We start from the raw sequence: 115,343 nt of genomic DNA on the forward strand, positions 1-115,343 counted from the left end.
ACTGTAATGGTTTCACCAAGTAATTCTGAGAGTGAGGCCATCGTACTTGGTACAATTTCAGGGTATGTAAAGCGTGTTTCTTCCCCTTGAATTGCTAGGTTGTAGAAATCACGAACGAGTGCGGCACGCTCAGAGCCACTTCCGGTAGCGCAGAGGTAAATTTGGACAGCGACACCGCCGCGAATACGACGTTGTGAAATACCAGCGAATTTTTGATCGCGAATACTTAAGTCATAACTACCAGGACAGTAAGAGCCAACAATTTCTTTTGCCTCGATAGTAACGTCGTAATCCTTTAACATCTCCTTAATCAAATGCCACATTGTATCGTATCCAAGATCAATATCGATACCTTTTTCTGTTTCTTGAAATAAAAGTGATACATTTAAAACACCTTCATCAAGCACGACCGCAAGCCCGCCAGAATTACGAACAATAACATTGAAGTTGTTTTGTTTTAAAAAAGAAATACCTTCTTCTAAATGCGGAAGGCGTGAATCTTGAATGCCAAGGACAATTGTATTGTGATGAACCCAAGAACGCATTGTTGCGGCTGACTTGCCATTTCCAATGCTTGTGCATAATGTGTCATCCATTGCGAATGACTGAAGTGCATGGAATGTTGGTCCCAAACTAGACTGATCTACAATGCGCCACTCTGGCTGAGATAAAATGGAACGGGAATTGCTCATATAACTAACCCCTTATCTTTAAAATGACAATCTCTATTATAGCAAAAAATGAAAAATGGAGTTTTCTCACATATAAAGGGGGAGCTTAGAGGTGAAATAATAAAAAGGATGCATTGCATGCATCCTTCTTATTCTGCAATTTTTTCTAAATTACCGTTTCGGTCCATTCGGAAAGATGTTTGAGAACGTTCTTCGTCATCCATGACTGCCAATTTACGAGCACGGTTCATAATGTTCATAAGTGTTTCGTAATCTTCTTGTACAGTATGAGATTGCTTTTCTAATTTTTCTAGTTTCTTTTCTAGTTCCTCATTCCGAAGGATTTGTGCTTTAATTTCTTGTTTCAATCTCGTATTCTCGTTTTCAAGAGCTGTCACTTTTATATTTGAAGATCCGACTGTTTGTAAAAAATAAATAACATCTTGCATTGTCATAGAGCTTCTTGCAGCAGGAGCAGTAGATTCTTGATATGGAATAGCTTCTTTATATTGTACGATTGATTCTTCTTGTACTAATTCTTCATAATCAGTTATCGAATCTGAAGCTGGTGGTGTATAAAGTAAACGTTTTTTCGCTTGTTCACCGCTTGCAGCACGCATTTTATCTTTACGATGTTTTTTTGCTAGTTGAAGAGCTTGTTCATAGCTATAGCGAACGACAGCATTCCAGCGGAAACCACAAGCAGCAGATGTACGATTTAACTGATCCCCTACTTCCTCAAATGCATTTAATTGCGTACTTCCTTCTCTAACATGACGAAGTACCGTTTCAGCAAGTAATAAATCATCCTCATCTGTCCAAGCATCTTGTCTTACTTTCATAGATTCAACTCCCTTTCTTTTTATGAACTTCCTATTTTTATAATGGGCAAAAAAATAAACTTTTATACAAAGCTTTTAAAAATATGGTAGATTTCGATGAAAGGTAAAAATTTTCCCATGAATGGTGAGCGCTTCTGTAGGAGAGCATATAAATATGTATCATTATGTAGAGAATAGGCTTTGTAGGGAAACTTGCAACGAGCTTCAAAGAGCGGTAAAATACCATTTAGTGTTTATTTTTAAATGTACTTGAGAAAAGTTTAAAATAGAGGAAGTGTTATGTAATGGGAAACGAGTTTCGCGTGTGCGATGACTGTCAGGCAACGAACATTAAAACGTTAGTTCCGAAGTTAAAAAAAGTAGATTCATGTGCAACGATTGAAGTTGGATGTCAGTCTTACTGTGGTCCTGGTCGTAAAAAATCATTCGCATTTGTAAATAACCGTCCAGTTGCGGCTCCAACAGAAGATGAGTTAATCGTGAAAATTGAAGCAAAGTTAAATAAGTAAGAAAAAGAAGAGTGAAAAGATTACTCTTCTTTTTTTATGCCCATAAGAGGAATGATTTATTCTGCGAAAGTACTCTTGTGTGGACGAACGTTTTCTAAAGGATGAACATAACTGTTGTATTAAAATACCAATTTGTATAAATTTATATTTCAAAATAATGGTTGACAGTCTTTTAAAGCGATAGGTAGAATAGAAGTGTCTGATTCTGAGAATCATTATCAAGGAAATAACAATTCACCTAATTTTTTTATTACTATTTGAGAATAAATTTCATTTCAATAAATATATGTTGTTGGTTAGGATGGTTGAGGGATGGAAGCGAGCGCAAGCAGTATAGAACAGCAAGAAGAGAATGTTAAAGAGATTAAGAGCAGACCGCTCATCGCTTCTATTATTTTAGTAGCGGGTACAATTTTGTTAGCTTTAAGCATGGCAGTTTCTATTTCTTTTGGGGCTGCAGATATTAGTTTAAAGACTGTATGGCAAGCTGTATTTCAGTTTGATGGATCTATTACACATCATAACGTAATTCAAGAGCTTCGCATGCCTAGAGCAATAGGGGGCGTAGTTGCAGGTGCCTTTTTAGCGGTATCAGGAGCAATTATGCAAGGTATGACGCGAAATCCACTTGCTTCACCATCGTTAATGGGGATTACAGATGGAGCTGTATTTGGAATTGCAATTATGTATGCATTTTTCCCTAATTCACCTTATTTAATGTTTGTTATCGCATCTTTTATTGGAGCTGCGTTTGGTGCAAGCATTGTATATGGAATTGGATCTTCTTCACCAGGTGGATTAACACCTGTGAAATTAGCTTTAGCAGGTGCAGCTATTAGTGCTTTATTAGGGGCAATTTCATCTGGAATCGCGTTGTATTTCAATCTTGCCCAAGAGGTGAGTATGTGGAATGCAGGCGGAGTCGCTGGAGTGAAATGGCAAAGTATTAATATGTTAGTGCCAATTGGCCTTGTTTGTCTTTTTATCGCAATTATGATGTCGAGATATATTACAATTTTGAGCTTCGGTGAAGAAATTGCGATTGGACTTGGTCAAAATACGACATTGATTAAATTTATCGGAACAGTACTTGTTCTTGTTTTAACGGGTTCCGCAGTTTCCATGGCAGGATCAGTTGGATTTGTTGGTCTTGTAATTCCGCATATGACTCGTTTCCTCGTAGGCTCGGACTATAGATGGGTTATTCCATGTTCTGCGGTCTTAGGTGGGCTGTTAATTGAATGTGCAGATATGTTATCTCGCGTTATTAACCCGCCATTTGAAACGCCAATTGGAGCAATTACAGCGCTAATTGGGGTTCCATTCTTCCTCTACTTAGCACGTAATGAAGGGAGAGGAAAGATGTGAGGACGAGTGTCTTAACAAAAAAGAACATTTCTATATTAACGATTTTAGTAGGACTAATCGTTTCTATATTTCTTATTAGTTTAAATACAGGAACTTTTAAAATCCCGCCAATGGACGTATTAAAGTCATTGGTTGGACTAGGGGCTGAAGATCAGTCTGTTATTTTATTTGAATTCCGTATGCCGCGTATGGTAATTGCTATACTAGTCGGATCTGCTTTAGCTATGTCAGGCGCGATTTTGCAAGGTTTATCACGAAATCCGCTTGCTGATCCAGGTATTATAGGTATTAATGCTGGAGCGGGATTAACAGTTGTTATATTCGTCTACTTCTTCTTCGGAAAAGTAGGGACTGGTACATTTTTATCTGTATTCATTCTTCCATTCTTCGCACTAGTTGGAGCGATATTAGCAGCGGTAATTATTTATTTACTAGCATGGAAAGACGGCGTTTCATCGACTCGATTAATACTAGTCGGTATTGCCGTTGCAGCTGGATTTGGAGCTGTTAGTTTAATTTTCTCTATGAAGATGACATCTAACGATTTTCGTTTTGCTACGATTTGGCTGGCGGGAAGTCTATGGGGTACAGATTGGAAATTCGTATTAAGTGTACTTCCATGGATGGTTATTTTCTTACCGCTTGCTATAAGTAAAGCACACATATTAAATGTAATGAACCTAGGCGATTCTACAGCAGTTGGCCTTGGTGTAAACGTAGAAAAAGAAAGACGTAAATTATTATTTATTGCAGTTTGTTTAGCAGGGGCATCTGTTGCTGTTGCCGGCGGAATTGGCTTTATCGGTTTAATGGCCCCGCATTTAGCAAGGCGCCTTGTTGGTGGTAAACATCAAATTATGTTGCCCACAGCTGCGCTAATAGGAACGTTTTTACTTTTATTCGCAGACGTAATTTCAAGAAGTGTACTAACAACTTCAGAAATACCAGTCGGTCTTGTTATTTCTGTAATTGGTGCACCGTATTTTATTTATTTACTTATGAGGACAAAATAAAGGGAGGCTTTTCGTATGGCAACTTTAGCGGTGGATGCGGTATCGGTTGGCTATAATGAAGGTTTAATTATTGATGGATTAACAGTTGAAATTCCGGAAGGGAAAATTACAACAATTATTGGACCAAATGGTTGTGGGAAGTCCACATTATTAAAAACGGCGTCTCGTATTTTGAAGGCAAAGCAAGGTACTGTTTATCTTGACGGAAAAGCAATTGAGAAACAGCCAACGAAAGAAATTGCAAAGAAAATGGCGATTTTACCACAAACTGCAGAAGTGCCAACGGGTCTTACTGTATTTGAGCTTGTGTCATATGGAAGATTCCCTCATCAAAAAGGGTTTGGCACGTTGAAAGAAGAGGATTATCGCTACATTAACTGGGCACTGGAAGTGACAGGAATGAAAGAATTTGCGAATCGTCCAGCAGAAGCGCTATCAGGCGGTCAACGTCAACGTGTTTGGATTGCAATGGCTCTTGCACAAGGAACAGAATTACTTGTATTGGATGAACCAACGACGTACTTAGATATGGCTCATCAATTAGAAGTATTAAACTTATTGAAAAAGTTAAATGAAGAAGAAGGTAGAACGATTGTTATGGTTATCCATGACTTAAATCACGCTTCTCGTTTCTCAGATCATATGATTGCATTAAAAGCAGGTAAGTTAATGAAACAAGGAACGCCAGATGAAGTTATGACAAGTGAAACACTTCGTAACGTATTTGAGATTGAAGCTCAAATCGTTCCATGTCCAGTAAACTGTAAGCCAATTTGTTTAACATATGATTTAGCGATGATTAGTAATCAATTGCGTAAAAAAGCATAAGTAGAACCCCCTCGTGAAGAGGGGGACTTCTAATGGACGTTGAGCTTCTTATATAAGAATGGGAAGTTGAACGCCCGTTAGAATGGGTTATTAACAACAATTAATAAATATATATTAATTAATTGTTATCTTTGTTTCTTATAGTTCGTTGTAACTTATAAGATAAATACAGCTAGAAGGAGTGGGAACATGAAGAATTTTAAAATGGCACTATTAGCAATGGTACTAGTTGTGACTTCTGTACTATTTGCAGCTTGTTCTAACAAAGAAGAAGAAAAGAAAGCAGATGCAAAGACTGAAGAGCGCACTGTAAAACATGCAAAAGGGGAAATTAAAATTCCTGCAAACCCAAAGAAAATTGCTGACCTTAGTGGTTCAACAGAAGAATTATTAATTTTCGGTATGAAACCGGTTATTACTGCTAATACATCTCAAGAAAAAATTGATGCACATATTGAAAAGAAACTAAAAGACGTTAAACCAATTGGTTCTGCTTGGGGCGATAAAATTAACATCGAAGCAGTAGCTGCTGCAAAACCAGATTTAATTCTTGTAAATAATCGTCAAGAAAAGATTTATGATCAATTATCTAAAATTGCACCAACAGTTATGTTAAACACTCCATTAGATCAATGGCGTCCAAAATTTGAAGAAGTAGGTCAAATCTTCGGTAAAGAAAAAGAAACAAAAGAATGGTTCAAAAAGTATGATGAAAAAGCAAGCAAATTACATGACAAAATCGTCGCTAAAACTGGTGAAGCAACATTCATGAAAATGGCTGCGTATCCAAATGCTTTCCGCGTCTACGGTGACTACGGTTACGGTAGCGTAATCTTTAATGATTTAAAACTACCAGCAGTTAAAGGTACACCAACTGATAAACCACTAGTACAAGTACAAAAAGAAGCTTTAATCGATTACAACCCAGATTACTTATTCGTATTTACAACTGGTGACGGTTCTCAGCGCTTAAAAGAATTTCAAGAAGAATCAATTTGGAAAAACATGAACGCTGTTAAAAACAACCACGTATTCACAATTAAAAATGAAGACTTAAACAAAGGTTACTTCCCATTAGGGAAAGATATGATCTTAGACGAAGTTGCTGAATTCGTTTTAGGTAAATAATGTATAAAGGAAATCACTTTTACTTCGGTAAAGGTGATTTTTTCTTTTTATAAAGGTAATTAATACAGTCTTTCATTTCTTTCTGTTTCTCATTTCGTTTATAATATAAAGTAAGAATGTAGTAAAGAAAGGGGGATGTCGGAAAGTGGTATATTTAAACGACAAACTCAGCGAAACAAAAGTGTTTAAAGACCCAGTACATAAATATGTGCACGTGCGTGATCGTGTTATTTGGGATTTAATCGGAACGAAAGAATTTCAACGCTTGCGCCGTATTAAGCAGCTTGGAACGACATTTTTTACATTTCACGGTGCAGAGCATAGTCGCTTTACTCATTCGTTAGGTGTATACGAAATTATTCGTCGTATGATTGATGATGTATTTGATGGCAGACCAAATTGGAATGCTGAAGATAGATTGTTATGTTTATGTGCGGCATTACTTCATGATGTCGGCCACGGCCCATTTTCTCACTCGTTTGAAAAAGTATTTTCATTAGATCATGAGAAATTTACGCAAAAGATTATTGTTGGCAATACGGAGATTAATGATGTATTAAGTCGTGTTGATAAGGAGTTTCCACAAAAGGTAGCAGATGTAATTGCAAAAACGTCTACTAATAAATTAGCGATTAGTATGATTTCGAGCCAAATTGATGCGGATCGTATGGATTATTTATTAAGAGATGCTTATTTCACAGGCGTAAAGTACGGAAACTTCGATATGGAACGTATACTGCGTGTAATGCGTCCGTATGGGAATCAAGTAGTCATTAAAAATAGTGGTATGCATGCTGTTGAGCATTACATTATGAGTCGTTATCAAATGTATTGGCAAGTATATTTCCACCCGGTAACGCGAAGTGCAGAAGTTATTTTAACGAAGATTTTACACCGTGCGAAATCACTGCACGAGAAGTATTATACATTTAAAAATCATCCTGTTCATTTCTATTCTTTATTTGAAGAAGAAGTAACAGTAGAGGATTATTTAAAGTTAGACGAGAACGTTATGTATTACTACTTCCAAGTATGGCAGGAAGAAGAAGATCCAATTTTAAGCGATTTATGCCGTCGTTTTATGAATCGAAATCTATTTAAATATGTAGAGTTTACAGATAAACACGGTTTAGATAATTGGATGGAATTAAGTAGTTTATTTAAAAAGATTGGACTTGATCCGGAGTATTATTTAGTAGTTGATTCAACATCAGACTTACCGTATGACTTTTATCGTGCAGGAGAAGAAGAAGAGCGTTTGCCAATCCTACTTCTTATGCCAAACGGAGAGCTTAGAGAGCTTTCACGTGAATCGGATATTGTTGAGGCGATTACAGGTAAGAAAAGAACGGACCAAAAGCTATTCTATCCACATGATTTAATCTATGAAGATGGAAGAAAAGGAAAATATAAAGAGAGAATTATTGAGTTGTTAGAAGGAAAGAAATAAGAAGCAGCTAGTGGCTGCTTCTTATGAAAAACTTGAAATTATTTGTCGCTTAAGCGTTTTCCGCCAACTGCATAATGGTTTTTAGACATTTCTTCGATGAAAACAACGATGTTTTCTTCAGGAGCACCAGTTGTTTCGCTTACTGCTGCTGTTACTTTCTCAGCAAGAGCTTTCTTTTGTTCTTCTGTGCGTCCTTCTAGCATTTTCACTGTTACGTATGGCATGTACAATCGCTCCTTTTATGTAAGTTACACTCTTATTATAGCGGATTATGGGGAAGAACAATCGAAAAAACAAATAATTTCTTTTTTTGACATATGGAAGAGGAGATGAAGTATGGATCAGTTATTTAGATATCCATTGCACGAAATTCCGTTAGTAGCAATGGCAATTATTATTGCACTATCCGTTCACGAATTTGCACATGCATATGTTGCATATAAATTTGGAGACGATACAGCAAAGAGACAAGGGCGTTTAACGTTATCACCGATGGCCCATTTAGACCCTATCGGTTTGATTGCAGTATTAATTCTTGGATTCGGTTGGGCAAGACCAGTTCCTGTTAATCCATATAACTTTAAAAGACCGCGTCTGGCAGGTATATTAGTTTCAATTGCAGGGCCGATTAGTAACTTAATTTTAAGTGCAATTGGTTTAATTATTTGGTATAGCTTATTAAAATTTGGTGTATTATACTCAATTCCATCTGCAGTGGCAGATACGTTAGCTCAATTTTTCCAGATTTTTATTATGCTGAATATCGTTTTACTTGTATTTAACTTATTACCAATCCCGCCACTTGATGGATATCGAGTTATGGAAGATTTAGCGCCAGCAAATATTCGCGCGAAAATGACACAGTATGAAAAATACGGGGCAATTGCGTTATTAATTCTTGTTATTACACCGCTTAGTAATTATACAATTCAACCTATTTTTCAGGTAGTTATTCCGCATGTATTTGTATTTTTAGATAGCATCATTGCGCCTATTTTTGGCCTTTTATAATTTTTAAGTGAGGAGGATTTTACATATGACAGAGAAAAAGAAAAAAATCGGTTTTAATATCGTGAAAAATGATTCAACAGATGGACATGGTGGATTTGGTGTTGGGGCATTAAGCTTAGAAAACATTTCACCTGTATTTGTTGATGTACTAGAGAAGACTGCATTCGTTGATATCGGTGCGATGCATGCGCGTAGTACAGTAGAAAAAGGTATTAAGTTTTTAACAAATAAAGATGAAGTTCCAAACGGAAAACCATTTTGGCTTGTTTGGGTAACAATTGAAAGAACTGCGACAGGTGCGTATTACGCAGGTGTAACAGCTTGTGAAATGACAGTTGATCGTGAGATTCGCCGCGGATATAAATCACTTCCAGAACACGTAAATAAAATGGATAAATCATTGAAGCGTCACATTATGGTTGACCATATGGATGAATCATCTAAAAAGGTACTTGGTACGTTCTTGAAAGAACATAATGAAGCGATTTGGAACGAATCTAGTGAAGAATTGCGCCGTGCATTATTAAGTGAATAAAAAATAGCTGACGGGTGCCCGTCAGCTATTTTTTTTACCAAGGAAGATATTTTTTCCACCAACTTGTTTTTTTCTTTTCTTCAGTCGTTTTTTCAAATTCTTCTTTATCATCGACGTGATCCATACAATATTCAGTCGGTTCGGTACCTTTAGCGAAATACATTTTCACAGAAATAGGACAATTTTTTGTAGCAATTTTACCGTTCTCTGGATTGATATTAACCGCTACGACGTCACTTGGTTGTTTAAATTCTTTTTTAGGCTGTCCATCTAAGCCTTTCTCCATCGTATCAGTCCATATTTTCTTCGCATATCCTTGTTCTGCTACGTTTGAAATAGATTTAGGTTGATCATATCCGACCCATACACCTGTTACGATTTGCGGAGTAAATCCGATCATCCAACTATCCGTTTCAGTAGAACCAGATTTGCCGGCATATGTTCTTGATAATTTTGATAACATCGATTGGCCAGTTACAGCAGCATAGCTGCTTAGTTTCTTATTAAACATACCAGTCATCATTTCTTCCATTACAAACGCTTTGCTCTTGTCGAGAACTTGTTTACTCTCTAAATGAGCATCGTATAATATATTTCCTTCATGATCCATAATGCGGCGAATGAAAGTAGGTTTTACTTCTTTTCCACCGTTTGCGAACATGCTATAAGCGTTAACCATTTCAATTGGTTTTACTGGTGATGTACCGAGAGCTAGAGAAGGCACATCTTTTAATGCACTTTTAATTCCAAATTGTTTCGCTGTTTTTGCTAGCGTGTCATCTCCTAAAAACAAATTCGTTTTCACAGCATAAATGTTATCAGAGACTGCGAGAGCTTGTGCCATCGTTACGAAATCATCTGCATAATAATCTTTATAGTTCTTCGGTTTATACTTTGAAACGCCGTCACCTAGGGTGAATACAGTATATTCGCTTTTTAAGCGCGTAGCAGGCGTGAATCCTCGTTCTAATGCCGCATAATATAGAAATGGCTTAAATGTAGAACCAGGCTGACGAATGGCTTGTGTAGCCCTGTTAAATTGACTCATATTATAATCAGTTCCACCAACAAGAGCAGCCACTTCACCTGTCGTTGGATTCATAGAGACGAGAGCAGTTTGTATGTTTGTTGTGTCAGGTATATGATCTTTTACAGCTTGTTCTGCTACAGCTTGTAGTTTAGGGTCTAGCGTTGTATAAATTCGTAAGCCACCTCGTTGTAAAGCTTGTTCGTCTAATCCAACATCACGAAGAAGCGAAGCTTGTACAGCATCTTGGAAATATGGTGCGACCTCTGCTACTTTTTTCGTATCTAATGAGGCAAAAGTTAGTGTCTCTTTCTTCGCTAAGGTTGCTTGTTGCTTCGTAATATATCCTTGCTTCACCATTTCATCTAATATGAGAGCTTGTCGTCCTTTAGCGCGATCCTCTTTCAAAAAGGGAGAATAGACACTTGGCCCTTTCGGGATACCTGCCAGCATACTAGCTTCTGCTAATGTTAACTCTTTTGCCGTTTTATCGAAATATAGACGGGACGCAGCTTCGATGCCATAAGCGCCATGTCCGTAATAAATTGTATTTAAATATCCTTCTAAAATATGATTTTTATTATAGTTTACTTCAAGGCGGATAGTGTACATTGCCTCTAATAATTTTCGTTTCCACGTTTTATCATGATCTAAATACAGATTACGTGCGTATTGTTGTGTAATTGTACTAGCTCCTTGTACCTTTGCCATCGCTTTTAAATCAGCAACAATTGCACCTGCAATCCGTTTCACATCGAAGCCGTGATGTTTATAAAATCTTTGATCTTCAATAGAAAGGGTCGCTTCTTTTACATAAGGTGAAATTTCATTAAGAGAGACATTGTAACGTTTTTGAATTTCGTTACTTTGTCCAATAACAGTATCATCGTTTGCGTAAAAGACGCTTGTTTGCGGGACCGCAACAGGAGGAGGTCCCATAATTTTTGCAACTATAATAATAACAAAAAAAGAAAAAACGAAGAAAAGGACGCACGAAAACATTGCGGTGAAGAAAAGACGTTTATATTTTTTAAGTTTTGGATTCATAGTTTGATCCATCTTTTTTCAGCCCCTCATTAATACAAGCGTTATTGTATTAGTATTGAGGGTTTTCGTTTATTTTAAACAATGAAATTTCGAAAATAAAAAGCTCCTTCCATTAAGAAAGGAGCTCAAAGGCACGTGCTGGCCAATCGGTAATGATGACATCTACACCATAATCAATCATAGTTTGTAAATCTTTGTATTCGTTAATTGTATATGGACGGAAAACATATCCTTGCTCTTGTGCTAACTGCACAAATTCTTTCGTTAATAACTGGAAGTTTGGATGTAATCCACTTGCTTCTCTATGTTTTGCTTCGGAAATTGGATCAGTAAGTGGTGTATCATATAAAATTGCTCTTGGGATTTCAGGAGCAATTTCTGCTAATAATGAAACAGAGTCATGGTTAAATGATGAAAATACAATTTGATTAGAAAGATGATATTCACGCACAAGTGCAACAGCTTTTTCCTCAATATTTGGGTAATGAATAACATCTGTCTTTAATTCAATATTTAGTTGTAAGTTCGTTGTGGAAAGCCAAATGAAAACCTCACGCAACGTTGGGATTTTTGCTTCATGGAAAGAAGGGTCTTTATAGCTACCAGCGTCCAATAATTGTAGTTCCTCTACCGTTTTTTCAGAAACAAGTCCAACGCCATTTGTTGTACGATCGACGGTTTCATCGTGAATTACGACAAGTTCACCATCTTTTGATAAGTGGACATCGAGTTCAATTCCGTGAGCACCAATGCGTTCTGCTTCTTGGAAGGCAATCATCGTATTTTCGGGATGTGTTCCTTTTACTCCGCGGTGAGCGAAAATAAGTGGTTTACTCATGTGAAATTCTCCTTATTATCTCTTTTCTTTTATTATGAAACTGCTTTAGGGAAAATACAATTGAATATGACAAACATTTACAAAAGTCTAACAGTTGCAGGAAAGTTAACGTTAACGTAAAATGTAATAATCAAGTGAAGGGAGGAATAAACATGTATAAAATTGATGAAGTAACAAAGCAAGTCGGTTTAACAAAACGTACACTTCGTTATTATGAGGAAATTGGTTTAATTCATCCCCCAGAACGTAGTGAGGGAAATATCCGTCTGTATACGGATGAGGATATTGCCAGAATTAAAAGAATTGTAGAAGCGAAAGAAGTGCTAGGAATCACACTTCAAGAAATGCAGCATTTCTTATCACTAAAAGAAAGAATGGAGCAAAGAAGAAATAGCGAAAATCCTCGTGATCGTGAAGTGATTCAAGAAATTAAAGATATGCTTGAAAAACAAGTGCAAACGTTAGACGAAAAAATGGAGCAAATGCAACGTGTAAAGGCAGAACTAGAAGATAGTTTACATCGTGCAGTAACATTTTTAGAGAGCACAAAAGGAGAGTAATCAAAATGGAGAGCAAACAAAAACTAGGGAGATTGATTACAGTGGTGGCTACCTTCCTTGCCTTTTCGGGTATAGGAGTAGTCGACCCAATTTTGCCGATTATTGCAGAGAAAATTGGTGCATCGCATTGGCAAGTTGAAATGTTATTTACCGCTTATATTTTAACGATGGCAATTATGATGTTACCAGCTGGTATATTTGCATCGAGATTTGGTGATAAACGGATGATGACAATCGGTCTTGCGATTGTGACTGTATTTGCGTTTATATGTGGTATGTCACAAACGATTGCTCAATTATCTCTTTTCCGCGCTGGATGGGGATTAGGGAATGCGATGTTCTTCGCGACGGCGATGACTTTATTGATTGCATTAAGTAAAGAAGTTCATGAAGCAGTAGGATTATACGAAGCAGCTATCGGCTTAGGTATGGCTGGCGGACCGTTATTAGGCGGGATATTAGGTGGTCATTCTTGGCGTTATCCGTTTTTCGCGACGAGTATTTTAATTTTCTTAGCATTTATTTTAGTATTCTTTTTTGTAAAAGAACCAGAACGAAAAGTGAAGCGTAAGGCTGCTGGCGTAGGGGAATTACTTAACTTGGTGAAGTATAAACCATTTATGCAAGGTGCCATTTCAGGGATGCTATACTACTACGGATTTTTTGTCGTGTTAGCATATTCACCACTTATTATGCATTTATCAGCTATTCAATTAGGCTTTGTATTTTGCGGATGGGGACTCGCGTTAGCTTACGGTTCTGCAATTTTAGCACATAAGCTAGAAGGGAAATATGAACCAAAAACATTATTGAAGGGTAGTTTACTCGTATTTGCGATTTTCTTAATTGCACTATTCTTTGTGAAAATTATGTGGTTACAAATTACTCTTATCGTTTTATCAGGATTGGCGTCTGGCTTAAACAATGCATTATACACAAGTTATGTAATGGATATTTCACCTTATGAAAGATCTGTTACGTCAGGTGTTTATAACTTTGTTCGTTGGTTAGGTGGTGCGATTGCTCCGATTTTATCAGGAATTATCGGTCATACTGTTTCACCACAAAGTCCGTTTTTAGTAGGTGGAATTGTGGTGTTAGTTGGTTGTATTATGATCCTAATTCCAATTCGTAAACCAGTAGAAATAGAGACAAAAGCCCTTTCTTAAGAAAGGGTTTTCTTTCCTTTTACGGTGCAAACCCTTTCCGCACATATGTTAGAACCCTCTGACTAAAATATATTTTCGGTATTTTTGTACTTTTAACTATACATTTTGGATGTTTTGTTTTATTTTTGTTAGGGGACATTAATGATGTCCCTATTATAAATTTGCATTGAAAGGCGTGATTGTACGATGGAACTATGGTTCACTGAAAAACAAACAAAACATTTTGGGATTACGGCGCGTATTAACCGCACATTACATACGGAGCAAACAGAATTCCAAAAACTTGATATGGTTGAAACGGAAGAGTTCGGAAACATGCTTATTTTAGATGGCATGGTTATGACAACAGAAAAGGACGAGTTCGTTTATCACGAAATGGTAGCGCACGTACCTTTATTTACACATCCAAACCCTGAAAACGTATTAGTTGTTGGTGGCGGTGATGGTGGTGTTATTCGTGAAGTGTTAAAACACCCAAGTGTAAAGAAAGCAACTCTTGTTGAAATCGATGGAAAAGTAATTGAGTACTCTAAACAATACTTACCATCAATTGCAGGCGCATTAGATAATGAGCGTGTAGAAGTAAAAGTAGGAGACGGTTTCCTACATATCGCAGAAAGCGAAAATGAATACGATGTAATTATGGTAGATTCTACTGAGCCAGTAGGACCAGCAGTAAACCTATTTACAAAAGGCTTCTACGCTGGAATTTCAAAAGCGTTAAAAGAAGATGGTATTTTCGTTGCACAAACGGACAACCCTTGGTTCACACCAGAGTTAATTACAACTGTGTTTAAAGACGTAAAAGAGATCTTCCCAATCACTCGTTTATACACAGCAAACATTCCAACTTACCCAAGTGGTCTTTGGACGTTCACAATTGGATCTAAAAAACATGATCCATTAGAAGTAAGTGAAGAGCGTTTCCACGAAATCGAAACGAAATACTACACAAAAGAATTACACAATGCAGCATTCGCATTACCGAAATTTGTTGGCGATTTAATTAAGTAAGAGAATTGTATCAAACAAATAAAGTGTAAGTAGCTCATTTAAGGTGTTTGTCCAGAAGACTTGAACATGCTAGCTACTTACACTTCTGTAAAGAAAATCGTCTTCTTGTTGTTAAAAAGAAGACCCGGTAAATCGAGAAAGAGGAGCAATTTGCTCCAAATTTGAGAAATAGTGAAAGGTTGGGATACCTTAAGTTCCACATAAGGAGGAAAAGAATATGCGTTTTGATGAAGCTTATTCAGGTAAAGTATTTATTAAAAGTCATCCAAGTTTTGAAGAGTCAAAGGTAGTTATTTATGGGATGCCTATGGATTGGACAGTAAGTTACCGTCCGGGATCTCGTTTTGGCCCTGCACGTATTCGTGAAGTATCAATCGGTCTTGAAGAATATAGTCCGTATTTAGATCGTGAACTAGAAGAGGTAAAATATTTTGATGCGGGTGATATCCCATTACCATTCGGAAACGCACAACGCAGCTTAGACATGATTGAAGAGTATGTATCAAAACTTTTAGATGCCGATAAGTTTCCACTAGGTCTCGGCGGTGAGCACCTAGTGTCTTGGCCAATTTTTAAGGCAATGGCAAAAAAATATCCGGATTTAGCAATCATCCACATGGATGCTCATACTGATTTACGTGAATCGTATGAAGGGGAGCCTTTATCCCACTCTACACCAATTCGTAAAGTGTGTGATTTAATTGGTCCGGAAAACGTATATTCTTTCGGAATTCGTTCTGGAATGAAGGAAGAATTTGAATGGGCGAAAGAAGTAGGTATGAACTTATACAAATTTGACGTATTAGAACCGTTAAAAGAAGTATTACCGAAACTTGCTGGCCGCCCAGTCTATGTCACAATCGACATTGATGTATTAGACCCAGCTCACGCTCCAGGAACAGGAACGTTAGAAGCTGGCGGTATCACATCTAAAGAATTATTAGATTCCATCGTAGCAATTGCAAATTCAAATATAAATGTAGTTGGAGCAGACTTGGTAGAAGTAGCTCCAGTCTACGACCATAGTGATCAAACACCAGTCGCAGCAAGCAAATTCGTGCGGGAAATGCTGCTCGGTTGGGTGAAATAAAAGTGAAGCCGACTGTTTAGGCTCGGTGGATAAGGTTCTTTCCTGCAAAAGGCGCTTTTTGCCTCGAAGGAAGAAGCGAAGCCACCGATCATTCTAGCCGCTGCAGCTAGATAAAGTAAAAGCCCTCTATATGATTAGAGGGCTCTTATTTTTTCGTTATGTGTCGGTAAGTCGATATATTAAAAAAATCGCTGATATAATTCGAGTTGCGCCGATATATTAAAAAAATCGCCGATATAATTCGAGTTGCGCTCATATATTAAAAAACCGCCGATATAATTTCATTTACCGTTACGCGATACAAAAAAGAGCTATTCCTAAACGATGGGAATAGCTCTTTTTCTTATGCAACCTTCTCTTCCGAAGTAACTCCGCGAATTTCATCAGCAGAGCGGATCGGATATTTACGGAACACAATAGATCCGATGTATCCGACAATAGTGGTAACGATCCCACATAATATAGCAGCAATTGTTACTTTTACAACGTCATTAAATCCGAATAAGACAAGAAGTCCTGGGATTGGTGATGCTGTTCCTGGTGCATTATTAACGAGCTGGAACAGAGAGGTAATAATACCAGCAAGTGCACCGCCAACGAAGTTTGTCGCATAAATTGGAATCGGATTTGCTGAAACAACATCGGCTTGTGTTAAAGGCTCGATTGCTACAGCAATTGTATCTTTCTTTGAACAAATTTTTAAGCGTTTAAAGAAAATAAAGTTCATTGGGGCTGAAGCTGCTACAGCCAGACTACCAATTGCCATTGGTAAACCTGTTAATCCAAGCATTGCAGTTAGTGCCATAGAACTCAGTGGAGAGGTAGAAATAACTGTTATTAATCCACCAAGCATAATACCCATAATGATAGGACTTTCTGTAGTTGCAACTGAAATCATAGAACCGATTTTACCAAGTGTGGCGTTAACGAGCGGATCCATAAGCATTGCCATTCCGCGTGAGATTGGTGCAGCGATAAATAGGATTGCTAAAAATTCCACACCAGCTGGTAATTTCTTTTCGAGAAATTTCACGACGAAGGCACAAACGTATCCAGCGAAAAATCCTGGTAAAATACCAAATCCACTAGTAGCGATACCAATTAAAACAGCATATACGGGGGAAACACCGATTGCTAATGCGACTAAAATCGCTGCTGCGACACCGCTCATACTACCGGAAGCTTCTCCTACTGATTGTAAAAAGTCATTATGAAACATTTCTCCACCTATATAACGGTGAAATGCTTCAATAAGAAAACTTGCAATTGCTGCATTAGCTAAAGCGCCCATCGCCTTCATTCCGTAAGGCGCACGGTAACTGAAAAGTGTAAATAGACAAAGTACAACAAGTAATAGTGCTAAACCTTGCAAGATAGCCATTTGAAAACTGTCTCCTTTGATTTTTGTAATAAAAATTCGTATCATTCAATAATAATATAAAAGTGTATGAAACGGAAAAATTTTTTCTTGGGAACTGGTTGTAAGAAAAAATCCCTTACAATAATGTAAGGAAAGTGTAAGACTTTTAGATAGAGTATAGTATGCTCTTTTCCGTATAATACAAGTATAGATATAATACTAGCGAGAAAGAAGTGCAAACAGGAGGTTCATGTATGAAATTGGTAATTAAAGTTTTAGCTGTATTCGCCATTATTCTAGGTGGAACAGCGTATTATTTGAACACAAAAACAGAAGGTGTACATGCTTTTGTAGACAACTTCTTTTCAAATAAAGAAATACAAGATTATTATGCGGTTATAGATAAAGGTGAGAAAAAAGACGGAGAATACTTGTATACTTTTAAAGGGTATACAGAAGATGGAAAGTTACAGGTTATTAAAAGAATGATGAACCGTGAATTGCATACGGGGGCGTTTATAAAAATTTATGCAAAAGGTATGCAAGGAAAAGGATGGGCTGAAATCCCGAAAGAATCCATTCCGCAAAAAGCGTTGGAAAAAATAGAAAAACCATAAAAGGAGCGACTCATTCGCTCCTTTTTTAGTACGTTAAAATAGTGATAGATGTCTTCTCTTTGTGAGAAATAATTTTTGCATGTCCACCAATTGGAAAAGTGAAAATCGGGGTTGTATGCCCGAAACTTGCGTTTGCAATGATAGGGATATGTGCAAGTTCAGGTTTTGAAGCAATCATTTCTTGAATGTCTTCTATCGTACATTCTGCACCTTTTTGCATCTTTCCTATAACGATTCCCTTTATGTGTTCAAAACCTTGCTGCTGCATAAGGGAATGTAAATAACGATCAAAAGTTTTAAGAGTAGATGTTCCAGTTAAACTATCTTCTTCAATAAATAAAATTTTCTCCTTTAAATTTGGCATATATGGTGTACCTTGCAGTAAGTTAAATGTGCTCATATTGCCACCGATAATATCTCCCGTAGCTTCTCCTTCTTGAATTGAAACATATCCTTCATTTTTAATAAATTCTCGATTTTCCTGATCTATATACCAAGAATCATCGCTCCATGTTTCAGATGGAAGGACTTCAATAGGCTCATTAGAAGTTAAGCACTTTAAAAAGTAATCGGTTGTATACCCGAGCCCTTTCTCCATTCCAAACGAAGAGAAATGGGGTCCTGAATATGTAACAAGCCCTGTTTTTGCGTAAATTGCATTATTTAAGGCAGTAATATCAGAATAACCACAGAAAAATTTCGGGTTTTCACGAATTAAATCATAATCGAGATGTTTCAATAAACCATTTGAGTTGTATCCGCCAAGTGTAGTTAAAATAGCTTTTACATTAGAGTCTCGAAATGCTTCATGGAGGTCTTGAATGCGGGAAGAAATAGAGGAGGAAGCAAATCGATCTATCTCATCAGCATATTTTGAGAATGTAACTTGAAAGCCCATGTCAGTTAATCTTTTTATAGCAAGTTTTCTATTTTCATTTGAGACAATACTTAAACTACACGATGGTGAAATCACTCGTATTTCAGCACCCTTTTTTAACTTTGTTGGTATCACTACATTCACCTCTTTAATTGAAAGAATATTTAGATTTAAAAAATATTTTATCATATGAAATAAAGTAGAAGTGAATTATTTTTTGAAATGGAGTTTTCCTGATTTTTCAGCAGACAGACAGAGTCTTTTTTTGATATGATAGGAAAAGTGATTTATTATAAGTAGTATTTAATATCTATAACATTTGAAAGGTGTGCAAGACGTGGAGAAACAACTTGCAGGCTTGCCGGTACACGTTCATTTCGTAACAGAAATCCGTGAAGGGGCGAGGAAGGAAACCGTTGCTTTTGAAGCAAATGGTCAATACTATGTAAAAGGTCAAGGTACATATGTAACATTCCAGGAGCCGAACGAACAAGGCGAAGTGAAAACAATTATTAAAATTCAAGATGAACAAGTTCTCATTATGCGTTCAGGTGCTGTTTCTATGCGTCAGACGCATGTGAAAGGTGAATGGACAACTGGTACGTATACGAGTGAACTTGGTACGTTTGCATTGCAAACAAAGACTGATAACGTTCTTTTTAAATGGTCGGATGAAAAGAAAAAAGGACAACTCTTCTTAACGTACGCATTGCTTCTAAGTGAACAAGAAGCTGGCAGATATACTATTACAATTAATTTGAAGGAGGCAAAATAATGAATTCCTTAGAACAGGTAAAAGGATTGATTAAAGAAGAAATTCAGGCTGCTGTATTAAAGGCAGAATTAGCGACAGAAGAACAGATTCCAAACGTTGTATTAGAATCTCCAAAAGATAAAACAAATGGTGACTTCTCTACAAATATGGCAATGCAACTTGCACGCGTTGCGAAAAAAGCACCTCGTATGATTGCAGAAGAACTAGTTGCAAACTTCGATAAAGCAAAAGCTTCTATTGAAAAAATCGAAATCGCTGGTCCTGGTTTTATTAACTTCTATATGGATAATAGCTACTTAACAGATTTAATTCCAACAATCGTAAACGCTGGTGAAGCTTACGGTGAAACGAATACTGGTAAAGGTGAAAAAGTACAAGTTGAGTTCGTATCTGCGAATCCAACAGGTGACCTTCACTTAGGACATGCACGTGGTGCGGCAGTAGGTGACACTTTATGTAACCTATTAGCAAAAGCAGGCTATGATGTATCTCGTGAGTACTACATTAATGACGCTGGTAACCAAATTCATAACTTAGCTCTTTCTGTTGAAGCTCGTTACATGCAAGCTTTAGGCTTAGAAAAAGAAATGCCAGAAGACGGATACCATGGTGCGGATATCATTGGAATTGGTAAACGTTTAGCAGAAGAATTCGGTGATCGTTATGCGAAAGCTGATGAAAAAGAAAGCTATGAATTCTACCGTGAGTACGGTTTAAAATATGAATTAGCAAAACTTCAAAAAGACTTAGAAAGCTTCCGCGTTAAATTTGATGTATGGTTCTCAGAAACATCATTATACAAAAACGGGAAAATTGATCAAGCACTTGCTGTATTAAAAGAGCGCGACGAGATCTTTGAAGAAGACGGTGCAACTTGGTTCCGTTCAATGACTTACGGTGACGATAAAAACCGTGTATTAATTAAAAATGACGGTTCTTACACATACTTAACGCCAGATATCGCGTATCATCGTGATAAATTAGAGCGTGGTTTCGATAAGTTAATTAACATTTGGGGTGCTGACCATCACGGTTATATTCCACGTATGAAAGCTGCTATTCAAGCACTTGGTTACGATAAAGACACGCTTGAAGTAGAAATCATCCAAATGGTACAACTGTATCAAAATGGTGAAAAAATGAAAATGAGTAAGCGTACGGGTAAAGCAGTTACACTTCGTGAGCTTATGGAAGAAGTAGGCGTGGACGCAATGCGTTACTTCTTCGCAATGCGTAGCGGTGACTCTCATTTAGACTTCGATATGGACTTAGCTGTATCAAAATCTAATGAAAACCCAGTATACTATGCACAATACGCTCACGCTCGCGTATGCAGCATCCTTCGCCAAGGTGAAGAATTAGGATTAGCTACAGGCGGAGATGTGAACTACAAACTTGTTACTTCTGAAAAAGAAGTAGAGTTACTGAAAAAACTTGGTGAATTCCCAGCGGTAGTTGCGGATGCAGCACAAAAACGTCTACCACACCGTATTACAAACTATGCATTTGAATTAGCAGCAACATTACACAGCTTCTACAATGCAGAAAAAGTATTAAACCAAGATAATTTAGAATTAAGTAAAGCTCGTTACGAGTTAATGAAAGCAGTACGCACTACACTTCAAAATGCATTAGCAATCGTAGGAGTATCTGCACCAGAAAAAATGTAATAAAGAAAAGCGGAAGCGGCTCGTTTAGAATAGGAGGGGGATGGAGCTCCTGACAGAGAGGCGTACTTTGCCTCGGAGGAAGGCGCGAAGCCACCGAGTATTCTAGCCGCTGAAGCTGGACAATAAAGAAAAGCGGAAGCGGACTTTCGTTTTTAAATAAAAGGCAATCACACGATGTTGTGATTGCCTTTTTATGTGGAGATAATAAAAAAATAAAATTTTATCAAACAAAAAGGGAATTTGCGTCGTCTTATATAAATGACAGGAGGCTTATGATGGAAGAAAAGGTAGAAGAATTAATTGATATATATAAGAAGCAAATATATTCCTTATGCTATAAGTTAGCAAAGACGAAAGAAGACGCGGAAGATATTTTTCAAGAGACATGGATAAAAGTTTTTTCATCGCGGCACCAACTTTCTTACGTGGAGAATTATAAAAAATGGATTACTACAATTTGTGTTCGTACGTTTTATGATTTTTATCGTAAGAAAAAAAGGTGGAAAGATCGAATATTGGATTTGTTTCATAAAGAGGATAGTGGAGAAATAGATTTCGCAGATGATGTGAATATATCAGAAGAATTTATTCAAAAAGTGGAAGCGGAAATGATACGGGAATTTATACAGCTATTGAATGAAAAATATAAAACCGTGCTCGTACTCTACTATTATGAACAATACTCTTATAAAGAAATGAGCGAAATATTAAATACACCGATTGGTACGGTAAAGTATCGGCTTAATTATGGGAAAAAGAAAATGCGAGAACATTTGGAGGGGTTCGTTCATGAAGGAAGATAAATTTGAACAGAAAATAAAGAGCAGTTTAGCAGAAGAGATAACTCCAAGCGAAGAGCTAATAAATAACACGAAGCAGGGCGTGCGAAAGGCTCAGAAGTTAGAGAGGAAATGGATGATTTGTATTCACACCATTTGGATTGTTTTGTTAACAATTGTTATAGAACAATTTGTCACTCATTTGGATTATAAAATTCCTATGTTAATAGCCATTGTGATTATGATGCATGTATACATTCCGATATATGTTGTAATACAGTCATTTTTAAAGAAGGAGTATAAATTACATGAAAGAGTTCGCTAATCCGTTTGTACTATTTGAAGTAGCTGGAGTGACGATGTTTTTAGCTTTTATAGCACTTTTAATATGTGTTGCATCATGGGTATATACAGATGCTAAAGCACATCAAATGAGTAAAGGATGGAGTGTCTTAGCGGTTATATTTCCATTTTTTATCGGTTTTTTGTTATATATGGTAAGAAGAAGTAAAAAGAAAGTTGAAGGAGAATATAAGATGAACTTCGTTAAAAAACAGAAAGTAACATTAGTTGCGATATTGGCAAGTACAATGTTTGTATTACTTAGTGGTTTTGCTTTTGCACAAACGTTAAATGACGCGTGGAAAGCAGGAGATATATATTTAGAAAATGAGAAGCAAGGGGAGACAAGTTACGAGGCGAAATTCTCATCATGGGATATTGCCGGTAAAGATATTGAACTTCAGTATGAGAAGGACACAGAAGTGACATTTTCTTATGAGACAGATGCAAAACGAGGGAACTTATGCTTTAGCGTGTATGAAAGACGAGGAGAAGGTATAAAAGAGTTAAAGGAAATCTGTGAATCGAAAAAAGGTAGTTTTACAGTTACTTTAAAAGCAAATGAAGAGTATGTATTGAATATAAGCGGATTAAAAGTGAAAGATGGATTCGTAAAAGTGAATTGGCAAGAGAAATAAAAGGGGCCCTATAAAGGACCTCTTTTTTATTGAATAGTATAAGTAACAGAAAAACTAACAGGACTATAGTAAACGTAAGGTGCATGAAATTGAACATACATATTTCCATCTGTTTTTGCAGTGAAAATTCGGCCGTAACCATCAGAATAACGTCCAATTAGGTTATGATTTGAGTCATAAACACTGTAACTAGGAGTTTTGCTGTTAGGATGAATTGTTAGTTCTTGTCCTTTTTGAAGGAAAATAGGTTCTTGTTCAGAACTACCTCCAGTTTGCAAAGAATAAAATTTTGTAAAGCTTTGTTCTTGAGCGGCAGCAGCGACTTTTGTTTCAGGAATAAACGCAGTAGCTCCAGTAATTCCTGCTAAAGTTAATGCACCTGCTAAAATCATTTTTTTCATAATAGAAAAAGCCTCCTTATTAGTTGTAATCGGTGTTGTTACAGTTAATATTGTATACGATAATGGGTAGGATAAAATATGCTTTTATGCATATATATTTTTTCTCAATAAAAGACCACCGATAAAATCAGTGGTCTTTTAAATGATTAAGCAGCTTTCTGTTCAGTTTGAGGAACAGGTTTTTGAAGCGAGTTATAAACTCCTGTTCCGATAACGTCTAATGCCATTCTCATTCGTTCAGGTGAAATGTTTTCTAATACGTTATCTTGAGGTGTATGGTATACCTTCTCAATATGATAGATTAATGGATTCCAACTATCGACACCCATCCAAATGAATAGAGCAGCAGGAATACCAGCTTCAGCAAATGGAACATGATCACTAGAACCGAATTTACCTTGTAGGACGAGGTCATTATTTAGTTGTTTACCTGCTTGCAAGGCAGCGTCTGTTACAAAGTTTGTAGAGCCATCAGGTGTCATAGCGTATAAATTCTTTGCTTTATCATAATTTGTTGCAACCATGTCGGCGTTAAAGACACCTAAAATACGGTCGCGTTCTTTCTGGGATAGACTATTCACGTAATAATCCGAACCAAGTAATCCAGTTTCTTCAGAACCAAAGGTAATAAAGCGAATTTCTTTATCAGTTTCTACATTTTGAAAAGCACGAGCTAGTTCTAATACTAATCCAGTTCCAGAAGCATTATCATTTGCGCCAGGTGCTCCGACAACACTATCATAGTGCGAGCTTACAACGACTGCTTTCTCATTACCTGTACTCTTTTTTGGTTTCTTTTTGGCGATAACATTTAGAGATGTTAATTTAGATTCATGTCTCGCTTTTAGGGAAAGAATTGTTGTCCCTTTTTTAGCGATTTCTTCTTTAAATGCATTTCCTTGCGCATAAGCAAGACCAAAGACAGGGATAGACTGCTTTTTCGTTAGGCGGGGATTGAAGGTTTGTCCATAATTTCCGCGTCCGCCAATTAAACTGTATAAAAGAACACCTTTTGCACCTTTGCTAACAGCATTTTCAACTTGTTTATTATAGTCTGTAACTGTCGTTCCTCTTTCAAATAAAACAATTTTACCGTTTACTTCATTTGGAATATCTTCTAATTTTGTCCCACCTTGAACAAAGATAAGGGGAGCTGTAACAGCTTCTGTAGAAATGAGTGCATTAGGAGCAGCACCAGCTTGCCAATTACGTTTTGTTGATAGTGGTGATTCAATGAATCCAATGTATTGATCGGGCACCTGAAATGGTTGATATTCTACATCATAGCCCATTGATTTAAGATGCATACCAATGTAACGAGAAGCCCATTCTTCGGATTTTGTTCCACCGGGGCGAGGACCAATTGTTTCAGATAAGAAACGAACATGTTCAATCGCGCGGTTTGGATCAATCTGTTTTGTAATAGATGGAGTTTGTGTAACCTCTGACGTGGAATCCGCTTTTGCTTGCCCAATTGGAGCTAAGCTAACAGCGAGTGATACAGCAAGCAAAGAGCTTACTATTTTTTGTTTCAATGATTTTCTCATTTTTTCCTCTCCTATTCTTCTATTCTCTGTGACTGACAAAAGAAGACGGATAATGACTTTATTTTACCTTCGAGTCTTTTATTTTTCAATATTCTGACATTGAGAAATAAAAACAATATATGCATATTTGCATATTTTTGAGGAAGATATGTATGCTATCATTTTAAACGAAGGTTCGCTTTCTACTCTGAAAGCTCCTACATTGCATGAATCTAGTGTACCCAAACTTTAGATTATGTAGAGAAATGGAACCACTGTAGGGTTTCATTTCTCATGTTTGAATCAGTTGATGGTAATTATGTTTCCGCATTTCATAATTATTATCAGTGATATATGTAAGGCATCCATATGAAAATAAGAGGCTGTTCAAAGGTTTTCCGTACTTTTGGGCAGCCTCACCCCGTTAAAAGGACGATACTTTATGTATCGTCCTTTTTGTATAAAAAAACATCCAATCAATTGAGAGATTGATTGGATGTGAAAAAATTATTAATAATTTTTTTTGCGTTTTGTAGCCAAAATACTTAATAATCCAGCTAGTAGAAGAAGGATACCTACTGTTTGTGTAGGGTCTTCTTTATGACCTGTATTTGGAAGGTGTTTATCCGTATTTCGATCATCTTGCTGTTTGTTATCTGTTTTATTCGATGTTTCTTCGGAAGTTCCGTTTTCGTGTTTCTCAGATGTTTCATTGCCTTTGTTCTCTTCTTTATTTGGAGGAGTAACTGGCTTGTCATCTCCACCTGACGAAGATTCAATCTTTTTATTTGAAACTGTAATTTGTAGTGGTGTAGCTTGGGCTTTATCAATTGTAAAGTTTATTGGTGATGCATCTAATTGATAGCCTTTAGGAGCCTGTGTTTCTACTAATTGATAATTACCAGGTTTCAAATCATTTACGATTATTTTTCCGTGTTGGTCTGTTTTTAAACCTTCTCGGATGATTTTTCCATCTTGGTCTAAAATATTGAAAATGGCACCTTCAAGTGTTCCATGGTGATCAATATCAACTTTAGTTAACTCAATTGAACCTGTTGTTAAACTATTTAAAGCTGTAACAGAGGTAATCTGAGATTGTCCTTTCGTAATTGTGAAAGGAATTGGTTTAATGTTTAAATCATAGCCAGTTGGAGCTTTCGTTTCAATGAACTGATAATCTCCCGGACGTAAATCAGAAACAGAAATCTTCCCATCTTTATCAGTAGTTAAATCAGAACGAACATCCTTGCCGTCCAGATCTACAATTTTAAAGATTGCTCCTTCAAGAGTAGTACCATCGATGTCATCAACTTTAGTTAATTCAACTGCGCCTTTAGTTAAGCTGTTAGTAGCAGTAACAGAGGCGATTTTTTCTTGTCCTTTTTTAACTGTGAACTTAATAGGTGTTTTGTTTAAGTCATAGTGTTCAGGAGCTTTCGTTTCGATAAACTCATAGTCTCCTGGCGGTAATTCATCCACAACTAAACGGCCGTTTTTATCAGTAGTTAAATCGGTACGAACATCGTGTCCATCCTTATTAACAATTTTAAATACTGCACCTTCAAGTGTTGTGTTTTGCTTGGCATCATCAACTTTAATTAACTCAACACTACCTTCCGTTAAGCTATTAATAGCTGTAACGAAGACATGCTTTGTTTGACTTCTTTCGATTGTGAACTTAATTGGTTCTTCATTTAAGTCGTAATGTTTAGGAGCTTTTGTTTCAATAAATTGATAGTCTCCTGGTTGTAAGTCTTTAGCGATGATTTTTCCGTCTTTATTGGTAACTAAATTCGTACGAATGTCGTTACCGTTCAGATCAGTAATTTTAAATACCGCACCTTCTAGCATTTCTTTCTTATCTATAGAGTCAACTTTCGTTAATTCCACGCCACCTTTTGTTAGGCCATTCTTAGCAGTAACAGAAGCGTGAGTTAGTTGACTTCTTTCGATAGTGAAGCTAATAGGTGTTTTATTTAAATCGTAATCTTTCGGAGCTTTCGTTTCAATGAATTGATAGTCTCCTGGGCGTAAGTTCGTAGCAGTAATCTTACCATCTTTATCAGTAGTTAAATCAGTGCGAACAATTTTACCTTTCGCATCGATGATGTTAAACACTGCATCAGAAAGTTTTGTATCTGGATTTATATCATCCACTTTTACTAATTCTACAGCACCTTCAGTTAAGCTATTTGTAGCAGTAACTTGGAGTTTTTCTTTTTGGCTTTTCTTAATTGTAAACTTAATAGGTGTACTATCTAATTTATAGTGTTCAGGAGCTTTCGTTTCAACAAACTGATAGTCCCCAGGACGTAAATCAGAAACAGAAATTTTTCCGTGTACATCTGTTGTAAGCTCAGTACGAATGTCGTTACCATTCAGATCAGTAATTTTAAATACCGCATCTTTAAGAGCAGTACCATCTACATCATCCACTTTAGAAAGTTCCACAGCGCCTTTCGTTAAGCTATTTGTAGCTGTAACGGAGATAGGATCAACTTGGCTCTTTGTAATTGTGAATGGAATTGGCTCTTTGTTTAAATCGTAGTGTTTCGGAGCCGTTGTCTCGATGAATTGATAATCACCAGGACGTAGGTCAGAAACGCTAATTTTACCTTGTTGATTCGTAACAAGATTTTTGCGAATTACAGTACCATTCATATCCACAATTTTAAATACTGCGCCTTCAAGAGTAGTGCCATCGACGTCATCCACTTTAGAAAGTTCCACGCCGCCTTTTGTTAAACTATTTTTCATAGTAACGGTAGCAATATCTTTTTGGCTTTTTTCAATTGTAAATATAATTGGTTTTTTGTCTAAATCATAGTGTTCAGGAGCCGTTATTTCAACGAATTGGTACGTACCAGGACGTAAGTTTTCGATAACGATTTTACCTTCACTGTTTGTTTTTAAATCTGTTTTAAGTACTTTGCCATCTTGATCTAGTAAATTAAATACCGCATCGGCAAGTTTTGTTTGAGTGTTTAAATCATCAACTTTAAGTAATTCGATACTACCTTGTTTTAAGCTATTTGTAGCAGTTAAAGAAATAGCTTTCTTCTGTCCTTTTTCAATAGTGAATTTGATTGGTGTTTCATCTAAAACGTAATGCTTCGGAGCTTTCGTTTCGATAAATTGGTAATCACCAGGACGTAGGTCGTTAATTTCGATTATTCCTTGTTCATTTGTAACAAGGTCTTTATGAACTACATCACCATTCATATTAACAATTTTAAATACTGCATCTTTAAGAACAGTGCCATCAACATCATCAACTTTAGAAAGTTTAACTGCACCCTTTGTTAAAGCATTTGTAGCAGTGACATGAAGAGTTTCAGTTTGGCTCTTTTTAATTGTAAATACGATAGGTTTTTTATCTAAATCGTAATGTTCAGGAGCAATTGTTTCAACGAATTGATACGTACCAGGACGTAGGTTTTCAACAACAATTTTACCTTCATCATTTGTTTTTAAGCCTTCTTTAACTAGCTCTCCGTCTGCATCTAATAAATTAAATACGGCGTTAGCAAGTTTTGTATTTATATCAATATCGTCAATCTTTGTTAGTTCAACGCTACCGTTTTTCAAAGCATTTTTGCCTGTAACATTGATTTCTTTCGTTTGACTTCTTTCAATTGTAAATGGAATCGTTGTTTCATCTAATACATAGTGCTCAGGAGCTTTTGTTTCAATGAACTGATAGTCTCCAGGGCGTAAATCAGAAACAGAAATTTTACCGTTTTTATCTGTAACAAGATTCGTATGAACTTCCTTACCATTCATATCAACAATCTTAAAGATTGCACCTTCGAGCATCGTACGATCGATGTCGTCAATTTTTGTTAATGTTACTGCACCTTTCTTTAAACTGTTAGTAGCAGTAACAGTAATATTCTCTTTTTGACTTTTTTCGATAGTGAACGGAATAGGGTCTTTGCTTAAGGTATAGTCTTTTGGAGCTTTTACTTCAATAAATTGATAGTCTCCAGGACGTAGATCAGAAGCAGAAATTTTACCGTTTTTATCAGTCGTTAAATCTTTGCGAATTACCTTTTTAGTATCATGAGCGTCAACGATTATAAATTCTGCACCTTCAAGAATAGTGCCATCAACATCATCAACTTTTGTTAAAGTGACGCCACCTGTAAGTAAACTGTTTTTTACAGTAACAGGGATAGGAAGATCTTCCTTACTACCTTTTTTAATTGTGAACTTAATAGGTGTTTTGTCTAATTTATAATGTTCAGGGGCTTTTGTTTCGATAAATTGATAATCCCCTGGTGCTAAATCAGGAATAACTAATACTCCGTAATCATCTGTTGTTAAATCTTTCATAATTTCTTTGCCAGTTGCATCTTGCAATGTGAATACAGCGCCGGCAAGAGCTTTACTACTTTCCACATCATCTTCTTTAATAAGTTTAACTTTTCCTTTCGTTAAACTATTTTTAAATGTAAGTGGAAGGAGTTTTTGTTGTCCTTTTTCGATTGTAAATTCAATTGGTTCTACATTTACATCGTAATAAGTTGGAGCCTTTGTTTCGATAAGCTTATAGTTACCAGGACGTAAGTCATCTACAACTAGCATTCCTTTACTATTCGTAACAAGGTCCGTACGAACATCTTCATTAGTATCTCTATTAACGATTTTAAATACTGCACCTTCAAGTGTTTCTTTTTCATCTGCAGCATTCACTTTTGTTAACTCAATACCGCCTTTTGTTAAGCTGTTTTTAGCGGTAACAGTAGCCTGAGTTGTTTGACTTTCTGTAATCGTAAATTTAATTGGTTTTGTATTTTTGTCGTAATACTTCGGTGCTGTTACTTCGATAAATTTATAATCGCCAGGGCGTAAGCCAGTAGCGATAGCTTTACCATCCGCACCAGTTTTTACATTTTCGCGAATAACTTTCTTTTCATCATTTGCATCAACAATTTTAAATACAGCACCTTCAAGAGCTGTACCATCGATATCATCAACTTTTGTTAATTCAACATCTCCTGGTTTTAAAGCATTTTCAGCTTTCACAAGTAGAGTTTCTTTCTGACTTCTATCGATTGTAAATTCAATAGGTTCTGCTCGTAAAACGTAATGTTCAGGAGCAGCTATTTCAATAAATTTATACGTACCAGGACGTAGGTTACTAACTTTAACTTTACCGTGTTTATCAGTAGTTAAGTTAGTGTGAGGGGAAACGTCATTATTATTTGTATCGACAAGTTTGAATACAGCACCTTCTAGTGGTTTTTTCTCACCAAACTCATCAACTTTTAATAATTCAACCTCGCCCGTTTTTAAGCTGTTATTTGCCGTAACAGTAGCAAGAGCTTGTTGGCTTTTATCAATTGTAAACTCGATAGGGTTTGTACTTAACATATAATCCTTAGGAGCTTCTGTTTCGATAAATTTATAAGCACCAGGCTCTAAATCTTTAACGGTAACTTTTCCATCTGAACCTGTTTTTATATTTTCACGAATTACTTGTTTCTCGTCATTCGCATCGACAATTTTAAATACAGCACCTTCAAGGGCAGTGCCATCGACATCATCGACTTTCGTTAAAGTGACACCACCTTTAATGAGGTGATTTGTCGCTGTAACAGTAAGTGCTTTCTTTTGACTTTTTATAATTGTAAACTCAATTGGTTTTTTATCTATGTCGTAATCTTTAGGTGCTTTTTCTTCGACAAATTGATAGTCTCCAGGGCGTAAATCTTTTGCTTCGATTTGTCCTTGATCATTTGTCGTTAATTTTTCATATCCACGAATTACTTTGTTATATCGATCGCGTACACTGAACTCCGCACCTGCTAAAGTTTTTCCATCTTTATCGAATTTTGTTAAAATGGCCGATCCTGGAATCAAACTGTTTGTTGCAGTTCGGTTTATTACTGTTGTTTGATCTTCTTTGATTGTGAATTGTATAGGTGTACTGTCTAATTTATAATGCTCAGGAGCAGTTGTTTCTTGTAAGTAGTAAGTTCCTGGTTTTAAATTATCTACAGTAATTTGTCCTTGATTATTTGTTGTTAATTTTTCGTGTTCTGAAATTATTTTTTTGTCTTTATCAAGTAGTGTGAAAACGGCACCTTGCAGTGTGACATTTTTATTCAGGTCATCAGACTTTGTTAAAACTACTTTACCGACAAACTTCTTATTTGCAAGTTTATATGTTGTAGTCTCTTGTGTACCAAGTTCAACAATTTTCCCTTGTTTTAAATCCCAGCTAATTACATAGCCTTCAGGAGCCTTTGTTTCTTTTAATAAATATTTATCGCGTTTTAAATTATTAAATTTAGCGATACCGTCTTTGTCTGTTGTAATTTTACGGATAACAGTTTTACCTGTACGATCGTATAAAGTAAATTCTGCCCCAGCTAATAGTGCGTTCTTATTGTCGTTATCTACCTTTATAATTTCAAGGTTTCCACGGCCTTTAGTAGCAGATCCTCCGCCTGAACCAGAAGACATTCTCACTTCAATCGTTTCAGTAGTTTCTGTGTTTTTAACTGTCAACTTATTGCCTGTGATTTTCGCTTTATTACTTACTTTTTCTTTATCGTCTGCATTAATAAGTGAGCGATATTCTAAAATATAAGCTCGATCAATTTTTTTCAAGAAGGCAATTTCGAAATGTTGCTTTCCGGTATTATTGTCTGTTGTTATTTTGAGTTTATAGTCTGTTCCTTCTTTTAATTCGTTTACTGTATCTTTTGTTAAATTTCCATATGGATCAACAGTTGTAGGATATAAGTGGAATGAATCTTCCACAATTACCTGATTTTCGGTTGGATCATCTGTTACAACGGCATCTGCAATGGTTGATTGGCTTTCGTTAATTGCGATACTCCAATTAATATAGTTGTCGTCTTGCACAGCTTTTTTAGTAACGAAGCTGCCACCTTTATTTACTTGAGTGTCACCTGTAAGGGTGTTTACGATTTTAGAGCCATCTTTTAAATCTGCCTCGTTTTTGTAGGTGCCTTGGATAAGTTCACCATCAAGGCTTGTTTTAAAGATAATATAGTAAGGTGAATTAATTGATTGTTTGAAATGAACCTTTAGGGTGTTTTTATTTTTCTCTGTAGGTTCTTCAAGTTCATATTTCTCAGTTGGTACAGCATTACCAGGTTGTGCATTATCAGGATTTCCATTTAGAATCATATCGCGCACTTCAATGGATCCAGGCACTAATTTTTGTTTATCTTGTATTACGTCTATAACATAAGGATCTTTAATCTCAACATTATTATAGTTAAAGCCTATTATCCAAGTAATTTCCTTCGTTTGGGCGTTATAAGAACCGTATTTATAACCATTTGCCTTTGTGAAAGTATCAGGATCGAAATTAGCTTCAACTTTATTTGATTGTGGATTAGAATCCGTATCTATCCAAGAAAGGTTACCTGTATTTTTAAATGAAGTTTTACCACTTTCTAGCTTTGTATAATCAAAGTCTGTCGTATATTTTACGACTAATGTCTTTGTCATATTAGACTGATACGTACCTATAAGAGTAATTTTGAAGCCTTTATCTGTTACATCTAAAACATAGTCAGTCCCAGCTTGAAGGGTATAATTTCCGTCTTTAATTTCTAGTTTCTTATCTTTTAATTGTAATCCACCATGATCAAAGGTGTCCGTAATAATCGCGTTGCTTAATGGATAGTTGTTATTATTTACTATAATTGTCCAAGTTGTTGTTTTGTCTTTATAATTTGTTTCAGCTTTATTATTAGATTTAATAATATTTTGCTGCTTGAAGCTAGCTTCATTTTCTTTACTTGAATCATTATCAGCTGTAACTTTATTTTTTACTTTTCCATCTTCTATAACTTTATTAGTTGGCTTGGTTTTATAGGTAATCACATAAGCACTATTAATATCATCATTAAACTGTAAATCGAATCCATTCTTCTTGTTATTTACAGTGTAATTATTAACAGCGTCTCCTGTTACAAGCGTTCCTTTTTCATTATATGAAGCGTTTTTTACAACAATAGAATTTGCATCTAGTTCGTGTGTATCGTCAAAAATATCTTTTAAAATCGCATCAGCTTTTTTGATCTCTCTTTGATCACCATTGTAAGTAATTGTCCACTCAATTGTTTGCGTCTTTGGATCATATTTACTTGTTTTATTTAAGTGTGTACCACGAGAAACCGTTACAGTAGAACTTGCGTTTTGTTGCTTTTGATTATCACTCGTTATCGTAACGTTATTTCGGAAACTTTTAATATTTTCATCAGTAATTTTTGTGGCATATTCGATTTGATATGCTTTATTGATAGAATCTTTGAAAGCAATCTCCAATTTTGAGCCATCTGATGAAATAATATTGTAATCTGTTGGCTCAGCTTCTGCACCACGCGTTACATTCCCATTAACATCAACTTCTAAATAATAAACTTTAATAGAATCTTTATTTAAGCTTGTACCTTGTGGAATGTTATCTTTAAAAACAGCGTTTTTAAGGGGGTCTTTCGTTTTGTTCATCTCTACTTTCCAATTAATTTCATTTGTATTAATTGGTCTATCAGGTAAACCCTTTTTATTCGTAGCTGTTTGTACATTAGGCTTAAAGTCAACTGTAATAGAAACATCCTTATCTTTAATCGGGAAAGGAATTTCTTGTGTTGTTGTACCTTTAATTTCAGCTTTATTAAATTCTGTCTTTAATTGTAGGTTACCAGCAACATCTGGATGCTCTTCAACATAATCGTTGAATGTCATCGTGACTTTTCCATCTTTTGTAACAGTAAAATTACCAATTTGATGGTTTTCACTATCATATAAAGGACTGTTAATTGTATTGTAAATCTTAAAATGTTTAGGAAGATCAAAAATATAGTAATCTCCATTTTTCACATTCATTGATTTTAAAAGTTCCCATGTAAACTCAATATTGGCAGGGGAATCTGTACTTGGACGGTTATCCTCTGTAAATGGTTTTCCGTCTTTATCCGTCAACTTTACACTGGTTAAAATGTTTGTTGTTATTTGCTTTGGACCTGAATTTGTATTCTCAGCAGGGTCGCTTGCTAGCTTTTGTTCTGGATTGTCAGTAGCAATTTTAGCTGCTGGGTTTTGTTCCGGATTATCAGTGGCAGTTTTAGCTGCTGGGTTTTGTTCCGGATTATCGGTAACAGTTTTAGTTGTTGGGTTTTGTTCCGGATTATCAGTAACAGGTTTAGTTGTTGGGTTTTGTTCCGGATTATCAGTAACAGGTTTAGTTGCTGGATCTTGCTCCGGATTGTCAGTAACAGGTTTAGCTACTGGATCTTGCGCTTGTTTATTAGTATCCTGTTTGGTGCCATCTTCTTTAGAGTTTTCTACTTGAACAGGAACTGATATAGGCTGAACCATTGTTCCTAAAGGAAAAGCGATTTGAACTGATTTTTCTCCAGTTTTTAAAGTTGAGTTAAACACGGTATCAACTTTAATTTTTCCTTTAGCGTCTTTCAAATTTTCTACTTGATTATTAAATATTAATTTTAATTTATTATCTTTAGCTGTTATAAAATATTGACCAATATTTTTTTGATCTGTTACTAAATCTCCTTGCAAATCTTTAGATACTTTTAATGCAAGTGGTATTTGAACTACTGCTGTATCATTTGCGTGTGCAGCTTGTTGATCCTTTATTGACCAAGCGTATTCTACTTGAATGATTGATCCTATCTTTATTAAATTGTTAGGATTTTTTGCTTCGTCAATAATATGATTCGTTGCATCTTTCATTTCAACAGTGTCAAATAAGGAATCTCCTGTTAAGGTTTCCGCTTTTACTTGATTGTATGGAAAACTAGCAAGTTGCGAAAATAATACGAATACAATTAAACATACATTGAAAAGTTTTTTCATTTTTCCTCCTCTGAACATTCATTTGTCCATTGGGGACTTATTCCACATGAACAAATGGAATATTAAAAGTATTTGTTATAAGCTATTTATTTTTGCTATCCCTCCGTTTCTATACGCGTTCTCAGACAAACAGGATTATGTTCAAAGTAAAATTGTTTAACGTAAAACAAAATGTATATTTACACAGTTCTATGGAAATATACACAATTCGACAAAAAATGTCGAAAAAAATACTGATATAAAGAATGATATCAGACCTTTATATGTGAGATAGTTTTCATGTATATCTAGTAAAAAAGAATGGTTATAAAGGTAAGTTTTACGATACATACTAACCAATGTAGTGTATCCCTTTGTGAAGGCTTATTTTTGCCTTAAAGTTATGTGGAGATAAAAAGCTAGATAGGGTTGGTTTTGGTCAGAATGAAGACAATATGTACTTTGAAAATAGTCATTTATTTTGTCTAAAGAGAGTTGTGCGATTAGTGGACCGAAGTTGAAAGATGATAGTTTCTTACATTGTTAGAGGAATATAAGAATTACAGAATATTCGACTAACACGTTACTACGGTCATTTTTGAGACTGTTTAAACAATAAGAAAGAAGGTGTTTTTAGTTACAATATCTTTTTAGTAAAGATAAGCTTAAGTAACCTCCGCTAAAGATTATATACTTAAATGATAAAGAGTTCAACAGTAGTTCACATATTTTCCCAAAAATAAAAACGGCTGTTTTATGTGGAATAAATCTACAAAACAGCCGTTTTTGGTATTAGATTTCTGTTAAAATTATTGGTTCGCCGCGCGTTACGACAACCGTATGTTCACATTGTGCAACAAGACTTTTATCAGGTGTAACGAATGTCCAGCCGTCGTCACCACGTTCAATAATATGATCAGCTTTCATAGAGATGAACGGTTCTACAGCGATAACAAGACCGTCTTTTAGAAGCGCATTATCCATTGGATCATAGTAACTTAAAATGTGATTTGGTGCTTCATGTAAGCTAAGACCAATGCCGTGACCAGTTAAGTTTTGAATAACATTGTATCCACTTTTATGTGCGAAGTTTGAAACAGCACGACCAATTTGATTTTGTTTTGAGCCAGCTCTAACCTTTTTCATTGCTGCCCAAAATGCATCAACTGCTGCTTGGCAAAGCTTTTCTTTTGCTTCGTCTTCTCCAAGAACAAATGAGATACCTGTATCTGCATAATAGCCATCAAGTGCAGCAGATACATCGACGTTTACTAAGTCGCCTTCTTTTAATACGCGATCTCCTGGAATACCATGAGCAACTTCCTCATTTACACTAATGCAAGTTACACCTGGGAAATCATATTCTTTTTCAGGTGCAGAAATAGCACCATGCTCATCTAATACTTTTTTACCGATCAAATCAAGCTCTTTCGTTGTCATACCTGGCTTCGCTTCTTTTTTCATTTCTTCACGTGCAAGCGCAACGATGCGGCCGATTTTTCGTAAGCCTTCTAAATCTTGTTCATTACGAATAATCATGAAAACCACTGTCCTTCCTCGAATATATATCTTATCCGATTGTATCATGTTTATTTTCGTCCTGCTACTCGCTTGCGGTATGCAGCTTGATTCCTCTCATAAAGAATACATGACAATTGTCATATCGATGTCATGACGCATCATACTGTTTCCTAAGTTTTCCAAGCAATACAATGTAAATATAAGAAACAGCGGGGGTGGAGAGATGGAAAAGATTATTGAAGTAAATGGTGTTTCTAAAACATTTAAACATAAAAACGCAGTAAATAATGTTTCATTTCATGTAAATAAAGGGGAAATAGTAGCGTTACTTGGTCCGAATGGTGCGGGGAAAACAACGACGATGTCGATGGTGCTTGGATTAAAGGACCCGACAGAAGGTAAGGTCTTTATATTTGGAAAGAGTCCAAAGCATAGAGATGTTCGTAATAGCCTCGGTGCGATGCTGCAAGAAGTAAGTGTCATTGATAGTATTACGGTGGAAGAGGCAATCGAGTTATTCCGTAGTTATTATACGAATCCTATAGCGAAAGAAACGTTAATGCAGTTATCAAATTTAGAATCAGAGCGAAAGCAAAGATGTGAGAAGTTATCAGGTGGGCAAAAAAGAAGGTTGAATTTTGCGCTTGCACTTGCGGGAAATCCAGATTTGTTATTTTTAGATGAGCCGACAGTCGGAATGGATATTACGTCTCGAAGAATGTTTTGGGAAACGATTCGAAAGTTAGCAAGTGAAGGGAAAACAATTATTTTAACGACGCATTATTTAGAAGAAGCAGATGCTTTAGCAAATCGTATCTTATTATTTGCGAACGGAAAGATTATCGCAGATGGTACACCAGACGAAATGAAAGCGACGATTTCGCGAAAAACAATCACATTTTACTCGAAGGAAAGCATTCCTACAAAATTACTAAAGGAATTACCAAATGTAACAGAAGTAAAGTCAAGCGAAGGACGCTTCATTTTAACAACGGAGGATACGGATGCAACTTTAAAAGCCATTTATCAAAAGAGTTTACCTGTAACAGATGTTTCAGTTGAACGTGGAAGTCTTGATGAAGCATTCGAACAGTTTGTCGCAAATCAGAAGGAGGAAATCGTATGAGAGCATTATGGATGCAATGCAAAATAGAAATTTTACGTACATTCCGCAATAAATTATTTATCTTTTTCTCATTATTAATGCCTGTTATGTTTTACTACATTTTTACAAATGTTGTTCAAGTGCCACAAAACGGAGATGCGTGGAAAGCACACTATTTAATTTCGATGGCAACCTTCAGTATTGTAGGGACTGCACTCTTTAGTTTCGGTGTGAGACTTTCTCAGGAAAGAGGGCAAGGATGGACACATCTTCTAAAAATTACACCGCTTCCAGAGGGAGCATATTTAACAGCAAAAATTATCGCTCAAACAGTAGTAAATGCTTTTTCAATATTAGTTATCTTTATTGCAGGGATACTAATTAATCATGTTGAGTTAACGGTAGGGCAATGGATTGGTGCGGGATTATGGTTATTGTTAGGGGTAACACCATTTTTAGCGTTAGGAACAGTAATAGGTTCCATTAAGAAGGCGGACGCAGCTGCTGGCTTAGCAAATATTTTAAATATGAGTTTAGCTATAGTTGGCGGGTTATGGATGCCGATTGAAGTATTCCCCAAAATATTAAGAACGATTGGTGAATGGACACCGACATACCATTTCGGAAGTGGTGCGTGGAATATTGTAGCTGGAAAATCAATTGGATGGGAAAATATCGCGGTATTAGGAGGTTATTTCCTTATGTTTGTTGTAGTATCAATATATATAAGAAAAAGACAGGAAGCGGTATAAATGATAGAGAAGAAGAGGATTGAGATTTTTCCGAAACATATGGGATTCTTCCCGTATATGTGGTTTGTTTATCTATTATTTCCAATTTATCACTTAGCGCAGGCATCAGGATGGAAGCTTGTAATAGGAAGCGGTATGTTGATAATTTTTATCGTCACATACCGTCAGCTTTATTTTGTTCAGAGGACGTTTGTTTTTTGGGCGTGTATTCAAATGGTACTCATCTTTTTATTTGCTTTATTTTATAATCCTTTTATGATATTTTTTGGCTTTTTCACAGCAAGTGCGATGGGATTTGCGCCAAATAAGAAAGTATTTCGAGTGCTGTTATGTTCGTTAGTTATCATGCTTGGAGCATTTTTATTTGTAAATATGAATCAACTAACAACTACAAGTTTAGTAAATATCGTTCCAATGTTTATTTTAATGCTTCTTACGCCATTTGGTATGCGCAATTTTAATCAGAAAAAGATGTTAAGAAATCAATTGGATCAGGCGAACGAGCAAATTAAAGACTTAGTAAAACGTGAAGAACGGCAGCGGATTGCAAGAGATCTTCATGACACATTAGGGCATACGTTATCTCTTATTACTTTAAAAAGCCAGCTCGTTGAGAAGTTAATTGTGAAAAATCCAGAGCGTGCAAGTGGGGAAGCGAAGGAAATTACACAAACTTCTCGTACAGCTTTAAAACAGCTGAGAGAATTAATTTCTGATATGCGTATGATTACGGTAGAAGAAGAGCTAGAGCAAATAAAAGCGATCTTACAAGCAGCTAATATTGAATTAGAAGTGAGGCAAGAAGCAAGATCGAGCTCGTTATCACCAATTGAACAAAATATTGTCGGGATGTGTTTACGTGAGGCCGTTACAAATGTTGTAAAACATAGTAAGGCAACGCGGTGCGCAGTTTCTGTATTAGAATCGCAAGGTGAACTGATTTTGAAAGTAGAAGATAACGGAATTGGTTTAACAGATCAAAATCATGATGGAAATGGTATTCGCGGCATGAAAGAACGAATTGCTCTTATTGATGGATTTGTTGAATTAGGTACAATTAATCCAGGGACGTTATTAACGGTAAAAGTTCCAGTTGTTATTAGAACAGGAAAAGATGAGGTGAGGGCATGATTCGAATTATTATTGCAGAAGACCAGCGGATGCTTCGTGGTGCATTAGGAGCCCTGCTTGATCTAGAAGATGATATCGAAGTAATTGGGCAAGCTGCGAACGGGGAAGAGGCGTTAAAATTAATTGAATCGTTAAAGCCAGATGTAAGTATTATGGATATTGAAATGCCGATTCAAAGTGGATTGGATGTCGCTGAGACTTTAAAGCAAGAAAAATCATCATGCAAAGTAATGATTTTAACAACATTTGCAAGACCTGGTTATTTTGAACGAGCAATGAAAGCTGGTGTGCACGGATATTTATTAAAGGATAGCCCAAGTGAAGATTTAGCAGCAGCAATTCGTAATGTAATGAAGGGGAAACGAGAGGTCTCCCAAGATTTAATGTTTGGCTTATGGCAGGAGCAAAATCCGTTGTCAGATCGCGAAAAGGAAGTACTGTTGCTTGCGAAAGAAGGAAAGACGGCAAACGAAATTGCGAAGGCACTTTATCTTTCGCCGGGTACAGTACGTAATTATATTTCTGAAGTATTAGCGAAGCTTGATGCGAAAAATAGAATTGAGGCAATTACAATTGCGGAAGAAAAGGGTTGGATATAAAAAGAAGGTTACCTATGAGAGATAACCTTCTTTTTATAATTATTGTACTTCTATTACTTGATTTACTTTTTGTAACGGTTTGTAACCGTGTGCTTCAAATGCCTTTGCAAATTCATTTGATACGGCAGTGCCATATAAATCTTTTGCAGCTTGTACGATATGAGATTGAAGTGATTCAAAGTCTTCAGCGGAAGTTGCATAATTTTGCAATGCACGCATAACAACTTTACTTACTTTTTCATTTCCTTGTTTTTGAACAGCAACACCGTTATATGTTTTACCTTCAGCTAATTGATATAATACGTGACTGATAATACCAGAATTCACGTGTGATTCCTGATTATTACCATCGTTATAGAAATCTTGTAAATTTGTATATAGTTTATGACCGCCGTCACCAATTTCCCTTGGGATATCACGAATTGTTAGACCACCTAATGTATCGCCCATAATCCAGTTTCCTTTATCTTTCTTTACGTAATATTCGATTTGTGTACCCCAGAAATCCGCTAATCCCTCGTTTAGTGCAGATGTTTCAGCGCTTGGATATCTCACGACTTTATTTTTCGTCGTGCCACTGAATACAGCATGTCCAAATTCATGAGCTGTTACATCAAGAGCGGATGTTAGTTTTCCGTCTAAACCATCACCAAATACCATTTGGTTCCAAGCGGGATGCCAAAATGCATTTACATAGTCTTCTTTTACACCATCACTAACTTCAGTAGAATCAAAACCGTGTACACTAGCAACAACTTTTGAATCTTTATTGTCGTAACTTTTTAGATTATGTTCTTTCTTAAAGTAATCGTAAATATCACTCATGTTCTTCATAGCGCCCGCGGCTTCTTTATCTGCAAAATTAGGAGTACTACTTGAAATTAGTGTCCCTGGATAACCAGCTTGACTATATCCTCCAAGGGAATCGGCGTAGTTTGCATTATAAATATAAATACCATTTCCGCGTGATAAATCCGCTAAATAAAATTTTCCATCAGTTCCTTTGGCAATATTGAAAGAGATGTTTTCTTGAAGTGCATTTTTCCCAGTTCCTTGCTCACTTGCAGGGGATAATCTAGGTGATGTTACTTGATTTATAGTCTTATTCTCTTTGTTTTTAATGAACTTTTCTTGGAAAAGTACTTCTCCAGTTTTTAAATCAACGATAGCATTGCCGTTTATAATTTGTTCATTGTTTTCATAAGTAAATGTAATAACAGTTGCGAATGTATAATAGCCATCTTTTTTCTTATAAACAACGGTTTCGCTAGAGAATTCTGTCTCAACTGCATCGCTTGGAATTTGAACTATATCGCGTAATTTAGATTTTACTTCATTTTTCGACAAAAAATTTGTTATAGTAAGATTAGGTTGTTGATTTAAATTTTGAACAACTTTACCACTAACAGTTGTGATTACTCCATTTTTATCTACTTTTACAATGAGATCTTGGCCATATACTTTATAGTTTTTATATGTTTGTGCAAGGCGAACTTCGGTTTGATTTTCTTTGGTTTCTTTATTTGTAGGTTGGAAATCTACATTTTTTTCAGTAGTGACTTGTTCTTGTTGAGCTTTCGCCCCATTTACCTCACCTTTTAAATACTTTTTAGCAATATTTTCTTTCGTATCATTTTGAGGTTGTGTTAATTTCCCGATTGTTAAACCAGGCTGAGCAATTTCAACTTTGACTGCACTTTTGTCTAATTCTTGAGCATGAATAGCTTCTGTTGATAAAGGGCAAAGAAGACCGAATGTAACGAAAGCACTAGCAAGTTTTCTATAATTCATCTATAACACTCCTAATCTATTATTGTATGTGAGATGAATTGTATGAAAAATTTGCCGAATTTTATATATATTATGCATTATTTCATATCAAAAATTGTCGAATTCACATTATTGTAGTGGTATGACAACTCAAAAAATTAGATTGTTCTAATGGGATGGTGAGTAAGTATGCACGCAGAAAAATTAGGAAGTGAAATTAAGAAAATTAGGGTGATGAGAGGATTAACACAGAAACAGTTATCCGATAATATATGTCATCAATCGGAAGTGAGTAGAATTGAATCGGGTGCGGTATACCCAAGTATGGATATATTGCAAGGTATCGCAGCAAAATTACAAGTTCCTATTATTCATTTTTATGAGGTACTCATTTATTCCGATATTGAAAGAAAAAAACAGTTTAAAGATCAAATCATTATGCTTTGTAAGCAAAAAAGATATAAAGAAATTTATAATAAAGTATGGAATGAGCTGAAAAAGGAAGAATATCATCCTGAATTCCAGCAATTTCTTCAATGGCAATATCATGTAGCAGCTTACATATTAAAGAAAATCGATTACGAATATTGTATTTTAGAATTAAAAAAATTGTTAAATCAACAGTTAGCTGGAATAGACGTATACCAAAATCTTTATATAGAAAATGCGATTGCAAATATTTATGCTGAAAATAGCTATTTTAAGAAGAGTATTGAGTTATTTGAAGATATATTAAAACAATTAGAGGTATTGCATGATAATGAAGAATTTGAAGTGAAGGTAAGATATAATCATGCGAAAGCATTATATTTAGATAATCAATATGAAGAGTCACTTTATCAAGTAAATAAAGCGATTGAAATATCATGCCGAATTAATAGTATGGCATTAATTGGACAGCTATATTATCAAAGAGGTGAATGCCTAGGGAAGTTGGAGTACGATGGGGCAGAGGTTGAAGATGCATATAAAAAGGCAAGCTTCTTTTTTGATATATTAGAAATGCATACATATAAAGAAGCTCTCGTAAATAAAATCAGTAGATAAATATCCTAAAAAATGGGTATGCATAATTGCATATAATAGAGATAAATTTTCATGATATATTAAAATAAAAAATGTGGGTGATGGAATATGAAGAAATTACTTATTGGTAGTTTATTAACGTTAGCGATGGCATGGGGTATTTCATTAGGCGATACGGCATTAGAGAAAAGCCATATAATTTCTCATAACGATCAAGAGGTACAATTAGCTAAAGATTTACCTTTTGAATATTAAAAAACAACCGTCTTACTTAGGCGGTTGTTTTTTTATGGAGTAACATCCAAACGTCTTTACTAGAAACAGGTTTGCTAATAAAGAATCCTTGAATGTGATCACAATTTTGTTTATGTAAAAATTCCCATTCTTCTTCCGTTTCTACACCTTCTGCAATCACTTCTAAATTTAGTTGTTTTGATAGTGTAATAATGGAAGAGACAATTGCTTCTTCTAAAGGGCTAGTTGTAATTCCACAAATAAACTCTCGAGCGATTTTTAATGTGTTGATTGGATATTTTGTTAAATAAGCTAAAGAACTATAACCAGTTCCAAAGTCGTCGATTGAAATTTGAATACCGAGATTTTGAAGTTGTTCTAGTTTTGCAACTACAGATTGATTTTGATTAATTGCGATGCTTTCCGTAATTTCAATATCTAGTGCTTCTGGTTTCAGTTCTGTTTCTTCCAATACCTTTGAAATAGTTGGGATTAAATCTGCATGGTTAAATTGAACAACAGATAAATTTACACCAACTTTTAAGTGAGAGAAACCTTGATTATGCCATCTTTTTGCCTCTAAACAAGCAGTACGTAAAATCCAATTGCCAAGTTCAATAATAAAACCAGTTTCCTCTGCTAGAGGGATAAATTGGGCAGGAGATACGATACCGAGTTTTGGATGCTTCCAACGTATTAATGCTTCAAAACCGATAATTTGTTTTGTTTTTGTGCTTACTTGTGGCTGGTATTCAAGGAAAAATTCATTTTGTTGTAATGCTTTTGAAAGTTCACCTTCTAAGAATTGAATTTCATTTTGAGCGATACTCATTTCTTTTGAGAAGAAAACAAATCTGTTTTTTCCATTTGCTTTCGCACGATACATAGCCATATCAGCATTTTTCATTAACTCATTTACATCAGTTCCATAATCAGGGTACATCGCAATTCCGATACTTGGTGTAATAGAGAGTTCTTCGTCTTGAATGAAGAATGGTTTGTTTAAAATAGTTAAAATCTGTTCAGCTATAAAAATTGCACTTTTTTCGGAGTACATTTCTGGTAATAGAATTGTAAACTCATCTCCACCTTGGCGAGCGACGATATCTTTTGAACGCAAGCAACCGCGTAATCTTTTTGCTACTTCAATTAATAATAAATCTCCGACGTCATGACCAAGTCTATCGTTAATTTTTTTAAATCGATCTAAATCAAGGAACATGACGGCGACATCATTTGCGTTAGTTTGAGCTGTATTTAAAATGGCTTTTAAATCTTTTTCGAACTTTCGACGATTTGGTAATCCAGTAAGTGCATCGTGAAAGGCTAAATGTTCTACTTGTTTTTGTTTTTCATATAAAGTGGTAATATCACGCGCTATCCCAAACATTCCGACCACTTCTTTGTTTATAAAAGTAGGGATAAGTGTAATATGGAGATAATAATAATAGCCTTCTTGTTCTTTTGTACGAACTTCTAACGTTTGTGGCCTACCTTCCTTTGTAATTTGTAAAGCCTTCTTTAGTAGTTCGTGGTCTTTTGAATCAATGAAGTGTACCAGAGAATAGCTTGCCACTTCGCAATAATAGGCAGTAAATAAGCTTTCGCACGCCTTATTAGATTGTTGAAAAATGCCATTCATATTTAAAGAGAAAACGGCATCGGGGTGATCTTCGAATAAAGACTTATAGCGTTGTTCACTTTTTGATAATGCAAATGCACCTTCTTCAACTTCGTCCTCTAGTTGTGTAGTCAACTGTTCATATGTATGAATTAGTGCTTGATTATCTTTCCACATGTAAAGTTGCCGCAAGAATAACAAAATAAGTGATAATACGAGACCGATTAACATGAATTTATCATCCCAAGGTTGAATGATAATAAAGGCAAAAGTAATAATTATACTAAAATAAGGTAGTATAAAACGTACATAATCGAATCGGTAATATTTTGCTTTCGTTTCATGCTGCATTGGTTTGTCTAAAATATACAGTATGGAAGAAAGTCCAATTAATAAAATAGAAGCAGTGTGTATTAAATAATTAAATTCAGGAGAAGTTTTCATCCCAAAATTCAGTTGAAACAGATGAATGTAACCGTATACGAGTATAATAGTGAAACCGATAATTAATGCAATTCTACTAGAAGAATATTGTTCTCTTCTATAAAGGCTAATAACGGCGTAAATTACTAATGATTGTGCAATGAAATAGCCAATTAAAATCCAAGTTTCCTTTGTTAACATACGGAAGCTTGAAAGGTCCAATATAAAAGTTAAATTGAAATAAATGTTCATAATAATAATAAAGATGCTATCGAATGAAAATTGAGCAAGACCCTTAATAGAGTAAATTTTTATAAACTTTATAGCAAATCCAACAAAGAGTAAAACATATTGTATGATAAAAAAAGGTAATGCTTTATATGAGAATATAACTTGCTCATGAATGGAAAGTGAATGAAGGAATAAAGTTATCTCCATAGCTAACCCGCATAGACAAGTACATAGTAATAAAATCCAAAATAACTTATCACCATGTGTCATTTTTCTAATCGCTTTACATAAGCAATAGCAAGAAAAAAGTGAAGCGAAACAGAATAAGAAAAGAATCCCGATTTCTTTTATATTCAACTCATTTGGTATAAGGAATATCCAAAGAGCAAATATAAATATGTATATTATTCCAGATTGTATATAATTTTTTTGATTAATCATATTATGACTCCGTTTCAATAAAGTTGAATCTAGGGGAGAAAATGCTAATTTAAATAATAGCATATAAAATAGGATGTTTTTTACTATAAAAATTACTTTTTTGAAAAAATGGTGCAAAGTTACAATTTACCACTGTAACATTGCACCACTTATTCTTTTAATTCCTCTTATAGCAGAAAGTTCGTCTATTAATTGGAATAGTGCTAAGTCTTTTTGTTTACTTTCAATCATAATATCGAAATTATGATTGTGTTTTTTTGCAATGTGTAAGAAAGGCTTGATAAACTCTAAATCGATATATTCAGCATGAGCCCTAAATTCTTTTTCCGATCTCGGGGAGGAAATGTGAACTTTAGGAGAGATATTTGTATGTGACCAAGTTTCAAAAATTGCAGGAAGCAACTCTTCTAGTGGTTCCTCGCAAAGATTGGCCATATGATGATGATAATCAAATACAAATGGGATATTTTCTTTTTGGCAAATGGATAAAGTTTCAGCGGTTGTATAGGTTTTATCATCATTTTCAAGAGTCATTTGTTTTTTTATATGTGTAGGAAGTTTTTTTATGTTTTCATGGAAGCGCTCAATTGCCTTTTCTTTATTTCCATAGGCTCCACCTACATGAATATTAATGTAAGAAGAATCTGCAATGCCTATAGCATCCAATATTTTATAATGATAAGTCATATCCGTAATAGCGTTAGTAGTAATATGTGGCTTGTCGCTTGTAAATAGCGTAAATTGATTTGGATGAAAACTTATTCGTAAATTGTGTTCTTTAATTAAAGCCCCTATTTTACGCCAAAGTGGTGTGAATACCCCAATATAGTCAAACTCGACTTCGGGATGTGTTGCAAGTGGGACGATGGAAGACGATAGGCGATATAGTGGGATTTCATGCGCTATATTGTAATGAAGGATACGTATTGTGTGCTCTAAATTTTGCCTTATAACATGGTACAGTTTGTCTTCTCGCTCTTGCTTGCTGAGTTTCTTAAAGCTTGTAAACGTCATTGTTTTGGCAGGAGAACAGTCCCAGAGTGCCATTGCATGTGAGACATATCCAAACCGTATAAGCATATGAGATACACCTCTTTTATTCATTGTCTTTCCTATAAAAAGAAAGCAAACATTGTTCCAATCCATTCCTTTCCTCTATCGATAAGAGAAGGCGGGTTTACATCGCTATAGGAAAGTACAGATGCATTCTCTAGATCTTCATGGAATTTCTTTTTTACTGTTTGAATGAAATGTTTATTATATAACAGGCAGTTTATTTCATGGTTAATATATAAACTTCTCATATCAAAGTTTGCTGTTCCGATATCGCAAATATCATCGTCTACTATAATAATTTTGGCGTGAAAAAAACCTTGTTGAAATGCATAAATATTGCAACCAGCCTGTATTAATTTTCGGCAGTACGGAAATTTGGCTTCTCGAACAAGAGGGTGATCAGCTTTTTCTGGAACAAGAATTGTGATTTGAACCCCTCTTTCTTTTGCTTTTAATAAGGCATTCATAATTTTTTTTCCAGGAATGAAATATGGTGTACCGATACAGATTTCTTTTTTTGCCGCGTTAATTAAATGTAAAAAAGTATGCTGTAAATAAGCCCCATCAGTCGGAATAAATTGATGCAGGATGGTACCTGGGTTTTGTTTTGGAAAATAAAGAGAAGCATCTAATAAATTTTGTTTCGTATCATCAAACCAGTCATGCAAAAATTGCTTTTGTAAATCTTGAACCCCTTCTCCTGTAAGACGTAAATGGTAGTCTCGCCATAATCCTAAATATTCATTATGCCCTAGATACTCTTCACCGATATTAAATCCCCCGATATAGCCGGTTTTCCCATCAATCACTGTAATTTTCCTATGATTTCGTTGATTGGCAGAAAAGAAAGGCAGAGGAAATTTTACCTTATGACAAAATGAAAAAGATACACCATGTTTTTGCAGGGAGCGAATAGCTTCGTTTGATAAAGAATGGCTGCCAAATCGATCAAGTAAAAGTCGTACTTCAATTCCTTCCTGAGCCTTATCAATCAGCAATTTTAAAAATTCACGACTGATTTTATCGTTTTTTACAATGAAGAATAAAATATGAATGTGATGCTGTGCTTGTTTTATATCAGTAAATAAAGCATCATATAAATCTTTCCCGTATGTATAAAGGTGAAAATCACTTTGACGTAAAGGGAAAGTGCGAGGGCTTACTCGTTTTAAATGAAGAATTCGCCCGTATGAAAGGTCAATTGTAATCCAAAGAGCAACGGATATTAACAAAAGAGATAAGTAGAACATCAGTGAATTCCCTCCTTCGCATTCTTTTCACCTTCAGTGTGTTACAAATGATACGGGTAGCACGGCTGTTATTATAAATTTCATTATAGGATAGTATGTTGCACTGATTAAAGTTTCACTTTATCCCGCTTTAACGGGCAGTAAGCCTTTCAACTCAAAACTGTTGAATAAGTAGAAGTTAGTTTGGAAATCAACTGCCCGTAAAAGCCCGATTGGTTCAACTAATAATCAGCGGGGGATGAACTACCCCTGCTGATTAAAGTTTCACTTTATAGTTTCACCGAAATAAACAGCTTTATGAAAAAATGTGTTGTTCTATAACAAAAAACTGTTGACTGAATGCTCACTCATTATATAATGGGGATAGGGGATATAATTCAGAAAATTATATATTTTTGAAGATTCAAAAAAGAAAGAGGGCTTACAAAGAGAGGGGTAGCATAAATATGAATAGCTTACTGATCATTAATTGGCTGGCTGCCATTGCTGTTATTGCTTATGCAGGATATTTGTTTGTATATCTTATACGGACGAGAATGGCCTACATACAATTAGGGAAAAAAATTGAATTTGACCGTCGTTTTAAAGAGCGTTGGGATCTCCTTAAGGTCAATGTTTTCGGTCAGAAAAAGCTGCTGAAAGATAAGAAAAGCGGCATCATTCACGTTATGTTCTTTTACGGATTTATTCTTGTCCAATTTGGAGCAATTGACTTCGTTTGGAAAGGACTCGCACCAGGATCACATCTTCCACTTGGACCACTATACCCTGCATTTACATTCTTCCAGGAAATTGTCACACTTGTTATTTTAATTGCAGTATTTTGGGCTTTTCATAGACGTTATGTAGAAAAGCTTGTTCGTTTAAAACGTAACTTCAAATCAGGTCTTGTTCTTATCTTTATCGGGGGCTTAATGATTTCTGTACTACTTGGTAACGGTATGGGACTTATATGGCATGGCGAGGAGCTTTCATGGAGTGAACCAATCGCTTCTGCAATCGCTTACGTTTTTAGCGGGATAAATGAAACCGTATCCATTTCAGTGTTCTATTTTTCTTGGTGGGTGCATTTACTAATTTTGTTAACGTTTTTAGTGTATGTTCCACAATCAAAACATGCGCATTTAATTGCAGGACCAGCTAATGTATTCTTCGGTCGTCTTTCAAACCCAGGGAAGCTTGAGAAGATTGATTTTGAAGATGAAACGCAAGAAACATTTGGTGTTGGTAAAATTGAAGACTTTAGACAAAATCAACTTATTGACTTATACGCTTGTGTAGAGTGTGGTCGCTGTACAAATATGTGTCCGGCAACAGGAACAGGAAAAATGTTATCGCCGATGGACTTAATTTTAAAACTTCGCGATCATTTAACTGATAAAGGAGCTGCGGTAACATCAAAAGCACCGTGGGTTCCAGTAGTTGCCTTCAATAATACACAAGGAAATCAGTTAGCGATGATGGCAGCTGGAAAAGGACAACAAGAATCAGCGTCTACAACGCTTGCTTACGATCCGAGTTTAATCGGAGATGTTATTACAGAAGAAGAGATTTGGGCATGTACAACGTGTCGTAACTGTGAAGATCAATGCCCAGTTATGAATGAGCATGTTGACAAAATTATTGATTTACGTCGATATCTCGTTTTGACTGAAGGGAAAATGGACGCGGAAGCACAACGCGCGATGACAAATATCGAGCGTCAAGGAAATCCGTGGGGGCTGAACCGTAAAGAGCGTGAAACATGGCGCCAAGGTGATGACGAAGTAACAGTTCCAACTGTAAAAGAAAAATCAAAAGCTGGGGAGGAATTCGAGTATTTATTCTGGGTTGGTTCAATGGGATCATACGACAATCGTAGTCAGAAGATTGCGATATCGTTTGCGAAGTTAATGAACGAAGCAGGCATTTCATTCGCAATTCTCGGTAATAAAGAAAAGAATTCTGGAGATACACCACGCCGCCTCGGAAATGAATTTGTATTCCAAGAGATGGCGACAAAGAATATCGAAGAATTTGAAAAGGCAGGAGTGAAGAAAATCGTTACGATTGATCCTCATGCTTATAACACATTTAAAAATGAGTATCCGGACTTTGGCTTGCAAGCAGAAGTCTATCATCATACAGAATTGTTAGCTCAGTGGGTGAAAGAAGGGCGCTTAAAGCCTGTTCACGCTATTGAAGAAACAGTTACGTACCATGATTCCTGTTATTTAGGAAGATACAACGAAGTGTACGAAGCGCCACGTGACATTTTGAAAGCGATTCCTGGAGTGAATCTTGTAGAAATGGCACGTAATCGTGAAACGGGAATGTGCTGTGGCGCAGGTGGTGGCTTAATGTGGATGGAAGAAACAACAGGTTCTCGTATTAACGTTGCTCGTACAGAACAAGCATTAGCTGTACAGCCATCCATTATCGGTACAGGTTGTCCATATTGCTTAACGATGATTAGTGATGGAACGAAAGCGAAAGAGGTAGAAGAGAAAGTTCAAACTCTTGATGTGACAGAGATTTTAGAACGATCTGTTATCGGACAGAAAAAAGAAGCGATGTAGTTTGTAAGAATGTATACAACTTTAGAAAGAGGTGCAATGATTGCACCTCTTCTCAACGTAGGGATACCGAGCGAGCGCTCAGTGTTAAAAAATGAAATGGGGGAAAGAAACATGAGTAAAACAGTTATTTTAAGTGCTGCAAGAACACCAGTTGGAAAATTTGGAGGATCTTTAAAGGATGTAAAAGCGACGGAACTTGGAGGAATTGCAATTAAAGCAGCGCTTGAAAGAGCAAATGTTGCGGCTAGTGATGTTGAAGAAGTTATATTTGGAACGGTTATTCAAGGTGGGCAGGGACAAATTCCATCGCGCCAAGCTGCGAGGGCTGCTGGAATCCCTTGGGAAGTGCAGACGGAAACAGTGAATAAAGTTTGTGCATCAGGGCTTCGTGCGGTTACGTTAGCGGATCAGATTATTCGTACTGGCGATCAATCACTGATTGTAGCTGGCGGTATGGAGTCGATGAGTAACAGTCCTTACATTTTACGTGGAGCAAGATGGGGATACAGAATGGGCAACAACGAAGTTATTGATTTAAACGTTGCTGACGGTTTAACATGCGCATTTTCAGGTACACACATGGGCGTTTATGGCGGAGAAGTTGCAAAGGAAGATGGAATTTCTCGCGAAGCGCAAGATGAATGGGCATATCGTAGCCATCAGCGTGCGGTTTCAGCGCATAAAGAAGGGCGTTTTGAAGAGGAAATCGTGCCAGTAACGATTCCGCAAAGAAAAGGCGATCCTATTGTCGTTACAAAGGATGAGGCGCCACGTGAAGATACAACGATTGAAAAGTTAGCAAAGTTAAAACCTGTATTTGATAAGACAGCGACGGTGACAGCTGGTAATGCGCCAGGACTAAACGATGGTGGTGCCGCACTTGTATTAATGAGCGAAGACAGAGCGAAGCAAGAAGGAAGAAAGCCATTAGCGACAATTTTGGCGCATACAGCAATTGCAGTGGAATCTAAAGATTTCCCAAGAACTCCAGGTTATGCAATTAACGCATTGCTTGAAAAAACAGGAAAGACAATTGAAGACATTGATTTATTCGAGATTAATGAAGCCTTTGCAGCGGTAGCAATTGCAAGTACAGAAATCGCAGGAATTGATCCGGAAAAATTGAATGTAAATGGCGGCGCGGTAGCGATGGGACATCCAATTGGAGCAAGCGGAGCGCGCATTATCGTTACACTAATCCATGCACTTAAGCAGCGCGGCGGCGGAATTGGAATTGCTTCGATTTGTAGCGGTGGCGGTCAAGGGGACGCAGTGATGATTGAAGTTCACTAATTAAAGTTCGAGGGTATAAAATTTATTAACAATTAAGGGGGAAGAAAAAATGGGTGTACAAAACATTGTTGTAATTGGTGCAGGGCAAATGGGATCAGGAATTGCACAAGTATGTGCAATGGCAGGATATGACGTGAAGGTACAAGATTTAAAGCAAGAGCAATTAGATAGAGGATTGGCTATCGTTACGAAAAACTTAGCACGCCAAGTAGAAAAAGGACGTATGAAGGAAGAAGAGAAGGAAGCCACATTAAATCGTCTTACAGTAACGCTTGATTTAGATTGTGTGAAAGAAGCGGATCTTATTATTGAAGCAGCTGTTGAGAAAATGGATATTAAAAAGAAAATCTTTGCGAATCTAGATGAAATTGCTCCAGAACACGCAATTTTAGCGACGAATACGTCATCTTTGCCAATTACAGAAATTGCAGCGGTAACGAAGCGTCCGGAAAAAGTAATCGGTATGCACTTTATGAATCCAGTTCCAGTTATGAAGCTTGTTGAGATTATTCGTGGTTTGGCTACTGATGATGCGGTATATGAAGCAATTGAAGATATTACGAAAAAAATTGGGAAAGTACCAGTTCAAGTGAATGATTTCCCAGGTTTTGTATCAAATCGCATTTTGCTACCGATGATTAACGAAGCAATTTATACGTTATATGAAGGTGTAGCGACGAAAGAAGCAATTGATGAAGTCATGAAGCTTGGTATGAACCATCCGATGGGGCCTTTGACACTCGCCGATTTTATCGGTTTAGATACGTGTTTATACATTATGGAAGTGTTGCATGAAGGATTAGGAGATAGTAAATATCGCCCATGTCCGTTATTACGTAAGTATGTGAATGCAGGATGGTTAGGGCGTAAAACAGGTCGTGGATTCTACGTTTACGAATAAATGCCCCCTTTGTTACAACATAGTGGTCTTACCAAATTATTTAAAGGATATATAGCAAATGGAGGCGGAATATATGAACTTTCGTTTTAATGAAGAGCAGCAAATGATGAGGAAAATGGTTCGGGATTTTGCACAGAAGGAAATAGCTCCCTTTGTTCCTAGTATGGAACAAGGGGTGTTCCCGAAAGAGATTTTGCAAAAGATGGGTGAGCTTGGATTAATGGGTATTCCAGCGCCTGCAAAATACGGTGGGGCAGAAATGGACTTTATATCTTACATTCTAGCAATTGAGGAAATCTCAAAGGTAAGTGCAACAGTTGGTGTAATTTTAGCTGTACATACGTCAGTTGGAATGAATCCGATTTTATATTTCGGAACAGAAGAACAGAAGAAAAAATATGTTTCTAAACTTGCAACCGGGGAATATTTAGGTGCATTTGCTTTAACAGAGCCAAATGCAGGATCAGATGCAGGGAGTTTGAAATCAAGAGCTGTGAAAAAAGGTGATCATTATATTATTAATGGATCGAAAGTGTTTATTACAAATGGTGGTGAAGCAAGTACATACATTGTATTCGCTTCTACAAATCCAGAGGCAGGAAAAAGTGGTATTTCTGCATTTATAGTAGAGAAAGATACACCTGGTTTAATCATTGGAAAAGATGAACATAAGATGGGACTTCTCGGTTCTCGTACAGTACAACTTACTTTTGAAGATATGAAAGTGCCAGCTGAGAATTTACTTGGGGAAGAAGGACAAGGATTTAAGGTGGCAATGGCGAATTTAGATGTTGGGCGAATTGGAATCGGTGCGCAGGCGTTAGGAATTGCTGAAGCGGCGCTTGGCTGTGCAATTGATTATGCAAAAGAAAGAGAGCAATTCGGGAAGCCAATTGCGGCGCAGCAAGGGATTGGCTTCAAGCTTGCAGATATGGCAACAAGTGTCGAAGCAGCAAGGTTACTCGTATATAGAGCGGCATCTCTTAGGGCACAGGGATTACCATGCGGTAAAGAAGCATCTATTGCGAAATTATTTGCTTCTAAGACAGCGGTTGAAGTCGCGATTGAGGCGGTGCAAGTGTTTGGTGGTTACGGTTATACGAAAGACTATCCAGTAGAACGATTTTTCCGTGATGCGAAAATCACGCAAATATATGAAGGAACAAGTGAAATACAGAAACTTGTTATTAGCCGTGCTTTATAAAAGGGCGAGGGGGAGACGGAGATGCATTTTAAACTATCAGAAGAACATGAAATGATAAGAAAAATGGTTCGAGATTTTGCTAAAAATGAAGTGGCACCAACAGCAGCTGAGCGTGATGAGGAAGAGCGATTTGATCGAGAATTATTTGATCAAATGGCAGAGCTTGGTTTAACCGGTATTCCGTGGCCTGAAGAGTACGGTGGAATTGGAAGCGATTACTTAGCGTACGTAATCGCTATTGAAGAATTATCCCGCGTTTGTGCTTCAACAGGCGTAACACTGTCCGCGCATACTTCACTTGCGGGATGGCCAATTTTTAAATTTGGGACGGAAGAGCAAAAGCAAAAGTTTTTACGACCGATGGCTGAAGGAAAGAAAATTGGTGCATACGGCTTAACTGAGCCAGGATCTGGATCGGATGCTGGTGGAATGAAGACAATCGCAAAGAGAGATGGAGACCATTATATTTTAAATGGATCAAAAATTTTCATTACAAATGGCGGTATTGCTGATATTTATGTTGTTTTTGCGCTAACTGATCCTGAATCAAAGCAGCGCGGTACGAGTGCATTTATTGTAGAAAGTGATACACCGGGATTTTCAGTTGGGAAGAAGGAGAGCAAGCTAGGGATTCGCTCTTCACCAACGACTGAAATTATGTTTGAAGATTGCCGTATTCCTGTAGGGAATCTACTTGGAGAAGAGGGGCAAGGGTTTAAAGTTGCGATGCAAACATTAGATGGAGGTCGTAACGGTATTGCGGCGCAAGCTGTTGGTATTGCACAAGGGGCTTTAGATGCTTCTGTAGAATATGCAAGGGAGCGCCATCAATTTGGAAAACCAATTGCGGCGCAGCAAGGGATTGGCTTTAAACTTGCGGATATGGCAACAGATGTAGAAGCGGCACGCCTTTTAACATATCAAGCGGCTTGGCTTGAATCAGAAGGGCTTCCGTATGGAAAAGAGTCAGCGATGTCAAAAGTATTTGCAGGAGATACAGCGATGAGGGTGACGACTGAAGCGGTGCAAGTATTTGGTGGTTACGGTTATACGAAAGATTATCCAGTAGAGCGTTATATGCGAGATGCAAAAATTACACAAATATATGAAGGAACACAAGAGATTCAGAGGCTTGTAATTTCTCGTATGTTAACGAAGTAGGAACGAAAGCGTAGGTATTTTCCTACGCTTTTTCCTTCCAAAAAATAATAGAGAGAGGTGAAGGGAATGGTTAAACATAATGTACATGCATCGGTGAAAGATGAAAAATTAGTTGCGTTAAGACGTGAGCAAATGATTAAAGGTGCGGTGCAACTGTTTAAACAAAAAGGATTTCCGCGTACAACAACGAGAGAAATTGCAAAAGCGGCTGGATTTAGTATAGGGACACTTTATGAGTACATTCGTACAAAAGATGATGTTTTGTATTTAGTTTGTGATAGTATTTATGAACATGTAAAAGAAAGATTAGAGGAAGTAGTTTGTACAGAAAAAGGGAGTGTAGAAAGTTTAAAGATAGCAATAACGAATTACTTTAAAGTGATGGACGAATTACAGGAAGAAGTATTGATAATGTATCAAGAGGTACGCTTTTTACCGAAAGAATCACTTCCGTATGTATTAGAAAAGGAGTTTCAAATGGTAGGAATGTTCGAGAATATTTTAGAACAGTGTACGGAAAATGGAACATTTACATTAAATAAAAAAGAAATACAGCTTCTTGCCCATAATATTTTTATACAAGGACAGATGTGGGGATTTAGACGCTGGGCGCTGCAAAAACTGTATACGCTCGAAGAATATACAGAAATGCAAATTAGGTATGTATTGCAAGGGGCCCATATGCTTCCGAAATAAGGAACAGACAAATTATAATTTTACTACCCTATAAAAGTTTCCCGTTTTTTTTGTAGCATATTTGTGCGACTTTTGTTTATAATGAATAGTATGGATTTTTTTAAGCAGGCCGTTATATATAAGGTTATATTTGATGAAAGGAAGTGCCGCATAAGTGGATTTTAAGCAATATTCACCAGAAGAGCTAAAAGAATGTTCAATGATTGAAGTTGTACATAGCGTTTTAGGGGATAAAAAACAAGCAACGACATTCAACGAGTTGGTTCAAGAAATCGCTCAAGTGCTGGGACTATCTCAAGAGCAAGTTAATGCGAAAATCGCACAATTTTATACAGACTTAAACATCGATGGACGTTTCATTAATTTAGGAGAAAATCGTTGGGGGCTACGCAGCTGGTACCCATACGAGCAAATTGATGAAGAAATCTTGCCTCAACCAAAACCGAAGAAGAAACGTAAAGTTGAAGAAGACGGTTTTGACGACTACATTGAAGAAGATGAAGATGACTTCGACGATGCAGACGTAAATGAAGACGAAGATGATGATGTAGAAGATTTGGACAAGGTTCTTGAAGAAGAAGACGGAGATGACGACGATCTTGATGATTTAGACGAAGATGACGACGACTTCGCTGAAGAAGAACTTGAGTATGACGAAACTGAAGAAGAAGAAGAGGAAGAACTGTAGTTCTTGACTTTTCATTATCGTCCATGTAGAATCATTTTTGGGCTCTTTAAAAAAGGACGATAATACTTTTAAAGTGTAAATATAAAAGAAAATTGCTCCCTACTTATTACTTTTTGTGATGAGGGGAGCAATTTTCTTTTTTGTTTTTTGTTTAGAAAATAAAAAGAGTCTAACAATAAGATGGATACAGTGTTATCTACATACGTTGCGCTTTGCAACGGTGATTATATAACAGCAAAATAGAAGGGAGCTTTTTCATGACTAAGTATATTTTTGTAACAGGCGGTGTAGTATCGTCTTTAGGAAAAGGTATTACAGCAGCATCTCTTGGAAGACTTTTAAAAAATCGTGGTTTAAACGTAACGATTCAAAAGTTTGATCCATACATTAACGTAGACCCAGGGACTATGAGCCCATATCAACACGGTGAGGTATTCGTAACAGATGATGGCGCAGAAACTGACTTAGACCTTGGTCACTATGAGCGTTTTATCGACATTAACTTAAACAAATACAGCAACGTAACAACAGGTAAAATTTACTCTTCAGTTCTTCAAAAAGAGCGTCGCGGTGAATATTTAGGAGGAACAGTTCAAGTTATTCCTCACATTACTAACGAAATTAAAGAACGCGTATATCGTTCTGGTCGTGAAACAAATGCGGATGTTGTTATTACAGAAATCGGTGGGACTGTTGGTGACATCGAGTCTCTACCATTCTTAGAAGCAATCCGTCAAATTAAGAGCGACATCGGTCGTGACAATGTAATGTACATTCACTGTACGTTAATCCCATACTTAAAAGCAGCGGGTGAAATGAAGACAAAACCAACACAACATAGTGTTAAAGAACTTCGTAGCTTAGGTATTCAACCAAACATTATCGTTGTTCGTACAGAAATGCCTGTTTCTCAAGATATGAAAGACAAGCTTGCATTGTTCTGTGACATCGATACAAAAGCAGTTATCGAAGCTCGCGATGCAGATACTTTATATGCGGTTCCATTATCTCTTCAAGAACAAAACATGGACCAAATCGTTTGTGACCACTTAAAATTAGACAATCCAGCTGCAGATATGACAGAGTGGACTGCTCTAGTTAACAAAGTGCGTAATCTTTCTAAGAAAACAAAAATCGCTCTTGTTGGTAAATATGTAGAACTTCAAGATGCTTATATTTCTGTTGTAGAAGCACTTCGTCATGCTGGTTACTCATTCGACACAGATGTAGAAGTAAAATGGGTAAATGCTGAGCACGTAACAGCAGAAAACGTAAAAGAATTAGTTGGCGATACAGACGGTATCCTTGTACCAGGTGGCTTCGGCGATCGTGGTGTAGAAGGTAAAATCGTTGCGATTCAATATGCTCGTGAAAACAAAGTTCCATTCTTAGGAATTTGCTTAGGTATGCAACTTGCATCAATCGAATTCGCACGTAATGTATTAGGTTTAGAAGGTGCTAACTCTTCTGAAATCAACCCTGACACACCATATGCAATCATCGACTTATTACCAGAACAAAAAGATGTAGAGGACCTAGGTGGTACACTTCGTCTTGGTCTATACCCATGTAAGCTTGCTGAAGAAACAAATGCTTACAATGCTTATAATGAGCCGGTTGTATATGAGCGTCATCGTCATCGTTATGAGTTCAACAATCAGTTCCGTCCGGATATGGAAAAAGAAGGATTTGTATTCTCTGGTACAAGCCCAGACGGCCGTCTAGTTGAAATTATTGAAATAAAAGACCACCCTTGGTTCGTGGCAGCACAGTTCCACCCAGAACTTGTTTCTCGTCCAAACCGTCCACAACCATTGTTCCATGACTTCGTAAGAGCTTCTATTACGAATAAAGAGAGCAAGTAATAAAAAAAGCGCCTGAAATAAGGCGCTTTTTTTAATATTCATTTAACATTTCATCGATTGTAAATTTAATCCCGTGATAAGCAAATAAAGCTACTATTAAACTTGGGAATCCGTAGCGATTACCTTCATCGTCTGGAATAAGACCTTTTAACAGTTTTGTATCAATATGTACGTCTGTATATCGTTCCAGCGATTCTGTACCTTCTTGAAGAGCAGAAATGCCCACAATAGAGTGTCCCTCTTCTTGTAGTTTTTTTGCAATTTCTACAACCGCTTCATCTGTTGAAAAACGGCTAATAAGAAGTACACGATCCGCAGAGGTTACTTCTGCTTCTTTACCATTTTCAAATAAGCGTTTTGCTTGCTTCATTGGTTCAGCACCGAATAGTGCCTCGGCAACAACGCCCTCCATTTCATTTGTACCATGTAAATAAATGAAACCATCGCCAACTAGTGCTTGAGCAAGTAAACGAGCGCTATCTTCTATATTCATTTCTTCTTTTTGAGAAACTCTGGAGAAATAACCACTTAATTGAGTTGAAAAAATTTTTAACATAATGTTACTCCCTTCGTACGTGTTTGCCGGCTTTCATTATAATTTATTTTTTTAGAAAGGTGAAATCGTAGGGTAGCATAACAAAATAGGAAACGGTAAAATAAGAAAGAATAGGAAGGAATTTGCCAAAGAATAGCGAAAATAAATCGTTAAGATATAAGAAGCTTTAAATCTTGTACTTACACAGAAAGGTTGGGAATTATGGAAGGTAAAATTTTAATCGTTGATGATCAATATGGGATTCGTGTGTTATTACATGAAGTGTTCCAAAAAGAAGGTTATCAGACATTCCAAGCAGCGAATGGATTTCAAGCTTTAGATATCGTGAAAAAAGATAATCCAGATTTAGTAGTGTTAGATATGAAAATTCCAGGCATGGATGGTATAGAGATTTTAAAGCATGTAAAAGAAATTGATGAGAGTATTAAAGTAATTTTAATGACTGCTTATGGAGAGCTTGATATGATCCAAGAAGCAAAAGATTTAGGAGCTTTAATGCATTTTGCTAAGCCATTTGATATTGATGAAATTCGTCAAGCTGTGAGAAATGAGCTCGCTGTAGAGGCGTAAAAATGAATTTTTTATAAAAAATATGGAAAAAAGCGTTTACATGGACTATTGTGCAGGTGAATACAGTTGAGTTTTTGAGTACAAGTTGTTATCCTATTGAGTGTAGAAAAAAGTCCGGTATGTAGATATACATATTTTACCTTATTCTGGTCATACTACCAGCGATAAGAACTTATCGGATACAAAAAACGTTTTTTAGGAGGATTCACCATGCCTTTAGTTTCTATGAAAGAAATGCTAAACAAAGCACTAGAAGGAAAATACGCAGTTGGTCAATTCAACATGAACAACTTAGAGTGGACTCAAGCTATCTTAGCTGCTGCGGAAGAAGAAAAATCTCCTGTAATCCTAGGTGTATCTGAGGGTGCAGCTCGTCATATGACTGGTTTCAAAACAGTTGTAGCTATGGTTAAAGCTTTAATCGAAGAAATGAACATCACTGTTCCTGTAGCGATTCACCTTGACCATGGTTCAAGCTTTGAAAAATGTAAAGAAGCAATTGATGCAGGTTTCACATCTGTAATGATCGACGCTTCTCACCACCCATTCGAAGAAAACGTTGAAACTACTAAACAAGTAGTAGAATACGCACACGCTCGTAACGTATCTGTTGAAGCTGAGCTTGGAACAGTTGGCGGACAAGAAGACGACGTAATCGCTGAAGGCGTAATTTACGCTGACCCAGCAGAGTGTAAGCACCTTGTTGAAGCAACAGGTATCGATTGCCTAGCTCCAGCTTTAGGTTCTGTACACGGTCCTTACAAAGGTGAGCCTAACTTAGGATTCGCTGAAATGGAACAAGTTCGTGACTTCACTGGCGTACCTTTAGTATTACATGGTGGTACTGGTATCCCAACTGCTGATATCGAAAAAGCTATCTCTTTAGGTACTTCAAAAATCAACGTAAACACTGAGAACCAAATCGAGTTTACAAAAGCTGTTCGTGAAGTATTAAACAAAGACCAAGAAGTTTACGATCCTCGTAAATTTATCGGACCTGGCCGCGACGCTATCAAAGCAACTGTTATTGGTAAAATTCGCGAATTCGGTTCTAACGGTAAAGCGTAAGAATAAAATTCCGTTTTGGAAACCGTCTAGTCTTTTAGACGGTTTCCTTTCGTTGTATAATGAAAGCGTGAACAAGTCTAAAGATTTTATCATTTTTGGTTTTTAAATAGAAAATAATGTGCATAGTCCTATTAATAAATGTGATAACGTATCTAAATTGATAAAGTGAATTCGATGAATAGTTGATCTTTATCTATTCGTGCTACAGGAGAAATGAAGATAATGGTTTCCTATTTATTGAGTTTTGGGATGGAAAGAGTAATTGAGATTCTTAAGGGGAGCTTTCTATAAAAAGATAGAAAGTAAATACATTCACAAGAAGGGAGCTCAATATGGAAAAATTGCTAATTGAAGGCGGAAGAGCTTTAAATGGAACAATTCGAGTAAGTGGTGCAAAGAACAGTGCCGTTGCATTAATTCCAGCGACAATTTTAGCAGATACTCCAGTAACTATTGGTGGTGTCCCTAATATTTCGGACGTGAAAATGTTAGGAGACTTACTAGAGGAAATTGGAGGGAAAGTAACTTATGGACAGGAGGAAGAGATGGTAGTCGATCCTTCTAACATGGTTGCAATGCCTTTGCCAAATGGAAAAGTGAAAAAATTGCGCGCTTCTTATTATTTAATGGGTGCAATGCTTGGCCGTTTTAAAAAAGCTGTTATTGGGCTTCCGGGTGGATGTCATTTAGGACCGAGGCCGATTGATCAGCATATTAAAGGGTTTGAAGCGCTAGGTGCACATGTTACGAATGAACAAGGTGCCATCTATTTAAGAGCAGATGAGCTACGTGGGGCACGTATTTATTTAGATGTTGTTAGTGTAGGAGCTACGATTAATATTATGCTAGCAGCTGTACGAGCGAAAGGTAGAACTGTTATTGAAAATGCAGCGAAAGAGCCTGAGATCATTGATGTAGCTACATTGTTAACAAGCATGGGAGCACGTATTAAAGGTGCTGGTACTGACGTAATCCGAATAGATGGTGTTGACTCTTTACATGGTTGTCACCATACTATCATTCCAGATCGTATTGAAGCTGGTACGTATATGATTCTAGGAGCTGCATCAGGAGGAGAAGTAACGGTTGATAACGTTATTCCTCAGCATTTAGAATCAGTTACTGCAAAGCTAAGAGAAGCTGGTGTTCAAGTTGAAACGAACGATGATCAAATTACGGTGAACGGTAATAGAAAGTTAAAAGTAGTTGATATCAAAACGCTTGTATATCCAGGTTTTCCAACGGATTTACAACAGCCGTTTACGACGCTTTTAACAAAGGCGCACGGGACGGGAGTTGTAACAGATACAATTTACGGTGCCCGTTTCAAACACATTGATGAATTACGTCGTATGAATGCTCAAATTAAAGTAGAGGGTCGTTCGGCAATTGTAACTGGTCCTGTGTTACTGCAAGGTGCAAAAGTGAAGGCGAGTGATTTACGAGCAGGAGCGGCACTTGTTATTGCAGGGTTAATGGCAGATGGAATTACAGAAGTAACAGGACTTGAGCATATTGATCGAGGTTATGAGAATATAGTGGACAAGCTTAAAGGGCTTGGTGCAAACATTTGGCGAGAACAAATGACAAAGCAAGAAATTGAAGAAATGAAGAACGCATAAGTGATACTTCCGCAAGGGGGAAGTATCACTACTTGCGGAAGTACACTTTATAGAAAAACACGGTTCACAAAATACGGCAGAAATATAAAGGCTTAAAGGAGAGGGATTATCGTGGAAAGAAGTTTATCTATGGAGTTAGTACGTGTAACAGAGGCTGCAGCTTTATCATCAGCGCGTTGGATGGGGCGCGGGAAAAAGGATGAGGCAGACGGTGCAGCAACATCAGCTATGCGTGATGTATTTGATACAATTCCGATGAAAGGTACAGTTGTAATTGGTGAAGGTGAGATGGATGAAGCACCAATGCTATATATCGGAGAGAAATTAGGTACAGGATATGGACCACGTGTAGACGTTGCGGTTGATCCTTTAGAAGGGACAAACATCGTAGCAGCTGGTGGCTGGAATGCTCTTGCTGTTATTGCAATTGCAGACCACGGTAATTTGTTACATGCCCCTGACATGTACATGGATAAAATCGCGGTTGGCCCAGAAGCAGTTGGGGCGGTCGACATTGATGCGCCTATTATTGATAACTTACGTGCAGTTGCGAAAGCGAAAAATAAAGATATTGAAGATGTTGTAGCGACAGTTTTAAATCGTCCACGTCATCAAGAAATTATCGAAGAAATTCGTAAAGCTGGTGCGCGCATTAAATTGATTAATGATGGAGATGTAGCTGGAGCGATTAATACAGCGTTTGATCGTACAGGTGTAGATATTTTATTTGGATCTGGTGGAGCACCTGAAGGTGTATTAGCAGCAGTTGCTTTAAAATGTTTAGGTGGAGAAATTCACGGAAAACTATTGCCACAAAACGAAGCTGAATTAGCACGTTGTAAAAAAATGGGCATAGAAGACATTAATCGTATCCTTCGCATGGAGGACTTAGTAAAAGGTGACGATGCAATCTTTGCAGCAACAGGCGTAACAGATGGAGAACTATTACGCGGTGTTCAATTTAAAGGTAGCGTAGGAACAACGCAATCCCTTGTTATGCGCGCAAAATCAGGCACAGTTCGCTTCGTAGATGGTCGTCATAGCTTAAATAAAAAACCGAACTTGGTTATTAAGTAAAAGGTGGAAGCGGCTCGCTCAGAATCGCAGGACACTTTCAACTCTCGACCTTGAAGCGCTCTTTGCTTCGAGTGAGAGAGTAAAATGACCGGAGATTCTAGCCGCTGGAACTGGATTTAAGTAAAAAGCGGAGGTGGCTTGCTCAGAAGGGGAAGGCATTGGAACTCCTGACGAAGAGGCGTTTTGTGCCTCGCAGGAAGGGGTGAAATGACTGACCCTTCTAGCCACCGGAGCTGGATTAAATAAAAAGCGTAAGCAGCTCCTTCAGAAAGGGAGGGGGATGGAGCTTCTGACGTAGAGGTGCTTTTTGCCTCGCAGGAAGAAGTGAAGCCACCGACCATTCTAGCTGCTGAAGCTAGATTAAATAAAAAGCGTAAGCAGCTCCTTCAGAAAGGTTAAAATGGTCGATCTTTCTAACTATCGGAGCTGGAACTAAATTAAATAAGAAGCGAAGACAAATTTTCTTGTCTTCGCTTCTTGTATTTGTGTTCCAACGTATTGATTAAAACTAGATAAAAGGGTTACAATAGTGAATATTACCCTACTTGAACTTATTGCCTTTCATTATTAATTATTTGCCTTCCGTATTTTTTCCCTTTACCCATGAAAAAAGAGAATAACGTTAAAGTGTGGTGTCTGAATGAATTTGTCAATTGCAGCATTAGAAAACATGAAATTAAAAGAGTTATACGAGCTTGCGAAAGAATTTAAGATTTCGTATTATAGCAAGTTAACGAAAAAAGAGCTGATTTTTTCTATTTTGAAAGCTCGAGCAGAAAAAGAAGGTTTCTTTTTCATGGAAGGCGTATTAGAAATTATTCAATCAGAAGGATTTGGATTCCTACGTCCTATCAACTATTCTCCAAGCTCAGAAGATATTTATATCTCAGCTTCGCAAATTCGTCGTTTCGATTTACGTAATGGAGATAAGGTTTCTGGTAAAGTACGACCTCCGAAAGAAAATGAACGCTATTTTGGGTTATTACAAGTTGAAGCTGTAAACGGAGATGATCCAGATTCAGCAAAAGAGCGTGTGCATTTCCCTGCATTAACACCATTATACCCAGATCGCCAAATGAAATTGGAAACGGAACCGAAAAAGTTACCGACACGCATCATGGATTTAATCGCACCAGTTGGATTTGGACAACGTGGTTTAATTGTTGCGCCTCCAAAGGCTGGTAAAACAAGTCTATTAAAAGAAATCGCGCACAGTGTTACAACAAATCATCCGGAAGCAGAACTAATTGTACTTTTAATTGATGAGCGTCCAGAGGAAGTAACAGACATTGAACGTTCTGTTAAAGGAGATGTTGTAAGTTCTACTTTTGATGAAGTACCAGAAAATCATATTAAAGTAGCTGAGCTTGTGTTAGAACGTGCGATGCGTCTTGTAGAGCACAAGAAAGATGTTATCATTTTAATGGATAGTATTACCCGTTTAGCTCGAGCTTACAACCTCGTTATTCCACCAAGTGGTAGAACATTATCAGGTGGTATCGATCCAGCTGCCTTCCATAGACCGAAGCGTTTCTTTGGAGCTGCACGTAATATTGAAGAAGGCGGTAGCTTAACAATTTTAGCAACAGCCCTTGTTGATACAGGATCACGTATGGACGATGTTATTTACGAGGAATTTAAAGGAACTGGAAATATGGAACTTCACTTAGATCGTTCATTAGCTGAACGTCGTATCTTCCCAGCGATTGATATTCGTCGTTCTGGTACACGTAAAGAAGATCTATTAATTCCAAAAGAACATTTAGACAAGTTATGGGGCATTCGTAAGACAATGCGTGATACACCAGACTTTGTTGAAAGTTTCTTACGTAAGCTTCGTCAAACGAAGACAAATGAAGAGTTTTTACAAAACATTGTTGCAGACTCGAAAAGGTATGTAACAACTAAGTAAAGGGAAAAAATCAAGACTCGCTTATTTTATAGTAAGCGAGTTTTTTATGCTGTTTAGGTGATATTAAAGAGAGAAATAAGTGAAAGAACCTGAGTTAGTCAGAGCTGGATGAGCTCCCTCCAGCGGCTAAAATCTCCGGTTATTTCGCTCTCTCGCATGAAGCAAAAATCGCTTCAAGATCGAGAGTTCGAAGTGTCCTGGATTCTTAAGTAATATCCAGTTCTGGTGGCTAGCTCTTCGCATCTAAGAACCTTCCGCCCGAAAGGTAAAAAGCACCTTTAGGGCGAAAGAACCTTAGCTGGTCAGAGCTGAGCGAGCCACCGCCACTTTAAATTTCAAAAGACAAAAACAGGTAGTTGCAAAATGAAGTTAGCCTTGTTATAATTTCATCATATGTGTTTCATCAATATAGTTGTGTATGCAGCTGAAGATGAAAAACTCTGTTTCGAAAATGATTCAGGGCGGAAGGAGATGAAAAGAATGAAAGCAGGAATTCACCCAGATTACAAGAAAGTTGTATTCATGGACACAAACACAGGCTTCAAATTCTTAAGCGGATCTACTAAAGGATCTAACGAAACTGTTGAGTGGGAAGATGGTAACACTTATCCATTACTAAAAGTTGAGATCAGTTCTGATTCTCACCCATTCTACACTGGACGTCAGAAGTTTGCTACTGCAGACGGACGCGTTGACCGCTTCAATAAGAAATACGGTCTTAAGTAATAAAAACATAAAACAGGCAAGTGTATGTATTCGCTTGTCTGTTTTTTTTGCGAAAATATTATACCTTTACCCTACTTTTAACTGAAAAGTAGATGAAAGGAGAGCTTCATGTACTTAATAAATCAAAATGGCTGGATTGAAGTGATTTGCGGTAGTATGTTTTCTGGCAAGTCAGAAGAGCTAATCCGCCGTGTGCGCCGTACGCAATTTGCAAAACAACATGCAATTGTATTTAAACCATGTATTGATAATCGATATAGTGAAGAAGATGTTGTATCACATAACGGATTAAAGGTAAAAGCAGTTCCTGTTTCAGCTTCAAAGGATATATTTGAACATATTACAGAAGAGCTGGATGTTATTGCAATCGATGAGGTGCAATTTTTTGATGGGGACATTGTGGAAGTGGTGCAAGTATTGGCAAATCGTGGCTATCGTGTCATTGTAGCTGGTTTAGACCAAGATTTCCGTGGTCTACCATTTGGACAAGTTCCTCAGCTGATGGCGATTGCTGAACATGTGACAAAACTACAAGCAGTATGTTCTGTATGTGGATCTCCAGCAAGTCGTACACAACGATTAATTGATGGAGAACCAGCGGCATTTGATGATCCAATTATTTTAGTTGGAGCTTCAGAATCGTATGAACCACGTTGTCGTCATTGTCATGCAGTACCTGCAAACAAAGATAAGTAAAACTCGCTGCGCAAGGCGGGTTTTTTTCAAAATAGAGAGTGTGAGTGGTGTGATCCGCTGCTTTTAGATATTATCTAGCTCCGCCTCCTAGGTCCTTGCGTTTAAGAACCTCCCGCACGAGAAGACAAAAAACGTCTTCTGTGCGAGAGAACCTTAGCTGGTCAGAGCTGAAAGAGCCACTGCCACTTTTAAATATATTATCTAGCTCCAGCGGCTAGAATCGCAGGCCATTTCGCTCTCTCGCTCGAAGCAAAAAGCGCTTCAAGGTCGAGAGCTCCAATGGCCTGCGATTCTGAGCGAGCCGCTTGCGCTTTTAAATATAATTTGCGTTTTTTTGAGTAAGTACCATATACTATTTGTATTAGATACTAGGATGTAGAGGTGAATGATGTGTTAGATCGTTTGCAAGCTGTAGAAAATCGTTATGAGAAGTTAAATGAATTGTTAAGTGATCCAGCGATTATTAGTGATTCAAATAAGCTTCGTGAATATTCAAAGGAACAGTCTGATATACAGGAAACGGTAGAGGTGTATCGTGAGTATAAGGATGTTCGTGAGCAATTAAAAGATGCGAAAGCAATGTTAGAAGATAAGTTAGACGCAGAAATGCGTGAAATGGTAAAAGAAGAAGTTTCTGAGTTAGAATCACAAGATAAAACATTATCAGAGCGTCTGAAAATTTTACTTGTTCCAAAAGACCCTAATGATGATAAGAACGTTATCGTTGAGGTTCGTGGAGCTGCTGGTGGAGACGAGGCAGCTTTATTTGCTGGTGACTTATACCGTATGTATAGCCGTTACGCTGAGGTACAGGGCTGGAAAACGGAGATTATTGAGGCTAGCTATACAGAGTTAGGTGGGTATAAAGAGATTATCTTTATGATTAATGGTAAAGGTGCTTTCGCGAAGCTGAAATTCGAGAATGGTGCTCACCGTGTACAACGTGTTCCTGAAACGGAATCTGGTGGACGTATTCATACATCTACAGCAACTGTAGCTGTATTACCAGAGGCAGAAGAAGTAGAAATTGATATTCATGAGAAAGATGTTCGTGTTGATACATTCGCTTCTAGTGGACCTGGTGGACAGAGCGTTAATACAACGATGTCAGCGGTGCGTTTAACGCATTTACCGACTGGTGTAGTTGTATCTTGTCAGGATGAGAAATCACAGATCAAGAATAAAGAAAAAGCGATGAAAGTATTACGCGCACGTGTTTATGATAAGTTTAGACAAGAAGCGCAAGCTGAGTATGATCAAAACCGTAAACAAGCTGTTGGTACGGGAGATCGTTCAGAGCGTATTCGTACGTATAACTTCCCGCAAAACCGTGTTACAGACCATCGAATCGGTTTAACGATTCAAAAGCTAGATCAAATCTTACAAGGTAAGTTAGATGATTTCATCAATGCCTTAGTGATGGAAGATCAGGCTCAAAAGATGGAGGCAGCGGAGTAATGCGTGTCTATGAAGCCCTGAAATGGGCTTCTTCTTTTTTACAGGAAAATGGACGAGATGAAAATGCGGGAGAAATTGTCCTTTGTCATGTATTAAAGGTGAACAGAACAGGATTACTTATGAATATGCGTGAAGAAATAACTGAGGAACAAGAGAAAAGCTTTACGGAGTTTATCCATAAGCATGTAGAAGGTATTCCTATTCAATATATGATTGGTTATGAAATGTTTTATGGACGGTCTTTCTTTGTGAATGAAGAAGTATTAATACCAAGGCCGGAAACAGAAGAGCTTATAGTGGGAGTATTAGAAAGAATCGAGCGCCATTTTGGTGATGAGAAACTACATGTAGCAGATATAGGTACAGGTAGTGGAGCGATTTCTATTACGCTTGCTTTAGAAAATAAAAATCTTCATGTGTATACAGTAGATATTGCACAAGAGTCGATTGAAGTTGCAAAAGAAAATGCAAAAGCTTTAGGTGCAGAAGTAACGTTCTATCACGGTGATTTATTGTCACCATTTCATAAAACGGGTCAAAAGCTAGATGTTGTTGTTTCAAATCCTCCATATATACCGGAAGAGGATTGGCGTGGTCTTTCTCCTGTTGTGAAAGAGCATGAGCCGAAGAGAGCACTTGTTGGTGGTGAAGACGGATTAGATTTCTATCGCCGTTTTATGGAAGAATTGCCGAATGTGTTGCAGAAGAAAGCGATTGTGGCGTTTGAAATTGGAGTAGGACAAGGTGAGGATGTAAAAAGATTGTTACAACAAGCTTTTCCACATGCTCATGTTGAGGTTGTTTTCGATATTAACGGAAAAGATCGTATGGTATTTGCAGAGATGGAGTAAGGTTCACACCTTACTCTATTTTTTTGTGGAAAAATTCATATAGATTTTGAATTTAATAGTTTAGAAAGATGAAAGTCTGTCCACACTGTTTGTAGAAGGGACGGTGGAGGAAATGAAAAAACAAGTTATTGCTTATCTTCTTATACTATTAATTGGTGCACAGTTACTTGTGCAGTTTGGATATATGAAAGCTGATGCGAAAGGGCCTTCAGTTATTCCGAAAGAGGCCGTTCGATTACGAATTTTAGCAAATAGTGATTCAGATAAAGACCAGGCATTAAAGCGTAAAGTGCGTGATGAAGTAAAAGCACAAATTGATGGATGGGTAGCGGATTTAACTTCATTTGAAGAGGCGCGCAAAGTAATTCAAAGTCATATTCCAGAAATCGAGAAAACGGTGGAAAATACGTTAAAAAGAGAAGGAAGTAAAGAATCATTTCAAGTGAAATTTAGTAAGAATGTAAAGTTTCCTACAAAGGTATATGGGAATTTTATTTATCCGGCAGGGGAATATGAAGCAGTATTGATTACAATTGGAGAAGGTGAAGGGGCGAACTGGTGGTGTGTATTATTTCCACCAATGTGTTTCTTAGATTTTTCGAGTGGGACAGCTGTAAGAAAAGAAGAGCACGTTGTGAAGGCGGAATCTCCTGAAGAGGAGCAGGTGAAACAACTAGATAAGGAAGTAGTAAATACAGAAGAGAAGAAAGTGGATAAGGTAAAAGAAACGAAAGTTGTAAAACAGGAAGTAGTAAAAAAAGTAACATCTTCTGAAAAGAAAGTAGTAAAAAATGAAACAAAAGTCGAAGAGCAGCCTGTAAGTAAAGAAGAAACAAAAAATGTGGAAAAAGTAGAGAAACCTGTGGAGAAAAAACAAGAACAGCAAAATGAGTATGTAAAAGTAGAAGAGGAAGAAGAAAAGCCAGAAGTTAAATTGTTTATTGTAGAAGCTTTTACATCTTTATTCTCTAAATAGTACTATTAATAAATCCCTCCTCATATATAAAAATGAGGAGGGATTTATTATGAAGAAAGTGTATTTTGCTACGAAAGCAGATGTGGAAAGATTACATTCTTTTTTCGGACAAGCTAATAAAAAAGATGATAAAATAAATGAGTTGTACGCACAATTTATGATTTTGGAAGAGGCGGAAGAAATACGAGCTGTAATTGGTTATGAACAAAGTGGGGAAGATGTACTTATTCGTTCTTGTTTATTCACACCTCATGTGGATAAACAGACTTTCTTATATTTTTTTGAAATGTTTTTGCAGTATATGAAAGAAAAAAGTGTTCAACAATTGTACTTACTAACAAATCATCCACAATCTGTACCGATCTTTCAGTTCTTTGACTTTTTTACTATAGAAAAGGATGAGGTTCCAGAGGGAATTCAACAGCTAGAACATTTTTGTAAAAATATAAAAGAGCAGAATGCAATAATACTAAATTGTCAGCTATTCACAAAGTTATCCACGGATTAATTAGGTTTATCCACATTTTGTGGATAAACCTTGTTTGTCTTTTGGATAAATCTCATAGTAAACTAAAAATAGACAAGTATTTAAGGCTAGAAAAGGACGTGGAAAAAAATGCATACAAATATGTGGGTTGTGGATAATGTTGTGGAAAGAAAAAAATATTATCCACAGTTACAAGAAGCAGCAAAATTATTAAGAGAAAATGAGGCGGTTGCTTTCCCTACGGAAACAGTATATGGGTTAGGGGCAAACGCGATGGATGATGAAGCAATCGCGAAAATTTTCGAAGCGAAAGGAAGACCGAGTGATAATCCACTCATTGTCCACATAGGTACAAAATCTCAGTTAGATGGGATTGTGAAAGAAATTCCACCAGTTGCAGAGAAGTTAATGGCGCATTTTTGGCCAGGACCATTAACAATTATTTTGCCGAGAAAAGAAGGAATTTCAGAGAAGGTGACGGCAGGACTTAATACGGTTGGAGTAAGAATGCCTGATCATCCAATTGCACTTGCTCTTATTGAAGAGGCGAATGTACCTGTTGCGGCACCAAGTGCGAATCGTTCAGGGCGTCCAAGTCCAACATTAGCTTCTCACGTATATGAAGATTTGAATGGGAAGATTGCAGGTATTGTTGATGGTGGTGCAACTGGAGTAGGCGTTGAATCAACTGTAATTGATTGTACAAGCACGGTTCCAACAATATTACGTCCAGGTGGGATTACGAAAGAACAATTAGAAGCGGTGATAGGTACTGTTTCTTTAGATCCAGCTTTAAAGGATGAGAAGGAAAAACCGAAATCGCCTGGAATGAAATACACACATTATGCGCCGAAAGCACCACTTAGTATTGTCGAGGGCTCACGTGAGTTTATTCAGCATCTTGTGGATGAGAAAGAGAAAGAAGGATTTAAAGTAGGCGTATTAACGACAGAAGAGTATCAGCATGTATATAGTGCAGATGTTATATTATCTTGTGGTGTTAGAAGTGACTTAGCTAGCGTTGCGACTAAATTATATGATGTACTTAGAACATTTGATGCAAGTGAAGTGGATGTTATTTTTAGTGAGTCATTCCCTAATGAAGGAATAGGGAATGCAATTATGAATCGTTTAACAAAAGCGGCAGGACATCATATTATTATTGAATGATAAGGTAAGATTAGCAAACAGAATATTTCTCCTTGGATAAGCATATTGTGAAGTAGCACATCCAAGGAGGGGCATGAATGACGTTTGAACAGCTAATACCTTTAATAATTATGGCATTCGCCTTAGGGATGGATGCGTTCTCGGTGAGTCTTGGTATGGGGATGATGCCCCTAAAGTTAAGACAAATCCTGTATATTGGTATGACGATAGGGATATTTCATATTATTATGCCGTTTATAGGAATGGTACTAGGTCGTTTTTTATCAGAGAAATATGGAGATATCGCACATTTTGCGGGTGCTATTTTATTAATCGGACTAGGGTTTTATATCGTATATTCGACCATTTTACAAAATGAAGAGACTAGAACTGCCCCTATTGGAATTAGTTTATTCGTATTTGCATTTGGCGTCAGTATAGATAGTTTCTCAGTAGGGCTTAGTCTTGGTATTTATGGGGCACAGACAATTATTACGATTTTACTGTTTGGATTTGTTAGCATGTTATTAGCGTGGATTGGTTTATTAATTGGGAGACATGCGAAAGATATGCTCGGTACATACGGTGAGATAGTAGGTGGTATCATTTTGGTTGGGTTTGGATTATATATCCTTTTTCCTATATAATTTTATGTAGGAGGGAATTATGAACAAGCTATTGGAATGGTATGTTAAATTTTTAACCTTCTTTCCTCGATGGCTAAGAAGACTTATAATTTGGGGTATTATTTTGCAAATTTCGATGTTAGGTTGGATTAAGTTAATTCGTGAATGGTGAGATAGTTCCTTTCTGTGAATATTTTGTTTGTACTATATTTATTACGCTAAAAATTACAGATATAGAAAGGATGAGATGAATGACGAGATTGAAGCAAGTTTTTGGTATTATTATTAGTTTTTTTGTTTTTTGGTTTAGTATGCTCGGTGTACAAATGTTTGCTGAGTTTTTAGATATTGAGTCATTGAAATTTGTTGCGGGAAAGACTGAGGCGGCGCGTGCCTTTTACTCTCCGTACCCGTTTTTAATTGTTTTTCTTATTACATTGCTTTCCCTATACTTCTTCGTAATTAAGCTAGGGAAGCCGAAAAAAGAGAAAATGCCTACTTTAGAGGAAAAGAAGGAAGAATTACAATGATAAAATCCCCTGCTAAAAAGCAGGGGATTTTATATTTGAGTGATGGGAGGAATCTAGCTGCCTCCGCTTTTAGATGTTATCCAGCTCCAGCGGCTAGAATGGTCGGTGGCTTCGCGTCTTCCTGCGAGGCAAAAAGCGCCTCTACGTCAGAAGCTCCATCCCCCTCCCATTCTGAGTGAGCCGCTTCCGCTTTTAGATGTTATCCAGCTTCAGCGGCTAGAATGGTCGGTGGCTTCGCGTCTTCCTGTGAGGCAAAAAGCGCCTCTACGTCAGAAGCTCCATCCTCCTCCCATTCTGAACGAGCCGCTTCCGCTTTTAGATGTTATCCAGCTTCAGCGGCTAGAATCTCCGGTCATTTCGCTCTCTCGCATGAAGCAAAAAGCGCTTCAAGGTCGAGAGCTCCAATGCCCTCCCATTCTGAGCGAGCCGCTTTCGCTTTTAAACTGGCCTAACTAATTCAAATTGTTCTCCTAATTTTGCATAGTTGTGTCCTGCTAGGCGGCTTATTGGTTTGAGTCCTTCTGCGTGAATGCGCCCTTTTTCATATAGATGTTCGGCAACGTGGAAACGAACGACTCGTCCAATTAGTAGATCACAAGCTGGTGAGTCTTCCGTTCCGCCAAGTGGAATTGCACGTTCTAATACGCATTCCATTCGAATATTTGCTTCTTTTACACCTGGAACAGAGATGACTTCACTTTCGATTGGTGTTAGTTTTGCTAGTTCAATTTCACTTTCATTTGGCGGGAGGTTAGCTGCTGTTTCGTTAATTGCTGCTACATATGATTCGTCAGAAATATGTACGACAAATTCTCCTTTTTCAATTGCGTTTCGGGAAGTGTCCTTTCTTTCTCCTGCTTTTCGTTGTACAGATACTGAGATAAGTGGTGGATTAGCAGCGACAATATTGAAATAACTATATGGTGCTCCGTTTAGTACACCTTCTTTTGTTACAGAAGTAACGAATGCGACAGGACGAGGGATGATACTTCCGGTAAGTAATTTGTAATTATCTTTTTCAGTTTGTTCATTTGGATTAATGGATAACATGCTTGTAATCCCCTTTCTAAATATGAATACTTATTGTTTGTTTACAAGATAACGATGAGAAAATCCTGCTGGAAATAATATTTTGTTTCATAAAAAGAACTTACTTCAATTGTAATGAAGTAAGTTCTTTTTCAAGAATCTCAAATTTGAGATAAAAATTAAAGTAAAACGTATGCGCCAGGTCCGATTAAAGCTACACCAACAGCGACAGCGATTAACATTAAGTTATATTCATATCCGTTTTGTGTTACCCAGTAACCATTTTTTCCGTGAACAGTGAAGATAGCCATTAACATTGTTCCAACGATAAATAATGAACCAACTACAATGAAAATACCTGATGCGAATAAGAAACCACCTAGTAATTCAGTTGCGCCAGCCATAAATGCCATAAATACACCAGGACGTAAACCGATTGACTCCATCCAGCCACCTGTTCCTTTTAAACCGTAACCGCCGAACCAACCAAATAATTTTTGAGCGCCATGACCCATGAATGTAATTCCTATAATAAGACGAATAATAAGTAGACCGAAATCCATCATTTTTAAAACCTCCTAAAAGTTATTAACTTACCTTACGTAAGTAATAATAAAATAGTTACTTACTATAGTCAAGTGGATTTTGAAAAAAGTTTGAATTAAATTTTACAAATTAACAACAAAAAATAAAATGTAGTAAAGACCTCTAGACAAGTTGGACAAAAAAAGAGAAAATATAAATAGAAGTTAACTTCTTATTGTTATTCAGACAATCAGAATTGACTGGAATTTTGTGAAGCGCTACAATAAGAGTCTATTAGTAATGACATAATTTATTTCGAAAGCGTTTTTACAGTATAATATTCGAAGTATGAAGTCTTACATGTATCCCGAGTTTTACTAGGGATTGCCCTATAAACTTTTAGGTAAATTATAAGGAGGACTATCCTATGTTTAAAAAATTATTCGGTCTTGGTTCAAAAACAAATGAAGAAACAATCGTAGCTCCATTAACTGGAGCAGTGAAAAATATTGAAGAAGTACCAGATCCAGTATTTGCTGGTCGTATGATGGGTGACGGTGTTGCAATTGATCCTACTGAAGGTGTAGTTGTATCTCCAGTTGATGGTGAAATCGTACAATTATTCCACACAAAACATGCTATCGGAATTAAAGCGAAAAACGGTACAGAAATTTTAATCCACGTTGGATTAGAAACTGTAAAAATGGAAGGTGAAGGTTTCGAAGCTCACGTTTCTGAAGGCCAAGCTGTAAAAGCTGGAGATAAATTAATCTCATTCGACTTAGAATTAATCCGTGAAAAAGCGAAAAGCACAATTACTCCAATTGTTATTACAAACACAGATGCAGCTGAGTCTATTAAGACAACTGTAGGCGTAGCAGCTACAAAAGGTTCAACAGAAGTAATGAAAGTTACAATGAAATAATTGCAATATAAGAGGAATCCGTTTCGTATGAAATGGATTCCTTATTTTTGTTGCGTGTTCAGTATGTATGTTAAAATACTCTAGGCACTTGGAAATAGGGTTTCACATATATGTGGATAAGGCGCATTTTTCTTAGAAAAAATATAAGAGAAATGCGCCTTTTGTATATTCACATTTCTTTTGTTCTATTCTAATGTAAGTTATGATGAATGATAAGAAATCGAATATAGGGGTGGGTTTGAATGAAACGAGTGTTATTTGTTTGTACTGGCAATACATGTCGTAGTCCAATGGCTGAGGCGTTGCTTCGTCATCACGGAGGAGATAAGTTTGAAGTGCAATCTGCTGGTGTTTTCGCCTATCCTGGGAGCGATGCATCGGTACATGCGAAGGAAGCTTTAGCTGAAAAAGGAATTTCAATTGATCATGCGGCGCAGCAAGTAAATGAAACTTTGCTTGATTGGGCTGATATTGTCGTAACGATGACAGAAAACCATAAGCAAATTGTACTTGGGCATTATCCGAGCGTTGAAAAGAAATTAAATACGTTATATGGATTAACTGAAGGTATAGGCAAGGACATTTCAGATCCATTTGGAGGCTCGCTTTCTATTTATAAAGAAACGTTAGATGAGATGGAAAAACTTGTACAAACTTTACTGAAAAAACATTCAGTAGGTTGATGTTTCGTGTATAATACGATATTGGAGATCACTTCTTCCTATATGAGGTAGCGAGTGTGAAATGAAGATAATTGATTGAAACTTTGGAGGGGTAAAAATGAAAGTAGTAATAGCATCTGATCACGGTGGTATGAATATCCGCAAAGAACTTGTAAGTTTATTAGAAGAGTTAAATATTGAATATATTGATTTAGGTTGTGAATGTGAAGCTGGTTCTGTTGATTACCCTGACTTTGCGTTTCCAGCAGCTGAAATGGTAGCGAATGGTGAAGTAGATCGTGGTATTTTAGTTTGTGGGACAGGCATTGGTATGTCAATCGCAGCAAACAAAGTAAATGGTATCCGTTGTGCGTTAGTTCATGATACTTTCAGCGCGAAAGCGACGAGAGAGCATAATGACACTAACATGCTAGCAATGGGCGAGCGTGTAATTGGTGCTGGTCTAGCGCGTGATATCGCGAAAATCTGGTTAACAACTGATTATGAAGGTGGTCGTCACGAAAACCGCGTAGGAAAAATTAAAACATACGAAACAAAGTAATAGATTCTAACTATCAGTAGTGTGAAATATAATTTGGTGAACCAACCTGTGAAAGGAAGAGGCGTAATGACAGAAATCGTAAAGGTAAGAGAACAGCTGCAAATGTCGCTTTCTGATTTCCAAGAACAAGCTTCATTACAAAGCGGTCAAGTTTTTGTAGTGGGTTGTAGCACGAGCGAAGTGCTAGGCGAAAGAATTGGAACATCAGGAACGATGGAAGTAGCAGAGGCGATTTTCTCTGAGTTAAAACAATTTCAAGAGCAAACAGGTATTGAATTAGCGTTTCAATGTTGTGAGCATTTAAACCGTGCTTTAGTAGTTGAGAGAGAAGTAGCGATAAAATATCAATTTGAAATTGTAACAGTTACGCCTGTTAGATCAGCAGGTGGTGCATTGGGGACATACGCGTATCACAATTTGAAAGATCCGGTAGTAGTTGAGTTTATTAAAGCTGATGCAGGAATGGATATTGGTGATACATTTATCGGTATGCATTTAAAGCATGTAGCTGTTCCGGTTCGTACAAGTGTGAAGGAAATTGGAAGTGCGCATGTAACGATGGCCAAAACACGTGGAAAACTAATTGGTGGAGCACGTGCTGTCTATGCGGCAGTGGAAGAGACTACCACTTGCCGTTAAATATGAGAAATTAGGAAGTCATATAGTACCTGTTTATCATAAGATAAAAGGTATGTTGTCTGACTTTATAATAGAAGAAAGAAAAGACCGATTTTCGGTCTTTTTTTTCTTTTATGATATAGAAAGTCATGTTAGAATGTAGTTGAAAACATGAAGGTTCGAAAGAATTACAACCTGAATTTTCGTTTTTTCTGAATAAATAAGAAAAAACTGTTGGGAATCGATGTAATTCGTTCAGAAAAGGGGGATTTTGGTGGATCATTTAAAACGTCAAGATGAAAAGGTATTTGCTGCAATTGAGGCAGAACTAGGAAGACAGCGTTCAAAGATTGAGTTAATTGCTTCGGAAAACTTCGTAAGTGAAGCAGTAATGGAGGCACAAGGTTCTGTTTTAACGAATAAGTATGCTGAAGGATATCCTGGAAAACGTTACTATGGTGGCTGTGAACACGTAGACGTAGTAGAAGATATCGCACGTGATCGCGTGAAAGAAATTTTCGGCGCAGAGCACGTAAATGTTCAACCACACTCTGGTGCACAAGCGAACATGGCAGTATACTTCACGATTTTAGAGCAAGGCGATACAGTACTTGGTATGAACTTATCTCATGGTGGTCACTTAACACACGGAAGCCCTGTTAACTTCAGTGGAGTACAATATAATTTCGTAGAATATGGCGTGGATGCTGACTCTCACCGTATTAATTACGATGATGTATTAGCAAAAGCGAAAGAACATAAACCAAAATTAATCGTTGCAGGTGCAAGTGCATACCCTCGTGTTATCGATTTCAAGCGATTCCGTGAGATTGCAGATGAAGTGGGCGCTTATTTAATGGTTGATATGGCACATATCGCAGGTTTAGTAGCTGCTGGTTTACATCCAAATCCAGTACCACATGCACATTTCGTTACAACGACAACACATAAAACGTTACGTGGTCCGCGTGGTGGTATGATTTTATGTGAAGAGCAATTTGCAAAACAAATTGATAAATCAATCTTCCCTGGTATTCAAGGTGGTCCACTTATGCACGTAATCGCTGCAAAAGCTGTTGCATTTGGTGAAGCACTTCAAGATGATTTCAAAACATATGCACAAAATATCATTAACAATGCGAACCGCTTAGCTGAAGGTCTTCAAAAAGAAGGACTTACACTTGTTTCTGGCGGAACAGACAATCACTTAATCTTGATCGATGTTCGTAACTTAGAAATCACAGGTAAAGTAGCAGAGCACGTATTAGATGAAGTTGGTATTACAGTGAACAAAAATACAATTCCATTTGAAACAGCAAGCCCATTTGTAACAAGTGGTGTACGTATCGGTACAGCAGCTGTAACATCTCGTGGTTTTGGTTTAGAAGAAATGGATGAAATTGCGTCACTTATTGCTTATACATTAAAAAATCATGAAAATGAAGCTGCATTAGAAGAAGCACGTAAGCGTGTAGAAGCGTTAACTAGCAAATTCCCAATGTATCCAAATCTATAATAGATTGAAGAAGACTGCCGAGACTTAATTGTTTTGGCGGTCTTTTTTTTGGACATATATTATTTTTAAAGTATGTATACAAATGATGAATAAATTTTGGCGATATAATGAAGGATACAGCTCCCATAATTGGTAAAGATACTAGATAGATTCATTGTAAAATCATGATTTTGCCAAATTTGCCCTTGAATATTAGTAGCGTTTTCTTTACAATCGTAAATAGTGTAAAAAAGCGTGCAAACGCATGAATATCATCTAAAGGAGAGATTCACATGGGAAAACTGTATGTATTTGATCACCCGTTAATTCAACATAAGATTACATATATTCGCGATAAGAATACAGGTACGAAAGATTTTCGTGAATTAGTGGACGAAGTAGCAAGCTTAATGGCTTTCGAAATTACTCGCGACCTTCCACTTAAGGACATTGAAATTGAAACACCTGTAAGCAAAGCGACAACAAAAGTGATCGCTGGTAAAAAACTTGGTTTAATTCCGATTTTACGTGCAGGTTTAGGAATGGTTGATGGAATTCTGAAATTAATTCCAGCAGCAAAAGTAGGACACGTTGGTTTATACCGTGACCCTAAAACATTGCAACCGGTAGAATACTATGTGAAACTTCCAACGGATGTAGAAGAGCGTGACTTTATCGTACTAGATCCGATGCTAGCAACAGGTGGTTCTGCGGCTGAAGCAATTAACTCTCTGAAAAAGCGCGGTGCGAAACAAATTAAATTAATGTGTATCGTTGCAGCTCCAGAAGGGGTAAAAGTAGTACAAGAAGAACATCCTGATGTTGATATTTATGTAGCAGCATTAGATGAGAAATTAAATGACCACGGATATGTAGTACCAGGTCTTGGTGATGCTGGTGACCGTTTATTCGGAACGAAGTAAGACAACTGACGAGCAGGGGAGATTCCCCAGCTCGTCTTTTTTGCTGTAAGCAAGTAGGGGAGGGGGAGAGGATAAATATACATCGTATATACAACATAAGTTGCATACACCTCACATATAATATAGAAGTCTTACGTCTGAGGAACACTATATTATGGAAGAAAAGCGTTATATCTCGAAAATATAATAGTGACAAACTTGTGAACATTTCCTTCTATTATAAAGAGAAAACTGTTAGAAATTGCATATATGTAACCAGTATTTAGAAGGGGAACGTTTTCATTTTTGGGAGGAAATGCCTAATACTCAAATTTTTAGATTTTTTACGATTTCTCGTTGACACTGTTAATACCCTATTGTATGCTAACAACGGGGATAGATGGTAGGGCTTTCAGTGACAAAATTACATCTATTCCGTGACGAAAATGTAAACTTTTTGTTTTGTATAGGATTTATGCAAAAAAATGAGTTATTATTAACACATCGTGAATGAGGGTTACATATTGGAGGGATGAATCCTTGCAAAAAAACGATCGCAGCCATATAAAAGCTTATGCTTTAATGTCAGGTATTCTTGCTCAATTAGTCGGTTCTATTCTTGTTGGAATCTTTGGTGGGCAGTGGATTGATAATAAGGTTGGAACGTTTCCGTTGTTTCTTATTATAGGGTTATTACTCGGACTAGGAACAGGGGTATACGCAATGATTCGACTCATTCGACATTACTATTCGGGAGAGCAATGATGATAGACGTACATGGACTTGTCCAAAGACAAAAGAAATATATGTACTACTTGCTTGCGCTTCTAGTGCTAGGATGGGGATTTACCTCTTACAAGGATGTATTTCTTGGACTGATTATCGGTACGATTTTCAGTTTTCTTAGTTTGCGCATCATTGCACGTAGAACAGACAAGCTGCTAGATCGCGTAACAAATGGAGAAAACGTGAAGTTCAAAGCAACAGCGGTAAGTACATATTCAAGATTCGCCACGATTGGGTTATTAATTTTATTTGCAGCCAAATATCAAGAGTTAATCGCGATGTGGGGCCTAGGTGTAGGATTGCTGACAGGATACCTTGTCATGATCATAGATTTTCTTTATTTAGAGTATAAGAGCAGGGAAGAGAGGTGAATTACTAGTGGAACACGGTAAATTAGTTGAATTTCTAGGTTTAACGTTCGATTTGTCATCAGTTATGATGGTTACTGTAGCAGCAGTTATTGTTTTCTTAATCGCTGTTATCGGAACTCGCAGCTTAGCTCTTCGCCCAACCGGGATGCAAAACTTCATGGAATGGGTGTTTGACTTCGTGAAAGGGATTATCAATAGTACGATGGACTGGAAAACAGGTGGACGTTTCTTAACGCTTGGCGTTACGCTTATCATGTTTATCATCGTATCGAACTTCCTTGGTTTACCATTCATGTATTCAGCAACTGAAGCTGGCGAACATATTGCATGGTGGAGATCACCAACGTCTGATCCAGCAGTTACATTAACATTAGCCGTGATGGTAGTTACCCTCACCCATTATTATGGAATTAAGATGAAGGGTACGAAAGAGTACGTAAAAGGTTATTTCCAACCTATGAAATTCTTATTCCCATTAAAGGTTATTGAGGAGTTTGCTAACACATTAACGTTAGGTCTTCGTTTATTTGGTAACATTTATGCAGGTGAGATCTTATTAGGATTACTTGCTAAGTTGGGCGGAGCATCAGTCCTTGGGGCATTAGGTGCGCTTGTACCAATGTTAGCGTGGATGGGATTCAGTGTATTCGTTGGATCAATCCAAGCATTTATTTTCGTTATGTTAACGATGGTTTATATGGCTCATAAAGTAAGCCATGACCATTAATATAATTTAAGTAAGAAAAAATTTATTTTTTTATAATACAAAGGAGGACAAATTAAATGAGTTTAGGTGTAATCGCAGCTGCAATTGCAATTGGTTTATCAGCATTAGGTGCAGGTATTGGTAACGGTCTTATCGTATCACGTACAATCGAAGGTGTTGCTCGTCAACCAGAATTAAAAGGCGCACTTCAAACAATTATGTTCATCGGGGTTGCTTTAGTTGAGGCACTTCCAATCATCGGTGTAGTTATTGCATTCATCGTAATGAACAAATAAGGGAGACTCCCCTTACATAGATGGCGAAGAGTGTTTTTCCGAACTTTCTTCGCCATTGCTTTATGAACGAAACGTATGTCTTTTTTTTTCATATGATCAATTTAGATATTTTGAAGGGAGTGAATCCTTGTGCCAACTTTATTATTAGGAGCTTCCATTCCATTTGGAACGATTGCTTATACATTGTTCATTTTCTTACTTCTATTAGTAATGCTACGCAAATTTGCGTGGGGTCCTTTAATGGGAATTATGAAAGAACGTGAAGAGCATGTTGCTAATGAAATCGACGCTGCAGAAAGAAATAATGCTGAAGCGAAGAAATTAGTAGAAGAACAACGTGAGATGTTAAAACAATCGCGTGTTGAAGCACAAGAGTTAATCGAAAGAGCGAAAAAGCAAGCTGTAGATCAAAAGGATGTTATTGTTGCTGCTGCGAAAGAAGAAGCAGAATCAATTAAAGCATCTGCTGTACAAGAAATTCAACGCGAAAAAGAGCAAGCAATTGCTGCTTTACAAGAACAAGTCGCTTCTTTATCTGTTCAAATTGCTTCTAAAGTAATTGAAAAAGAATTAAAAGAAGAAGATCAAGTGAAGTTAATTCGCGATTATATTAAAGAAGTAGGAGAAGCGCGATGAGCAATGGGATTGTAGCAAAACGTTATGCTGTCGCTCTTTTTAAAATTGCAAAAGAAAAACACGTATTAGAAATGTTTGAAGAGGAATTACGCCTTGTACAAAACGTTTATGTAAAGAACGGAGAACTACATAGCTTTTTAACGCAACCGAACATTTCAAAGGAACAAAAGAAAACGTTTCTTGCAAACGTATTCGGATCTGTTTCTGAATCTATTTTAAATACGTTATATATTTTAATTGATAACAAACGCATTGATATCTTACCTGAAATTGCAGATGAATATGTTGTTCTTGCTAATGAAGAACGTAATGTAGCGGATGCAACTGTATATTCTACTCGTCTTCTATCAGAAGAAGAGAAGCTTAACATTGCTGAAGCATTTGCAAAGAGAACGGGAAAAGATGCAATTCGCGTGAAAAATGTTGTAGATGAAGATTTACTAGGCGGAATTAAAGTACGTATTGGAAATCGCATTTATGACGGAAGTTTACAAGGAAAATTAGCACGTATTCAGCGTGAATTAATGAAGAATAGATAGGGGTGAAGCACATGAGCATCAGAGCTGAAGAAATTAGCGCACTGATAAAGCAACAAATCGAGAACTATCAGTCTGAAATCGAAGTTAGTGATGTTGGTACAGTTATCCAAGTTGGTGACGGTATCGCGCGTGCTCATGGTCTTGATAACGTTATGGCTGGTGAACTTGTAGAGTTCTCTAACGGCGTTATGGGACTAGCACAAAACTTAGAGGAAAACAACGTAGGTATTATCATTTTAGGACCTTACACAGAAATCCGTGAAGGTGACGAAGTTCGTCGTACTGGTCGCATCATGCAAGTACCAGTAGGAAAAGAACTAATTGGTCGTGTTGTAAACCCATTAGGTCAACCAGTTGATGGTTTAGGCCCAATCAATACAACAAACACTCGTCCAATCGAAAGTCCAGCACCAGGTGTAATGGATCGTAAATCTGTTCATGAGCCACTTCAAACAGGTATTAAAGCGATCGATGCTCTTGTACCAATTGGCCGTGGTCAACGTGAGTTAATCATTGGTGACCGTCAAACTGGTAAAACAGCAGTTGCACTTGATACAATCATTAACCAAAAAGATGAAGACATGATTTGTATCTACGTAGCAATTGGACAAAAAGAATCAACTGTACGTAACGTAGTAGAAACACTACGTAAGCACGGTGCATTAGAATACACAATCGTTGTAACTGCATCTGCTTCTCAACCAGCTCCATTACTATACCTAGCTCCTTACGCTGGTGTAACAATGGGTGAAGAGTTCATGTACAATGGTAAACACGTATTAGTAGTATATGATGACTTATCAAAACAAGCAGCGGCTTACCGTGAGCTGTCATTACTATTACGTCGTCCTCCAGGTCGTGAAGCTTACCCAGGGGATGTATTCTACTTACATTCTCGCTTATTAGAGCGTGCAGCAAAATTAAGTGATGCAAAAGGCGGCGGTTCTTTAACTGCACTACCTTTCATCGAAACACAAGCAGGGGACGTATCAGCATACATCCCAACAAACGTAATTTCTATTACGGATGGACAAATCTTCTTACAATCTGACCTATTCTTCTCTGGCGTACGTCCAGCGATCGATGCGGGTACTTCTGTATCTCGTGTAGGTGGATCTGCTCAGATTAAAGCAATGAGTAAAGTATCAGGTACACTTCGTCTTGACCTTGCATCTTACCGTGAGTTAGAAGCGTTCGCTCAGTTCGGTTCTGACCTTGATAAAGCAACTCAAGCGAAATTAAACCGTGGTGCTCGTACTGTTGAGGTATTAAAACAAGGATTACACAAACCGTTACGTGTAGAGAAACAAGTTATCATTCTTTACGCTTTAACACGTGGATTCCTAGATGATATCCCAGTAGTAGATATCACTCGTTTTGAAGAAGAATTCCATGCTTGGTTAGATTCTAATGCGACTGACTTATTAGAAGAAATCCGCACAACTAAGAAACTTGCGGATGACGACAAATTTGCAGCAGCAATCAATGGATTTAAAAAAGTATTCGTAGCTTCTGAATAATAATAAAAAGTGGAGCCGACTGTTCAGCCCCATCGGCTAAGGTTCTTTCTCACAGAAGGTGCTTTTTACCTTCTTGTGGGGAAGGTTCTTAGACGAAAGGGGCTAGGAGGCGGAACTAGATTAATAAAAGCGGAAGCGGCTCATTCAAGCCGCTGGAGCTAGATAGTATATATAAAAGGCATCTCGGGCTCTGAGATTGCTAAAGGTCATGTAAAGGAAAAGAGTAGGTGCACCTATTCTTTTCCTTCAATCATGAGCAAGAATATCTTGCAACGTAGATTAGGAAGAGGATTCTTACTAATCGTGCCAACTTCCGGAAAAAAGGTGGTGAAAACCTGTGGCATCTTTACGCGATATAAAAGCGAAGATTAACTCGACAAAGAAAACGAGTCAAATTACGAAAGCGATGGAGATGGTATCTGCATCTAAGTTAAACCGTGCAGAGCAAAATGCTAAATCTTTCGTTCCGTATATGGAAAAGATTCAAGAAGTAGTAGCGAGCATTGCGCAAGGAAGCAAAGGGATTAATCATCCAATGCTAAATGCGCGTCCTGTAAAGCGTACAGGATACATCGTTATTACGTCTGATCGCGGACTAGCAGGTGGTTATAACAGTAACGTATTACGTACAGTAAGTAACGTAATTCGTGAACGTCATAATATGGATTCAAACCAATATTCTATTATTGTGCTTGGACGACTAGGACGTGATTATTTAAAACGTCGCGGCTTTAACATTATTGATGAAGTAGTTGGATTATCTGACCACCCATCATTTACTGATATTAAAGACCTTGCTTCTCGAGCAATTGCGATGTTCGCAGATGGTGCTTATGATGAGCTGTACATTTACTACAACCATTACGTAAGTAAAATTTCACAAGAGGTAACGGAAAATAAAATTTTACCGCTTACTGATGTGGCGTCTGACAAACCGACGACAGCTTATGAATTCGAACCTTCTGAAGAAGAAATTTTAAAAGTACTATTGCCACAATACGCAGAAAGCTTAGTGTACGGTGCATTACTAGACGGTAAAGCAAGTGAGCACGCAGCGCGTATGACAGCAATGAAGAGTGCTACAGACAACGCAATGGAAGTTATCGATTCACTTACACTTTCATTCAACCGTGCGCGTCAGGCAGCGATTACGCAAGAAATTACGGAAATCGTTGGTGGAGCAGCAGCGTTAGAATAGTAATAAAAAGTGGAAGCGGCTCGTCCAGAACAGAAGGGCATTGGAGCTCCTGACGAAGAGGCGAAGTTTGCCTCGCAGGAAGGCGCGAAATGACCGACTGTTCTAGCCGCTGGAACTAGATTCAATAAAAAGCGGAAGCGGCTCTTTCAGGAGAGTCGCGTAAGCTAAACTAATAAAAAATTAAAAGCTAACTTCTCTGATAGAGGTAGCTAATTAAAAGAAAGCTAGGAGGGAACCCGATGAATAAAGGGCGCGTTACGCAAATCATGGGTCCGGTTGTAGACGTTAAGTTTGATGGCGGAAAGCTACCAGAAATCTACAATGCCCTTACGGTAAAACAAAGCAACGAAAACGGAAGCATGAACTTAACATTTGAAGTTGCACTTCATTTAGGTGATGATACAGTTCGTACAGTTGCGATGTCTTCCACAGATGGACTTGTTCGTGGCACAGAAGTAGAAGATACTGGTAAAGCAATCTCTGTACCAGTTGGTGATGCAACACTTGGACGTGTATTCAACGTATTAGGTGATGCAATTGACTTAGATGGTGAACTTCCTGCGGATGTACACCGTGATCCAATTCACCGTCAAGCACCTGCATTCGAAGAATTATCTACTAAAGTAGAAATTCTTGAAACTGGTATTAAAGTAGTAGACTTACTTGCTCCTTACATTAAGGGTGGTAAGATCGGCCTATTCGGTGGTGCCGGCGTAGGTAAAACAGTATTAATTCAGGAGTTAATCAATAACATCGCACAAGAGCACGGTGGTATCTCTGTATTCGCTGGTGTAGGTGAGCGTACTCGTGAGGGTAATGACTTATACCACGAAATGAGCGATTCTGGCGTAATCAAGAAAACTGCGATGGTATTCGGACAAATGAACGAGCCACCTGGAGCACGTCAACGTGTTGCATTAACAGGTTTAACAATGGCTGAGCATTTCCGTGATGAGCAAGGACAAGACGTACTTCTGTTCATCGATAACATCTTCCGTTTCACGCAAGCGGGTTCTGAAGTATCTGCCCTTCTTGGTCGTATGCCATCTGCGGTAGGTTACCAACCAACACTTGCAACAGAAATGGGTCAATTACAAGAGCGTATTACATCTACAAATAAAGGGTCTATCACGTCTATCCAAGCGGTATATGTACCAGCCGATGACTATACTGACCCAGCACCAGCTACAACGTTCGCTCACTTAGATGCAACAACAAACTTAGAGCGTCGTTTAACGCAAATGGGTATTTACCCAGCCGTAGATCCATTAGCATCTACATCTCGTGCACTTTCTCCAGAAATCGTAGGAGAAGAGCATTATGAAGTAGCTCGTCAAGTACAGCAAACTTTACAACGTTATAAAGAGCTTCAAGATATCATCGCTATCTTAGGTATGGATGAGTTATCTGAAGAAGATAAGTTAGTTGTACATCGTGCTCGTCGTATTCAATTCTTCTTATCTCAAAACTTCCACGTAGCTGAGCAGTTTACAGGTCAAAAAGGTTCTTACGTACCTGTAAAGAATACAGTTAGTGGTTTCAAAGAAATTCTAGAAGGAAAATATGATGACCTTCCAGAAGATGCATTCCGCTTAGTAGGTGGCATTGAAGAAGTTATTGAAAACGCGAAGAAAATGATGGCGTAAGGCCTTAGGAGGGACGAAGTATGAAGACATTTCCAGTCAGTATTGTAACTCCTGATGGACCGGTTTACGAAAAAGAAGTAGAAATGGTAAGTGTAAAAGCAGAGAGTGGGGAAATGGGGATCTTACCAGGTCACATTCCAACTGTTGCACCATTAAAAATTAGTGCAGTTCGTCTGAAAAATGGTGGACACACTGATTATGTAGCAGTAAGCGGTGGCTTTATCGAAGTTCGTCCAGATAAAGTGACTGTATTATCATCATCTGCTGAAGAAGCAAACCATATCGATATCCATCGTGCAAATGAAGCGAAGCGTCGCGCTGAGCAACGTCTGCAAGATAAACAAGCACATGTTGACTTTAAACGTGCAGAAATGGCATTACAACGTGCTGTGAACCGTTTGAACGTTTCCGATATGAAGTAAAAAAATCCGTAAGGGCTTTGCCTTTACGGATTTTTTTTTGTGTATTTTATGGATAATTTTACAAAACTGGTATAATTATATTGATGCTTGTATAAGTAGAAGTGTACAACAATTTATATTTCATAAAGGGGATGGATCAATGATTGGTGAAATGAAGCGAGAAGCATTGTACTCTTTAAAGGGAAAATGGGGACTAGGTGTTGGATCAACAATTTTATATTTTATTTTAAGTTATGTTGTTTCGCTGGCTGCAATGCTTATACTATTAATTCCAGGAATTATTATATTTCTCTCAGTTGTAAGCTTAACTGGATCATTTGAAGAGGAAACGATGTCAATTGGAGCAGGTATTACCTTTGGAATTTTCTATTGCATTATGATAATTTTGAGTAACGCATCGTATGGGATTACGTCATATGGTTATACAAATGTATTTTTACAGATTAGTAAACGAGAAGATGCTAAAGTAGATTACTTATTCGAAGGATTTCGTGGCTTTAAAAGAATGATGAAAACAATGTGGGCAATGCTTGCGATTTTGTTATATACAGGTACATGGATTCCGATGCTGTTAATAGGCTTATTTGCATTGTTAGGTGAAGAAGGGAATACGTCATTTGCAATAGCTTTCTTCGTACTATTAGCAATTTCAATTGTTGGTATGATTGTGATGTATTTTTCTTATGCACTGACGTACTATGTGATGATTGAAAATCCAGAATATAGTGTTTCGCAGGCGATGAAGGAAAGTAAGAATCTTATGAAGGGTCATAAGTTAGATTTGTTTCTTTTATGGCTGAGCTTCATAGGATGGGCTATTTTAGCGCTTCTTACTTTTGGAATAGGATTTCTTTGGCTTAGTCCGTATATGAGTACGACGACAGCACACTTTTATCGCTACATTTCAAAAGGTGAATTTCAATAGGAACATGCTATACTAATAGAATTATTGTGTATAGGAGGCGAGGCTACGCATGATTAGTGATTTAAAAGGAGAAGCACTAGATTCATTAGAAGGAAAATGGGGATTAGCTGTTGGAGCTACACTACTCATTTCAATTCTTATCACGGCTTTTAGTTTTAGTGTTGATTGGGGATTTTCTTTAATTTTCGGTTGGCAAAAAACAAATGGTTCACTTTCAACGAATATTCTTACATTTTTTGTTACTGGACCGTTAACTTTAGGTGGATATTACCTTGGTTTAAATATCCTTCGTGAAAAGCAAGCTAGTATTGGTAATGTATTCATTTGGTTTTCAGAGGGAAAGAGATTTCTAAAATCATTTTTATTATATTTATTAGTAAATCTTTATCTTTTCTTATGGACGTTATTGTTCATTATTCCAGGTATTATTAAATCATTTTCTTATGCGATGACGTACTTTATTATAAACGATCATCCTGAGTATTCACTGAACCAAGCTATTACAGAAAGTCGTCGTATGATGGATGGACATAAGATGGAGTATTTCATTTTATGTTTAAGTTTTATTGGCTGGTTTATATTAAGTTGTATTACGTTAGGGATTGGATTCTTATGGTTAATTCCATATTTCTATACGACATCTGCAGCTTTTTACGAAGAGATTGCAGAAGAATATTATGAGAAAAAAATTTAGCACTATAAAACCCCCAGTATGAATTATTTGTTCATACTGGGGGTTTTTTGTAGAAATTTTATAAATTGATTACTAGTAAGTGGTTTACTGAAATAGTAACCTTGCATATATTTACAGTTATGTTTTTGCAGAAACTTAAGCTGTTTTTCGGTTTCAATTCCTTCGGCAACGACTGAAAGATTTAAAGTGTTTGCGAGGGAAAGTATTGTAGAAACGATGGCTCGTTCTTCAGGACGATGATCAGCTAATTGTGTAAATTCTCTCGGTACTTTTAATGTGTCGATTGGAAAAATTGATAAATAAGCAAGAGAAGAATACCCAGTACCGAAGTCATCAATGGAAGTTTGGATACCGTACTCTTTTAATTGCTTCAGTCTCAATAATGTTTCTTTCTCGTCAATCATTGCAATTCTTTCTGTTAACTCAAGGGTTACATATTTTGGGTCGACTTGCACGTCGTTTAATATTTGTGAAATGTTTTCGATTAATTGATCTTGCCGGAATTCTTTTGCGGATAAATTAACACTTATTTTTAAATTTTGGTAGCCAAAGGTATGCCATATTTTTAATTGGAGACAAGCTTCTTGTAATACCCAATGTCCAAGTGGGACTACTTGTGGCGTCTCTTCTACAATTGGAATAAACTCACATGGTGAAATGTCACCTAATAGCGGGTGTTTCCATCGTATTAAAGCTTCAGCACCGATAATTTTATTTGTTGTCGTATCAATTTGTGGTTGATAAACGAGATAAAATTCTTTGTTTACTAAAGCGATTGGCAAATCTTTTTCAATTCGAGCTTTTCGTTCCATTTTTTTATATAGTTCTTTCGTGTAAAGAGAGCTACCGTTTTTTCCTTTATTCTTTGCTTCGTACATGGCCATATCAGCATGCTGCAAAATGGATAGCGGATCTTCACCTGCTTCAGGATATATTGCAATTCCGATGCTCGGTGAGATTTGTAAATGTTGATTTTCGATTTCAAATGGCTCATTCATGACCGCCACAATCCTATCAGCTATTTTTTGGACATCTGGCTTTTTTTTGTAATTCTCGATAAGGATTGTGAACTCATCCCCAGCTAGCCGCGCGAGTTTCATATTTGATGTTGCTATTATTTCGAGCCTTTTTGCTACTGCGATGAGCAATAGGTCTCCTACTCGATGACCGAGGGTATCATTAATAACTTTAAAACGGTCTAGGTCGAGAAACATAACAGCAAAAGGCTTTTTCGATATTTTTGCTCGCGCAATTGCCTGTTCTAAATGTTGATGAAATGCACGTCGATTTGCAAGCTCTGTTAAAGTATCATGGTATGCTAGGAAATTAATTTGCTCTTGTTGTTGTTTGCTTTCCGTAATATCTTTAATCATTAAATAAACCCCAGAAATTTTCTCCTTTAAAAAGATCGGTACGGCGGTAACGTGCAAGTAGTAAATATCTCTGTTTTTATGGTAAGCCCGTATTTCTAAAGAAATAGAATATCCCTTTTTCACGCGATGAAAGGCGTTAATCATTTCTTCTAAATCTTCTTCGTATATGAGTGAGTAGTAAGGCTGGTTTAATAATTCATTCGTTTGATAACCGAGTAAAGTAGTACCAGCGTTATTTACTTTGAGAAAATTACCGTACAAATCTAATGTGAAGATTGGATCTGGATGATGCTCGTATAAAGATTTAAACATTTGTTGATTATGGTAGAGTTCATTTTTCTGTTCTACTAAATCTTCTGTACGTAGTTTAATTTGTTTCTCGAGTTCTGAGTTGAATTGCATTTGAGCGATCAATAATATTTTATTTTGTTTTCGAACTAAACTATGACGTATGAGAACGAAAGAAAAAGTTATTATAAGTCCGATTACTATAATAGGCGCAAAAACGTATTCAACTAATATAAAAACAATAAGCATTACTACCGAAATATACGGTAATGATAATCGGATTGATTCGCCAATTTTAGGTGTTAGTAGTACTTGTTCTTGTTTTTCAGGCTTTTTTGTATGGAGAATACAGGCGATTGCTACTAGTACTAAGGTTACTTGATAGAAAGGAGTAACTGTAAACATAGAATACTCTGGTATGAAGTATTTTATATAAGCATAAATCGCATCTGTAGTAGCATATAAAATTAAAGCACTGCCAAGAAGTGCACCGACCTTTTTAGGTAATAAGGATAGTGGTTTGAATAAAAGGTTGATTCCTATTAAGAAAAAGAGTAAATCAGCCATTGGATAGGTAAGTTGAACAAATATGTCGATATAGGATGTTGTAAAGATGTGAATAGTTCGTTCAATAAGTAAGTAGTAACTTAAAGTAAATTGGGCTGTAACGATAATACAAATATCACATAGCATAAAAAGTTTTTCTAATAAATCTCGGTTATAAATGATTTCGTATAGAAAGGCAAACGTAAAGCTAACTAAAAAAAGTAAGTAAAAAAAGTCAGATGGATCAACGAACGTATAGAAGTCCTTTACAATTAAACGCTGATAGGCAACGACTATATCACCGATAAAATAAGAGAGAGCTCCAACAGATAATATGATCCAAAATAAACGAGATAGCCCTTCTTTCATGTTTGAAAAATAAAGTATATAACTACAAGCGATAATATCAATTAATAGGGTGCTCGTTCCGATTAATAGCTGAAAAGGAAATGAGTATTCATATACAAAAGGCATTGCTACATAGTGAAGCGTTATAGACAGCAATACAATGCTTATAAGAATACTTACATGTGTTTGTTTTTTCATTTATATCACCTACGGTTTCTTGAAAAGCATATATAAGTTTTATATTTATTTTGCACAATTATAGCAAGTTGTAAAGATAGATTTTAATAATTCTTGTTTCTGTCTCCCAACATATCGACATAGGAATTTGAAGTTTGCTATAATGATTAGAATAGTTGCATTATTTAGAAGAATTTAAAAATAATAATTACTGCAACTAGGACATATTGTTTACTATGTGAACTTGTTCTTAATTTAGGGGGGAGGGTTTCACAATGGCAAGTGTATATGAAAATAGTTATATGATCGTTTTGATTTTCTTGCTATTAGGTATATTGCTGCCGGTAGTGGCTCTTACATTAGGAAGGATGCTGCGCCCAAATAAACCAAGTGCAGCAAAGGCGACGACGTATGAGAGTGGAATTGAGCCTTTTCATGATGCAAATATTCGGTTTCATGCTCGTTATTATATTTTCGCTTTATTGTTTGTGATCTTTGATGTAGAAACTTTATTTTTATATCCTTGGGCTGTTGCGTATGACAAGCTAGGTTTATTTGCATTAATTGAAATGCTCATCTTTGTTGTAATGTTGCTAGTTGGATTAGCGTATGCTTGGAAAAAGAAGGTGTTACAATGGTTATAAATTTTGAGGAATTACATCCAAATGAGCGAGCAGAATTAGAACGAAATATCTTTTTTTCTACATTGGAACAGTTGAAAGGATGGGCGAGGAGCAACTCTTTATGGCCGATGACATTCGGACTGGCATGCTGTGCAATTGAAATGATGGGGGTAGGCTCATCACATTACGATTTAGATCGATTTGGGTCATTTTTTCGAACTTCACCAAGGCAATCGGACGTCATGATTGTATCGGGAACAGTAACGAAGAAGATGGCTCCTATTGTTCGGCGTTTATATGATCAAATGCCCGAACCGAAATGGGTTATTGCGATGGGATCTTGTGCGACAGCAGGTGGTCCGTATGTAAATTCATATGCTGTTGTGAAAGGTGTAGACCAAATCGTACCAGTTGATGTGTATATTCCTGGTTGTCCCCCAAATCCAGCTGCTTTAATCTATGGAATTAATAAATTAAAAGAGAAAATTCGTTACGAGGCAAAGACCGGAAAGCAGGTGACGAATAAATGAGTAATCCAAATAAAGATTTAGAGGATCTGAAAAAAGAAGCAGCTAGGCGTGCGAAAGAAGAAGCGAGAAAACGCCTTGTAGCGAAACACAAGGCGGAAATAAGTGAACTTGAGGAGGAAGATCAAGAAAAAGAGAAAGCGCTACCAAAAAATGATGATATTACTATAGAAGAAGCAAAACGACGTGCAGCAGCAGCCGCAAAAGCAAAAGCGGCAGCATTAGCAAAGCAGAAAAGAGAAGGGACAGAAGAAGTAACGGAAGAAGAAAAAGCGAAGGCGAAGGCAGCAGCAGCCGCAAAAGCAAAAGCGGCAGCATTAGCGAAGCAGAAAAGAGAAGGGACAGAAGAAGTAACGGAAGAAGAAAAAGCGAAAGCCAAGGCAAAAGCGGTGGCGGCGGCAAAGGCAAAAGCGGCAGCATTGGCGAAGCAGAAAGCCTCGCAAGGTGATGGGGATTCGGGAGATGAAAAGGCAAAGGCAATTGCAGCGGCAAAAGCGAAAGCAGCAGCGGCTGCAAGAGCGAAGACAAAGGGAGCTGAAGGTAAGAAAGAGGATGACCCGAAGCAGGAAGAACCGTCCGTAAATCAGCCGTATTTAAATCAGTATGTTGAGGCTATTAGGGAGAAGTTAGGAGAGGGTGCATTAGTAGATTCCTACATTAATAAACTGTCAAAGGATGTGCCAACTCTTGTGGTGGATCCCGAAAAGTATTATGAAGTGATGGAGTCACTGCGATTCCATGAGGGACTTGCTTTTGATTATATGTCAGAGCTACATGCGACGGATTTTGTGACACATATGGAAGTGTATGTTCATTTGTTTTCATATGGCAAGAAACAATCGGTAGCGGTGAAGGTAAAGCTAGACCGGGAAGCGCCGCAAGTCGAATCTGTGACAGCGCTTTGGAAAGGAGCTGACTGGCCGGAGCGAGAAGCATACGATTTGCTCGGCATTGTATTTAAAGGGCATCCGAATTTAACGCGTATTTTAATGCCAGATGATTGGGTAGGATATCCGCTTAGAAAAGACTATGAAACGTATGATGTGGAGGTGTAGCTATGATCCGCACGGAAGAGATGCTTTTGAATGTAGGACCTCAGCATCCGAGTACACATGGTGTGTTCAGGCTCGTAATTAAGATTGACGGGGAAATTATTAAAGAAGCTACACCTGTTATTGGATATTTGCATCGCGGGACCGAAAAGATCGCTGAGAGCTTACAGTATACGCAAATTATCCCTTATACAGATCGAATGGACTATTTATCAGCCATGACGAATAATTACGTCATTTGCCATGCTGTGGAGACGATGATGGGGCTTGAAATTCCGGAGCGTGCCGAATACTTGCGAGTACTTGCGATGGAGTTAGGAAGAATTGCGAGTCATCTCGTTTGGTGGGGGACGAATCTTCTTGATATAGGAGCGGTCAGCCCGTTTTTGTACGCGTTTCGTGAACGAGAGATGATTATAAATTTATTAAATGAATTATGCGGGGCACGGCTTACTTTTAACTATATGAGAGTTGGTGGTGTGAAGTGGGATGCGCCAGATGGTTGGATTGAAAAGGTGGAAGAGTTTGTTCCGTATATGAGGGAGCAATTAGCAGGTTATCATGATCTTGTTAGCGGTAATGAGATTTTCTTAAATCGTGTGAAAGGCGTTGGTATATATAGCGCGGAAGAAGCGATCTCGTATTCTTTAAGCGGAGCAAATTTGCGGTGCACTGGAGTAAACTGGGATCTTCGCAAAGATGAGCCGTATTCGATTTATGATCGTTTTGATTTTGATATTCCTGTTGGAAGCGTGGGAGATGCTTGGGATCGCTACGTTTGCCGAATGCAAGAAATCGAGGAGTCTTTAAAGATTGTTGAGCAAGCGGTTAAGCAGTTCCCGAAAGATGGAGCTGTGCTGGCAAAAGTACCGAAAATTATTAAGGCACCTAAGGGAGAAGCATTTGTACGTATCGAATCGCCGCGCGGAGAGATTGGTTGTTATATCGCAAGTGACGGAAAGAAAGAGCCGTACCGTTTGAAGTTTCGTAGGCCATCTTTTTATAACTTGCAAATTTTACCGAAGTTATTGAAAGGTGAAAACATCGCTAATTTAATTACGATTTTAGGTGGAGTTGATATTGTACTCGGGGAGGTTGATGGCTAATGATTGAGGCGCTCTTACAATCACCTTCAAGCTGGACGAATTTCTTCATTTTTTTCGGATTAGCGGTACTTCTACTATTTGCAGTCCTTGGCTTCGTTACATATGGAATTTTGGCAGAACGGAAAGTGATGGGGTTTATGCAAGGGCGGATTGGACCAAACCAGGTTGGAGGCCGATTCGGTTTACTGCAAACGGTAGCTGATGTTTTAAAACTATTATTGAAAGAAGATAGTATTCCGAAAGCAGCAGATAAACCGCTGTTTATATTAGCGCCTGTCATTGCATTTGCACCAGCATTTATGGTGCTTGCGGTTATCCCGTTCACTGATAAATTTCAATTTACAGATATTGGAGTCGGGCTACTTTATTATATTGCTGTTTCCGGTATTACGACGATAGGTGTTGTAACTGGGGGATGGGCATCGAATAATAAATATTCCCTTTTAGGAGGGATGCGTGCGGCGGCGCAAATGATTTCTTATGAGATTCCGCTCGTAATGAGTGTAATTGGTATCGTTTTGCTAGCTGGTAGCCTGAATTTAAATGAGATTGTAGCGGCGCAGGAGAAGGTCTGGTACATTTTCGTACAGCCAATTGGATTCGTCGTTTTCTTAATCGCAGCAGTTGCAGAGTTAAATAGGACGCCATTCGATTTGCCGGAAGCGGAGTCAGAACTTGTTTCTGGATATCATACGGAATACTCAGGTTTTCGCTGGGCGTTTTTCATGCTTTCAGAGTACGTATATTTCTTCGGGATGGCATCGTTAATTACAGTGCTCTTTTTAGGCGGATGGAATCCAGTCATGTTTCTTGGATTTATCCCAGGTGCCGTATGGTTTGCTTTGAAATTTAGCAGTGTAGTCTTTCTATTAATTTGGTTCCGCGTTACGTTCCCGCGTATAAGAGGTGACCAGTTAATGGAGTTTGGATGGAAAGTATTATTGCCGATTGCACTTGCAAATATTTTCTTAACGGCATTGATTAAGGAGTTATTCTTCTAATCTATGAGGGGGGTGCCAGTAAGAGATGAAAGGACTATTTAAAGGGTTAAAATATACATTAAGTAATTTGAGCAAGAAGAAGGTAACGTATGATTATCCAAATCAACCGTTGCCGTTGCCAGACCGTTTTCGGGGGATTCAAAAATTTTATCCGGAGAAATGTATTGTTTGTAATCAGTGCTCTAACATTTGTCCGACAGACTGTATTCAGTTAACAGGAAAGAAACATCCGGATCCTACGAAAAAAGGAAAAATTATCGACACGTATGATATTAATTTTGAAATTTGTATTCTTTGTGATTTATGTACAGAAGTTTGTCCGACAGAGGCAATTGTCATGACAAATAACTTTGAACTCGCGGAATATTCACGTGATGACTTATTTAAAAATTTGCAGTGGCTTGACGAAAACGACGAAAACGTCAGGAAGGAGAATAAGGCATGAATGGCGAGTTTGTAGCATTCTTTATACTATCCTTGTCTGCAATTATCGGCGGTGTTCTTATGTTGAACTTAACGAAAGTTATGCACATGATGCTAGCTCTCGTTCTGACATTTCTCAGCATTGCAGGTTTGTATTTTCTTTTGTCAGCCGAATTTATAGGCGTTGCACAAATTTTACTTTACTCTGGTGCAATCACAATTATTATGATTTTCGGCATTATGTTAACGAAACATAACGCGGAAAATGAATCGCGTCTTACTCTTCGAAAATGGATTATCTTCTTTGCAGTTGTAGCATTTGGAGCGGTTATGTATTTCGCTGTTAATAATGTTGATTTTGCAAATGAAAGCACACAAGGAAGTTTACCTCTCCATGAAAACAACACACTTCAAATCGGTACGCTTCTCTATTCAAAATATATTATTCCATTTGAACTAACTTCAGTTATTTTACTTGTAGCACTCGTTGGCGCAATTATACTTGCGAAAAAGGACGAGAAAGAGGAGGATTCCAATGAGTAGCGTTCCAGCTTCTGCATATTTAACACTTGCGATTATTTTGTTTTGCATCGGTCTATTTGGAGCTTTAACAAAGCGGAATACAGTAATCGTATTAGTTTGTATCGAATTAATGCTGAATGCTGCCAATTTAAACTTAGTGGCGTTTAGTAAATTAGGCTTATTTCCGAATTTAACAGGTCAAATTTTCTCACTGTTTACGATGGCTGTAGCGGCAGCGGAAGCGGCGGTAGGACTCGCTATTTTAATTGCTTTATATCGTAATCGTACGACAGTTCAGGTGGATGAAATGGATACGCTCAAAGGATAGCATTGTGACCGAAAAAGGGGGAAGGAAACAATGATCGATTATGCATGGCTCATACCGCTTTTCCCACTCGTTTCGTTTTTGTTACTTATTATATTCGGGAAGAAAATTAGAGAAGGAAGCAGCGTACTTAGTATTTTTTTCGTCTTTCTCTCCTTTATACTTGCGGTACTTGTGTTAATAGAAAGGTTTTCAGAAGCAAGCGTGAAGCATAAGTGGGTGTGGCTTAGAGCTGGAGATGTGGATATATCATTCGGCTTTGAAGTGACTGCATTAGGAGCTTTAATGTTATTTATCGTGACGCTTGTGAGTCTACTTGTACATGTGTATTCGAAAGGTTATATGAAAGGTGATGAACGATTACCGACCTTTTACGCATATTTAGGACTTTTTACATTTGCGATGTTAGGGCTTGTTATATCAACGAATTTATTACAGCTTTATATATTTTGGGAATTAGTCGGCCTTGGCTCATTTTTGCTTATCGGTTTTTATTTCTTTAAAGAAGAAGCGAAGGCTGCTGCAAAAAAGGCTTTTATTATGACCCGTATTGGGGATGTTGGTTTATTTATCGGGATGATTTTAATTTTTGGGTACGCAGGTAGTTTTGAATATGACGCAATATTTAGGGCGATTTATACAGGGGATCTACCTCCTTACATGATTACAATAACAGCGATATTAATTTTTATCGGGGCGATGGGGAAATCAGGGCAGTTCCCGCTTCATACGTGGTTGCCAGATGCAATGGAGGGGCCAACACCCGTTTCGGCACTTATTCACGCGGCGACGATGGTCGCAGCTGGCGTATATTTAGTAGCGACGATGTTCCCTCTATTTTCAGCAAGTACAGTGGCGATGCAGACAGTGGCAATCGTTGGAGCTTTCACTGCAATCTTTGCGGCCTCTATCGGTCTTGTGCAAACAGATATAAAGAGGGTGCTTGCTTATTCTACGGTTAGCCAGCTCGGGTATATGATGCTCGCGTTAGGTTCTGCTGGTTATGTAGCTGGTATATTCCATTTAACGACACACGCTTTTTTTAAAGCACTACTATTTTTGGCGGCAGGAAGTGTAATTCATGCTGTGCATACGCAAAACATTAATAAAATGGGCGGTTTACAGAAGAAGATGAAAGTAACTGGTACGCTATTTTTAATAGGTACCCTTGCCATTAGCGGTGTTCCGCTGCTTTCCGGTTTTTTCAGCAAAGATGAAATTTTAGCGGCGACGTGGATGAATGGCAATTACGTTTTATTTACTTTAGCGGTAATTGCGGCGTTTTTAACAGCGTTTTATATGTTCCGCCTTTACTTTCTTGTCTTTACTGGAGAAACGAAGACGAAGGAAGAAGTGCATGAATCGCCTCGCGTTATGACGTATCCAATGATTGTTCTCGGCGTTCTCGCAGTAGTGGCAGGATATATAAATACACCATGGTTTGGGACGTTTCTCGGAGATTGGTTGACGAAAGATGTAGGGTTTAAGGTTGAAGAAACGCATGGACCAGTTTGGATTATGATTGTTGCGACACTCGTTTCATTTGCGGGAATCGCTCTTGCATATTTCATATATAGGAAGAAGTCAATTTCTAGGAATTGGGCTGGGGGTACGGAAACATCGCTTTATAATCTTTTGAAAGAAAAATATTATGTGGATGAACTATACAACATGACGGTGATCCCTATTACGAAAGGAGTCGCTCATGTGCTTCGCTTATTTGAAGTGTATGTAGTCGAAGGAATTGCAGTTTTAATTGCAAGTGTAGTGAAAGGCACAAGTAATCTTGGATCGAAACTTCAAAACGGGAATGTACAAGTGTACGGTACTGTAACGGCGGTTTCGCTCGCTGTACTCGTCATTATTTTGCTCTATACGGGAGGGGATTTACGATGAATGATTTGTTGTTAACGTTCTTCATTTTTTCCCCGCTTTTAGGAATTTTATTGCTTGTATTAACACCGAAAAAGGAATTGCGTACAGTGCGAGCGCTTGGCTTATTTGGGACGGCACTGCCATTTGGAATCGCTATCGTCCTCGCTTGTACATATGCTTCTGGAAAGAATTTGTCACTATTCGATGAAAAGATGAAATGGATTAAGTTCGGCGATTTTACAGCGGTAGATAAAAGGTGGTTTTCTATTTATTACGAGCTCGGTATTGATGGTTTGTCGCTTGTCATGATGGTACTGACGGCTCTTCTAGCAACGCTTGCAGCAATTGCAGCCTTTTCTATTAAAAGAAATTTAAAAGCATTTTATATGCTGTTACTCATGCTAGAAATAGGAATGCTCGGTGTCTTTGCTGCTCAAAACTTAATGTTGTTTTTTATCTTCTTTGAAATTACGTTGCCACCAATGTTCTTATTAATTGGAAAGTGGGGAAAATTGTCGAGTGAAAAGGCTGCGTATAGTTATTTAATATATAACGGTATTGGCTCAGCTATTTTGCTCATTATTTTCTCAATTTTGTTCGCGAAAACAGGTACAACAAATATTGTGGAGCTGAAAGAGATATTAAGAAGCGTAAACGCAGAGGGAGCACTCGTCATCCCAGGTAGTTTGCAGCTTAGTGTATTTATTGCCATAATGATTGCTTTTGCAATTAAACTACCTGTTTTTCCGTTGCACCGCTGGATGGTCAATGTACACATAGAAGCGCATCCAGCTGTAGTTATGCTTCATGCGGGTGTTTTGCTGAAGATTGGAGCGTACGGTATTATTCGCTTCGGGAAAGGGCTATTCCCGGAATATTTTCACGATGTTGCAACACTAATTGCGATATTAGGCGTAATTAATTTATTATACGGTGCCTTTTTAGCGCTCATCCAAACAGACTTTAGGAAAGTACTGGCTTACTCTAGTATTTCGCATATGGGAATTGTGTTAATGGGACTTGCGTCACTTAATGCACCTGGTACACAAGGAGCGTTATTCCAGGTTGTATCGCACGGTTTAATTGCAGCCTTGCTGTTTTTCTTACTCGGTGTTATAGAACAACGTTTCGGAACATCAGACATTACAGTGCTTGGTGGACTCGCAAAAAGTGTCCCAGTACTTAGCGGCTTCTTCTTAGCAGGAGGAATGGCATCGCTCGGATTACCAGGGATGTCTGGGTTTGTTAGTGAATTTCTTGCCTTTCTCGGTTTATTTCAAGGAGAGCCCGTCATTGCTGCAGTCGGTGTGATTGGCATCATTTTAACCGCTGTATATGTATTAAGGGCGACACTTCAAGTGACATTTGGAAAGAAAGAGTGGGAAGCAAAATCTGATATACACGGATGGGAGTATGTCCCTGTTTTACTACTTATCTTTTGTATTATTGCAATTGGAGTTATGCCAGAAATACTAGGGGATCCGCTTCAAAATACATTGAAAACATTGGGGGTGAAGTAGGATGGATATGAATACGTTACTTAGCTTATCATGGCATCTAATGGTGCCAGAATTTATTATTCTCGGCGCCGCCATCCTCCTTTCCATATGTGATTTGTTTTTTAAGCTGAACCATAGATATGTAGCTCTTGGTGCGATTGCTGCCATCGTATTAGCAATCGTGTCATTAATTACTCTATATAGCGAACCGGCAGGAGATATTTTAAATGGATCGTTTGTGTTAGATGGATTTTCGAAAGGGTTTAAAACGTTGCTATTAGGTGCCTCAGCTCTCATTTTATGCACCGCAATGAGCGATGATAAGAAGAATCCAATTGAAGATAAAGGTGAATATTATTACTTATTTTTAATGGCACTTCTTGGCGCGATGTTCATGGCTTCTAGTGTTGATTTTATTACCCTTTTCGTTGGTTTGGAGTTACTTTCACTTTCTTCCTATATCTTAGTAGGAATACGAAAAAAGAGCCGTGCATCAAATGAAGCGGCAATGAAATACGTCATTAGCGGAGGAATTGGAACGGCGATTACGCTCTTCGGAATGAGTTATTTATACGGTATTACAGGTTCAACTAACATTGTAGATATGCAAAAGGTACTCACTGGGGAACTCGCTAGTGGTATTCAGTTATTGTTAGCTCTCGCATTTCTTTTATTGCTAGTTGGTCTCTCATTTAAAATTGCCACAGTGCCGTTTCATATGTGGGCACCTGATGTGTATGAAGGAGCAGCTACACCAGTTACTGCTTTTCTTGGAACGATTTCTAAAATTGCCGGGTTCCTACTCATTATTCGTTTGTTCCTTATGATCTTTGCAAGTGTATTAATACAAGGAGATATGCAATCTTTATATGGGCATATGAGTATATATATTGCGGTGCTAGCAAGTATTACGATGATTGTTGGGAATGTAGTAGCGTTAAAACAATACAATATAAAGCGTTTATTTGCTTATTCGGGCATTGCTCATGCAGGGTATTTACTCGTTCCACTTGTGGCATTATCACCATTTACGATGGATAGCATGTGGTTTTATATGCTGGCATACATGCTTATGAATATAGGCGCATTTGCCATTATCCACGGCTTAATCTTACAAAATAATGAGGAAAATATAACAATTTTCACAGGTTTATATAAAAGGTCGCCATTTACAGCGATAATGATGACAATTTTTATTTTATCGTTGGCTGGGATACCAGGAACGGCTGGCTTCATTGGAAAGATTAATATCTTTTTAGGCGCACTTCATGTAGAGCCAGCACATTACGTACTAGCTTCGATTATGATGGGTACGACAGTTGTTTCATTCGTATATTATTTCCGTATTTTACAACAAATGTTTTTCCACACCGGAGAGACAGAAGAGAGAATACGGTTACCGTTAAATATAAAGGTTGTTATGAGTCTTTGTGCAATTTCGATTGTAATACTAGGGATTATGCCGATGATTGGGTACAATTTCTTTTATGAATATTTTCCATTAATGAAAGATTTCTTCTTCTTAGGGAACGTGGTACAATAGTGAAAATAAAAGGTGTGGAGTCAGTACTCTGCGCTTTTTATTTTGTGTTAACTTGTAATGTAGATATACGTTTTTGGAAAGAAAATCACGATGAAAAATGTAAGATGTCTATGTGCATTTGAAAAAGTGTAGCTCCTACTTATTATGGTATCGTTTTTATATTCTTTCATAAGTAGTAGCTGAGTAAAAAGGGGTCGATTTTTTGGCACAACTTTTAGGGCAACAAGCACTGATTGCCATTGTTTCGCATTTATTGTTTATTACCATTACGTGGTGGGCCTTACAAGGCATTCACATTGAGCGTTTAATGAAGTCCGGAAAAGTGCTGCAGACGCGAGTATTACTCATCTTAATTACAATTGCAATTGGGACATCTGTAAGTAACTTTTTCCTTGATTATTTAGGCTATTCGAAGAGTTTAACGTATTTAGTAAAGTAAGTGTATAGAACCTCAAATCTCCGTTAACAATGGGGATAGGAGGGGATGAAATTGAAGCTTAAAGCCATTCTTATTGTTGCACTTAGTGTTGTTTTATTTTTGGTTGGATATAGAGAGATGAAACCGATAAGCGATGAACAGAAAATGGAGAGCATGATCAAGGCTTTAGAGAAAAATGATGCTAAAGTAGAAAAATGGTCATGGTTAGCGAGAGAAACAAAAACAATTTCTAACATACATACGTTTCAAAAGTTGTTAAACGATGTGAAGGAAAAGGCAAATATTCAAAAGTGGGAAGTAGAGCAATCTCCAGATGGATATAAAGCTACATCCTATAAAAAGCTTTCTTCTTATGAAGAACGAGTAGTAGTAACTTGGAGTAAAGAAAATACTAAAGAAAACACTTTCATTATCTTTGAAGTAAGTGGGGCGAAATGGGACCCGAAGTATGTTCAAAACATGAATAAAATTTTTAGTGAAAAACCTATAATTTACACTTGTGTTCAAGGTGTACTGAATGATAAGATTGAAGGTGTTTTGCAAAATAAAACCAATCAGGTTTTGAAAGATCTTTCAGCAAGAGCGATCGAACAAGTAGAAGAAAGAGCATTTGTGTCAGTCTCCGCATACAATAAAAAGTGGGATGACGCTCTTTCAACAAATAGAGAGAAAATAAATGTGCAAATAGCAATACGTTCTACAGACAACAAAGATACAATTGTGGTTGGCACACCGATCATAACTTCTGAGTATTGAGTGAATAGATACTGAAAAAAGGACACGGAGGGGAATAATTTGGAAAAGATCATCGTCCGTGGCGGAAAGCGGTTAAACGGCACAGTGCGTGTTGAGGGCGCAAAAAATGCTGTATTACCTATAATCGCTGCAGCCCTATTAGCGAGTGATGGAAAGAATGTACTATCTGAAGTACCAGTTTTGTCTGATGTATACACAATTAATGAGGTATTACGTCATTTAAATGCTGAAGTCGTATTTGAAAATAATCAAGTAACAATCGATTCTTCTAAAGAACTAAACATTGAAGCACCATTTGAATATGTACGTAAAATGCGTGCATCTGTTCAAGTAATGGGACCATTATTAGCACGTAACGGTCGTGCTCGTATTGCACTTCCTGGTGGATGTGCAATTGGTTCACGTCCAATTGACCAACATTTAAAAGGCTTCGAAGCAATGGGAGCAAAAGTACAGGTTGGTAACGGTTTTGTTGAGGCATATGTTGAGGGAGAACTAAAAGGAGCTAAAATCTACTTAGACTTCCCAAGCGTAGGCGCGACAGAAAACATTATGTCTGCAGCTACATTAGCAAAAGGGACAACAATTCTTGAAAACGCAGCGAAAGAACCAGAAATCGTTGACTTAGCTAACTTCTTAAATGCGATGGGAGCGAAAGTACGCGGAGCTGGAACTGGAACGATTCGTATCGAAGGCGTTGATAAATTATATGGTGCAAACCACTCTATTATTCCTGACCGTATTGAAGCGGGAACATTCATGGTTGCAGCAGCAATTACTGGTGGAGACATCTTAATTGAAAATGCTGTACCTGAACATTTACGCTCAATTACAGCGAAAATGGAAGAAATGGGTGTTAAAATTATTGAGGAAAACGAAGGTGTACGTGTTATCGGCCCAGATAAGTTAAAAGCGGTTGATATTAAAACTATGCCTCACCCAGGTTTCCCAACAGACATGCAATCACAAATGATGGCATTATTACTACAAGCTGATGGAACAAGCATGATTACAGAAACGGTATTCGAAAACCGCTTTATGCACGTTGAAGAATTCCGTCGTATGAATGCTGATATTAAAATTGAAGGTCGTTCTGTTATTATGAACGGTCCAAACAGCTTACAAGGTGCTGAAGTAGCAGCAACTGACTTACGTGCTGCAGCTGCATTAATCTTAGCTGGTTTAGTATCAGAAGGTTATACTCGTGTAACTGAGTTAAAACATCTTGACCGTGGCTATGTAAACTTCCATAAGAAATTAGCTGCATTAGGTGCAACTATTGAACGTGTAAACGAAAAAGTAGAAGAAGTGAAAGAACAAGAAGTTTCTGATCTTCACGCTTAATTAAAATAGTCTCTATGTCTTTTGACATAGGGGCTATTTTTTTTGGTTATTACTGTTATAGTCAATAAATTCTATACTTATGCACGTACCAGTAAAAATATTTAGAAAATTTCTGTTTTATACTCTTCCCCTTAAGTATGTTCTAAAAGAAAGAGTTGTTCCATAAGAATGAATGGAGTAAAGCTTTTATATTGGAGGAAAATAGGATGAAATTTTCAAAGCCACTTTTTATTACAGTAGCGCTCTTAATAGCGCTCGTTATCATTGTACCTGCAGCCCTTGTTATTCCATTTGCGAAAGCAAAAGGAGGGGAAGAAACGGCCTCTAAAACTCCTCCAGCGATAGAAAGCATACCAGCTCCAGGAAAAGTAGATACAGCTGTTCAAGTTGCTGTATATCGCGAAAAACAGAAGAAGGTAGAAACATTACCAGTGGAGGAGTATGTGACAGGTGTAGTAGCTTCTGAGATGAATGCCAGTTTTGAAATAGAGGCACTAAAGGCGCAGGCATTAGCAGCGAGAACATTTGTAGTACAACGTATGCTAAGCGGAGGAAAGAAAAATAATGCGGACGTGACAGATACGGTGAAAGATCAAGTGTACAAAAGCAAAGATGAATTGAAGAAGCAATGGGGTAATAACTACGAAAATAATTTGAAGAAAATCGAAGAAGCCGTTTCGAAAACAGCAGGACAAGTTTTAACGTATGATGGAAAACCAATTTCAGCATCCTTCTTTTCAACGAGTAATGGCCGAACAGAAAATGCAGCTGACTATTGGGGAAATGATTATCCGTACTTGAAAAGTGTAGATAGTCCGTGGGATCAAGCCTCTCCAAAGTTTACGAGCGAGCAAACATTTACAGTAGCTGATTTTCAAAAACGTCTCGGTGTGAAAGTGCTAGCAGACGGGAAGGTTGGAAATATTAAAGACCTTACGGAAGGAAAGCGCGTAAAGGATGTAGCTTTTCAAGGAAAAACATTAACTGGAAAAGAAGTTCGTGAAAAGTTAGATTTACGTTCTTCTGATTTTACGTGGAAACAACAAGGAGATAAAATCATCGTTACGACGAAAGGCTTCGGTCACGGCGTTGGTATGAGTCAATATGGGGCGAACGGCATGGCAGCGGAAGGAAAGAAATATACAGATATCGTCGCTCATTACTATAAAGGCGTTGAAATAAAGACGATGAATGATTATGAAGGAAAATTGATGGTGAAGAAATAGGTGTCAGAACTCTGGCACCTATTTTTTTCTGTTTAAAATATCATAATTTTCCATTAACTGTTTGATATAATAGGATAAAAAGGCATTTGGGGGAAATGAAATGGCGTTACTAGAGTTGAAACAATTAGGGAAGGCGAACCAGTTACCGGCAATTGAGCTAGAGGTGGAGAAGGGACAATGTATTGTTTTGCAATGCAATAATCATACAGCTAAAGTGTTACACCGCATCATTATTGGTGAAGAAGAGGCGTCGACTGGCAATGTACTGTTTGAAGGAGAAGCAATTGGAAAGAAAAATTATTCCCGCATCGGTTTTTGTTTTTTGAAAGATGAGGCATATGATCGTTTGAAGGTGAAAGAATACTTCAAATTTCTATTAGGGCTTTATGAATCAAAGATAAGTATAGAAGAAGTTGTGCAGTCTGTTGGTCTCCTAGATAAACTAAACGTTAAAATAGAAAAATTATCATTTTCAGAGAAACGCCGTCTTCATATCGGACGAGTGATGATTCATAATCCGGATTTAATCATTTTGGAAGAGCCAGAGCAAAATGTAGATATAGAGAGTACGGTTATTATTCGAAAAGCAATTATGAAAATGAAAGAGCAAGGAAAGGCGATTTTTATTACGTCATCTTTTCTATCGGATGCCCTTTCGTTAACGGAAGATGTATACATACTAAACAATGATGGTGTGAAAAAAGTAGAAATTGAACAAGAGGAAGCAGAAAAAGTCGATGAAGAGAAGGTCGTTCAAATAATTCCGCAAATGAAGTTAGAAAGAATACCTGCGAAAGTGAACGATAAAATCATTTTACTTGATCCGATGGAAATCCATTTCATTGAAACGCAAAACGGAGTAACGCATATTCACGTTCGTGAAGGTGATTTCGTATGTGCATTAACATTAAGTGAACTAGAAGCAAGATTAACAGGTTTTGGTTTCTTTAGATGTCACCGCTCGTATCTTGTGAATTTACAAAGAGTACGAGAAGTGATTACTTGGACTCGTAACAGTTTTAGTTTAATTTTGGATGACGAAAGAAAAAGTTCAATTCCGCTTTCAAAAGGACGCATGGATGAATTAAAAGGTGTGATTGGGCTATAAAAAGTGCTCCAATAAGCTCAACATGCGATTCATTCACCGGTAAAAATACTCCTTTTACCGGTATTTTACTGCGTAATCCCTTTGTTTTTCATATGATTGAGTCAAGAAAAGCGAAACAAACGAACGAAAAGCGCTAAAGCGACTTTCATCTATAAAGAAGAAAAACAAAGGGGATGAAGAAATGACATTGGCAATTGAAATGAAAGATGTAATGAAAAGTTTCAGTGGAAAAACGGCACTTCGAAATGTAAATATTGAGGTGAAGCAAGGAGAGATATTCGGATTCCTCGGACCGAGTGGATCTGGTAAGACGACAACAGTAAAAATTTTAACTTCTCAATTGCTTCATAGTGTTGGAACGGTAAGAGTATTAGGGAAAGATATTACAGGACCAAGTAGCATCGATTACAAACGAATTGGTATTTTAACAGATAACAGCGGCTTATATGAAAGACTTAGCATTTATGATAACTTACTATTATTTTGTGACTTATACGATTGCAAAAAAGAACGAATCGATGAAGTACTAACACAAGTAAATTTATTAGATGATAAAAAAACACCAGTAAAGAAACTATCAAAGGGAATGAAGCAACGCGTCACACTAGCGAGAGCAATCCTTCATAAACCAGATATCCTCTTCTTAGATGAACCAACATCTGCACTTGATCCAGTAAACGTACAAAACATTCATAAAATCTTAAAAGACTTAAATGAAGAAGGAACGACGATTTTCTTAACGACGCACAACATGGATGAAGCAGAAACGCTTTGTAACCGTATTGCCTTCCTTTGTGGCGGAGAAATTGTAGCACTCGATACGCCAGAGAACCTGCGCTTACAATACGCTAAGGATCAAATAGAGGTCGTATTAAAAGGTAAACGAAAAGAAGTAGTGCAAAAAGATGAATTAGGCGCAAATCGTATTTCAGAATGGATGAAAAAGGGCGAACTGTTATCTATTCATTCACACGAACCAACGCTAGGCGATATCTTTATTGAAGTTACTGGGAGGGGATTATAATGACATTTTCAATGAGACGTGTATCAGCTATTTTTAGAAAAGAAGTACAAGATTTTAAGACAAATTCACAAGTGTTGTTAATGGCATTTTTACCAATTATACTTTCATTTTTGTTTAGCAGATTTGGAGTGGGAAAGGAAATGTTAGGTATTACTACTATAACGGCCTTCCTATTTGTCGCAGGCTTTGTTCAATCTATGGTAATTGCAGAAGAAAAAGAAAAACATACATTGCGTGTATTAATGCTATCACCGGCATCTTCGGTTGAAGTTCTACTTGGAAAGAGTTTATTAACATCAGGTCTGACGATGGTCATTTGTATTGTAAATTTATTCATTTTAGATCAGTTAAATATTAATCTTCTATTGGTAGGATTGATATTCTTATGCGGAACTATTTTGTTTATCGTACTTGGAACAATGATCGGATTACTTGCATCTTCTGTACCACAAACATCAATAATTGGAATGCCGATATTAATGACGATGTATTTGGCTGTACAGTTTGAGCCAATGGTTGAAAATAAAGTAATTAAGACGATGATTGGATATCTTCCAACATCTCATATTGTGAAAGCACTTAAAAGCTTAGTAGGTGGGGCGGGATTTAGTAGTATTAGTGGGCATGTATTAAATGTTGCAGTTTGGCTTATTATATCGCTCGTTGTATGTTTAATCGTATATAAAAAGAAACAATTAGACTAAAAACTGAGCTAAAAGTGCTCAGTTTTTTCTTTTTTCTATCATTTCCTCGGAAATTTTACAGTTCTTATACATATTTTTACAGATTTTGTCGAAAAGTAATTAGTTATACGTTGTATAGGATACGTGAATATTGTTCAAAATGATTGCTGAGGTGATGATGGAATGCGAGGAAGAAATAATAAAAAGTCGCAAAAGGTAGTACATTTATTTCAAAAAAGATGGGTGTTTCCGGCACTATACATTGCTTGTGCAGCGGTAATCTTAATGGTTGCGCTATGGTTCCAAGGAGCTAATCCGAAGAAGACTCCAAACCACGATCAAGCAACACCGTATACACAATCGGAAGATCCAGCAGTACCAGTAACGAAATCTTCAGAAGTAGTGAAAATGCCAGCTGCCGCGAATGCGGAAGTAGTCGTACAGAAGAAATTCTATGAAGATGCAGCAACTGAGGCGGAACAAGAAAAAGCACTTGTCTTTTATAACAACACATATTCCCCGAACAAAGGAATTGACATTGCTGCGAAGAATGGAAAAGAATTCAATGTTGCTGCTGCTTTAAGTGGTACAGTAACGAAAGCTGAAAAAGATTCACTTCTTGGTTATGTTGTAACAGTTGATAGTGGAAATGGTGTAGCGGTATCTTATCAAAGCTTAGGCAGTGTGAAAGTAGAAAAAGGTGCAAGAGTTGCACAAGGTGAAGTATTAGGAACATCCGGTCTAAGTGCAATGAATAAAGAGGCAGGCTCTCACGTTCACTTTGAAGTACGTAAAGACAATGTGGCTGTGAACCCTGAACGTTACTTAAATAAATCAGTAACAGAAATTAAAGCTGATGCAGGTGCTGCAAAGGCTACGAATGCTTCTGGTAAAAAAGCTGATGACAAATCTCAAAAAGAAGAGAAGTCAACGAGCACGAAACCAGAAAGTAAAACAGAAGACAAGTCTCAAAAAGAAGAGAAATCAACAAGCGGTTCAACTAGTGACAAAAAAGAAGAACCGAAGAAAGAAGAAAAATCAACAAATGGTTCTACAGAATCATCTAACGATTCTTCTTCACAAGAATAAGAAAGTGAAAAAATCAGTTCCCACTAGGGGAGCTGATTTTTTTATTTTTATATAAAAATACTCAATTTCGAGAAAAAAGTTGCAAAAACAAGGAAAAATGACGAGATTCTCGAATATATATTACAAAAGGGAGGGGATACTGTGTCATTTTTATTTGTTCTGTCGACTGCTATTATTTTATTGTTTGTTTTATTCACCTTATATTATTATATTGCCGGTAAGAAAGAGGTTCCCCACCATCAATTATTAGAAGAAGAGTTTGAAAGAGAAGAATGACGCCTTATACATAAGGTGTCATTTTTTTTTCGTCAAAATAGTCACTGTTAACGTATTTCTCACAAAAAAACGTAATTTTTCTTAACTTAGTCCGCAAAAATAGTGAACATGTAGCATATATCAGTAGTGCGGGCAATACAATGGTATAAACCAAAGCAAAGAGAGTGTTTGAGGTGAGAAATCGTGAATCATTTCATTATAAATCCAAGAATGTTTAACGCTTACAAACAGCACTCACACTTACTTCTTAGTCGTATGCAGCGAGGCTCATTTCACCCTTCTCACATCCAAATTAGGGAGGCGAGTGGTGTGCACGATTACATCAAAGAGAGAACTATCAAGATTGGTAAGTATATCGTGGAGACAAGAAAGACAGTGCGTGTCATTGCAAAGGAATTTGGGGTATCAAAGAGTACAGTCCATAAAGATTTAACAGAGCGTCTACCAGAAATTAATCCAGAGCTCGCAAATGAAGTGAAAGAAATTCTTGATTATCATAAGTCTATTCGTCATTTAAGAGGTGGAGAAGCAACAAAGCAAAAGTATAGAAAAGAAGATGTAGAGAAGCCTGTACGTCAATAATGTTACAGTAGCAAACATTCCGTTCACATTCGGTAATATTTTTCAGAAGAATTCTTTTTGCGAATATTACGTTTCTGTTAAATTTATGATAAAATCAGAAATTAGGTGAAAAGAATTCGGGTGTAACCTGATTTTGAATATCGAGGAGGAAAAAACGGGAATGTTTGCGCGAGATATCGGAATTGACCTAGGTACGGCTAACGTATTAATTCATGTTAAAGGTAAGGGTATTGTATTAAATGAGCCATCTGTTGTGGCAATTGATCGTAATAGTGGTAAAGTATTAGCAGTAGGTGAAGAAGCGAGAAGCATGGTGGGACGTACACCGGGTAATATTGTAGCAATTCGTCCACTTAAAGATGGTGTAATCGCAGACTTCGAAATTACAGAAGCAATGTTAAAGTATTTCATTAACAAATTGGACGTAAAGAGCTTCTTTTCAAAACCTCGTATTTTAATTTGTTGTCCAACAAATATTACATCAGTAGAACAAAAAGCAATTCGTGAAGCTGCTGAACGTTCAGGTGGTAAAACAGTATTTTTAGAAGAAGAACCAAAAGTAGCCGCAGTTGGTGCTGGTATGGAAATCTTCCAACCAAGCGGTAACATGGTTGTTGATATTGGTGGAGGTACAACAGATATCGCTGTACTATCTATGGGTGATATTGTTACCTCTTCCTCTATCAAAATGGCTGGCGATAAGTTTGATATGGAGATCTTAAACTATATTAAACGTAAGTATAAGCTATTAATCGGAGAACGTACTTCAGAAGATATTAAAATTAAAGTTGGTACAGTATTCCCAGGTGCACGTAGCGAAGAGCTTGAAATTCGCGGACGTGACATGGTAACAGGCTTACCACGTACAATTACAGTATGCTCTGAAGAAATTACAGAAGCATTAAAAGAAAATGCAGCTGTTATTGTACAAGCTGCAAAAGGCGTATTAGAGCGCACACCACCAGAACTATCTGCAGATATCATCGACCGCGGTGTTATTCTAACAGGCGGTGGAGCTTTACTACACGGTATCGACATGCTTCTAGCAGAAGAACTAAAAGTACCAGTATTAATTGCTGAAAACCCAATGCACTGCGTTGCGGTTGGTACAGGTATTATGTTAGAGAATATCGACAGATTACCAAAGCGTGCTTTGAGATAATTTGAAAGAACTAAGGCTGACGCCTTAGTTCTTTTTTTCGTTTTTATATTTTTTTATTTTGATTTTTTGCGAAAATGGAAGGAAAATAGAGAAATGTGAAGGAAACAGGTAAAATATTCATATATATGGTTAAATTTAATATTTCCTTAATTGAAAACGTTTATAATATAATGAGTCGAATACGACATTAAGGCAAATAATGTTTCAATACATATTGCCTTTCCCTAATTTGGGCATACACTCCTTTCCACCTCCGTGTCAGTTGCAAAAATGTGCAACTATTTTAATGGAATAGAGTGTGTGCATTTTTTTTTAGGAAGTTGTGCTAAATATAAAATGTTACTTTGTAATGACAAACAATAAACAAAATGGGATAATAGCAATATGTCCAAGTGGTAAGACCAATATTACAAAAGGGGCGATTGTTATATGCTAAATATAGAACAAATTAAAGAAATCATTCCTCACCGCTATCCATTTTTACTTGTTGATAAAATATTAGAAGTAGATGAAGGTAAAAGAGCGGTTGGGATTAAAAATGTATCCGCAAACGAAGAATTCTTTAACGGACACTTCCCTGACTATGCAGTTATGCCTGGTGTACTTATTATAGAAGCATTAGCACAAGTCGGAGCAGTTGCAGTATTAAAGAAAGAAGAAAACCGCGGAAGACTTGCTTTCTTTGCAGGTATCGACAATTGCCGTTTCAAAAAACAAGTACGCCCAGGTGATCAGCTTCGTCTAGAAGTAGAAATGACACGCGTACGCGGCCCAATTGGAAAAGGAAAAGCAATCGCAACAGTAGATGGTGAAGTTGCATGTGAGGCAGAAATTACATTTGCGATTGGTGATAAAAAAGAATAGAGAAAAATAAAAAATCTCCTTGTGAAAAGACAAGGAGATTTTTTGTTTACTGCTATATAACGATGAAAAGATAATATACAAACTAATCAGAAAATATCTTGTAAATAGATGGTAATTACCATATACTTACTTTATTGTTTATCTAGAAAACAGGATAAGTGATAAAGGTAATAAAGAAATAAGGGCATTGTCATATTGTTAAGGTACTTAAATAAGACAAAGTAGAATGTTATTGATTATGATGAAATGTGGGGAACTCAGCAAGAATATTAATTAGACGTATGAAATCGAGCATAAGAGAGAGAAAAGGGAAATGTCGCATTTCACAAAAGGAGATTATGAATATGTTCGGGAGAAAGAAAAGAAAACCATTACGACAATTAATTACACATAAAGAGCCTAAATCGCGTATTACAGAACAATACCGTAACATTCGTACAAACATTGAGTTTACATCTGTAGATAACCATGTTCGTTCTATTATTGTTACTTCAGCAGATCCAGGTGATGGGAAAACAACAACAATCTCAAACTTAGCAGTTGTTTTCGGACAACAAGGAAAGATAGTTTTATTAATTGGAGCTGACTTGCGTAAGCCAACGATACAAAACTTATTTGCCATTCATAGTTCAAATGGGTTAACGAACTTATTATCAGGACAAGCAAAACTTATGCAATGCATTCAAAAAACAGATATAGAGAACGTATACTTAATGGCAGCAGGTCCAATCCCGCCAAACCCAGCAGAACTATTAGGGAGCCGGGCAATGGACGAGGCGTTGCTAGAAGCATATAACATGTTTGATATTATATTAATTGACACACCACCTGTCCTTGCGGTTACAGATGCACAAATTCTTGCGAATAAATGTGATGGAATCGTACTCGTTGTACGCAGCGAAAAGACGGAAAAAGATAAAATCGTAAAAGCGAAACAAATATTAGATAAAGCATCAGGCAAAATACTTGGTGTCGTTTTAAACGATAAAAGAGAAGAAAAAGAGCAGTATGGTTATTACTAAAATATGAAAAAGCCAACAAAATTTTTGTTGGCTTTTTTGTTTTCTGAAAATTATTTATCAAGTTATACAGTGTAAAAAGCATGATATGATAAAATTTTTGGGAAATCATTGGAATGTGTTGTCATATTTAAGATTATTTTGTAAGATTAAACTTGTTTCTTGTGAACAAATATAGAACTGAATTATTAAAAATAAAAAATGTAAGATTTATATGTTATAATTTTTCCTATGTGTAAATTTTAGAAAGTTGGAGGAACCTATGGAAGAAACAATTGGTCTAAAAGAGTTATTTCATATCTTAAAAAAACGTTTAGCAATGATCCTCGTAATTGCATTTGGTGTAGCTATAGTAAGTGCTATCATTAGCTTTTTCTTCATGACACCAATCTATCAATCTTCGACGCAAATTCTTGTTAACCAGAAGAAGCAAGAAGGCGCAGCAATTCAGTACAATGAGGTACAGACAAATATTCAATTAACAAATACATATAAGGTTATTATTAAAAGTCCTGTTATTTTGGATCAAGTGAAAGAAAAGTTAGGCCTGAACATAACAGCACAAGAATTGAACAAAAAAATTGAAGTGGCTAATGAAAAAGATTCACAAGTCGTAGCAGTAACTGCGCAAGACAAAGACCCGAAATTAGCTCGTGATATTGCTAACACAACTGCAGAAGTATTTAAAGGTGAAGTTGCGAAGATTATGAGTGTGGATAATGTTACGGTACTTTCTAAGGCTGAGTTATCAGAAGAATTATCACCAATTAAACCACGCCCAATGTTAAATGTAGCAATCGCTTTTGTCGTTGGTTTAATGGCTTCAATTGGTCTTGCATTCTTACTAGAGTACTTAGATAACACAGTGAAAAAAGAAGAAGATGTGGAAAACTTACTCGGCTTACCAGTATTAGGGATTGTAGCTCGTATGGATGAAGAAACATTGAACGTGAAATCACACGCTCCATCATCAAGAAAAGTGAGGGGACAAACAATTGGCTCTTAATTTATTTAAAAAGAAAAAGAATCATCGTCAACGCCGTCAATTAATTGCTCATCAACAACCGAAATCACCAATTTCAGAACAATATCGTAATATTCGAACGAATATTGAATTTGCAGCTGTTGATACGAATTTACATTCATTAATGGTCACGTCTGCAAATCCAAGTGAAGGGAAAACGACAACGACAGCGAATATGGCAGTTGTTTTTGCTCAACAAGGAAAAAAAGTATTATTAATTGATGCAGATATGCGTAAACCAGCAATGCATCAAATGTTCCAAGTAGATAACATTTTTGGATTAACGAACGTATTAACAAATAGT

111 protein-coding genes (2 of these 111 cut by a window edge) are annotated in these 115,343 nt (G+C 37.2%); 92 read left to right on the plus strand and 19 right to left on the minus strand.

The annotated features are described in order from the left end of the window. Positions 1 to 692: the 5' portion of a lipoate--protein ligase family protein gene (locus ACTFO4_RS10570; RefSeq protein ID WP_000071951.1), read on the minus strand. It extends 154 nt beyond the left edge of the window; the window shows 692 of its 846 coding nt (coding positions 1-692); the start codon lies at positions 690 to 692; its stop codon lies off the left edge, out of view. A 128-nt stretch (positions 693 to 820) separates the two neighbouring features. Continuing rightward, positions 821 to 1,513 (minus strand): RsfA family transcriptional regulator, encoded by a 693-nt coding sequence (locus ACTFO4_RS10575; protein ID WP_000868358.1) that lies wholly within the window; start codon positions 1,511 to 1,513, stop codon positions 821 to 823. A 284-nt stretch (positions 1,514 to 1,797) separates the two neighbouring features. Between ACTFO4_RS10575 and ACTFO4_RS10580 the strand changes: the two genes are divergently transcribed. From ACTFO4_RS10580 to ACTFO4_RS10605, 6 genes are all read left to right on the plus strand, one after another. Next, positions 1,798 to 2,022, plus strand: coding sequence for a DUF1450 domain-containing protein (locus ACTFO4_RS10580; RefSeq protein WP_000526071.1), 225 nt, complete (start codon positions 1,798 to 1,800; stop codon positions 2,020 to 2,022). A 312-nt stretch (positions 2,023 to 2,334) separates the two neighbouring features. Next, positions 2,335 to 3,390 (plus strand): FecCD family ABC transporter permease, encoded by a 1,056-nt coding sequence (locus ACTFO4_RS10585; RefSeq protein WP_000388294.1) that lies wholly within the window; start codon positions 2,335 to 2,337, stop codon positions 3,388 to 3,390. After that, a complete protein-coding gene (locus tag ACTFO4_RS10590; RefSeq protein ID WP_001260757.1) occupies positions 3,387 to 4,403 on the plus strand; it encodes a FecCD family ABC transporter permease in 1,017 nt (338 codons plus the stop codon). Before ACTFO4_RS10585 ends, ACTFO4_RS10590 begins: the two co-directional genes overlap by 4 nt. Before the next feature lie 15 nt (positions 4,404 to 4,418). Next, complete coding sequence (locus tag ACTFO4_RS10595) at positions 4,419 to 5,231, plus strand: ABC transporter ATP-binding protein (RefSeq protein WP_000212068.1); 813 nt, start codon at positions 4,419 to 4,421, stop codon at positions 5,229 to 5,231. Between the two features lie 189 nt (positions 5,232 to 5,420). Further along, a complete protein-coding gene (locus ACTFO4_RS10600; protein ID WP_326234517.1) occupies positions 5,421 to 6,359 on the plus strand; it encodes an ABC transporter substrate-binding protein in 939 nt (312 codons plus the stop codon). A 145-nt stretch (positions 6,360 to 6,504) separates the two neighbouring features. After that, the gene (locus tag ACTFO4_RS10605) at positions 6,505 to 7,809 is read left to right on the plus strand and encodes an HD domain-containing protein (protein ID WP_000262742.1); all 1,305 of its coding nucleotides are present in this window, start codon (positions 6,505 to 6,507) and stop codon (positions 7,807 to 7,809) included. A 38-nt stretch (positions 7,810 to 7,847) separates the two neighbouring features. On the opposite strand, the gene ACTFO4_RS10610 is transcribed toward ACTFO4_RS10605, so the two are convergent. Beyond that, complete coding sequence (locus ACTFO4_RS10610) at positions 7,848 to 8,033, minus strand: 2-hydroxymuconate tautomerase (RefSeq protein WP_001147171.1); 186 nt, start codon at positions 8,031 to 8,033, stop codon at positions 7,848 to 7,850. Positions 8,034 to 8,145: 112 nt separating this feature from the next. Here ACTFO4_RS10610 and ACTFO4_RS10615 point away from each other — a divergent pair, with 112 nt between their 5' ends. Next, the gene (locus ACTFO4_RS10615) at positions 8,146 to 8,820 is read left to right on the plus strand and encodes a site-2 protease family protein (RefSeq protein ID WP_000372444.1); all 675 of its coding nucleotides are present in this window, start codon (positions 8,146 to 8,148) and stop codon (positions 8,818 to 8,820) included. Positions 8,821 to 8,845: 25 nt separating this feature from the next. Further along, positions 8,846 to 9,355 carry a YwhD family protein gene (locus tag ACTFO4_RS10620; protein WP_000136678.1) on the plus strand — a complete coding sequence of 170 codons (510 nt, stop codon included), beginning with the start codon at positions 8,846 to 8,848 and terminating at the stop codon, positions 9,353 to 9,355. Positions 9,356 to 9,389: 34 nt separating this feature from the next. On the opposite strand, the gene ACTFO4_RS10625 is transcribed toward ACTFO4_RS10620, so the two are convergent. Both ACTFO4_RS10625 and ACTFO4_RS10630 read right to left on the minus strand, forming a co-directional pair. Then, complete coding sequence (locus ACTFO4_RS10625) at positions 9,390 to 11,441, minus strand: transglycosylase domain-containing protein (RefSeq protein WP_000372956.1); 2,052 nt, start codon at positions 11,439 to 11,441, stop codon at positions 9,390 to 9,392. 100 nt (positions 11,442 to 11,541) lie between these two features. Further along, positions 11,542 to 12,267 carry a glycerophosphodiester phosphodiesterase gene (locus ACTFO4_RS10630; protein WP_000042779.1) on the minus strand — a complete coding sequence of 242 codons (726 nt, stop codon included), beginning with the start codon at positions 12,265 to 12,267 and terminating at the stop codon, positions 11,542 to 11,544. A 152-nt stretch (positions 12,268 to 12,419) separates the two neighbouring features. Here ACTFO4_RS10630 and ACTFO4_RS10635 point away from each other — a divergent pair, with 152 nt between their 5' ends. The 4 genes from ACTFO4_RS10635 (at position 12,420) to speB (ending at position 16,100) form a co-directional block, all read left to right on the plus strand. Next, the gene (locus ACTFO4_RS10635) at positions 12,420 to 12,827 is read left to right on the plus strand and encodes a MerR family transcriptional regulator (RefSeq protein ID WP_000276560.1); all 408 of its coding nucleotides are present in this window, start codon (positions 12,420 to 12,422) and stop codon (positions 12,825 to 12,827) included. Between the two features lie 5 nt (positions 12,828 to 12,832). Then, a complete protein-coding gene (locus tag ACTFO4_RS10640; protein ID WP_000444228.1) occupies positions 12,833 to 13,996 on the plus strand; it encodes an MFS transporter in 1,164 nt (387 codons plus the stop codon). Positions 13,997 to 14,182: 186 nt separating this feature from the next. Continuing rightward, the gene (gene speE, locus ACTFO4_RS10645; RefSeq protein ID WP_000424696.1) at positions 14,183 to 15,010 is read left to right on the plus strand and encodes a polyamine aminopropyltransferase; all 828 of its coding nucleotides are present in this window, start codon (positions 14,183 to 14,185) and stop codon (positions 15,008 to 15,010) included. Between the two features lie 217 nt (positions 15,011 to 15,227). Beyond that, complete coding sequence (speB, locus tag ACTFO4_RS10650; RefSeq protein ID WP_001209831.1) at positions 15,228 to 16,100, plus strand: agmatinase; 873 nt, start codon at positions 15,228 to 15,230, stop codon at positions 16,098 to 16,100. Positions 16,101 to 16,443: 343 nt separating this feature from the next. Here the strand turns inward: speB and ACTFO4_RS10655 are convergent, their stop codons facing one another. Further along, complete coding sequence (locus tag ACTFO4_RS10655; RefSeq protein ID WP_000996319.1) at positions 16,444 to 17,481, minus strand: PTS sugar transporter subunit IIC; 1,038 nt, start codon at positions 17,479 to 17,481, stop codon at positions 16,444 to 16,446. Positions 17,482 to 17,714: 233 nt separating this feature from the next. On the opposite strand from ACTFO4_RS10655, the gene ACTFO4_RS10660 reads away from it, so the two are divergent. Continuing rightward, positions 17,715 to 18,077 (plus strand): YxeA family protein, encoded by a 363-nt coding sequence (locus ACTFO4_RS10660; RefSeq protein ID WP_000779921.1) that lies wholly within the window; start codon positions 17,715 to 17,717, stop codon positions 18,075 to 18,077. Between the two features lie 25 nt (positions 18,078 to 18,102). On the opposite strand, the gene ACTFO4_RS10665 is transcribed toward ACTFO4_RS10660, so the two are convergent. After that, entirely contained in the window at positions 18,103 to 19,143 is a 1,041-nt protein-coding gene (locus ACTFO4_RS10665) for a S66 family peptidase (RefSeq protein WP_243820880.1), read from the minus strand. A gap of 148 nt (positions 19,144 to 19,291) precedes the next feature. Between ACTFO4_RS10665 and ACTFO4_RS10670 the strand changes: the two genes are divergently transcribed. From ACTFO4_RS10670 to ACTFO4_RS10690, 5 genes are all read left to right on the plus strand, one after another. After that, complete coding sequence (locus tag ACTFO4_RS10670) at positions 19,292 to 19,729, plus strand: DUF1934 domain-containing protein (protein ID WP_000414867.1); 438 nt, start codon at positions 19,292 to 19,294, stop codon at positions 19,727 to 19,729. Next, on the plus strand, positions 19,729 to 21,399 hold the full coding sequence (argS, locus tag ACTFO4_RS10675; protein WP_001086454.1) for an arginine--tRNA ligase: 1,671 nt from the start codon (positions 19,729 to 19,731) through the stop codon (positions 21,397 to 21,399). The genes ACTFO4_RS10670 and argS overlap by 1 nt, the downstream gene beginning before the upstream one ends. Positions 21,400 to 21,674: 275 nt before the next feature. Continuing rightward, a complete protein-coding gene (locus ACTFO4_RS10680; protein ID WP_242259360.1) occupies positions 21,675 to 22,202 on the plus strand; it encodes an RNA polymerase sigma factor in 528 nt (175 codons plus the stop codon). After that, positions 22,189 to 22,503 (plus strand): hypothetical protein, encoded by a 315-nt coding sequence (locus ACTFO4_RS10685; protein ID WP_000656685.1) that lies wholly within the window; start codon positions 22,189 to 22,191, stop codon positions 22,501 to 22,503. Before ACTFO4_RS10680 ends, ACTFO4_RS10685 begins: the two co-directional genes overlap by 14 nt. Further along, positions 22,487 to 23,158, plus strand: coding sequence for an anti-sigma factor (locus tag ACTFO4_RS10690; RefSeq protein WP_242259359.1), 672 nt, complete (start codon positions 22,487 to 22,489; stop codon positions 23,156 to 23,158). The genes ACTFO4_RS10685 and ACTFO4_RS10690 overlap by 17 nt, the downstream gene beginning before the upstream one ends. Before the next feature lie 26 nt (positions 23,159 to 23,184). On the opposite strand, the gene ACTFO4_RS10695 is transcribed toward ACTFO4_RS10690, so the two are convergent. From ACTFO4_RS10695 to map, 4 genes are all read right to left on the minus strand, one after another. Next, positions 23,185 to 23,559, minus strand: a complete 375-nt coding sequence (locus ACTFO4_RS10695) for a hypothetical protein (protein ID WP_000738221.1) — start codon at positions 23,557 to 23,559, stop codon at positions 23,185 to 23,187. A gap of 146 nt (positions 23,560 to 23,705) precedes the next feature. Beyond that, the gene (locus ACTFO4_RS10700; RefSeq protein ID WP_440013638.1) at positions 23,706 to 25,106 is read right to left on the minus strand and encodes a M28 family metallopeptidase; all 1,401 of its coding nucleotides are present in this window, start codon (positions 25,104 to 25,106) and stop codon (positions 23,706 to 23,708) included. A gap of 489 nt (positions 25,107 to 25,595) precedes the next feature. Then, complete coding sequence (locus tag ACTFO4_RS10705; RefSeq protein WP_440013640.1) at positions 25,596 to 34,949, minus strand: SpaA isopeptide-forming pilin-related protein; 9,354 nt, start codon at positions 34,947 to 34,949, stop codon at positions 25,596 to 25,598. Between the two features lie 771 nt (positions 34,950 to 35,720). After that, on the minus strand, positions 35,721 to 36,515 hold the full coding sequence (gene map / locus ACTFO4_RS10710) for a type I methionyl aminopeptidase (protein ID WP_047792083.1): 795 nt from the start codon (positions 36,513 to 36,515) through the stop codon (positions 35,721 to 35,723). Between the two features lie 157 nt (positions 36,516 to 36,672). On the opposite strand from map, the gene ACTFO4_RS10715 reads away from it, so the two are divergent. Genes ACTFO4_RS10715 through ACTFO4_RS10730 form a run of 4 tightly spaced genes read left to right on the plus strand, consistent with a single transcriptional unit; the run spans position 36,673 to position 40,036 of the window. After that, positions 36,673 to 37,575, plus strand: coding sequence for an ABC transporter ATP-binding protein (locus ACTFO4_RS10715; protein ID WP_098583838.1), 903 nt, complete (start codon positions 36,673 to 36,675; stop codon positions 37,573 to 37,575). Further along, positions 37,572 to 38,306 carry an ABC transporter permease gene (locus tag ACTFO4_RS10720; protein ID WP_440013642.1) on the plus strand — a complete coding sequence of 245 codons (735 nt, stop codon included), beginning with the start codon at positions 37,572 to 37,574 and terminating at the stop codon, positions 38,304 to 38,306. The genes ACTFO4_RS10715 and ACTFO4_RS10720 overlap by 4 nt, the downstream gene beginning before the upstream one ends. Next, complete coding sequence (locus tag ACTFO4_RS10725; protein WP_440013644.1) at positions 38,307 to 39,437, plus strand: sensor histidine kinase; 1,131 nt, start codon at positions 38,307 to 38,309, stop codon at positions 39,435 to 39,437. It begins immediately after the preceding gene. Next, on the plus strand, positions 39,434 to 40,036 hold the full coding sequence (locus tag ACTFO4_RS10730) for a response regulator transcription factor (protein ID WP_440013646.1): 603 nt from the start codon (positions 39,434 to 39,436) through the stop codon (positions 40,034 to 40,036). Before ACTFO4_RS10725 ends, ACTFO4_RS10730 begins: the two co-directional genes overlap by 4 nt. A gap of 39 nt (positions 40,037 to 40,075) precedes the next feature. On the opposite strand, the gene ACTFO4_RS10735 is transcribed toward ACTFO4_RS10730, so the two are convergent. Further along, positions 40,076 to 41,827, minus strand: a complete 1,752-nt coding sequence (locus ACTFO4_RS10735) for a M4 family metallopeptidase (protein ID WP_001109512.1) — start codon at positions 41,825 to 41,827, stop codon at positions 40,076 to 40,078. A 168-nt stretch (positions 41,828 to 41,995) separates the two neighbouring features. Here ACTFO4_RS10735 and plcR point away from each other — a divergent pair, with 168 nt between their 5' ends. Beyond that, positions 41,996 to 42,853, plus strand: coding sequence for a transcriptional regulator PlcR (plcR, locus tag ACTFO4_RS10740; protein ID WP_000542912.1), 858 nt, complete (start codon positions 41,996 to 41,998; stop codon positions 42,851 to 42,853). A gap of 87 nt (positions 42,854 to 42,940) precedes the next feature. After that, a complete protein-coding gene (locus tag ACTFO4_RS10745) occupies positions 42,941 to 43,087 on the plus strand; it encodes a quorum-sensing peptide PapR (protein WP_000734730.1) in 147 nt (48 codons plus the stop codon). A 16-nt stretch (positions 43,088 to 43,103) separates the two neighbouring features. Here the strand turns inward: ACTFO4_RS10745 and ACTFO4_RS10750 are convergent, their stop codons facing one another. From ACTFO4_RS10750 to cls, 3 genes are all read right to left on the minus strand, one after another. Next, positions 43,104 to 45,782 carry a DUF4084 domain-containing protein gene (locus ACTFO4_RS10750; RefSeq protein ID WP_103622131.1) on the minus strand — a complete coding sequence of 893 codons (2,679 nt, stop codon included), beginning with the start codon at positions 45,780 to 45,782 and terminating at the stop codon, positions 43,104 to 43,106. A gap of 126 nt (positions 45,783 to 45,908) precedes the next feature. Continuing rightward, on the minus strand, positions 45,909 to 46,862 hold the full coding sequence (gene uvsE, locus ACTFO4_RS10755) for a UV DNA damage repair endonuclease UvsE (RefSeq protein WP_011110499.1): 954 nt from the start codon (positions 46,860 to 46,862) through the stop codon (positions 45,909 to 45,911). A 32-nt stretch (positions 46,863 to 46,894) separates the two neighbouring features. After that, on the minus strand, positions 46,895 to 48,088 hold the full coding sequence (gene cls / locus ACTFO4_RS10760; RefSeq protein WP_440013648.1) for a cardiolipin synthase: 1,194 nt from the start codon (positions 48,086 to 48,088) through the stop codon (positions 46,895 to 46,897). A 446-nt stretch (positions 48,089 to 48,534) separates the two neighbouring features. On the opposite strand from cls, the gene ACTFO4_RS10765 reads away from it, so the two are divergent. From ACTFO4_RS10765 to pyrG, 8 genes are all read left to right on the plus strand, one after another. Further along, positions 48,535 to 50,646, plus strand: coding sequence for a (Fe-S)-binding protein (locus tag ACTFO4_RS10765; RefSeq protein WP_322368621.1), 2,112 nt, complete (start codon positions 48,535 to 48,537; stop codon positions 50,644 to 50,646). A gap of 9 nt (positions 50,647 to 50,655) precedes the next feature. Further along, the gene (locus ACTFO4_RS10770; RefSeq protein WP_440013651.1) at positions 50,656 to 51,939 is read left to right on the plus strand and encodes an acetyl-CoA C-acetyltransferase; all 1,284 of its coding nucleotides are present in this window, start codon (positions 50,656 to 50,658) and stop codon (positions 51,937 to 51,939) included. Positions 51,940 to 51,988: 49 nt separating this feature from the next. After that, positions 51,989 to 52,840, plus strand: coding sequence for a 3-hydroxybutyryl-CoA dehydrogenase (locus ACTFO4_RS10775; RefSeq protein WP_440013653.1), 852 nt, complete (start codon positions 51,989 to 51,991; stop codon positions 52,838 to 52,840). Between the two features lie 73 nt (positions 52,841 to 52,913). Then, positions 52,914 to 54,044: an acyl-CoA dehydrogenase gene (locus ACTFO4_RS10780; RefSeq protein WP_001011179.1), complete on the plus strand. Its 1,131-nt coding sequence runs from the start codon at positions 52,914 to 52,916 to the stop codon at positions 54,042 to 54,044. Between the two features lie 21 nt (positions 54,045 to 54,065). Then, positions 54,066 to 55,205: an acyl-CoA dehydrogenase AcdA gene (acdA, locus tag ACTFO4_RS10785; protein ID WP_440013655.1), complete on the plus strand. Its 1,140-nt coding sequence runs from the start codon at positions 54,066 to 54,068 to the stop codon at positions 55,203 to 55,205. Between the two features lie 66 nt (positions 55,206 to 55,271). Next, positions 55,272 to 55,901 carry a TetR/AcrR family transcriptional regulator gene (locus ACTFO4_RS10790; protein ID WP_000238605.1) on the plus strand — a complete coding sequence of 210 codons (630 nt, stop codon included), beginning with the start codon at positions 55,272 to 55,274 and terminating at the stop codon, positions 55,899 to 55,901. Between the two features lie 154 nt (positions 55,902 to 56,055). Beyond that, the gene (gene rpoE, locus ACTFO4_RS10795; protein ID WP_000346278.1) at positions 56,056 to 56,589 is read left to right on the plus strand and encodes a DNA-directed RNA polymerase subunit delta; all 534 of its coding nucleotides are present in this window, start codon (positions 56,056 to 56,058) and stop codon (positions 56,587 to 56,589) included. 257 nt (positions 56,590 to 56,846) lie between these two features. Then, complete coding sequence (gene pyrG, locus ACTFO4_RS10800) at positions 56,847 to 58,454, plus strand: CTP synthase (protein WP_000170459.1); 1,608 nt, start codon at positions 56,847 to 56,849, stop codon at positions 58,452 to 58,454. A gap of 31 nt (positions 58,455 to 58,485) precedes the next feature. Here pyrG and ACTFO4_RS10805 read toward each other — a convergent pair whose 3' ends face one another. Then, on the minus strand, positions 58,486 to 59,010 hold the full coding sequence (locus ACTFO4_RS10805) for a DUF2529 domain-containing protein (protein WP_000912402.1): 525 nt from the start codon (positions 59,008 to 59,010) through the stop codon (positions 58,486 to 58,488). Between the two features lie 201 nt (positions 59,011 to 59,211). On the opposite strand from ACTFO4_RS10805, the gene spo0F reads away from it, so the two are divergent. From spo0F to ACTFO4_RS10880, 15 genes are all read left to right on the plus strand, one after another. Then, positions 59,212 to 59,580 carry a sporulation initiation phosphotransferase Spo0F gene (gene spo0F / locus ACTFO4_RS10810; RefSeq protein ID WP_000398594.1) on the plus strand — a complete coding sequence of 123 codons (369 nt, stop codon included), beginning with the start codon at positions 59,212 to 59,214 and terminating at the stop codon, positions 59,578 to 59,580. Between the two features lie 210 nt (positions 59,581 to 59,790). Beyond that, positions 59,791 to 60,648, plus strand: a complete 858-nt coding sequence (locus tag ACTFO4_RS10815; RefSeq protein ID WP_001131855.1) for a class II fructose-bisphosphate aldolase — start codon at positions 59,791 to 59,793, stop codon at positions 60,646 to 60,648. A 332-nt stretch (positions 60,649 to 60,980) separates the two neighbouring features. Continuing rightward, positions 60,981 to 62,270 carry a UDP-N-acetylglucosamine 1-carboxyvinyltransferase gene (murA, locus tag ACTFO4_RS10820; protein WP_000413254.1) on the plus strand — a complete coding sequence of 430 codons (1,290 nt, stop codon included), beginning with the start codon at positions 60,981 to 60,983 and terminating at the stop codon, positions 62,268 to 62,270. A gap of 111 nt (positions 62,271 to 62,381) precedes the next feature. Continuing rightward, entirely contained in the window at positions 62,382 to 63,347 is a 966-nt protein-coding gene (gene glpX, locus ACTFO4_RS10825) for a class II fructose-bisphosphatase (protein WP_000442340.1), read from the plus strand. Between the two features lie 640 nt (positions 63,348 to 63,987). Further along, positions 63,988 to 65,259, plus strand: a complete 1,272-nt coding sequence (gene rho, locus ACTFO4_RS10830; protein ID WP_001053903.1) for a transcription termination factor Rho — start codon at positions 63,988 to 63,990, stop codon at positions 65,257 to 65,259. 480 nt (positions 65,260 to 65,739) lie between these two features. Beyond that, entirely contained in the window at positions 65,740 to 65,985 is a 246-nt protein-coding gene (locus ACTFO4_RS10835; protein WP_000643433.1) for a type B 50S ribosomal protein L31, read from the plus strand. A gap of 108 nt (positions 65,986 to 66,093) precedes the next feature. Continuing rightward, the gene (locus tag ACTFO4_RS10840; protein ID WP_000280859.1) at positions 66,094 to 66,681 is read left to right on the plus strand and encodes a thymidine kinase; all 588 of its coding nucleotides are present in this window, start codon (positions 66,094 to 66,096) and stop codon (positions 66,679 to 66,681) included. 390 nt (positions 66,682 to 67,071) lie between these two features. Continuing rightward, positions 67,072 to 68,139 (plus strand): peptide chain release factor 1, encoded by a 1,068-nt coding sequence (gene prfA, locus ACTFO4_RS10845; protein ID WP_000887064.1) that lies wholly within the window; start codon positions 67,072 to 67,074, stop codon positions 68,137 to 68,139. Beyond that, entirely contained in the window at positions 68,139 to 68,990 is an 852-nt protein-coding gene (gene prmC, locus ACTFO4_RS10850) for a peptide chain release factor N(5)-glutamine methyltransferase (RefSeq protein WP_001267065.1), read from the plus strand. The genes prfA and prmC overlap by 1 nt, the downstream gene beginning before the upstream one ends. A gap of 112 nt (positions 68,991 to 69,102) precedes the next feature. Further along, positions 69,103 to 69,966: a stage II sporulation protein R gene (spoIIR, locus tag ACTFO4_RS10855; RefSeq protein WP_025688628.1), complete on the plus strand. Its 864-nt coding sequence runs from the start codon at positions 69,103 to 69,105 to the stop codon at positions 69,964 to 69,966. A gap of 49 nt (positions 69,967 to 70,015) precedes the next feature. Beyond that, positions 70,016 to 70,474, plus strand: coding sequence for a mechanosensitive ion channel protein (locus tag ACTFO4_RS10860; RefSeq protein ID WP_000758437.1), 459 nt, complete (start codon positions 70,016 to 70,018; stop codon positions 70,472 to 70,474). Between the two features lie 108 nt (positions 70,475 to 70,582). Next, entirely contained in the window at positions 70,583 to 71,623 is a 1,041-nt protein-coding gene (locus ACTFO4_RS10865) for an L-threonylcarbamoyladenylate synthase (RefSeq protein ID WP_440013658.1), read from the plus strand. 77 nt (positions 71,624 to 71,700) lie between these two features. Further along, the gene (locus ACTFO4_RS10870; RefSeq protein WP_000142475.1) at positions 71,701 to 72,249 is read left to right on the plus strand and encodes a manganese efflux pump MntP; all 549 of its coding nucleotides are present in this window, start codon (positions 71,701 to 71,703) and stop codon (positions 72,247 to 72,249) included. Positions 72,250 to 72,268: 19 nt separating this feature from the next. Then, positions 72,269 to 72,400, plus strand: coding sequence for a hypothetical protein (locus tag ACTFO4_RS10875; protein WP_001037634.1), 132 nt, complete (start codon positions 72,269 to 72,271; stop codon positions 72,398 to 72,400). A gap of 79 nt (positions 72,401 to 72,479) precedes the next feature. After that, entirely contained in the window at positions 72,480 to 72,758 is a 279-nt protein-coding gene (locus ACTFO4_RS10880) for a DUF3935 domain-containing protein (RefSeq protein WP_000197472.1), read from the plus strand. A gap of 438 nt (positions 72,759 to 73,196) precedes the next feature. Here ACTFO4_RS10880 and ACTFO4_RS10885 read toward each other — a convergent pair whose 3' ends face one another. Continuing rightward, positions 73,197 to 73,808 (minus strand): flavin reductase family protein, encoded by a 612-nt coding sequence (locus ACTFO4_RS10885; RefSeq protein ID WP_000949055.1) that lies wholly within the window; start codon positions 73,806 to 73,808, stop codon positions 73,197 to 73,199. 158 nt (positions 73,809 to 73,966) lie between these two features. After that, positions 73,967 to 74,353, minus strand: a complete 387-nt coding sequence (locus ACTFO4_RS10890; protein ID WP_000968616.1) for a DoxX family protein — start codon at positions 74,351 to 74,353, stop codon at positions 73,967 to 73,969. Between the two features lie 386 nt (positions 74,354 to 74,739). On the opposite strand from ACTFO4_RS10890, the gene ACTFO4_RS10895 reads away from it, so the two are divergent. From ACTFO4_RS10895 to ACTFO4_RS10985, 19 genes are all read left to right on the plus strand, one after another. Beyond that, positions 74,740 to 75,237, plus strand: a complete 498-nt coding sequence (locus ACTFO4_RS10895) for a PTS sugar transporter subunit IIA (protein ID WP_000473665.1) — start codon at positions 74,740 to 74,742, stop codon at positions 75,235 to 75,237. 242 nt (positions 75,238 to 75,479) lie between these two features. Next, the gene (locus tag ACTFO4_RS10900) at positions 75,480 to 75,920 is read left to right on the plus strand and encodes a low molecular weight protein arginine phosphatase (protein WP_000832373.1); all 441 of its coding nucleotides are present in this window, start codon (positions 75,480 to 75,482) and stop codon (positions 75,918 to 75,920) included. Between the two features lie 97 nt (positions 75,921 to 76,017). Next, positions 76,018 to 76,461 (plus strand): ribose 5-phosphate isomerase B, encoded by a 444-nt coding sequence (rpiB, locus tag ACTFO4_RS10905; RefSeq protein WP_000869542.1) that lies wholly within the window; start codon positions 76,018 to 76,020, stop codon positions 76,459 to 76,461. Between the two features lie 66 nt (positions 76,462 to 76,527). Next, on the plus strand, positions 76,528 to 77,100 hold the full coding sequence (locus ACTFO4_RS10910; RefSeq protein ID WP_000136386.1) for a TIGR01440 family protein: 573 nt from the start codon (positions 76,528 to 76,530) through the stop codon (positions 77,098 to 77,100). A 253-nt stretch (positions 77,101 to 77,353) separates the two neighbouring features. After that, on the plus strand, positions 77,354 to 78,595 hold the full coding sequence (gene glyA / locus ACTFO4_RS10915; RefSeq protein ID WP_000349805.1) for a serine hydroxymethyltransferase: 1,242 nt from the start codon (positions 77,354 to 77,356) through the stop codon (positions 78,593 to 78,595). 272 nt (positions 78,596 to 78,867) lie between these two features. After that, on the plus strand, positions 78,868 to 79,497 hold the full coding sequence (gene upp, locus ACTFO4_RS10920; RefSeq protein WP_000517539.1) for a uracil phosphoribosyltransferase: 630 nt from the start codon (positions 78,868 to 78,870) through the stop codon (positions 79,495 to 79,497). Between the two features lie 379 nt (positions 79,498 to 79,876). Beyond that, positions 79,877 to 79,990, plus strand: a complete 114-nt coding sequence (locus tag ACTFO4_RS10925; RefSeq protein ID WP_000232962.1) for a DUF4024 domain-containing protein — start codon at positions 79,877 to 79,879, stop codon at positions 79,988 to 79,990. Between the two features lie 26 nt (positions 79,991 to 80,016). Next, a complete protein-coding gene (locus ACTFO4_RS10930) occupies positions 80,017 to 80,241 on the plus strand; it encodes an AtpZ/AtpI family protein (RefSeq protein WP_001171223.1) in 225 nt (74 codons plus the stop codon). Continuing rightward, on the plus strand, positions 80,241 to 80,633 hold the full coding sequence (locus ACTFO4_RS10935; RefSeq protein ID WP_000567600.1) for an ATP synthase subunit I: 393 nt from the start codon (positions 80,241 to 80,243) through the stop codon (positions 80,631 to 80,633). The genes ACTFO4_RS10930 and ACTFO4_RS10935 overlap by 1 nt, the downstream gene beginning before the upstream one ends. Before the next feature lie 7 nt (positions 80,634 to 80,640). Beyond that, positions 80,641 to 81,360: a F0F1 ATP synthase subunit A gene (atpB, locus tag ACTFO4_RS10940; protein ID WP_000399871.1), complete on the plus strand. Its 720-nt coding sequence runs from the start codon at positions 80,641 to 80,643 to the stop codon at positions 81,358 to 81,360. A 56-nt stretch (positions 81,361 to 81,416) separates the two neighbouring features. Next, the gene (gene atpE, locus ACTFO4_RS10945) at positions 81,417 to 81,635 is read left to right on the plus strand and encodes a F0F1 ATP synthase subunit C (protein ID WP_000052064.1); all 219 of its coding nucleotides are present in this window, start codon (positions 81,417 to 81,419) and stop codon (positions 81,633 to 81,635) included. Positions 81,636 to 81,764: 129 nt separating this feature from the next. Continuing rightward, positions 81,765 to 82,271: a F0F1 ATP synthase subunit B gene (gene atpF / locus ACTFO4_RS10950; RefSeq protein WP_001142624.1), complete on the plus strand. Its 507-nt coding sequence runs from the start codon at positions 81,765 to 81,767 to the stop codon at positions 82,269 to 82,271. Continuing rightward, positions 82,268 to 82,810 (plus strand): F0F1 ATP synthase subunit delta, encoded by a 543-nt coding sequence (gene atpH / locus ACTFO4_RS10955; RefSeq protein WP_000064683.1) that lies wholly within the window; start codon positions 82,268 to 82,270, stop codon positions 82,808 to 82,810. The genes atpF and atpH overlap by 4 nt, the downstream gene beginning before the upstream one ends. Positions 82,811 to 82,821: 11 nt before the next feature. After that, positions 82,822 to 84,330 carry a F0F1 ATP synthase subunit alpha gene (gene atpA / locus ACTFO4_RS10960; RefSeq protein WP_000027518.1) on the plus strand — a complete coding sequence of 503 codons (1,509 nt, stop codon included), beginning with the start codon at positions 82,822 to 82,824 and terminating at the stop codon, positions 84,328 to 84,330. A 337-nt stretch (positions 84,331 to 84,667) separates the two neighbouring features. Beyond that, positions 84,668 to 85,528, plus strand: coding sequence for a F0F1 ATP synthase subunit gamma (gene atpG, locus ACTFO4_RS10965; RefSeq protein ID WP_000157696.1), 861 nt, complete (start codon positions 84,668 to 84,670; stop codon positions 85,526 to 85,528). A 239-nt stretch (positions 85,529 to 85,767) separates the two neighbouring features. Continuing rightward, a complete protein-coding gene (gene atpD / locus ACTFO4_RS10970) occupies positions 85,768 to 87,174 on the plus strand; it encodes a F0F1 ATP synthase subunit beta (RefSeq protein WP_001032595.1) in 1,407 nt (468 codons plus the stop codon). Between the two features lie 20 nt (positions 87,175 to 87,194). After that, a complete protein-coding gene (gene atpC, locus ACTFO4_RS10975; RefSeq protein ID WP_000847211.1) occupies positions 87,195 to 87,596 on the plus strand; it encodes a F0F1 ATP synthase subunit epsilon in 402 nt (133 codons plus the stop codon). A 139-nt stretch (positions 87,597 to 87,735) separates the two neighbouring features. Beyond that, entirely contained in the window at positions 87,736 to 88,521 is a 786-nt protein-coding gene (locus ACTFO4_RS10980) for a DUF975 family protein (protein ID WP_000578820.1), read from the plus strand. A gap of 49 nt (positions 88,522 to 88,570) precedes the next feature. Next, positions 88,571 to 89,215 carry a DUF975 family protein gene (locus ACTFO4_RS10985; protein WP_000622466.1) on the plus strand — a complete coding sequence of 215 codons (645 nt, stop codon included), beginning with the start codon at positions 88,571 to 88,573 and terminating at the stop codon, positions 89,213 to 89,215. 23 nt (positions 89,216 to 89,238) lie between these two features. Here the strand turns inward: ACTFO4_RS10985 and ACTFO4_RS10990 are convergent, their stop codons facing one another. Beyond that, positions 89,239 to 91,968: an EAL domain-containing protein gene (locus ACTFO4_RS10990; RefSeq protein ID WP_326234514.1), complete on the minus strand. Its 2,730-nt coding sequence runs from the start codon at positions 91,966 to 91,968 to the stop codon at positions 89,239 to 89,241. 254 nt (positions 91,969 to 92,222) lie between these two features. Here ACTFO4_RS10990 and nuoA point away from each other — a divergent pair, with 254 nt between their 5' ends. From nuoA to ACTFO4_RS11120, 26 genes are all read left to right on the plus strand, one after another. Continuing rightward, the gene (gene nuoA, locus ACTFO4_RS10995; RefSeq protein ID WP_000179273.1) at positions 92,223 to 92,591 is read left to right on the plus strand and encodes an NADH-quinone oxidoreductase subunit NuoA; all 369 of its coding nucleotides are present in this window, start codon (positions 92,223 to 92,225) and stop codon (positions 92,589 to 92,591) included. Next, entirely contained in the window at positions 92,582 to 93,100 is a 519-nt protein-coding gene (gene nuoB / locus ACTFO4_RS11000; protein ID WP_000236331.1) for an NADH-quinone oxidoreductase subunit NuoB, read from the plus strand. Before nuoA ends, nuoB begins: the two co-directional genes overlap by 10 nt. Beyond that, positions 93,097 to 94,152: an NADH-quinone oxidoreductase subunit C gene (locus tag ACTFO4_RS11005; protein WP_440013660.1), complete on the plus strand. Its 1,056-nt coding sequence runs from the start codon at positions 93,097 to 93,099 to the stop codon at positions 94,150 to 94,152. The genes nuoB and ACTFO4_RS11005 overlap by 4 nt, the downstream gene beginning before the upstream one ends. 2 nt (positions 94,153 to 94,154) lie before the next feature. Then, the gene (gene nuoD / locus ACTFO4_RS11010; RefSeq protein WP_069604047.1) at positions 94,155 to 95,255 is read left to right on the plus strand and encodes an NADH-quinone oxidoreductase subunit NuoD; all 1,101 of its coding nucleotides are present in this window, start codon (positions 94,155 to 94,157) and stop codon (positions 95,253 to 95,255) included. Continuing rightward, entirely contained in the window at positions 95,255 to 96,256 is a 1,002-nt protein-coding gene (nuoH, locus tag ACTFO4_RS11015) for an NADH-quinone oxidoreductase subunit NuoH (protein ID WP_088361757.1), read from the plus strand. Before nuoD ends, nuoH begins: the two co-directional genes overlap by 1 nt. 25 nt (positions 96,257 to 96,281) lie before the next feature. Further along, a complete protein-coding gene (nuoI, locus tag ACTFO4_RS11020) occupies positions 96,282 to 96,701 on the plus strand; it encodes an NADH-quinone oxidoreductase subunit NuoI (RefSeq protein WP_000677191.1) in 420 nt (139 codons plus the stop codon). Next, positions 96,698 to 97,222: an NADH-quinone oxidoreductase subunit J gene (locus ACTFO4_RS11025; protein WP_001012812.1), complete on the plus strand. Its 525-nt coding sequence runs from the start codon at positions 96,698 to 96,700 to the stop codon at positions 97,220 to 97,222. Before nuoI ends, ACTFO4_RS11025 begins: the two co-directional genes overlap by 4 nt. Beyond that, the gene (gene nuoK, locus ACTFO4_RS11030) at positions 97,215 to 97,529 is read left to right on the plus strand and encodes an NADH-quinone oxidoreductase subunit NuoK (RefSeq protein WP_000100079.1); all 315 of its coding nucleotides are present in this window, start codon (positions 97,215 to 97,217) and stop codon (positions 97,527 to 97,529) included. Before ACTFO4_RS11025 ends, nuoK begins: the two co-directional genes overlap by 8 nt. Before the next feature lie 30 nt (positions 97,530 to 97,559). Then, positions 97,560 to 99,422, plus strand: a complete 1,863-nt coding sequence (gene nuoL / locus ACTFO4_RS11035) for an NADH-quinone oxidoreductase subunit L (RefSeq protein ID WP_326234511.1) — start codon at positions 97,560 to 97,562, stop codon at positions 99,420 to 99,422. Beyond that, positions 99,419 to 100,921, plus strand: a complete 1,503-nt coding sequence (locus tag ACTFO4_RS11040; RefSeq protein WP_224201060.1) for an NADH-quinone oxidoreductase subunit M — start codon at positions 99,419 to 99,421, stop codon at positions 100,919 to 100,921. The genes nuoL and ACTFO4_RS11040 overlap by 4 nt, the downstream gene beginning before the upstream one ends. A 7-nt stretch (positions 100,922 to 100,928) precedes the next feature. Then, complete coding sequence (gene nuoN / locus ACTFO4_RS11045) at positions 100,929 to 102,443, plus strand: NADH-quinone oxidoreductase subunit NuoN (RefSeq protein WP_002183008.1); 1,515 nt, start codon at positions 100,929 to 100,931, stop codon at positions 102,441 to 102,443. A gap of 202 nt (positions 102,444 to 102,645) precedes the next feature. Then, positions 102,646 to 102,882: a DUF1146 family protein gene (locus tag ACTFO4_RS11050; protein ID WP_000057889.1), complete on the plus strand. Its 237-nt coding sequence runs from the start codon at positions 102,646 to 102,648 to the stop codon at positions 102,880 to 102,882. Between the two features lie 51 nt (positions 102,883 to 102,933). Next, positions 102,934 to 103,638, plus strand: a complete 705-nt coding sequence (locus ACTFO4_RS11055) for a YwmB family TATA-box binding protein (RefSeq protein WP_000767916.1) — start codon at positions 102,934 to 102,936, stop codon at positions 103,636 to 103,638. Positions 103,639 to 103,677: 39 nt separating this feature from the next. Beyond that, on the plus strand, positions 103,678 to 104,982 hold the full coding sequence (murA, locus tag ACTFO4_RS11060; RefSeq protein WP_000411274.1) for a UDP-N-acetylglucosamine 1-carboxyvinyltransferase: 1,305 nt from the start codon (positions 103,678 to 103,680) through the stop codon (positions 104,980 to 104,982). A gap of 206 nt (positions 104,983 to 105,188) precedes the next feature. After that, positions 105,189 to 106,208, plus strand: coding sequence for a stage II sporulation protein D (gene spoIID, locus ACTFO4_RS11065; RefSeq protein WP_326263333.1), 1,020 nt, complete (start codon positions 105,189 to 105,191; stop codon positions 106,206 to 106,208). A gap of 100 nt (positions 106,209 to 106,308) precedes the next feature. After that, positions 106,309 to 107,316 carry a LytTR family transcriptional regulator DNA-binding domain-containing protein gene (locus ACTFO4_RS11070; RefSeq protein WP_078404968.1) on the plus strand — a complete coding sequence of 336 codons (1,008 nt, stop codon included), beginning with the start codon at positions 106,309 to 106,311 and terminating at the stop codon, positions 107,314 to 107,316. A gap of 181 nt (positions 107,317 to 107,497) precedes the next feature. After that, entirely contained in the window at positions 107,498 to 108,340 is an 843-nt protein-coding gene (locus tag ACTFO4_RS11075) for an ABC transporter ATP-binding protein (protein ID WP_000170866.1), read from the plus strand. Beyond that, entirely contained in the window at positions 108,340 to 109,044 is a 705-nt protein-coding gene (locus tag ACTFO4_RS11080) for an ABC transporter permease (RefSeq protein WP_326234509.1), read from the plus strand. Before ACTFO4_RS11075 ends, ACTFO4_RS11080 begins: the two co-directional genes overlap by 1 nt. A gap of 162 nt (positions 109,045 to 109,206) precedes the next feature. Continuing rightward, the gene (locus ACTFO4_RS11085; protein WP_001214926.1) at positions 109,207 to 110,112 is read left to right on the plus strand and encodes a M23 family metallopeptidase; all 906 of its coding nucleotides are present in this window, start codon (positions 109,207 to 109,209) and stop codon (positions 110,110 to 110,112) included. 141 nt (positions 110,113 to 110,253) lie between these two features. Beyond that, positions 110,254 to 110,388 carry a hypothetical protein gene (locus tag ACTFO4_RS11090; protein WP_000008901.1) on the plus strand — a complete coding sequence of 45 codons (135 nt, stop codon included), beginning with the start codon at positions 110,254 to 110,256 and terminating at the stop codon, positions 110,386 to 110,388. Between the two features lie 309 nt (positions 110,389 to 110,697). Next, positions 110,698 to 110,970 (plus strand): sporulation transcriptional regulator SpoIIID, encoded by a 273-nt coding sequence (gene spoIIID, locus ACTFO4_RS11095; RefSeq protein WP_000544012.1) that lies wholly within the window; start codon positions 110,698 to 110,700, stop codon positions 110,968 to 110,970. Between the two features lie 160 nt (positions 110,971 to 111,130). After that, positions 111,131 to 112,132, plus strand: coding sequence for a rod shape-determining protein (locus ACTFO4_RS11100; RefSeq protein WP_000457978.1), 1,002 nt, complete (start codon positions 111,131 to 111,133; stop codon positions 112,130 to 112,132). 429 nt (positions 112,133 to 112,561) lie between these two features. Beyond that, positions 112,562 to 112,996, plus strand: a complete 435-nt coding sequence (fabZ, locus tag ACTFO4_RS11105) for a 3-hydroxyacyl-ACP dehydratase FabZ (RefSeq protein ID WP_215551364.1) — start codon at positions 112,562 to 112,564, stop codon at positions 112,994 to 112,996. Positions 112,997 to 113,340: 344 nt separating this feature from the next. Continuing rightward, on the plus strand, positions 113,341 to 114,018 hold the full coding sequence (locus ACTFO4_RS11110) for a CpsD/CapB family tyrosine-protein kinase (protein WP_326234508.1): 678 nt from the start codon (positions 113,341 to 113,343) through the stop codon (positions 114,016 to 114,018). 259 nt (positions 114,019 to 114,277) lie between these two features. Beyond that, positions 114,278 to 115,021, plus strand: a complete 744-nt coding sequence (locus tag ACTFO4_RS11115) for a YveK family protein (RefSeq protein ID WP_047792180.1) — start codon at positions 114,278 to 114,280, stop codon at positions 115,019 to 115,021. Then, on the plus strand, positions 115,011 to 115,343 hold the start of the coding sequence (locus tag ACTFO4_RS11120) for a CpsD/CapB family tyrosine-protein kinase (protein WP_001207174.1). The gene runs 369 nt beyond the window's last position; 333 of the gene's 702 nt are visible here — the first part of the coding sequence; it begins with the start codon at positions 115,011 to 115,013; its stop codon lies beyond the right edge, outside the window. Before ACTFO4_RS11115 ends, ACTFO4_RS11120 begins: the two co-directional genes overlap by 11 nt.

The sequence above is a fragment of the Bacillus cereus group sp. MYBKT14-1 genome (assembly GCF_051915185.1).
GTDB lineage: Bacteria > Bacillota > Bacilli > Bacillales > Bacillaceae_G > Bacillus_A > Bacillus_A cereus.

Excerpts from the sequence above, each read along its gene's own strand:
- ACTFO4_RS11075 (WP_000170866.1), top strand. The coding sequence starts at position 107,498 with ATGACATTGGCAATTGAAATGAAAGATGTAATGAAAAGTTTCAGTGGA.
- nuoN (WP_002183008.1), top strand. The coding sequence starts at position 100,929 with ATGAATACGTTACTTAGCTTATCATGGCATCTAATGGTGCCAGAATTT.
- ACTFO4_RS10580 (WP_000526071.1), top strand. The coding sequence starts at position 1,798 with ATGGGAAACGAGTTTCGCGTGTGCGATGACTGTCAGGCAACGAACATT.
- ACTFO4_RS10725 (WP_440013644.1), top strand. The coding sequence starts at position 38,307 with ATGATAGAGAAGAAGAGGATTGAGATTTTTCCGAAACATATGGGATTC.
- ACTFO4_RS11005 (WP_440013660.1), top strand. The coding sequence starts at position 93,097 with ATGAGTAATCCAAATAAAGATTTAGAGGATCTGAAAAAAGAAGCAGCT.
- ACTFO4_RS10865 (WP_440013658.1), top strand. The coding sequence starts at position 70,583 with ATGCATACAAATATGTGGGTTGTGGATAATGTTGTGGAAAGAAAAAAA.
- uvsE (WP_011110499.1), bottom strand. The coding sequence starts at position 46,862 with ATGCTTATACGGTTTGGATATGTCTCACATGCAATGGCACTCTGGGAC.
- ACTFO4_RS10715 (WP_098583838.1), top strand. The coding sequence starts at position 36,673 with ATGGAAAAGATTATTGAAGTAAATGGTGTTTCTAAAACATTTAAACAT.
- ACTFO4_RS10890 (WP_000968616.1), bottom strand. The coding sequence starts at position 74,353 with ATGATGGATTTCGGTCTACTTATTATTCGTCTTATTATAGGAATTACA.
- ACTFO4_RS10840 (WP_000280859.1), top strand. The coding sequence starts at position 66,094 with ATGTACTTAATAAATCAAAATGGCTGGATTGAAGTGATTTGCGGTAGT.
- acdA (WP_440013655.1), top strand. The coding sequence starts at position 54,066 with ATGCATTTTAAACTATCAGAAGAACATGAAATGATAAGAAAAATGGTT.
- argS (WP_001086454.1), top strand. The coding sequence starts at position 19,729 with ATGAATTCCTTAGAACAGGTAAAAGGATTGATTAAAGAAGAAATTCAG.
- ACTFO4_RS11085 (WP_001214926.1), top strand. The coding sequence starts at position 109,207 with ATGCGAGGAAGAAATAATAAAAAGTCGCAAAAGGTAGTACATTTATTT.
- ACTFO4_RS10985 (WP_000622466.1), top strand. The coding sequence starts at position 88,571 with ATGATTAGTGATTTAAAAGGAGAAGCACTAGATTCATTAGAAGGAAAA.
- ACTFO4_RS10705 (WP_440013640.1), bottom strand. The coding sequence starts at position 34,949 with ATGAAAAAACTTTTCAATGTATGTTTAATTGTATTCGTATTATTTTCG.
- nuoD (WP_069604047.1), top strand. The coding sequence starts at position 94,155 with ATGATCCGCACGGAAGAGATGCTTTTGAATGTAGGACCTCAGCATCCG.
- ACTFO4_RS11040 (WP_224201060.1), top strand. The coding sequence starts at position 99,419 with ATGAATGATTTGTTGTTAACGTTCTTCATTTTTTCCCCGCTTTTAGGA.
- ACTFO4_RS10615 (WP_000372444.1), top strand. The coding sequence starts at position 8,146 with ATGGATCAGTTATTTAGATATCCATTGCACGAAATTCCGTTAGTAGCA.
- nuoA (WP_000179273.1), top strand. The coding sequence starts at position 92,223 with ATGGCAAGTGTATATGAAAATAGTTATATGATCGTTTTGATTTTCTTG.
- atpE (WP_000052064.1), top strand. The coding sequence starts at position 81,417 with ATGAGTTTAGGTGTAATCGCAGCTGCAATTGCAATTGGTTTATCAGCA.
- ACTFO4_RS10700 (WP_440013638.1), bottom strand. The coding sequence starts at position 25,106 with ATGAGAAAATCATTGAAACAAAAAATAGTAAGCTCTTTGCTTGCTGTA.
- ACTFO4_RS10990 (WP_326234514.1), bottom strand. The coding sequence starts at position 91,968 with ATGAAAAAACAAACACATGTAAGTATTCTTATAAGCATTGTATTGCTG.
- ACTFO4_RS10680 (WP_242259360.1), top strand. The coding sequence starts at position 21,675 with ATGGAAGAAAAGGTAGAAGAATTAATTGATATATATAAGAAGCAAATA.
- ACTFO4_RS10620 (WP_000136678.1), top strand. The coding sequence starts at position 8,846 with ATGACAGAGAAAAAGAAAAAAATCGGTTTTAATATCGTGAAAAATGAT.
- map (WP_047792083.1), bottom strand. The coding sequence starts at position 36,515 with ATGATACAATCGGATAAGATATATATTCGAGGAAGGACAGTGGTTTTC.
- ACTFO4_RS10790 (WP_000238605.1), top strand. The coding sequence starts at position 55,272 with ATGGTTAAACATAATGTACATGCATCGGTGAAAGATGAAAAATTAGTT.
- ACTFO4_RS10765 (WP_322368621.1), top strand. The coding sequence starts at position 48,535 with ATGAATAGCTTACTGATCATTAATTGGCTGGCTGCCATTGCTGTTATT.
- ACTFO4_RS10690 (WP_242259359.1), top strand. The coding sequence starts at position 22,487 with ATGAAAGAGTTCGCTAATCCGTTTGTACTATTTGAAGTAGCTGGAGTG.
- ACTFO4_RS10665 (WP_243820880.1), bottom strand. The coding sequence starts at position 19,143 with ATGATAAAATATTTTTTAAATCTAAATATTCTTTCAATTAAAGAGGTG.
- speB (WP_001209831.1), top strand. The coding sequence starts at position 15,228 with ATGCGTTTTGATGAAGCTTATTCAGGTAAAGTATTTATTAAAAGTCAT.
- ACTFO4_RS10770 (WP_440013651.1), top strand. The coding sequence starts at position 50,656 with ATGTATACAACTTTAGAAAGAGGTGCAATGATTGCACCTCTTCTCAAC.
- ACTFO4_RS10685 (WP_000656685.1), top strand. The coding sequence starts at position 22,189 with ATGAAGGAAGATAAATTTGAACAGAAAATAAAGAGCAGTTTAGCAGAA.
- ACTFO4_RS10935 (WP_000567600.1), top strand. The coding sequence starts at position 80,241 with ATGATAGACGTACATGGACTTGTCCAAAGACAAAAGAAATATATGTAC.
- ACTFO4_RS10900 (WP_000832373.1), top strand. The coding sequence starts at position 75,480 with ATGAAACGAGTGTTATTTGTTTGTACTGGCAATACATGTCGTAGTCCA.
- ACTFO4_RS10585 (WP_000388294.1), top strand. The coding sequence starts at position 2,335 with ATGGAAGCGAGCGCAAGCAGTATAGAACAGCAAGAAGAGAATGTTAAA.
- ACTFO4_RS11110 (WP_326234508.1), top strand. The coding sequence starts at position 113,341 with ATGTTCGGGAGAAAGAAAAGAAAACCATTACGACAATTAATTACACAT.
- ACTFO4_RS10860 (WP_000758437.1), top strand. The coding sequence starts at position 70,016 with ATGAAGAAAGTGTATTTTGCTACGAAAGCAGATGTGGAAAGATTACAT.
- ACTFO4_RS10895 (WP_000473665.1), top strand. The coding sequence starts at position 74,740 with ATGTTTAAAAAATTATTCGGTCTTGGTTCAAAAACAAATGAAGAAACA.
- ACTFO4_RS10815 (WP_001131855.1), top strand. The coding sequence starts at position 59,791 with ATGCCTTTAGTTTCTATGAAAGAAATGCTAAACAAAGCACTAGAAGGA.
- fabZ (WP_215551364.1), top strand. The coding sequence starts at position 112,562 with ATGCTAAATATAGAACAAATTAAAGAAATCATTCCTCACCGCTATCCA.
- plcR (WP_000542912.1), top strand. The coding sequence starts at position 41,996 with ATGCACGCAGAAAAATTAGGAAGTGAAATTAAGAAAATTAGGGTGATG.
- ACTFO4_RS10775 (WP_440013653.1), top strand. The coding sequence starts at position 51,989 with ATGGGTGTACAAAACATTGTTGTAATTGGTGCAGGGCAAATGGGATCA.
- nuoL (WP_326234511.1), top strand. The coding sequence starts at position 97,560 with ATGATCGATTATGCATGGCTCATACCGCTTTTCCCACTCGTTTCGTTT.
- atpC (WP_000847211.1), top strand. The coding sequence starts at position 87,195 with ATGAAGACATTTCCAGTCAGTATTGTAACTCCTGATGGACCGGTTTAC.
- ACTFO4_RS10745 (WP_000734730.1), top strand. The coding sequence starts at position 42,941 with ATGAAGAAATTACTTATTGGTAGTTTATTAACGTTAGCGATGGCATGG.
- murA (WP_000413254.1), top strand. The coding sequence starts at position 60,981 with ATGGAAAAATTGCTAATTGAAGGCGGAAGAGCTTTAAATGGAACAATT.
- ACTFO4_RS10910 (WP_000136386.1), top strand. The coding sequence starts at position 76,528 with ATGACAGAAATCGTAAAGGTAAGAGAACAGCTGCAAATGTCGCTTTCT.
- ACTFO4_RS10875 (WP_001037634.1), top strand. The coding sequence starts at position 72,269 with ATGAACAAGCTATTGGAATGGTATGTTAAATTTTTAACCTTCTTTCCT.
- ACTFO4_RS10805 (WP_000912402.1), bottom strand. The coding sequence starts at position 59,010 with ATGTTAAAAATTTTTTCAACTCAATTAAGTGGTTATTTCTCCAGAGTT.
- nuoB (WP_000236331.1), top strand. The coding sequence starts at position 92,582 with ATGGTTATAAATTTTGAGGAATTACATCCAAATGAGCGAGCAGAATTA.
- ACTFO4_RS10595 (WP_000212068.1), top strand. The coding sequence starts at position 4,419 with ATGGCAACTTTAGCGGTGGATGCGGTATCGGTTGGCTATAATGAAGGT.
- rpiB (WP_000869542.1), top strand. The coding sequence starts at position 76,018 with ATGAAAGTAGTAATAGCATCTGATCACGGTGGTATGAATATCCGCAAA.
- ACTFO4_RS10925 (WP_000232962.1), top strand. The coding sequence starts at position 79,877 with ATGGTAGGGCTTTCAGTGACAAAATTACATCTATTCCGTGACGAAAAT.
- ACTFO4_RS10610 (WP_001147171.1), bottom strand. The coding sequence starts at position 8,033 with ATGCCATACGTAACAGTGAAAATGCTAGAAGGACGCACAGAAGAACAA.
- speE (WP_000424696.1), top strand. The coding sequence starts at position 14,183 with ATGGAACTATGGTTCACTGAAAAACAAACAAAACATTTTGGGATTACG.
- ACTFO4_RS10695 (WP_000738221.1), bottom strand. The coding sequence starts at position 23,559 with ATGAAAAAAATGATTTTAGCAGGTGCATTAACTTTAGCAGGAATTACT.
- ACTFO4_RS10980 (WP_000578820.1), top strand. The coding sequence starts at position 87,736 with ATGATTGGTGAAATGAAGCGAGAAGCATTGTACTCTTTAAAGGGAAAA.
- spoIIR (WP_025688628.1), top strand. The coding sequence starts at position 69,103 with ATGAAAAAACAAGTTATTGCTTATCTTCTTATACTATTAATTGGTGCA.
- ACTFO4_RS10720 (WP_440013642.1), top strand. The coding sequence starts at position 37,572 with ATGAGAGCATTATGGATGCAATGCAAAATAGAAATTTTACGTACATTC.
- ACTFO4_RS10730 (WP_440013646.1), top strand. The coding sequence starts at position 39,434 with ATGATTCGAATTATTATTGCAGAAGACCAGCGGATGCTTCGTGGTGCA.
- ACTFO4_RS10735 (WP_001109512.1), bottom strand. The coding sequence starts at position 41,827 with ATGAATTATAGAAAACTTGCTAGTGCTTTCGTTACATTCGGTCTTCTT.
- spo0F (WP_000398594.1), top strand. The coding sequence starts at position 59,212 with ATGGAAGGTAAAATTTTAATCGTTGATGATCAATATGGGATTCGTGTG.
- ACTFO4_RS10625 (WP_000372956.1), bottom strand. The coding sequence starts at position 11,441 with ATGGATCAAACTATGAATCCAAAACTTAAAAAATATAAACGTCTTTTC.
- ACTFO4_RS10870 (WP_000142475.1), top strand. The coding sequence starts at position 71,701 with ATGACGTTTGAACAGCTAATACCTTTAATAATTATGGCATTCGCCTTA.
- ACTFO4_RS10750 (WP_103622131.1), bottom strand. The coding sequence starts at position 45,782 with ATGATTAATCAAAAAAATTATATACAATCTGGAATAATATACATATTT.
- upp (WP_000517539.1), top strand. The coding sequence starts at position 78,868 with ATGGGAAAACTGTATGTATTTGATCACCCGTTAATTCAACATAAGATT.
- nuoH (WP_088361757.1), top strand. The coding sequence starts at position 95,255 with ATGATTGAGGCGCTCTTACAATCACCTTCAAGCTGGACGAATTTCTTC.
- ACTFO4_RS11070 (WP_078404968.1), top strand. The coding sequence starts at position 106,309 with ATGGCGTTACTAGAGTTGAAACAATTAGGGAAGGCGAACCAGTTACCG.
- ACTFO4_RS11080 (WP_326234509.1), top strand. The coding sequence starts at position 108,340 with ATGACATTTTCAATGAGACGTGTATCAGCTATTTTTAGAAAAGAAGTA.
- ACTFO4_RS11115 (WP_047792180.1), top strand. The coding sequence starts at position 114,278 with ATGGAAGAAACAATTGGTCTAAAAGAGTTATTTCATATCTTAAAAAAA.
- atpD (WP_001032595.1), top strand. The coding sequence starts at position 85,768 with ATGAATAAAGGGCGCGTTACGCAAATCATGGGTCCGGTTGTAGACGTT.
- ACTFO4_RS10835 (WP_000643433.1), top strand. The coding sequence starts at position 65,740 with ATGAAAGCAGGAATTCACCCAGATTACAAGAAAGTTGTATTCATGGAC.
- ACTFO4_RS10635 (WP_000276560.1), top strand. The coding sequence starts at position 12,420 with ATGTATAAAATTGATGAAGTAACAAAGCAAGTCGGTTTAACAAAACGT.
- rho (WP_001053903.1), top strand. The coding sequence starts at position 63,988 with ATGAATTTGTCAATTGCAGCATTAGAAAACATGAAATTAAAAGAGTTA.
- ACTFO4_RS10630 (WP_000042779.1), bottom strand. The coding sequence starts at position 12,267 with ATGAGTAAACCACTTATTTTCGCTCACCGCGGAGTAAAAGGAACACAT.
- pyrG (WP_000170459.1), top strand. The coding sequence starts at position 56,847 with ATGACTAAGTATATTTTTGTAACAGGCGGTGTAGTATCGTCTTTAGGA.
- spoIID (WP_326263333.1), top strand. The coding sequence starts at position 105,189 with ATGAAATTTTCAAAGCCACTTTTTATTACAGTAGCGCTCTTAATAGCG.
- atpH (WP_000064683.1), top strand. The coding sequence starts at position 82,268 with ATGAGCAATGGGATTGTAGCAAAACGTTATGCTGTCGCTCTTTTTAAA.
- atpA (WP_000027518.1), top strand. The coding sequence starts at position 82,822 with ATGAGCATCAGAGCTGAAGAAATTAGCGCACTGATAAAGCAACAAATC.
- ACTFO4_RS10600 (WP_326234517.1), top strand. The coding sequence starts at position 5,421 with ATGAAGAATTTTAAAATGGCACTATTAGCAATGGTACTAGTTGTGACT.
- prmC (WP_001267065.1), top strand. The coding sequence starts at position 68,139 with ATGCGTGTCTATGAAGCCCTGAAATGGGCTTCTTCTTTTTTACAGGAA.
- nuoI (WP_000677191.1), top strand. The coding sequence starts at position 96,282 with ATGAAAGGACTATTTAAAGGGTTAAAATATACATTAAGTAATTTGAGC.
- ACTFO4_RS11100 (WP_000457978.1), top strand. The coding sequence starts at position 111,131 with ATGTTTGCGCGAGATATCGGAATTGACCTAGGTACGGCTAACGTATTA.
- cls (WP_440013648.1), bottom strand. The coding sequence starts at position 48,088 with ATGTTCTACTTATCTCTTTTGTTAATATCCGTTGCTCTTTGGATTACA.
- ACTFO4_RS10885 (WP_000949055.1), bottom strand. The coding sequence starts at position 73,808 with ATGTTATCCATTAATCCAAATGAACAAACTGAAAAAGATAATTACAAA.
- nuoK (WP_000100079.1), top strand. The coding sequence starts at position 97,215 with ATGAGTAGCGTTCCAGCTTCTGCATATTTAACACTTGCGATTATTTTG.
- ACTFO4_RS11025 (WP_001012812.1), top strand. The coding sequence starts at position 96,698 with ATGAATGGCGAGTTTGTAGCATTCTTTATACTATCCTTGTCTGCAATT.
- ACTFO4_RS10880 (WP_000197472.1), top strand. The coding sequence starts at position 72,480 with ATGACGAGATTGAAGCAAGTTTTTGGTATTATTATTAGTTTTTTTGTT.
- ACTFO4_RS10780 (WP_001011179.1), top strand. The coding sequence starts at position 52,914 with ATGAACTTTCGTTTTAATGAAGAGCAGCAAATGATGAGGAAAATGGTT.
- ACTFO4_RS10640 (WP_000444228.1), top strand. The coding sequence starts at position 12,833 with ATGGAGAGCAAACAAAAACTAGGGAGATTGATTACAGTGGTGGCTACC.
- ACTFO4_RS10660 (WP_000779921.1), top strand. The coding sequence starts at position 17,715 with ATGAAATTGGTAATTAAAGTTTTAGCTGTATTCGCCATTATTCTAGGT.
- ACTFO4_RS10655 (WP_000996319.1), bottom strand. The coding sequence starts at position 17,481 with ATGGCTATCTTGCAAGGTTTAGCACTATTACTTGTTGTACTTTGTCTA.
- ACTFO4_RS10575 (WP_000868358.1), bottom strand. The coding sequence starts at position 1,513 with ATGAAAGTAAGACAAGATGCTTGGACAGATGAGGATGATTTATTACTT.